Here is a 115,343-nt window from a genome sequence, read left to right on the forward strand (position 1 = left end):
GTGGAGCGCGCCCGGCAGGCCCGGGAGCAGCGGCATCCGGCCGCGGACGCGCTCTGGGACGAGGTCGGCGTACGAGTGGACGCGCTCCCGGAGGGCGAGGTGGACCCGCTGGTCGCCGCCGATGTGGCGGACCACCGGGCCCTGGCGGCCGCGCGCCGCGGATCCGGGAACGCGGCGGAGCTCCTGGAGGCGGTCCGCAACGGCTATCGGGCGCTCGGGCAGGCGGAGCGCGCCGCGCTGGCGGAGCTGCGGCTGGCGAGCGCGGCCGCGCAGTCCGGGGCCGCGCCGGAGCGGATCCGGGAGCTGCTGGCGGTGGCCGTGCGCGCCGCCGAGGCGCTGGACCGGGACGAGCCGCTGCGCGCCCGCCGGATCGCGCTGGCGCAGCTCTCCTCGATCCGTGTGGAGTCGTACCTGCGCTCGCTGGAGGCCGGCCCGGAGCACGATCACCTCCACGGCCCCGGCCAGGACCACGGGCACGGTGAGCTGGCGGCCGGGCTCCGCGCGTTCGCCGCCGCCCACGAGGCGGAGCTGCCCGACCTGGTGGCAGAGGCCGAGGAGATGCTGGGCCGTGTCGCCCTGACGCAGGGCGACCCCGAGCGGGCCCTGCCGCTGCTGGCCGCGTCCGCGGGGCGCGCCGTGTCGGCCGGTCTGCCCTGGCAGGCCGTGGACGCGCTGGTGCTGCGGGCCGGCGTGCTGATGTCGCTGGGCCGGCCCGAGGAGGCGGAGAAGGCGGCGCGCTCCGCGCTGGAGCACTCCGCGGAGGTGATCGAGGCCGAGACGCAGGGCGTCGTGCGGCTCACCCTCGCGGACATCCTGCTGCAACGCGCCGACGCTGCGGCGGAGGCGGCCGAGCACGGTCTCACCGCGGCGCACTGGTTCGACCAGGCAGGCCTGACCTCCGACGGAGGAGCGCAGGCCCGGCTGGTACTGGCCAGGGCGTACGCACGGGAGAGCCGGAACGCCGACGCGGCGGAAGTGCTGCAGTCGACGCTGCCCGATCTGCTGGAGCACGGCGAGGGACAGGCCGTGTCCGTACGGGAGTTCCTCGGCGATCAGCTGCGGCAGCTGAACGACCCTCGGGCTGCGGCGGAGCAGTACCTGCTGGCGGCGGAGGTGGCCAAGGGCTGGGAGGACCCCCGCCCGCAGGCCGCCCTCGCGCAGGCAGCCGCGGAACAGCTCTCGGCCGCGCGCCTGGAGCAGGAGGCGGTCGCCGCGTACGAGCGGTCCCTGGAGCTGTACCGGGTGACGGGGGATGCCCCGGTCGCCGAGGTGCGGATCCTGCGCTCCCTGGCCTGGCTGGCGCCGCGGAGGAAGGCCACCGCTGCGGCGTGGGCGCAGGCGCGGGAGCTGATGGACCAGGCCGTCCGGGTCCTGGAGGGCGCGCTGGCCGAGAACGCGGAGTCCCCCGGGGTCCCGGCCGCGCAGCTGCGGGCCGAGCTCGCCCAGACCTGGCTCCAGCGGGCGCAGGTGGTCGACTGGAGTGTCAGCGCGCACGAGCAGGCTGACGACGAGGAAGACGAGGGTTCCCGCCCTGGCGTGGTGCGCAGCGAGGAGGAGATCGAGGCGCTGCGGCTGGAGGAGATCGAGCTCAGTGCGCGCGCGGCCGGCGTCTATGCCGAACTGGGTCCGGACCATCTGGGGGACCGGCTCCAGTGCGTGCAGTACGCCGCATGGACCGAGTACGAGATGGGGCGCGGTGAGGCGGGGGCCACTCGGATGTCGGCGCTGATCGACGAACTCCGTGCCCTGCCCTGCGGAGTCCCGGACGATCTGCTGGAGCGTGCCCAGTCCTCCCTGGACAGCATGAGGTCCTGACGTCCTGAGCCTGGTGCCCCCGTCGCCCGGTGGCGACGGGGGCACCAGGGCATCAGCCGTCCAGCTGGGCGAGCCCCTCGGTGGCGATCTTCTCGAAGACGTTCTCGTCGGCCGCGAACTCGGAGTCCGGGATCGGCGCGTGGATCACGATCTCGGTGAAGCCGAGCTCCTGGTGGCGGCCGGCGAAGTCGACGAACGCATCGACGGAGTCCAGCATCGTGTTGCGGTCCGGGGTGAAGCCGGTCAAAAGGATCTTCTCCACCGTCTCGGACGCACGCCCGATCTCGGCGAATGCCTTGTCCAGCCGGGCCAGCTGGCCGCGGATGGCCTCCAGCGACTGTTCGGGGGTGCCCTCCTGGAAGAGCTTCGGATCGCCGGTCGTCACCCAGGCCTGACCGTGGGCGGCGGCCAGCTTGAGACCCCGCGGGCCGTTGGCGGCGACGGCGAAGGGCAGTCGCGGCCGCTGAACGCAGCCGGGAAGGTTGCGGGTCTCGTCAGCGGAGTAGAACGTGCCGCGCGCGCTGACCGCGGTCTCCGTGAGGATGCGGTCCAGCAGCGGCACGAACTCTGCAAAACGGTCCGCGCGCTCACGCGGGCTCCAGGGGTCCTGGCCCAGCGCGCTCGCATCGAACCCGTCGCCGCCGGCGCCGATACCGAGGGTGAAACGGCCGCCGGAGATGTCGTCCAGGGACATGAGCTCCTTGGCCAGCGTCACCGGGTGCCGGAAGTTCGGCGAGGTGACGAGCGTGCCCAGCCGCATCTTCCCGGTGGCGGCGGCCGCCGCGGTCAGGGTCGGGATCGCGCCAAACCACGGCTTGTCGCGGAAGGACCGCCAGGTCAGGTGATCGTAGGTGTACGCGGTGTGGAACCCGAGCCGCTCGGCTCGCACCCACTGGTCACGGCCGCCCTCATGCCACGGGCGTACCGGGAGAATCACAGTGCTCAGACGCAGACTCATGCGTTCGAGACTACGGCCCCGCTCGTGTTTCACGTGAAACATGAGCCGTCACCGTTTCCCTGCGGGCATCTCCCGATGGCGGCCCGGGGGAGAAAGATCGCCATCCGGCGCGGGGCCCGGCCCACTCTGGTCCGCAGCCGCAGGGCCATGGGCGAAGATGGGTCCGTGACCTCGGCTCCCCAGCGCCCGGACGGGCCAACCCCCACGCCCCGGCTCATTGCCACCGACCTCGACGGCACCCTGCTGCGCGACGACAAATCCGTCTCGCTCCGCACGGTCGCCGCACTCGCCGCCGCCGAGGAGGCCGGAATCGAGGTCTTCTTCGTCACGGGCCGCCCGGCCCGCTGGATGGACGTGGTCAGCAACCACGTCCACGGCCACGGCCTGGCGATCTGCGCGAACGGAGCCGCGGTGGTCGATCTCCACGCGGGCCGGGAGTTCGTCCAGGTCCGCGCGCTGCCGCGGGCCACGGCGCTGACGGTCGTGGAGACCCTGCGCGCCGCCGCCCCCGGCACGTCCTTCGCGGTCGAGATGACCACCGGCATCAACTACGAGCCGCTGTACCCGCCGTTCTTCAAGGACCCGGGCGCCCATGTGGCCACCGCCGAAAAGCTGCTGGAGGAGGACGCGGACGACACCTCCGCCCCCGTCCTCAAGTTGCTCGCCCACCACGCCGAGCTCGCCCCGGACGAGTTCCTGGCGCTCGCCCGCTCGGCCGCCGGCGCCTACGCATCGATCACCCGCTCCAGCCCGACGGCCCTGCTGGAGATCAGCGGGCTGGGGGTCTCCAAAGCCAGCACCCTGGAGCTGTGCTGCGCCGAGCGCGGTATCGCCCCCGCGGAGGTCGTCGCCTTCGGGGACATGCCGAACGACGTGGAGATGCTCCGCTGGGCGGGCACCTCGTACGCGATGGGCAACGCCCACCCGGACGTGATCGCGGCTGCCTCCGGTCGTACCGTCGCCAACAACGAGGACGGCGTCGCCGTCGTCATCGAGCGCATCATCGCGAAACACGCCGCGCGCCTGCGGTAGGGCCCGGCACCAGCGGCGAAGGCGGTCAGAGCGGAGCCTCCCACAGCAGGGTGGTCCCGCTGCCGTCCTCTCCGATACCGGGCCCGTACGAGCTCGACCCGCCCAGCGACTCGGCCCGCCGGCGCAGATTCCGCAGCCCGCTGCGCCGGCCGCCCTCGGCGATGCCCACCCCGTCGTCGGCGACCTCCAGCCGCACCCCGGGCCTCCCGTCGGGCAGGGTGGCGGTGCAGTCCACGACCACCTCGATCCGGGACGCCTCCGCATGCCGGAAGGCATTCGACAGGGCTTCGCGCAGCGCCGCGATCAGGTTCTTGCCCACCAGCTCGCCGACCACCGCGTCGATCGGGCCGAGGAACCGGTGCGCCGGCTTGAAGCCCAACGGCACCGCAGCCATGTTGATCTCCCGCAGGACCCGGGTGCGCAGCCCCGACGGGGCCTCGGCCGGTCCCTGCTGGAGCGCGAAGATCGCGGTGCGGATCTCCTGGATGGTCACGTCCAGCTCGTCCACGGCCTTGCCGACCCCGTCGACGACCTCGGGGACGACCGACCGCCGCTTGGCGCCCTCCAGCATCATCCCGGTGGCGAACAGCCGCTGGATGACCAGATCGTGCAGGTCCCGGGCGATCCGGTCGCGGTCCTCGAACACGGCGAGCCGCTCCCGGTCGCGCTGTGCCTCGGCCATCATCAGCGCGAGCGCCGCCTGGGAGGCGAACTGGGTGGCCAGGGTCCGCTCGGCCTCGCTGAAGGGCCTCCTGCCGTGGCCCCGCGGGGTCACCAGCGCGCCCAGCACCCGCCCGCCGCTGTGCAGCGGCAGCATCATGCAGGGTCCGTACTGGCTGGTCAGGCGGCTGACCATGCGGGGGTCGGAGGCGGCGTCGTCCACGAAGACCGGCTCGCCCCGGAGCAGCTTCGCCACCACCGGACTCTCGGCCGGGACCACCAGGCCGAGCGAGGTGGCGGGGTTCTCTGCCGACACGGCGACGATCTCCATGCCGCCCTCCTCGGCCGGGAGCATCACGATCCCTGCGGCGGAGTCCGCAAGGTGGCGGGCCTGCTCGGCCACCACCGCGAGAGCGTCGTCGGCGTCCCCGCCCGAGAGCAGGGCGGTCGTGACGGCCACCGAGCCGTCGATCCACCGCTCGCGCTGGGTGGCGGCCTCGTACAGCCGGGCGTTGCCGATGGCGATGCCCGCCTCGGTGGCCAGGACCCGGACCATGTGGACGTCGTAGTCGGTGAACCGGCCGCCGCCGTTCTTCTCGGCGAGGTACAGATTGCCGAAGATCTCCCCCTGCACCCGGATCGGGACGCCGAGGAAGGTCTTCATGGGCGGGTGGTGCGGCGGGAACCCGGCCGAGCGCGGATCCTCCGTCAGATCGGCGAGCTGCACCGTCTCGGGATGGGAGATCAGCGCGCCGAGCAGGCCCCGCTTCCCGTCCGGCCGGTGCCCTATCTTCCGGGCCACCTCGGCGTCGATGCCGAAGGTGACGAAGTCCGACAGGCCGCGGCCCTCCGTGTCGACCACGCCGATCGCCGCGTAGCGGGCGTCGGCGAGTTCGGCGGCGGTCTCGCAGATGCGGTCGAGGGTGGAGTGCAGTTCGAGGCCGGTCCCGACCGACCGCATGGCCTCAAGGAGTCGCGGTACCCGGGCCGTGAGCTCGGTCGAGAGGCCCTGCAGACTCCGGGTGGCCAAGGTGGCCGCCTCCAGCGGGTCCGGCGTTCCGGGTGATGGCTCAGGCGGTTCCTGCGACTCCTGCACTGACATGCCCTTGAGCCTAGTTAGTCCCATTTACCGGGGAAAGTCGGCCAGAGCGCCGTCGGCCAGCCGCTCCCGCTCCATCATGTTCCGCAGCGGGCCCTCGGCTGCGGCCAGCTCTGCGTACGTTCCGCGCTGCACGACCGCTCCGCGATCCAGCACGAGCACCTCGTCGACCGCCTCCAGGCCTGCCATCCGGTGCGTGATCAGCACGGTGGTGCGGCCCTCGGTCGCGGCGAGCAGATCCGCCGTCAGGGCGTCGGCTGTGGCCAGGTCCAGGTGCTCGGCCGGCTCGTCGAGCACGAGGACGGGGAAGTCGGCGAGCAGGGCCCTGGCCAGGGCCAGGCGCTGCCGCTGGCCGCCGGAGATCCGCTCGCCGTGCTCGCCGACCAGGGTGTCCAGCCCGTCGGGGAGACCGTCGGCCCACTCCAGCAGCCGGGCCGCCGCCAGGGCCTCCCGCAGCTGCTCCTCGCTCGCCCCGGTCCGGGCCAGCCGCAGGTTCTCCCGCACCGAACTGTCGAACAGGTGCGCGTCCTGGGCGCACAGGCCCACGATCCGGCGGACCCCGTCACCGTCGAGCGTGCGCGCGTCGGTACCGCCCAGGGTGTACGCGCCTTCGTGCAGGTCCAGGAACCGCAGCAGGACCTGGGCCAGTGAGGTCTTGCCCGCACCCGAGGATCCGACGACGGCGATCCGCCGGCCGGCCTCCAGGGTCAGGTCCAGCCCATGCAGCGCGTCGTGCTCCTGTCCGGGGTGCCGGGCGGCGAGCCCCGTCAGCCGCAGCGGGAACGGGGAGGCGGGCACCTCGGCCGGCCGCTCCGGCTCGGCGACCGGGACGGGAGCGTCGATGACCTCGTAGATCCGCTCGGCGCTGCGGCGCACGCGCTGGCGGTACTGAACGGCCTGCGGAAGCCCGTTGACCGCCTCGAAGGCCGCGAGCGGGGTCAGCACGGCAACAGCCATGGCCACGCCGGACAGCCGTCCGTCGTGCACGGCGCCGGCGGCCACGGCCGCCGCGACCACCACGGTCAGCCCGCACACGAGGGCGGAGAGCCCGCTCCCGAGCCCCGTGGCGGCGGCTCCCCGCGCGGCGATGGCGGTCAGCGTCCGGTCGCTCTGCCGCGCGGCGTCCTTGCGCCCGGCAAGCGCGCCGGCGACGGTCAGCTCGGCGGTCCCGGTGAGCAGGTCGGCCACCCGGGTGGCGAGCTCTCCCCGGGCCGGCGCCAGCCGCCGCTCCGCACGCCGTGCGCAGGCACCGGCGACCAGCGGCACCCCGACCCCGGCGGCGAGCAGCCCGACGGCGAGCGCGGCCCCTGCCCCGGGGAGCAGCCAGGCGGTGAAGGCGACCGAGCCGGTCCCGACGAGCACCGCGGTGCCGACCGGCAGCAGCCAGCGCAGCCAGTAGTCCTGGAGGGCGTCGGCATCGGCCACCAGACGGGCCAGCAGGTCTCCGCGTCGGTGCTCCCGCAGCCCGGCGGGCGCGATGCGCTCCAGCCGCCGGAACACCGACACCCGCAGTTCGGCGAGCATCCGCAGCACGGCATCGTGGGAGACGAGCCGCTCCGCGTACCGGAAGACCGCGCGACCGAGCCCGAAGGTCCGGGTGGCCGTGACGGCCACCATCAGGTAGAGCACCGGCGGTTGTTCCGAGGCACGCGAGATGAGCCATCCGGAGACGGCCATCAGCCCGACACTGCACCCGACGGCCAGCGCCCCGAGCAGCAGACCGAGCCGGAACCTGCCCTGCCACGCCTTGGCCACGGCGCGCACCCGCCGAAACGGATCGCCGCCGCCCGTCCCGGCTCCGGCAGCCGTGCCCGCCCTTTCCGGGGTGCTGCCGGGGATCCACTCCCCGGGAGCGGACGGCCCGTCGTGCGCCCGGCCGGAGCCGCCGGAGGTCCTGGGGACCGCCCCGCGCCGGGCGGGGGAGGGAGAGGCGAGGAGCCCCGTCGCGCCCACCGGAACCACGCGGTCGGCGACGGCCAGCAGCGCCGGCCGGTGGACGACCAAGAGGACGGTGCGCCCCACCGCGAGGCGTCGCACCGCGTCGACCACGGCCGCCTCGGTCTCCCCGTCGAGAGCCGCGGTCGGCTCGTCCAGCAGCAGCACCGGCCGGTCCGCGAGGAACGCCCGCGCCAGCGCCAGCCGCTGGCGCTGTCCGGCGGACAGGCCGGCCCCGCCGTCCCCCAGTTCCGTGTCGACGCCCCGCGGCAGCGCGGATACGAACTCCCACGCCCCGGCGTCCTTCAGCGCGTCGGCCACCGCGCCTGCGGAGGCATCCGGCCGCGCCAGGCGTACGTTCTGCGCGATCGTCCCGGCGAACAGGTGCGGCTGCTGCGGCACCCATGCGATCCGCTCCCGCCACTCCTTGAGCAACAGCGACGCGAGGTCCACGCCCCCGATCCGCACCCGCCCCGCGGTCGGCACCACAAAGCCCATCACCACTTGGAGCAGGGTGGACTTGCCCACCCCGCTCGGCCCGGTGAGGGCGACGCACTCCCCGGGTTCGACCGCCAGCGAGACCGGTCCCGGCGAGTCCTCGCCCCGGCCCTCGTACCGGACCGCGACCCCGTCGATCTCGATCCGCAGCCCCGAGGCCGGCACCGGGTCCGTGCCGCCGGAGGCGGCGACGGGGGTCTGGAGCACCTCGAAGATCTCCTCCGCGGCCGCGAGCCCCTCCGCGGCCGCGTGGTACTGCGCCCCGACCTGGCGCAGCGGCAGATAGGCCTCGGGCGCCAGGATGAGGATGACCAGCCCGGTGTACAGGTCGAGGTCCCCGTGGACCAGCCGCATGCCGATGGTCACGGCGACCAGTGCCACCGAGAGCGTCGCCAGCAGTTCCAGCGCGAACGACGAGAGGAAGGCGGTGCGCAGGGTCCGCACCGTCGCCTGCCGGTACTCGTCTGTGATCTTGCGGATCGACTCGGCCTGGGCCTTCGCCCGGCCGAAGACCTTCAGCGTGGGCAGCCCGGCCACCACGTCCAGGAAATGCCCCGACAGTCGGGACAGCAGCCGCCACTGGCGGTCCATCCGGGACTGGGTGGCCATACCGATCAGCACCATGAACAGGGGAATGAGCGGCAGGGTGACGACGATGACGGCGGCCGACACCCAGTCCTCGGTGACGATCCGGGCGAGGACCGCGACAGGGACGACCACCGCGAGCCCCAGCTGGGGAAGATAGCGGGAGAAGTAGTCGTCGAGGGCGTCCACGCCCCGGGTGGCCAGCGCCACCAGCGCCCCGGTTCCTCCCCAAGCTCTTCGGCCAGGGGATACCCCATGACCGCTCAGCCAGCCGGGCCCCAGATCCGCTGCCCGGTCCAGCAGCCGGCCCCGCAGCTGCGACTTGACCGCCGCGCCGGCCCGGTGGGCGGCGAGCTCCGTGAGCCAGGCGAGCAGGCCGCGCCCCAGGGCCACTGCCGCGAGCAGCAGCAGCGGCATCCGCAACGCCTCGCCGTCCAGTCCCTGCTCGAAGGCGCCGACCACGATCTCGGCGATCAGCATCGCCTGACCGACGACCAGCCCTGCCCCGGCAAGCCCCAGGGCCACCACGGCCGCCAGGAAGAGGCGGGTGGACCGGGCGTACCGAAGCAGGCGCGGGTCGATCGGTTTCACGTGAAACATCCCCCAGAGCAGGGTCAGGCGGAAGGGTCAGGGATCAGTGCGCATCAGCGATGTGCTGCGTACCGATCCGCTTGCGGAACACCCAGTACGTCCAGCCCTGGTAGAGCAGGACGAGCGGCGTGGCCACTCCCGCACACCAGGTCATGATCTTCAGGGTGTACGGGCTGGACGAGGCGTTGGTGACCGTGAGGTTCCAGGCGTCGTTCAGCGAGGACGGCATCACGTTCGGGAAGAGCGTCAGGAAGAGCATCGTGACCGCGGCGGCGATGGTGATGCCGGACAGGGCGAACGACCAGCCCTCGCGGCCCGCCAGGTTGAAGGCGAGGGCTCCGACCAGCGCCAGGACCGCGACGGCCATGGCGATCAGGCTCTTGCCGTCACCGTGCGAGACCTGGGTCCAGATCAGGAAGACGAGTGCCAGCACGGCAGTGAGGACGCCGAGCCGGGTCGCCATCGTGCGCGAGCGCTCCCGGATGTCCCCGACCGTCTTGAGCGAGGTGAACACCGCTCCGTGGAAGGTGAAGAGGGTGAGAGTGACCAGGCCGCCGAGGAGGGAGTAGACGTTGAGCAGGTCGAAGAGGCTTCCGACGTAATTCATGTGCTCGTCGATCTTCACACCGCGCACGATGTTGGCGAAGGCCACGCCCCACAGGAAGGCGGGGATCAGCGAGGTCCAGAAGATCGCGTGTTCCCAGTTGGTCTGCCACCTGTCCTCGGCCCGCTTGTGGCGGTACTCGAAGGCGACGCCGCGGACGATCAGACAGACCAGGATGGCCAGGAGCGGCAGGTAGAACCCGGAGAAGAGGGTGGCGTACCACTCGGGGAAGGCGGCGAAGGTCGCACCGCCGGCGGTGAGCAGCCAGACCTCGTTGCCGTCCCACACGGGCCCGATCGTGTTGATCAGGACCCGCTTCTCCTTGCGGTCGCGGGCCAGCAGCTTGGTCAGTACGCCGACTCCGAAGTCGAAGCCTTCCAGGAAGAAGTAGCCGGTCCACAGGACGGCGATGAGCACGAACCAGACGTCATGGAGTTGCATGGTGCGGTCCCCTCAGCCTCAGTACGAGAAGGCCATCGGCCGGTCGGGGTTCTTGTCGTCCCCGCCGATCTTGGTGGGCGGGTTCAGGTCGGCCTCGCTGAGCTCGGGAGGCCCGAGCTTGACGTACTTCACCAGCAGCCTGACCTCGATCACCGCGAGCACGGCGTACAGAAGCGTGAAGCCGATCATCGAGGTGAGCACCTCACCCTGGGAGACGTGGGGCGAGACCGCGTCGCGGGTGCGCAGGACTCCGTAGACCACCCAGGGCTGGCGGCCCATCTCGGTGAAGATCCAGCCCCAGGAGTTGGCGATGAGCGGGAAGCCCATGGTCCAGAGGGCGACGATCCAGTACCACGTGGCGAACCGGGGGCTCAGCGCCTTCTTGAAGAGGACCAGGTGCGGAACCTCGTCCTCGCCGGTGCGCAGGCTCGGCGGCAGCATGAACTTCTTCCGGGTGAGCCAGAGCCCCAGCACGCCGACGCCGAGGGAAGCCATGCCGAAGCCGATCATCCAGCGGAAGCCCCAGTAGGCGACCGGGATGTTGGGCCGGTAGTCGCCGGGCCCGAACTTCTCCTGTTCGGCCTTGTTGACGTCGTTGATGCCGGGAACGAAGGAGGTGAAGTCGTCATTGGCCAGGAAGGACAGCAGGCCCGGGATCTCTATGGCGACCTTGTTGTGGCCCTTTTCCACGTCTCCGTAAGCGAAGACGGAGAAGGGTGCGGGCGCCTCGCCGTCCCAGAGCGCCTCCGCGGCGGCCATCTTCATCGGCTGCTGCTTGAACATCACCTTTCCGAGCAGGTCACCGCTGATGGCGGTGCCCATGCCGGCGATGATCAGGGTGACCAGGCCGAGCCTCAGCGAGGTCCGCATCACGGGGATGTGCTTCTTGCGGGCCAGGTGGAAGGCGGAGATGCCGGCCATGAAGGCGCCGCCGACCAGGAAGGCCGCCGTGATGGTGTGGAAGAACTGGGTCAGCGCGGTGTTCTGGGTGAGGACCAGCCAGAAGTCGGTGAGCTCGGCCCGGCCCCGCTCCTTGTTGATCCGGTAGCCGACCGGGTGCTGCATCCAGGAATTGGCCGCGAGGATGAAGTACGCGGAGAGGATGGTGCCGATCGAGACCATCCAGATGCAGGCCAAGTGGATCTTCTTCGGCAGTTTGTCCCAGCCGAAGATCCACAGGCCGATGAAGGTCGATTCGAAGAAGAAGGCGATGAGCGCCTCGAAGGCCAGCGGGGCTCCGAAGACGTCACCGACGAAGCGCGAGTAGTCGGACCAGTTCATGCCGAACTGGAACTCCTGCACGATGCCCGTGACGACGCCCATCGCGATATTGATCAAGAAGAGCTTGCCCCAGAACTTGGTGGCCCTGAGGTACTTCTCTTTCCCCGAACGCACCCATGCGGTCTGAAGGCCTGCCGTGAGCGCGGCGAGCGAGATCGTCAGCGGGACGAAGAGGAAGTGGTAGACGGTGGTGATGCCGAACTGCCAGCGCGCCAACGTCTCTGGCGCCAAAGCTACGTCCACGTCGTCGTCTCCTTCGGTTCGCCGTGGTCACTGCCGCAGACTGCCCGGCGCGCCCTACTCAATACGAGACAAAGCAGGGCACGCTTGTGAACGCGTTCACATTCACAAGCATTATGTCGCACTGCTTCCGGCGCCTTTCAGCCGGGGTCCCCCTAGTCAACGCATTCAACAGATTGTTGAATGCCGCTCATGAGGATTCGCATCTCCTGGCCCGCGGGCCAGCTCACGGCAACGCTCGACGAGACCCCGACCAGCAAGGCGCTGGCCGAGGCCCTTCCGATCTCCGCCTCCGCCCATACGTGGGGGGAGGAGGTCTACTTCGACACCGGCGTCTCCGTGGCGCTCGAACACGACGCCCGGCAGGTCGTCGAACCGGGCACGGTCGCGTTCTGGACCGAGGGCGACGCACTCGCACTGCCCTACGGCCCCACACCCATCTCGCGCGGAGGCGAGAGCCGCCTGGCGAGCCCGTGCAACGTGCTCGGCTCGTTCGACGGCGACCCCCGCCTGCTGTCCACCGTCCGCGACGGCGACCCGATCCGCGTGGAACTCGCGTAGCTCCCGTGCTCTCGCAGCCCTCCGGGGCTACATCTCCTTGAAGAAGGCCTCCGCCGTGTGCAGGAAGAGGTCGTTCGCCTCGGTCTCACCGATCGTGACCCGCAGGCCCTCGCCCGCGAAGGGCCGGACCACCACACCGGCCTTCTCGCAGGCCGCCGCGAACTCGGCGGTCCGCTCCCCCAGCCGCATCCACACGAAGTTCGCCTGCGTCTCCGGCACCACGGTCCAGCCCTGGCCCAGCAGCGTCTTGTAAACCCGCGCGCGCTCGCCCACCAGCGCCCCGACACGGCCCATCAGCTCGTCCTCGGCCCGCAACGAGGCGACCGCCGCGTCCTGGGCGAGCTGGCTGACGCCGAAGGGCACCGCCGTCTTGCGCAGCGCCGCCGCCACCGGCTCGTGTGCCACCGCGAAGCCCACGCGCAGGCCGGCCAGCCCGTACGCCTTGGAGAACGTGCGCAGCACGCAGACGTTCGGGCGGTTGCGGTAGAGCTCGATGCCGTCCGGCACCTCGACGTCGCGGACGAACTCGCGGTACGCCTCGTCCAGCACCACCAGGATGTCCGAGGGCACCCGGTCCAGGAACCGCTCCAGCTCGGCGCGGCGCACCGCGGTGCCGGTGGGGTTGTTGGGGTTGCAAACGAAGATCAGCCGGGTCCGCTCGGTGATCGCGTCGAACATCGCGTCGAGGTCGTGCACGTCCCCGTCGGTCAGCGGAACCTGCACGGACTTCGCACCCGAGATCTGCGTGATGATCGGGTAGGCCTCGAAGGACCTCCAGGCGTAGATGACCTCGTCACCCGGGCCCGCCGTGGACTGGATCAGCGACTGGGCCACACCCACGGAGCCCGTGCCGGTGGCGATGTGCTCGACCGGCACACCGAACCGCTCGGCGAGCTCGTTCACCAGGCCCGTGCAGGCCATGTCGGGGTAGCGGTTGAACTGTCCGGCCGCCGCGACCGCGCTCTCCAGCACCCCGGCCAGCGGCGGGTAGGGGTTCTCGTTCGAGGACAGCTTGTACGCGACGGGCCCGCCCGCGGCAGCGGGCTTCCCCGGCTTGTAGGTGGGAATGCCGTCCAGCTCGGCGCGCAGCTTCGGGCTCTTCTCGCTCACCGCAGGTCCTCCTCGACCGTCCCGTACGACGTCGCCGTCGACTCAATACTGCTCACCTTATGAGGATTCCGCTCTCCCGAAAATGGCAGCGCCAGGATTGCGGGGGAGCGCACGCATATATGCGCACGCCGGTGGCCCACGCCGTGGCGCGCATCCCTCGTACAGGTGAGTTGAGACCGCCCCGAGACCACACCGTTTTGGCATGCCCGTACCCGACGACAAACAGCCCGCTCGCCCCCTGCTCCCAAATTCCTTCATTTCCAAGGTCATTGGGGGTGGCGAACCATGCAGAATCGTGCCTGTCAACGCGTGCATATGCACCCGGACCACCCACCCCTCCGAGCCCTACTATCGGCTCGCCATGACAGCAGCAGGGAAGCATCAGGTGAGCCGGACCGAGACCACCCGGCGGGCCGCCGGCCGACAGGGCCGGGCCGGCATCAGGGACGTGGCCGCCGCGGCGGGCGTCTCGATCACGACCGTCTCCGACGCGCTCAATGGCAAGGGACGGCTGCCGGACGCCACCCGCCGCCACGTTCGCGAGGTCGCCGACCGGCTGGGCTACCGCCCCTCCGCCGCGGCCCGCACCCTCCGTACCGGCAAGTCGGGCCTCATCGGCCTGACCGTGACGACGTACGGGGATGAACCTTTCACCTTCACCGAATTCGCCTACTTCGCCGAGATGGCCAGGGCCGCCACCTCCGCCGCGCTCGCCCGCGGCTACGCCCTCGTCATCCTCCCCGCCACCTCCCGACACGACGTGTGGTCCAACGTGGCCCTCGACGGCACCGTCGTCATCGACCCCTCCGACCACGATCCCGTCGTCAGCGAACTGGTCCGCCAAGGGCTCCCCGTCGTCTCCGACGGCCGTCCGGCGGGCTCCCTGCCCGTCACCGCCTGGGTCGACAACGACCACGAGGCCGCCGTACTCAACCTGCTCGACCACCTCGCCGCCGCCGGCGCGCGCCGGATCGGACTGCTGACCGGCACCACCACCGACACCTACACCCGGCTCTCCACCACCGCCTACCTCAGCTGGTGCGAGCGCGTCGGACAGGACCCCGTCTACGAGTCCTACCCCGCCCACGACCCGTGCGCGGGAGCCGTCGCCGCAGACCGGCTGCTCGCCCGGCCCGACCGGCCCGACGCCGTCTACGGGCTCTTCGACCCCAACGGGACCGATCTGCTCGCCGCCGCCCGGCGCTACGGCCTGCGCGTCCCCGAGGACCTGCTGCTCGTGTGCTGCAGCGAGTCCACCGTGTACGCCAACACCGAACCGCCCATCACCACCCTCTCCCTCAAACCGCGCCGCATCGGCACCGCCGTCGTCCAGCTGCTCATCGACGCCATCGAGGGGGTCGACACCGGCCGCCCGGTCGAACAGGTGGTCCCGACCGAGCTGATCGTCCGTACTTCCTCGCAGCGCAGGCAGCCCCGTACGACCATCAGTCCGCCCCGGTCACCGGCCAAGGACTGACCGCAACATCGCGATACCGGCGGGGTCGACGGTCCCGCCAAGGAATTCCGGAACGCCTTTTTCGGGCGAAAGCGGCAGGAACTATTGGTTCCGCCCAGGATTCACCACCCCTGGTGCGTCACAGAGCGCGAGCTGCATTCCTATGATGGGCGCACGACATCACGGACCCTCCGCCCCGGAGGTGAGGAGGGTCCGCAGGTGTACGGCAGCGCGACGGTGGTGGAGGGGTCGATGACTCAGGGGGCCGGTCAGGGACCCGCGATGCGGACGGAGACGCTGCGGGACTTCCGAGTTCCGGTCACCGAGCCCGCCCCGTACGGCGTGCCCGGCGGGCGTCCCGACGATGCCCCCGTGTACGGCGAGTACCCCGCGTACTACGGGGAGGGCGCGCCCGTGCCCCCGCCGCCGCCCGTGGGCCAGGCACCCGCCGCGGGCGGACCGGCCGAAGAGGACGACTTCGACGCGGGCTACACGCCCACCCACCGCGATCTGCCGATCATCGGCCGCGGCGGGCCGGGCGACACCGTCCAGGTCCAGTACGTGCCCCAGGAGCCCCAGGCCTCGGGCCCCGGACCGCTGTACGTCGTCGGCGACGTCCACGGCTACCTCGACGAGCTCGTCACCGAGCTCCAGGCCCAGGGCCTCATCGACGCCGACCGCCGCTGGTCGGCCGGCAACGCGCGCATGTGGTTCCTCGGCGACTTCACCGACCGCGGCCCCGACGGCATCGGCGTCATCGACCTCGTCATGCGCCTGTCCGCCGAGGCCGCCGCCGCCGGCGGCTACTGCAAGGCCCTCATGGGCAACCACGAGCTGCTGCTCATCGGCGCCAAGCGGTTCGGCGACACCCCCATCGCCTCGGGCGCCGGCACCGCGACCTTCCAGGCCGCCTGGCTCCTCAACGGCGGCCAGCGCACGGACATGGAGCGCCTGGAGGACGTACACCTCCAGTGGATGTCGCGGCTGGACGCGGCCGTGCTGGTGGACGGGCACCTGCTGCTGCACTCCGACACCACCGCGTACCTCGACTACGGCGACTCCATCGAGGACGTCAACGACACCATCCACGAGCTGCTCAACCGCAACGACGCCGACATCACCTGGGACCTGTTCCGCAAGTTCACCAAGCGGTTCGCCTTCCGCGACGAGGAGACCGGCCCGCAGGCCGTGCGCGAGCTCCTCGGCATCTACGGCGGTGGCCATGTCGTGCACGGACACAGCCCGATCCCGTACCTGCTGGGCGAGGTGGGCACCGAGGACGGCGACGAGTCCCGCGGCCCGGAGGCGGTGAACGGCCCGCACGTATACGCGGAAGGACTCGCCATCGCCATGGACGGCGGGGTCACGATGGCGGGCAAACTGCTGGTCGTTCAACTCCCGCTGAACGACTGAGGGTTATCAGAAGGGGGGTAATTTCAGGAAAGCCCCTGTCACGGCGTGGCATGGGCGCTCTACCATCGCCCTATCCGTAGCAGGCTCTCCTCCGTTTGTGCCGGCGCCCGGGTCTACGCGGGCAAACCGGTCCCCACGGAGCATCGGGGGATGCACATGAACAGCGCTCCGCACCTGCTGGCCGAAGACCGACCCGAGTTCGATCGGCTCCTCGACGAGGCGCTGCGCACCGCGCACGAACGGCCCGAGCTCGCCTCCCTCGGTGAGCGACTGAACGCCGAACAACTGCGCACGATGGCCATCGGGGCCATCGCGCTGCTGACGGCCGCGGCTGCGGCCGAGTACGACCACTACGTGAAACTCCGCGTGGAACGACGCGACGAGGCCCTGTCCGGCCCCGGATCGGCAGAAGACCAGAGGGCCGGGCAGGGCGAGGGCGACGACGGCGCGGGCGTCAGTGCCGTGGTCGCGGTGCTCGCGCCGGTCCTGGCGGGCACCGCCATGCTGATCTTCCTGGTGGTGGGCTACACCCTGAAGGCGGTGGAGCCCGAACCCGCCTTCGCCGACACGATGCTGACGGCAGGCTGGCTGTTCGGCGCGCTGACGGTGGTCTCCCTGCTGTTCGCGGTGATCGGGCTGCTGGTGACGGCCGTCCGCAACCGCGCCACCGAGGTGGTGGCCGCGGACGAGCCCGGGGCGATACCCGACGAGGTCGCGCAGGCCCGCGAGGCCTGGCGGCACGCCCTGCTGGAACGGGGAATCCTGCCGTTCCTGCGGGACGCGCTGGCCGATCCGAGCGTGGGGCCGGTGCATCCGTCCCCGCGCACGCCGAAGGCCGGGCGCATCCCCAACCTCGGATACACCCGACCCGACTTCACGAGTCCTGGCTCCTCCTCGCAGGGACCCCGGCCCGGGTACACGCCTCCGGACTTCAGCAGCCCGGACTTCGGCGGCCCGGAGACGGAGTCGCCATGACGGCCGCTCGGATTCGCCGCCGTCCGCAAGGGGCCGTCCGTCCCTGTTTCACGTGAAACATCGCGCCCTGCCAAGCTCCGGGCTGACACGGAGGGCGGGGCCTAGCCCGCAGCCCGGTCCCCCGGTGCCCGCCGACGCTGCGCGGTGTCGGTCAGAGCCGGCGAACGCCACACCCCGTCCGGGTGGTAGAGGTTCGTCCCTGGGGGCACGATCTCGTCGATCCGGTCGAGCATCTCGTCGTCGAGGACCAGTCCGGCGCCCTTGACCAGCGAGTTCAGCTGGTCCATGGTCCGCGGTCCGATGATCACCGAGGTGACCGCGGGATGTGCGACCGGGAAGGCGACGGCCAGCTCTGGCAGGGTGCAGCCGATGCCGTCGGCGAGCTCGACGAGCTGTTCCACGGCCTCCAGCTTGGCGATGTTGCCGGGTATCGCCGGGTCGAAGCGCGCGGGCGTCAACGCCGCCCTCCCCGAGTTCAGGTCGACGGGCCTGCCGAGCCGGTACCTGCCGCTCAGGAAGCCGGACGCGAGCGGGCTCCAGGTCACCACCCCCATCCCGTACCGCCGAGTGACGGGCAGCACGGAGGCCTCGATCCCTCGCGCGAGGATCGAGTACGGGGGCTGCTCCGTCCGGAACCGCGGGAGGGCCCGCCGCTCGGCGACGTGATGCGCCTCGACGATCTCCTCGGCGGGGAAGGTGGAACAGCCGAAGGCGCGGATCTTGCCGGCCCGCACCAGGTCGCCGAGGACCGAAAGGGTCTCCTCGATGTCCGTCGAGTGGTCGGGCCGGTGCACCTGGTAGAGGTCGATCCAGTCGGTGTCCAGCCGCCGCAGGCTGTCCTCCACGGCCCGTACGATCCACCGCCGCGAGTTCCCGCTGCGGTTGCGTCCCTCTCCCATCTGGAAGTGGACCTTGGTGGCGAGCACGACATCGTCGCGCCGCCCCTTGAGCGCCTTGCCGACGATCTCCTCGGACTCCCCGGCGGAGTACATGTCCGCGGTGTCGACGAAGTTGATCCCCTGATCGAGCGCGGCATGGATGATCCGCGCGCACTCCTCGTGGTCCGGGTTCCCCACCGCTCCGAACATCATCGTGCCGAGGCAGTGCGCACTGACCTCTATGCCGGTCCCGCCCAGACTGCGGTATCTCATGGTCATGGGCCTGCACTGTAGGAGCTGAAGTGCACTCCAGGGCAAGCACTTTCCGCATCGAGGACAGTCTCAGTCCGACCGTGGCACCTTCACCTCACCGCAGCGTGCATCGGCGGCCGTCAGCAGAACCTCCGCCGCCTCGGTCCGGGCGTAGAACACGTACCGGCCGCTTCGGTGGGCCTCGACCAGGCCGGCGGCCCGTAGTGCGGCCAAGTGCTGGGAGACGCCACCAGCGGTGATCGCGGTGCGGCGGGCCAGGTCGGACGTCGACGCGGGCATGTCGAGTTCGGCCAGCAGACGAGCCCTGGACCGGCCGATGACCGATGCCAGGGCCTGTGGGAGCGAGGACCGCCGTTCCCACAGCGTGGCCACGCCGCGCGGTGGATACCGCAGCGTGGGCTGCCAGTTCGCGGTGATGACGGAGAAGACCCGGGGCCAGACGAACACCGACGGAACGAGGAGGAGACCGCGCCCGCCGAGTTGCCGGCTGCCACGAGCGTAGTGGTGCCCCACGTACAGCGTGTCGGCGTCCCACGTCACGCCGGGGCCGAGGTCGTTGAGCAGCTGCTGCGCTCCGTACTCGGCGAACAGCCTGGCCCGGTGGAGCACGTCGCCCTCCAGAAGGGAACGCATCCGCGGCCAGTACGGCGCGAGTGCGATGTCCCAGTACGCCTCCACGACGTCGGCGAGTTCGGCAAGACCGCGGCGCGGATCGCTCCGCAGCCGTTCGATCCGCTCGGAGCGGGGTGCCCGCTGACCGCTGAGTCCGGACCGGACCCGGTCCGGTGGGGTGGATCGCAGTACGGCCAGTTCGAGTCCCAGATCGGCGACCGGGGTGGTCGGTGGCGGCGCGATGAAGACCGGTATGGCCAGGGGCGGTTGCGGGATCAGATCGGCGAGCAGGCCCCAGTCCAGCCCCGAGGCGGCCAACCGCCGGCCGGCTTCGTCGCTCCAGGGCCGGTAGAGGGAGTGCTCGGCCGGGTGCTTCAGCACCCTGACGCTGGCCACCACCTCCCACAGCGGCGACAGGGCGAACCTGGTGCGGGCCAGATCGCGGACGGAGAAGGCCAGGTCCAGCACGGTGCAGCCCTTCTGTGGAGAAAGATCCCACGGCCGGCAGGTCAGGATTCAGTACAGCCTAAATTCATGGCCTGCCGGGCTCCTCGGCAAGAGGCTCGTTCCATGACCACCACGACCGGCCCGGCCACCACTGATCCCGCTCTTCAGCCGGACGCGGCCCATCCCACTGCCGGACCGCGCCGTTCGGTCCTCCACGACCCCGGCTTCCGCCTGCTCATCAGCGCAGCAGCCGCAAGCAAGCTCGGCACCTCGGTCAGCTCCCTGGCGATGCCGCTGGCAGCCGTGCTGGCCCTGCACTGCTCGGCCGGACAGGTCGGCCTGCTGGCGATGTTGAGCACGCTCTCCTTCCTGCTGATCGGCCTGCCGGCCGGAGCCTGGGTGGACCGGATGCGGAAGCGACCCGTGATGATCGCCGCCGACCTGGTCAGGGCGGCGCTCTTCGGCTCGGTTCCGGTGGCCTGGATCCTGGGGATCCTGACCATCCACCAGCTGTATCTGGTGGTCCTGTTGGCGGGCGCGGCCACGGTGTTCTTCGATGTGGCCGCCCTGAGCCAACTGCCCCATCTGGTCGGACGGGAGCAGCTCACCGAGGCCAACGCCCACCTCGTGACGGTGGATGCGCTCACCCTGGTCGGCGGAAGAAGCGCGGGCGGCTTCCTGGTGGCATTGCTGTCGGCCCCGACGGCCATCGCAGTCGACGCGGCCGGCTACCTGTGCTCGGCGGTCCTCCTGCTGCGCATCCGCCGACCGGAGCCACCGTCACGGCCCCCGCGCGGCGAACGCCTCTCCGGCGAGATCGGCGAAGGCCTGCGCTTCGTGTTCGGTCATCCGGTCCTGCGCCCCATCGCACTCGCCGGAGCGGTGACCAACCTGTCCGTCCAGCTGTGCCAGACCATGCTCCCGGTGCTGTTCGCCCGTGAGCTCGGGCTCTCCAACGGCGTCATCGGCCTGTTCTTCGCCGCCGGGGGGCTCGGCGTGTTCATCGGTTCGCTGTCGGCCCGACGGCTCGCCCGCCGCTTCGGCGCGGGCCGGGTGCTGTGGCTGATGGGGCTCGCCATCGCGCCGTTCGGCTTCCTCATGGCGCTGGCCGACCGGGGTCCGGCACTCTGGCTCGCCGTGGGCGCCTGGCTGATCACGACGTTCAAGGTCGGCATAGACAATGTGATCAAGGTCAGCTTCCGCCAGAGCGTGACTCCGGACCGGTTGCTCGGCCGGATGAACGCCACCATGCGGGTCGTGCTGACCGGCTCACTCGCTGTCGGTGCGGCGCTGGCCGGTCTGTTGGGCGAGTTCGGCTCCGTCCGGGCAGCCCTGTGGGCCGGGGCGGCAGGGCTGGCCACGGTCTGGGTACCGGTCTTCTTCTCACCGCTGCGCAGCGAGCGCCGGCTGCCCGGCCCCGGCGGACCGCGGTGAACCTCCGACGCCAGGCAGAGCGCCGCCCCACAGGCCCGCGCCCCGCGGGACGCCGCTCTGGGGAACCCCCTCCTCCTCCCCAGAGCAGCGCAACCGCGACGTCAGCGCTGCAGGGTGAGGACACCGGGCCGGTACGGCAGTTGGTCGTAGGGGCCGCCCGCGGTGGGGGACTTGCCCTGGTAGAGGAACTGCAGGTTGCACGGGTCGATGGTCATGGTCTGGTCGGGGTTGCTGCGGACCAGGTCGCCGTGGCTGATGTCGTTGGTCCAGGTGGCACCGCTGTTGGCCTTGCCTGCGAAGGGGTTGCTCTCGCTGGCGGCCTGCGGGGTCCAGGAACCGTTCAGGCTGGAGGCCGTGAACGAGCGGAAGTAGCGCCCGTTCACACCCTGCGCCTCGACGATCATGAGGTACTGGTTCTGGTCCTTGACCTTGTATACCTGCGGCGCCTCGAACAGGTTGTTCGTGGTGTCGCTCATGACCGTCGTGTACGACGAGCCGAAGCTGCCCGGGAAGTTCCCGATCGGCATGCTCGCCCGGTAAATGCTGCCGTTGTCACCGGCGAAGAACAGGTACATGTTCTGGCCGTCGGCGATCAGGGTCTGGTCGATCGGGCCGGTGCTGGACTTGGGGATGCTGCCGGTGAACAGCGGCTGCGGCGCGGACCAGCCGTTGGGGTTGGTCGGGTCGCTGGAGGTGCGGTAGATGAACGGCCACTGACCCCACTGGTAGGCGAGCACCCAGATGTTCTTGGGCGCGAAGTAGAACAGTGTGGGCGCCACTGCGGCCTGGCCCATCCCGCTCTGTCCGGCCGACGCCATGTCCGACCAGTTGGTGAACGGGCTGAACATCATGGAGCCGTACGACGACCCCGACACGTTCGAGCCGTAGACCAGGTGCTTGCCGTTGTACATGACGTTCGTGAAGTCCTTCACCGACGCCCACCCGTTCGCCGGCTGCGCCAGCGCACCCGTGGAGGACCACCGGTAGCTCGACGGAAGGGCGCACGTGCCGCCCGGCGCGGGCGTTGTCGGGGTCGGAGCCGGGGTGGGCGACCCGGACGACCTGAAGGTCCAGTGCTGGTTGGCGGCGCCCCAGGAGTCCCAGATCTGGACGGCGGTGCCGTTGGCGGTCTGGTTGCCGGGGGTCTCCAGGGCCCGGCCGCTGGCGACGTTGATGAGGGTGTAGGAGCCGTCGCCGTTCTGGGCGGCCTTCCAGTGCTGGTTGGCGCCGCCGTTGTTGTCCCAGACCAGCAGCTTGGTCCCGTTGGCGGTCTGGCCGCCCGGCTCGTCCAGGACCCGGCCGCTGGCGACGTTGGTCAGGGTGTAGGAGCCGTCGCCGTTCTTGGTGGCCTTCCACTGCTGGTTGGTGGCGCCGCTGGCGTCCCACACCTGGAGCGGGGTGCCGTTGCCGTTCTGTCCGGCGGGCTGGTCGAGAACACGTCCGGCGGCGCCCACCGCGGAGAGCGTGTAGACGGCGGCGGAGTTGATGCCGCCGCCCGGCTTACCGCCGCCGGCGCTGCCCAGAGTGGTGAGTACGGTGCTGTAGGCGGGCTTCTTGTTGCCGTTGTTGTCGAACAGCAGCGCGTTCTCGCCGGTGCGCCAGGAGTCGCTGTCGCGGATGCCCCACACCGTGATGCCGGTGCAGCGCGCGACGGCGAGGCAGTCCTTGACGGCGTTGTCGTACGCGCCGGCGGACGCCTGGGCGATGTCGAGCTCGGTGATCTGGACGTCCACGCCGAGCGCGGCGAAGCTGGACAGGGTGGTCTGGAAGCTGGCCGGGGGGCCGCCGGCGCCGAAGTGGCTCTGGAAGCCCACGCAGTCGATCGGCACGCCGCGGGACTTGAAGTCCTTGACCATGTTGTAGACGCCCTGGGTCTTGGCGTCGGACCAGTTCTCGATGTTGTAGTCGTTGTAGCAGAGCTTCGCCGAGGAGTCGACGTTCCGGGCGGTGCGGAAGGCCTCCTCGATGAAGCCGTTGCCCAGCACGTCCTGGAACACCGAGCTGCGGTGCTGGCCGCTGCCGCCGTCGGCGAACGCCTCGTTGACCACGTCCCAGGCGTAGATCTTGCCCTTGTAGTGGGTCATCTCCTGGGTGATGTGATTGTTCATCACGCTGCGGAGAGTGTTGGCGTCGTTGATGGAGCGGACCCAGCCGGGAAGCTGGGAGTGCCAGACCAGGGTGTGGCCGCGCATCTTCTGGCCGTGCGCGGAGGCGTGGTTGACGATCGAGTCGGCGGGGCCGAAGTTGAACGACCCGCGGGAGGGCTCGATGGCGTCCCACTTCATCTCGTTCTCCGGGGTGATCATCTTGAATTCCCGGTCGAGAATGGTGGAGTACGCCGAGTCGCCGAGCCGGCCCGTGGGCACTGCGGCGCCGAAGTAGCGGCCGCTGACGGCCGCTGCGTCGGCGAGCACGGTCGGCGTGCCGGCGTCCGACGTGAACGCGGCCTGGGCGACCAGCGGTACGGCTGCACCCACGGCGGCGAGCGCCACGGCGGCGGCGATCAGGCGGCGGGTTGGCGGCCGGCGGCGATGAGAGCGGTTCTTATCTGGCAACAGCTTGTCCCTCTGGCGCAGTGGGCCTCGGTCTTGGCCACGGTTACCTGCCAGTTGCCGCCACGCACACAAAGGTTGCCGTGATCGGGAGAACTTTTTTTATCGAGCCGGAGACCGGCGCGCGGCCCTCATCCCGTCGGGGCGAAGCCGCCCCGGACCGCAAGGGCGCCCGCGGCGGTCCCGGCGCCGGCGCGGCAGATGTCGTCCTTGGCGTTCCGTCAGACACGGCGGGGCCGCAGGCCGGTTGGCCCGCGGCCCCGCTCAGGGTGTCGGGGTCAGGAAGGATCGCCGTACTGGAGACCGCGACCGTTGGTGCCGATGTACACCCGGCCGTAGGTGTCGGGGTCACCGGTGACGATGCGCGAGCCGGCGAAGTTGCCCCACTGGTGCGCGTCGTCGTTGATCCGGACCCAGCTCGCGCCCTGGTCGGTGGAGCGGAAGACGCCGGCGACGCCCTTGACGGTGCCGATCAGGTACAGCGCCTGGTACGAGGTGCCCGGGGCGGCCTTGCCGAAGCCGAGGGCGGAGGCGGACTCCACCGAGGACAGCTTGGCGAAGCTGCGGCCGCCGTCGGTGGAGTGCAGCAGACCCGAGCCGCCGCCGGAGAGCCACAGGTCACCCGCGACGCCGGGGACGGCGCTGAGCTTGCCGCTCGGCAGGTTGCCGGCGCGGGCGGTGAAGTTCGCGCCGCCGTCGGTGCTGGCGTAGAGCGTGCCGTTGTTCAGCGAGTAGAAGGTGTTGGCCGAGGACCGGTCGGCGACGACCACGGCATCGTTGCCGAGGCCGTTGACCCTCGACCAGCTCGCGCCCCGGTCGGTGGACCTGTACGGGGCCTGGCCGGCCTCGGTCCAGACGAAGCTGGAGCCGTCCGCCGCGATCGCGATGTGGCCGCTGTCCGCGCTGGGCACCGGCTCGCCCTTGAAGCCGTTCCAGGTGTGGCCGCCGTCGGTGGAGAGGGCGCCGTCCTGCGCACCGCCCCGGCCGACCCGGACCACCAGCGAGGGGTTGGACTGGGCGAAGTCGAGCGAGGTGCTGTTGTAGATCGTCGGGTTGACCAGCCGCCCGGTGGGCTCCTTCGTCAGGTCGTCGTACACGAAGCCGCCCTGGTCGCCCATCGAGGTGATGAGGGCGGCGGCGCCGGGCGGGGAGACCGCGTCGTACAGCGCCGTCTCCTCCAGCCCGCGGGCTCCGATGAACCAGTGGCTGGTGCCGCCGTTGTCGGTCGCGTTGGCGTCCTTGCTGGCCCAGATGCCGTTGCCGGTGCCGTACATCACGTGCCCGGAGTCGAACGGGTCGATGCTCAGGGCGGTCATCCAGTGCCCGATGCCGGTGCCGAGGTACGGGGCGAGGGAGGCGTCCCGCACCGACCTGTCGGACTGGGTCTTCCAGGTCGCACCGCCGTCGGTGGTGCGGTAGACCTCGTCCTGCGGCCACCAGCGGTCCAGCGTGGTGACCATCACCGTGGACGGCTTCTGCGGGTCGACGGCCAGACCGGCGAACCCGTAGCCGCCCTGGGACGGCGAGATGTTCTTCCACGCCCCGCCGGAGGTGCTGTACTTCCACACCGAACCCGCCGTCACGCCGTTGGGCCCCGGGTTGTTGGAGTACGTCAGGTACAGCGAGCCGTCACCGGAGAGCACACCGTGCTGCGGCACCTGGCCGGTGGGCTGCCCGGAGACCGCATGCCAGGAGTTGCCGCCGTCGGTGGAGCGGTACAGGTTGGTGGACCTGTCGGCGACGCCGACGTAGATCGTGTTGCTGCCGGCCGGGCCGTAGGTCACGAAGGAGATGCCGGTGCCGAAGCTCCCGCCGTCCTTGACCGGGAACGAGGAGACCTGGTTCCAGGTCTGGCCGTGGTCGGTGCTGCGCCACAGGCCGTTCTTGCGGGTGCCCAGCAGCAGGGTGTCGTGGTTCGCGGGGTCGATCACCAGGCGCTCGCCCGCCCCGCGGCCGTCCTCGTTGCCGCCCAGCTTGAACGGCAGGTCGGTGCGCTGGAAGGTGCGGCCCCGGTCGGTGGAGCGCAGGATCGAGCCGTTGCCGGCCCAGTCGTTGGTGTAGGTGCCGGCCGCGAGGTAGAGCCGGTCCGGGTCGACCGGATCGGTGGCCAGCGACTCGATGCCCAGCAGGTTCCAGTCCTTCTGACCGACCCAGTCGGTGAGCGGTGTCCACTGCTCGGCGCCGGTGTCCCAGCGGTACGCGCCACCCATGTCGGTGCGCGCGTACAGCAGGCCCTTCTCCTTCTGGTTGAAGACCAGGCCGGTGACGTAACCGCCGCCCGCCACCGGGGCGTTCTGCCACACGTACGCTCCGGACCCGGTCTGCGCGCCGCCGCTCTCAGCCACCTTCACCAGCTTCCACTGCTGGTTGGAGCTGCCCTTGCCCGGCCACTGGATGACCTGCGCGCCCTGGTCCGGGGAGCTTCCGGAAACGTCCAGGACCTGCCCACTCTTGCGGGAGGTGAAGGTGACGGCGTCGGAACCGCTCACATCGTCGATCCGCCACTGCTGGGACGCTGAGGACCTGTCCGTCTGCTGCTCGGCGGCGGCCGCCTGGCTGGTCGAGTCGCCCGCCATGCCCAGCACCTTGCCACTGTTGCGGTTCACCAGCTCGACGTAGCCGTCCCCGGTGGACTTCAGTTTCCACTGCTGGTTGGCGGTGTTCTGGTCGGTCCACTGCTGGATACGGGTGCCGTCGGCGGTGGAGAAGCCGTTGACGTCCAGCACCTTGCCGCTGCGTACCGAGACCAGCCGGTAGTAGGCACCGCCGTCGACCGTCGCGGCCTGGGAGTCCTCCTGCACGAACAGGAGATACGGCACGAGGACGGCGGGCGCACCGAGCAGCAGACCGGTCGCGGTCCAGCGACGGCGGTGACGCCCGCGGCGCCCGCCGTTCGTGGGGTTGCTCATGGGTAGACGTTCTCCTTGCGAACTGTTCACGAGGGAAAGGCGGATCCGGACAGCGGAACTGGCCGGATCTGCTTCCTTGTGGTCACAGGCTCCGCAAAGGGTTGCCTCGAGCCGGAAACTTTTTCTGGTCACCTCGTGGTGGGGTGGACGTTGATCAGCGTCCAGGGTGACGTCGGCGCCCTCGGCGTCGACGTTCCACACGCGCGTACCCCAGAAAGGTCGGCGTCCTCACAAGCGGCTCAAGAACACGGCTGAAGCGAAGCGCCGTCCCGGAAAGCGAAAGCCTCTCGGGACGGCGCTCGTCTGTAGGTCAGTCAGCCAGCGGCAGGTACACCCGGTTGCCGCTCGCCGCGAACTCGGCGGACTTCTCCGCCATGCCCGCCTCGATCTCATCGGCCTTCAGGTCGCCGCCGTGCTCACGGCGGATGTCCTGGGAGATCTTCATCGAGCAGAACTTCGGACCGCACATGGAGCAGAAGTGCGCGGTCTTGGCCGGCTCGGCCGGGAGCGTCTCGTCGTGGAACTCGCGGGCCGTGTCCGGGTCGAGGGCCAGGTTGAACTGGTCCTCCCAGCGGAACTCGAACCGCGCGTCCGACAGGGCGTCGTCCCACTCCTGGGCGCCCGGGTGCCCCTTGGCGAGGTCCGCCGCGTGTGCAGCGATCTTGTACGTGATGACGCCGGTCTTCACGTCGTCACGGTTGGGCAGGCCCAGGTGCTCCTTCGGCGTGACGTAGCAGAGCATCGCGGTGCCCCACCAGGCGATCATCGCGGCGCCGATGCCCGAGGTGATGTGGTCGTACGCCGGGGCGACGTCCGTGGTCAGCGGGCCGAGCGTGTAGAACGGCGCCTCCTCGCAGATTTCCTGCTGGAGGTCGATGTTCTCCTTGATCTTGTGCATCGGGACGTGGCCCGGACCCTCGATCATGGTCTGCACGTTGTGGCGCTTGGCGATCGTGTTCAGCTCGCCCAGCGTCTTCAGCTCCGCGAACTGCGCCGCGTCGTTGGCGTCCGCGATGGAACCGGGCCGCAGGCCGTCGCCCAGCGAGTACGTGACGTCGTACGTCGCGAGGATCTCGCAGAGCTCCTCGAAGTTCGTGTAGAGGAAGTTCTCCTTGTGGTGCGCCAGGCACCACGCGGCCATGATCGAGCCGCCGCGGGAGACGATGCCGGTCTTGCGGCGGGCGGTCAGCGGCACGTACGGCAGCAGCACGCCGGCGTGGACCGTCATGTAGTCGACGCCCTGCTCGGCCTGCTCGATGACCGTGTCCTTGTAGATCTCCCAGGTCAGGTCCTCGGCGCGGCCGTCGACCTTCTCCAGCGCCTGGTACAGCGGCACGGTGCCGATCGGCACGGGAGAGTTGCGCAGCACCCACTCGCGGGTGGTGTGGATGTTGCGGCCGGTCGAGAGGTCCATGACCGTGTCGGCGCCCCACTTGGTCGCCCAGGTCATCTTGTCGACCTCCTCCTCGATGGAAGAGGTGACGGCGGAGTTGCCGATGTTGGCGTTGACCTTCACCAGGAACCGCTTGCCGATGATCATCGGCTCGATCTCCGGGTGGTTCACGTTTGCGGGAAGCACCGCACGGCCCGCGGCGATCTCCTCGCGGACGACCTCGGGGGAGACGTTCTCGCGGATCGCGACGTACTCCATCTCCGGAGTGATCTCACCGCGGCGGGCGTACGCGAGCTGCGTGACGGCGGCGCCGTCACGGCCGCGGCGGGGCTGGCGGGGGCGGCCCGGGAAGACCGCGTCGAGGTTCTTGAGGCCACCGCGCGGCGAGGTGTGCTTGATGCCGTCGTCCTCGGGGCGCACGGGGCGGCCCGCGTACTCCTCGGTGTCGCCGCGGCCGATGATCCAGTTTTCACGCAGCGGCTGCAGGCCGCGCCGGACGTCGGTCTCGATCTGCGGGTCGGTGTACGGCCCGGACGTGTCGTAGAGCGTCACGTCCTTGCCGTTGGTGAGGTGGACCTGGCGGACCGGCACCCGGATGTCGGGGCGGGAACCCGCTACGTAGCCCTTGTGCCAGCCGGGCTGGCGCTCGGTCTGGCCGTCGGCGTCCTGGCTGACGGCAGGCGTGCGTGCGTCCTGAATGGTCATGAGACCTGATCTCCCTACGCCGGCATTACCCGGTAACAGGTTCGGCGGTCGACGCAGCCTCTTCCCGTACGCATGTGTGCTGCGCGTACGGTGATCAGCGCCCTCTCAGCCCGGTGCTCCGAGCTCCCGCGTTGTGCAAAGGTGCTCCCACGCTAGCGTCATTTGTGGCGTGCTGAACAGTGGGCCCCCCTCAACTCTTGCGATGATCTGCCGGTGACGTCCTCGCCGCAGCCTCCCTCCGTGCCCACTGTGCCCCCCACGCCCACGGGTACCACCGACCACGAGCACGCGGGCCACGAGCACGCGGGCCACGAGCACGCGGGCCACGAGCACGGCCCGCCCCAGGGCCACTCGCACGGTCATGCCCATGGTCATTCCCACGGCCATGGGCCGGCGGCTCCCGTCTCGAAGCACCTGCGCAAGGTCATCGCTGCGGTACTGATCCCCTTCGCCGCCGCCGTCTTCGTCGGCATGGTGGTGCTCTGGCCGGGCGGTGCCCCCGCGCACGAGCGCTCCGGAGTGGGCTTCGACCGGCAGACCCAGCAGGGCCAGGTCGTCGCGCTGGAGCAGGTCGACTGCAAATCGGTGAACGCCTCGCAGGTGCCGCCCACCGGCAGCGTCTCCACCCCGGAGGGCCGCGAGGCCAAGGCCGCGCAGACCGGCGAGTGCAAGAAGGCCACCGTCGAGGTCACCACCGGCCCCGACAAGGGCCGCACCTTCTTCGAGATCGTCCAGCCGGGCGCACCACGGCAGTTGGAGGACGGCCAGGAGGTGGTCGTCGCGTACGCGCCGGACGCGCCCCGGGATCTCCAGTACTCCGTGGTCGACGTGAACCGCAAGCTGCCCCTGGCGGTACTGGCTGCCATCTTCGCGGTGGCGGTGGTCGTCGTCGGCCGGATGCGCGGCCTGTTCGCGCTGATCGCGCTGGCCGTCAGCTTCGGGGTGCTGACCCTCTTCATCCTCCCGGCGATCCTGCAGGGGTCGAACCCGCTCCTCGTCGCCGTCGTCGGCGCCAGCGCCATCATGCTCATCGCGCTCTACATGTGCCACGGCCTGAGCGCCCGTACGTCCGTGGCCGTCCTGGGCACGCTCGTATCGCTGCTGCTGATCGGGCTGCTCGGCTCGGTGTTCGTCGACTGGGCGTTCCTCAGCGGCAACACCGACGACAACACCGGGCTGATCCACGGGCTCTTCCCGGACATCGACATGAGCGGTCTGCTGCTTGCGGGCGTGATCATCGGATCGCTGGGTGTGCTCGACGATGTGACGGTCACCCAGACCTCAGCGGTCTGGGAACTCCACCAGGCCGACCCGTCGATGGGGTCCCGCGCCCTGTACCGCGCGGCCATCCGGATCGGCCGCGACCACATCGCATCCGTGGTCAACACCCTGGTGCTGGCCTACGCGGGTGCGGCGCTGCCCCTGCTGCTGCTGTTCTCGATCGCGAACAGCAGCGTGGGTTCGGTCGCCAACAGCGAGCTGGTCGCAGAGGAAATCGTACGGACTCTCGTCGGGTCGATCGGCCTGGTGGCCTCGGTCCCGGTGACGACGGCACTCGCCGCTCTCGTGGTTTCCGCCGACCGGCCGGGATCCCCGGCCGGAGCGGCTGCCTCGGGGCCGGTCCGCGGAGGCCGGGGACGGCGGCGCAAGCGCTGAGCGACCCGGGCTGCTCGGGGGCCCGGGGGCTCGGGGCGGCGCGGCCCGTCCGCTCCGCTCAACCCGCGTTCTGCTCGTTCTGCCGCGACTCGGCCAGGATCCTGTCCAGCGCTTCGTCGAGGTTCTCCTCGAAGTCGCCGAGACTGCGCTCCTGACCGAGCGGAACGAGCCGGTCGGTGCGGTCGAGGAACGCGACGAGCGGCGCCGCGCCGACCCGGAACAGGGCCCGGTCGCAGCCGACCTGGAGCCGGATGTGGACGTCGGACAGCTCCTCGGGATCGGTGGGGGCGATGTGTACGTCGCCGTCACCGCACGGCTTGTTGATGCCGTCGAGGAGGAGCTCCCGGCCGAAAGCCCAGGTCACGGGCGCGTCTCCGGGAAGGTGGAAGGTCAGGCGCACTGCGTAGGGGTCACGGGTGTCGTACCGGAGTTCCACCGGGATCCGGAACGAGAGCTCCTCGGAAACGAGGAAGCTCATCATGACTTCTGCCTGTACCGACTCGCGCATTGCCTACCCCGCTGTGTAGAGGAAGTGGCCAGGAATGAACCCTCAGGGCCCTCTTGACAAGGGTGGTGGAAGCGCTTGCGGATCACAAGGAGTGAGTTTTCAGATACTGATAGAGAACGAGAGGGTGCTCAACAGCGCGCCTACTTCACTCCGTAGCCGATCAACCACACACAGCAATCGTTCCTCCTGATGCAAAGGGAGGGAAATCGCCATGGCTGCGACGGTATCGCCGGCCGTGATGGGGATGGCCGCACACACCGTGCCCAGGGCGTATTCCTGACGCTCCGTGACCGGCTGCATGCGGTCGAGGGACGCGATGCGGTCTTCAAGAGCGCTCTGGTCCCGGACGGTGTACCGGGTGACGGCCTCGACCGGGTGCCGGTCGTAGTAGTCCCTGCGCGTCCTCTCGTCGAGCTGGGCCAGCAGGCACTGCCCGATGGCGTGCGCATGGCCGGTCGCACGGAAATCGGCCCACTCCTCGACGGCGGGGCTGGCCGGGGTGTCCGAGACACCCACGAGCTCGATCTCACCCTCGCGGAACACCGCGAAGTAGACGGGGGCCCCGACCGCGTCGCGGAAGTGCGCGAGGGAGTCGGCGATCATGCTGCGACGTTTCTGCTGTAGCCCGCCGCCCACAAGCCGCCCGGCGGCCGCGCCGAGGACGAACACGCCGCCCTCGCGCCGCAGGTAGCCCTCGTGGGTGAGGGTGCGCAGCAGGTGGTACGCGGTAGGGAGCGGCACCCCCGCCTCGCGCGCCAGTTGTTTCGCCGGGGCCCCGTCACCATGGGAGCCCGCTGCTTCGAGCAGCCTCAACGCGCGCTGCACCGAACCGATCAGCGTCGGCACACCGGCATTGCGAACCGGAGACAAAGCTCACCCCCAGGCGTGGCGGCGGGCCTTGGAAGGGCCTGCCCTGCGGGGGCCGCCCCCGCACATGCCGTGGCTCCTGGGGGTCGCGCTCGGCCGACACTTGAAACAACCACAGGTCAGGGCGGCGCTACCAGCTCTCGGCGCCCAGGGACCGGCACAGATTGCCACTCTATCCGCCGATTCCTGCGGTGTGAGCGGTCTGCCCCCTCACGTTCCCCCGCCTGGGTTAATCCCCGAAGCGACCGGAAGGAGCCGATCCCCTGGCCGGGGACCGGGCCGGGGCCGTGTACCCCGGCGGCCGTGCCGGTCCTACCAGTCGGAGGAGGACTTCGAGCGGCTCCCGGTGAACTTCTTCACGATGAAGACCAGTCCGCCGACGAGGGCGACGAAGAGCAGCAGCTTGAAGACGAACCCGATCAGGGTGGCGAGGATGCTCGTGATGACGCCGCCGAAGACGAAGAGCACCAGAAGCGGAATCGCGACCCACTTAACCCACCAGGGCATGCCTGCGAATGTCTCTCGGATGCCGTCCATGTCCTCAACCTCTTCCTGAGCCGTGACTTCCTGCTCTCGATGCTAGGAGGCCGCACACCCGCCCGGGCGGCCGAGAGCCCCCGGACTCCCCTGATCCGCCCCCTAGGGGAATCCGGGGGCAGACCCTGGGCCGGGGTCTGCCGGCTATGCCTCCGGCGGGGAGAACACGACCAATACCCGCAGGTCCTCCGTGATGTGGTGGAACTTGTGCACCACCCCGGCGGGGACGTAGACGACGCTGCCGCGCGCCACCGTCGTCGTCTCCTCCCCGACCGTGATCGAGGCTCGGCCGCTCACCACGAAGTACACCTCGTCCTGGCGGTGCGGCTGCTGCGGGTCGCTCTGGCCGGCATCGAGCGCGTACAGCCCGACCGACATGTTCCGCTCGCGCAGGAACTGCAGATAGGCGCCGTCGTTCGCGAGCCGCTCCGCTTCGAGCTCGTCCAGCCGGAAGGCCTTCATCGTCGTTGTGCCCCTTGCTCTCTCGCGTTTCCCGGCATCCGCTGATCTGCTGATGTCCCACCGGGATCTTCTCTGCCACGATCAGACACATGACGAATTTCGTAGTCAAGACGCTCGCGAACGCGGCAGCCCTGGCCGTCGCCATCTGGCTGCTCGCCGGCATCACGCTCGACGATCAGAGCTCTCTGGGCCGCAGGACCCTCACGCTGATACTCGTGGCGCTGGTCTTCGGCCTGGTCAACATCATCGTCAAGCCCCTGGTGAAGTTCTTCTCGCTGCCGCTGTTCATCCTCACCCTCGGACTGTTCACCCTCGTCGTGAACGCCCTGATGCTGATGCTGACCTCCTGGCTGGCCGAGCAGCTCGACCTCAGCTTCCACGTCGACGGCTTCTGGACCGCGCTGGTCGGCGGCCTGATCATCTCCGTCGTCTCCTGGGCCGTGAACATGGCCCTGCCCGACAAGAGCTGAGCGGACCGCCCATGTACCGCGTGTGCTTCGTCTGCACGGGCAACATCTGCCGATCGCCCATGGCCGAATCCGTCTTCCGCGCCCGCGTCGCCGAGGCCGGTCTCGACGGCCTGGTCGAGGTGGACAGCGCCGGCACCGGCGGCTGGCACGAGGGGGACGGCGCCGATCCGCGCACCGTCACCGTCCTGAAGGCCGCCGGGTACGAGCAGAACCACCTGGCCCGGCAGTTCCGGGCCTCCTGGTTCGCCCGCCTCGACCTCGTCATCGCGCTCGACGCCGGGCACCTGCGGGACCTGCGGGCGCTCGCACCCACCCCCGAGGACGCCGCCAAGGTGCGGCTGTTGCGGTCCTACGACCCGGCGGCCACGGCCGCGGAGGCCGACGTACCGGATCCCTACTACGGCTCCCTCGACGGGTTCGAGCAGTGCCTGGAGCTCGTCGAGGCGGCGAGCACGGGCCTGCTGGACGCCGTACGCGAGGCAGTGAAGGAGCACAGCGCATGAACGACCATGCCGACGAGGCAACCGCGGCGGCAGGGGCACAAGCGACGGCCGCGGCGGATGGGATCGGCGAGGGCACCCGGGCCGTACGCGCCGGACTGCCCGAGCCCGTCAAGAACGAACCGCCCCTGCCCGGACCCGTCTTCGCAGCCCACTTCCACCTCCCCGGCGACGTAACGGGCCCGTACACCTACGGCCGCGACACCAACCCCACCTGGACCCTGCTGGAGCGGGCCATCGGGGAGCTCGAAGCACCCGGCCAGGACGGCGTGGAGACCGTCGTCTTCGCCTCCGGCATGGCCGCGGTCTCGGCCGTTCTCCTCTCCCAGGCCCGCACCGGGGACACCGTCGTCCTGCCCGATGACGGCTACCAGGCGCTGCCGCTGGTGCGCGAGCAGCTGGAGGCGTACGGGATCCACGTCCGCACCGCCCCGACCGGTGACGACGCACAGCTCGCCGTCCTGGACGGAGCCAGGCTGCTGTGGATCGAGACCCCCTCCAATCCGGGGCTCGACGTGTGCGACGTACGGCGCCTGGTCGAGGCCGCCCACGCGGGCGGCACCCTGGTCGCCGTCGACAACACCCTCGCCACCCCGCTCGGGCAGCGGCCCCTGGAACTCGGCGCGGACTTCTCCGTCGCCAGCGGCACCAAGGGCCTCACCGGCCACGGCGACCTCCTGCTCGGCTACGTCGCCTGCCGCGACCCGGAGCTCGCCGCCGCCGTCCGGCGATGGCGCAAGATCGTCGGAGCGATCCCGGGCCCGATGGAAGCCTGGCTCGCCCACCGCTCCCTGGCCACCATCCAGCTGCGCGCCCAGCGCCAGTGGGCCAACGCGCTGGCCGTCGCCGAGGCGCTGGCCGACCGTACGGACGTGACGGGGCTGCGCTACCCGGGGCTGCCCGCGGACCCCTCGCACAAGACGGCCGCCCGGCAGATGCGCGGCTTCGGATCCGTCGTCTCCTTCACCCTGCCGGACCGCGCGCACGCCGAACGCTTCATGGCCGCCCTGCACCTGGTCGAGGACGCCACCAGCTTCGGCGGCGTACGGTCCACCGCGGAGCGGCGCGGACGGTGGGGCGGGGACCCCGTCCCGGAGGGCTTCATCCGCCTGTCCGCCGGCGCCGAGGACACCGACGACCTGGTCGCGGACGTGCTGCGCGCCCTCGACGCGGCGGGCGCCGGCGCCTGAGCAGCCGAACGCACGAGCGGTCCGAGCCTCCCCCCTAGTGGCTCGGACCGCCCCGGGTTCTGCGCGCGAAGAACCACGCGCACAAGGCTAGTTGACCCAGCGTCAGAGTCCAATCACGGTAACGACAGGGGCCTATCGACATATTTATAGTTGAAGGCCCCCACCGAGAGGGGCCTTCATGGACCTGGCCCTGTTGCGCACCTTCGTCGCCGTGCACCGGGCGGGCTCGTTCACCCGGGCCGCCGCGCTCCTCGGGCTGTCCCAGCCCGCCGTCACCTCACAGATCCGCACCCTCGAACGCCAGATCGGCCGGCCTCTGTTCCACCGCAGGGCCCGCGGGGTCACCCCCACCGCCGTCGGCGACGAACTCGCCCACAAGGCAGCCCCGCACCTCGACGCCCTGCTGCGGATCACCGAGGCGGAGCGGGAGGCCGCCGGTGCATTGCGCACCCTGCACCTCGCCGGTCCCCCCGAATTCCTGTGCCTGCGCGTCCTGCCCGCCCTCGCACCGCTCGTCGGCCAGGGCCACACCCTGCGCACCGTGCTCCGGAACGGCGCCCAAGAGGCCCTCGACGGGCTCGCCGCCGGCCACCACGACCTCGTCGTCACCACCGCCCGCCCACGCGGCGGACTCTTCGGCACGACCGCCCTCTGCGACGAGGAGCACGTCCTGGTCGCCGCACCCTACTGGGCCGCCCTCATCGACACCGACCGGCTGCGCGAGACCGGACCCGCCGCTCTCGACGGCATCCCGCTCGTCGAGGTCCACGAGACGCTGCCGCTCGTCGCCCGCTACTGGGCCGCCGTCTTCGAGACCCGGCCCGGTACCCGGCCCGATGCCGCCACCGTCGTCGCACCCGACCTCAGAGCCGTACTGGAGTGCGTCCGGGCCGGCGCGGGGCTCGCCGTCCTGCCCCGGTATCTGTGCCAGGACGCCCTCGACCGCGGGCAGATCGTCGCGCTGCTCGAACCGCCCGTACCGCCGCTGCGCACCTGGTTCCTCGTCGTACGGACCGGCAGCCTCGCCCTCGCCCACCTCGCCCGTGCACACGACCGGCTGGTGCGCGCCGCCGCGCACTGGTGAACTTCCGCTTGCGGTGTGCGGGGCGTTTTCCCGACACGCGTTTCAGACACCCGACTCTGGGCCACTCTTCTCCCATGACCGAACGTCCCGTGGTCAAACGCACCGCCCGCGCGATCCTGCTCGACGGTGACGACCTGATCCTCATCAAGCGCACCAAGCCCGGCGTCGATCCGTACTGGCTCACCCCCGGGGGAGGAGTGGAGTCCTCGGACGCCACCGTCGTCGACGCCCTCCACCGGGAGATCCACGAAGAACTCGGCGCGAAGATCACCGATGTGGTGCCCTGCTTCGTCGACACCGTCGAGCACATCGCCGACGGAGGGGTGACCGGGGTGAAGGTGCAGCACTTCTTCGTCTGCCACCTCGAATCCATGGACCCCAGCCAGCGCCACGGCCCCGAAATCGACGAACCCGCGGGCGAGTACGAGATCGTCCGCGTGCCCTTCAGCCGCGTCGGCATCGCCGCCGTCCATCTCGTCCCGCTGTCGCTGCGCCACTACCTCGACGGCAACATCGAGGGCGTGCGCGCCATGCACGCCCCCGACCTGGGCTGATCCCGGCGCCGGGCCGGCTCCGGCCCGGCCGGCTCCGGCCGGGTCTCAGCCAGCCGCGCCCGCCACCTCCTCCACCGCGTCGAAGCGGATCCGGTCCACGGGGATCCCGATCCGCTTGAGCTCGTGAACTCCGCTGCGGATCATCGCGGGCGGCCCGGAGATGAACGCGTCGTACGAGCTCCACGGCCCGTGCTCGCCGACCGCCTGGGGCAGCTGCCCCGCCAGGCCCTCGCAGACCACCGGGCGCACCGACAGCCACGGATGCGAGCGCTGGAGCCCCAGCAGGGTGTCCTTGTCGTACAGGTCGCCGTCGCTGCGCGCCCCGAAGAACACCTCCACCGGGCGGCGCTCACCGTGCTCCGCAACGTCCTCGATCAGCGCCTTGATCGGGGCGATTCCGGTACCGCCGCCCAGGCACAGCATCCCGTTGTCGGTGGTGTGGTCCACCACCATCGACCCCGCCGGCGGCCCGAGCCTCAGCACGTCGCCGGGACGCGCGTGCCGCACCAGCGCGTTCGAGACCCAGCCCGCCGGAACGGCTTTGACGTGGAAGGACAGCAGCCCGTCAGCGCGCGGCGCCGAGGCGAACGAGTAGTGCCGCCACACCCGGGGCCACCAGGGGGTCTCCAGACTCGTGTACTGGCCCGCCAGAAAGGTGTAGGGCTGGTCGGGGCGGACCGTCAGCACCGCGATGTCCGGGGTGCGCAGATCGTGCGAGACCACCTCCGCGTGCCACCACGCGGGGGTCTTCACCCCGTCCTCCGCCGCCGCGTCGATCATGATCTGGGACATCGCCGTATAGGCCCTCACCCACGCGGCCTGCGCCTCCGGCCCCCAGGTCTGCTGCGCGTACCGGGCGAGCGCCCCGATCAGGGCCTCGCCCACCACCGGATAGTGCCCGGACACCGTGCCGTACTTGCGGTGCCCGGTGCCCAGGCGGCGCAGATAGGGGACGAGCACGTCCGGGTTGTCGATGTGCTCGGCGGCGGTCAGCAGCGCCTTCAGCAGCCGGTCGCGCTGTACGTCCATGGCGGCCGGGAACATGCCCCGCACCTCTGGGTGTCCGGTGAACACCAAGGCGTAGAAGTACGAGGTCACCCTGTCGGCGACAGGGGCGATTTCCTCAAGGGTCCGGCGGATGAGCACCGCGTCCGGGGAGGGCTCGACCGAACCGCCCCCGGACGGTATCCGGGCCGTCCGTCTAGCCGATCTGGTGGGCGGAGCGTCCATGCGGTGCCTCGCTTCGAACATCTCGGTCGGTAAGCACGCCACGGCCTTCGAATCCGTGGTTCCGGGCCTCAAAGCCTGCCAGCCGCCCCAACCACCCGCGGGGAAAAGCGGAAAATCCGCGTTTCGAACCCACTTTCCCCTTAAGATGCTTCAACTTCCGGGCGGGCCACCCCCACCAGCTGATATGCCTCTCGCAGGTCACGGCCCTCGTAGACATACGTCGCCCGCTCCGCCAGAAATGGCCGCGCATTGACCGCCACCGACACCGACACGGCATCGAACAGCACCGCGTCGGTCGACGAATCCCCGTACGCGACACAGTCGGCCCGGCCCACCCCGAACCGCGCGCACAACCGGTCCGCCACCGTGACCTTGCCCTCCGGGGTCAGGATCCCTGCTGCGTCCACCGGCCGGGTGAAGGGCACCTCCGGAAAGACCGAGCCGTACGCGGCATGCGCACCCCACTCCAACAGCAGCTCAACGAAGAACGACGGTGACAGCGAGATCACCGCGCAATAGTCCCCGCGCTCCCGGATCTCCTGCCACACCTCGCGAATCCCCGCGAGCCAGGGGGCTCCCTCGAATGCCGCTCGGACGTGTGCGGGCGTCAGCCCGGCCCACAGGGCATGCGCCGCCACCGAGAATTCGTGCGGGCCGATCTTCCGCGCGCCGAAAGCCCGTTCCAGTTCGGCGATCTCCGCGCTCAGGCCGAGCTGCCGGGAGATCTCGACCGGCGCCGCCGAGCCGTACATCAGCGTCCCGTCGAGATCGAAGAGGTGCAGGAGGGTCATGGCCGTCGAGGCTAGTCCGTCCGCTTCACCGGAGTCACCTCCCGGCGGCAGTCGAGGCGGGGAACAACATGTTTCACGTGAAACATCGCCCAGTCCCACGAGGGCACCATCCAGCGCCGCAGGGGAGAAGCATCGAGATGTTTCACATGAAACATGCGACCCAAATCCCCTGGACGCTCCCCGGCTGATGATCCAGTCTGGGCCCGTGACACCACCACACCTCACCGACCTACCGATCCGTGCGCTGACCGTGGATGATCTCCGCCACTGCGCCGACCTGTCCGAAGACCGCGGGTGGCCGCGCGAGGACCACAAGTGGGGACTGCTTCTCGCCGCGGGCAACGGCTACGGCATCGATGCCCCCGACGGGCAGGGGCTGGCCGCCGCCTGCGTCGTCACCTCGTACGGACACACCCACGCCGGCCCGGAGCTGGCCGCCATCGGCATGGTCCTAGTCGCCGAGCGCCACGCCCGCCAGGGCCTAGGCCGACGGCTGATGACGTACGTCTGCGACGACGTCCTCAAGGGCGTCCCCCTCACCCTCCACGCCACCCCGTACGGCCGTCCCCTCTACGAGGAGCTCGGCTTCGACACCACGGGCCGCGCGGAAATGCTCCGGGGTACCTTCCGCAGGAAGGCCGCAGAACGGGAGACGCAGCCGGAGCCGAATCCGGAGCCGGGCTCCGTGGCGGTCCGGCCCGCGACCGGAGAGGACATCCCCCGGATCGTCCGCCTGGACACCGAGGTCTTCGGCACCGACCGGACCCACATGATCACGCGGCTGCCCGCTTTCGCGGACCGGCTGCTGGTCGCCGAGGACGGCCGGGGCGAGCTCGTCGGCTATGCCGCGATCTGGCCCAACATGGAGACCCATGTGATCGGGCCTCTGATCGCGCGTGACACGGCCGCCGCCCAGGCACTCGTCACCGCGCTCGCCGCCGCCACCGACCGGCCGCTGCGGACCGACATCGACGTGCGCCACGAGGAACTCCTCACCTGGCTCAAGGACCGCGGCCTCGATTCCGTGGCGTTCAACTCCGTCATGACCCGCGACATCCCCGGCCTCCCGGGCGACTGGACCCGCCGCTGGGCCCCGCTCACAGTGGCAGCGGGCTGAGAAAGGGACGTTTCCATGACCGACCTCGACGAGATGGCCATCCGCCCCGCCACCGAGGAGGACCTGCCCGCCATCGTCGCCATGCTCGCGGACGACCCCCTGGGCGCCACCCGCGAATCGCCGGACGGCCTCACCCCGTACATCGCCGCTTTCAAGCACCTGGCCGACGCCCCCCACCAGCACGTGGTCGTCGCGGTCCGCGGGGACCACGTCGTGGGCACCCTCCAGCTCACCGTCGTTCCCGGGCTGTCCCGCAAGGGAGCCACCCGCTCGATCATCGAGGGCGTCCGTGTCCACGCCGACGAGCGCGGCCGCGGCCTGGGCACCCGGCTCATCCAATGGGCCGTCGACCGATCCCTCCGCGAGAACTGCCAACTGGTCCAGCTCACGTCGGACGCGACCCGCACCGACGCCCACCGCTTCTACGAGCGGCTCGGGTTCACCGCGTCCCACGTCGGGTTCAAGCTCTCCCTCTGACCGCCCGGGCGGCAGGCCGGGTCGGTGTCGTCGGCCCGGCCTACGATCAGGAGGATGAGCCCCGGCCTCCCCCGCGTCACCACCGTCGAGCGCCGCCACCGGCTCGGCCGCAGACACCGTCTGGCTCCCTCGGCCCGTGCCACCACGGTCGCCCGGGCTGCGGACGCCGTCGTCGCCCTGCACGCCACCGATGCGGCAACCGTGTTCCTCTCGGCTCGCGCCCGGCTCGCGGCGGGCGGCCCCGACACCGTCGAGCGGGCGCTCTACGAGGACGTCTCGCTCGTCCGGTTGCTCAGCATGCGCCGTACGCTCTTCGCCGTCTCCACCGAGCTCGCCCCGTACGTGGACGCCTCCTCCGCGCGGGGGATCGCCGCCAAGGAGCGCCGCACCCTCCTCAAACACCTTGGTGAGGACGGCCAGGGCCTCGATGCCGACTGGCTGGCACGGGCCGAGGCCGCCGCGCTCGATGCCCTCGACTCCCGCGGCCCCTGCACCGGCAGCCAGCTGTCCGCGGCCGTGCCCGCCCTCCGCAAGAAGATCACCATCGGCCGGGGCAAGAAGTACGAGACCGAGACCGGCGTCGCGACCCGTGTCATCCGGCTCCTGGCCGCCGACGGCCGGATCCGCCGCGACCGGCCGCGCGGATCATGGACCTCCAGCCAGTACCGCTGGGTCCACACCGAGCCCTGGCCGGCCGTGCCCGCAGCCGAGGCCCGCGCCGAGATCGCCCGGCGCTGGCTGCAGGCCTACGGTCCGGCCACGGAGACAGACCTCAAATGGTGGACGGGCTGGACCCTCACCGATGTCCACAAGGCCCTCGTCGCCGTCGGCCCCGACCAGGTCCGCCTCGACGACGGCGGCACCGCCCTCGTCAGCCCCGGCGACACCGGGCCCGAACCCGCCCCGGAGCCCTGGGCGGCGCTGCTGCCCGGCCTGGACCCCAGCGGCATGGGCTGGGCCGACCGGGGCTTCCACCTCGACCCCGCCCACCGGCCCGCCCTCTTCGACCACGCCGGCAACATCGGACCCACGGTCTGGTGGAACGGCGAGATCGTCGGCGGCTGGGCCCAGCGTACGGACGGCGAGATCGTCTGGCGGCTGCTGGGCGCCCCCGGCCGCGCGGCCGAGGAGGCGATCGCCGCCGAGGCGGCCCGCCTCGCCCTGTGGGTGGGCGAGGCCCGGATCACCCCGCGCTTCCGCACCCCGCTGGAGCGCGAACTCGTCGCCTGAGTCCGCTAGCCGACGCCCCGCCAGCCCTGCGGGTCCACTCCGCCGGGGACCGGCGCCTGGGCGTCGTACGGCTCCCTCGTGAATACGAACGAGCCCAGGTCGAGGTGGCTCACCGAACCGTCCTCGCGCCGGACCGCCCGCAACGTCTCCCCTGCGTAGTAGCCGGAGAGTCCGGTCCAACTGCCGTCGGGCCCGGACCGGAAGCGTGCCGGCCGACCCGTCGCGCCCAGGGGAGCCAGTTCCAGCAGCCCGTCCGCCGTCAGCCGCAGCACCTGCGCCGACGTACCCCAGTACCAGGGGCCGCACAGTTCCAAGGCGACCGGATCAGCCTCCCGGAACGGCCGCCACGGCTGCGGGAACCTCGGCTCCGCGTCCGCGGCGATCGTCACCAGGTCCACGGCCACCGTCGCGGCCGGCAGCCCCGACGTGCAGTTCGCCATCACCACGGCCGCCACGTCGTCCGCCTCGCTCAGCCACAGCCCCGCCACGAACCCCGGCAGGGAACCGCTGTGGCCCGCGAGGCTGCGCCCGCCGACGTCCGTCAGCTGCATGCCGAGTCCGTAGCCGATTGCGGTGGCACCGGGCTCCGGTGGGGAGGCCGGCGTCCGCATCTCCCGTACCGTCTCTGCGCTCAGCACCCGCTCGTCACCGCGGGCGAGGAACACCGCGAACCGAGCCAAGTCGCGTGCAGTGGACCAGAGTTGTCCGGCCGCGGCCATCAGCCCCAGGTCCTCCGGCGGCTCGGGCATCATCACATCGGCCCACGGATGGACCGCCCAGCCACCCGCGTGCGGCGCCTGCGGCTGTGCCGTCGTACGGTCCAGAGCCAGCGGCTCCAGCACCTCGGCCCGGAGCACCTCTTCCCATGGCTTCCCGCGCACGGCCTCCACGAGCGAACCCAGCAGCGTGTACCCGGGGTTGGAGTAGTGGTGGCGCCGGCCGGGCCGGAACCGGAACGGCTCCTCTCCCAGTACGTCCGCAAGCTCGGGCCGCAGCGCCGCGGGCGTGCGCTCCCACCACTCGCCCGGCGTCTCCGCCGCCAGCCCGCCGGTGTGGGCCAGCAGCTGGGCGATGGTCACCTCGCCGGCACTCGTCCCCGGCAGGTGCTTCTCCAGCGGGTCGTCGAGCCGCAGCAGGCCCTCGTCCCGCAACCGCATCACCAGAACGGCGGTGAAGGTCTTGGTGATCGACCCGATCCGGTACTGCACGTTCCCGTCGGGCCCGTGCCCCTCGACGGAGGTCCGGGAGCCCTCCCAGACCACCTCGCCGCCGCGGGCCACGGCCGCCACCACCGACGGCGCCCGTCCCTCGCTCTGTGCGACGGCGATCCGGTGCCTCAGCGCACGCCGGGTCGCAGGGAGCAGATCCAGATCTTCAGATACGGCATCCATGATCGGATGCTACGTGTTGGCCATGTCCACGAACCGCGAATAATGCCCCTGGAAGGCGACCGTGATCGTCGCCGTGGGGCCGTTTCGGTGCTTCGCGACGATCAGGTCCGCCTCGCCCGCGCGGGGCGACTCCTTCTCGTACGCGTCCTCGCGGTGCAGCAGGATCACCATGTCGGCGTCCTGCTCGATCGAGCCCGACTCACGGAGGTCGGAGACCATCGGCTTCTTGTCGGTGCGCTGCTCGGGACCACGGTTCAGCTGGGACAGCGCGATCACCGGCACCTCAAGCTCCTTGGCCAGCAGCTTGAGGTTTCGGGACATGTCCGAGACTTCCTGCTGGCGGCTCTCGGGGCGGCGCGAGCCGCCCGACTGCATCAGCTGCAGGTAGTCGATGACCACGAGCGAGAGGTCGTTGCGCTGCTTGAGGCGCCGGCACTTCGCCCGGATCTCCATCATCGACAGGTTCGGGGAGTCGTCGATGTAGAGCGGGGCGGCGGAGACGTCCGGCATCCGGCGGGCCAGCCGGGTCCAGTCGTCGTCCGTCATGGTGCCGGAGCGCATGTGGTGCAAGGCCACCCGGGCCTCCGCCGACAGGAGGCGCATGGCGATCTCGTTGCGCCCCATTTCGAGGGAGAAGATGACGCTCGGCAGGTTGCTCTTGATGGAGCAGGCGCGGGCGAAGTCGAGCGCGAGGGTGGACTTGCCCATGGCGGGGCGGGCCGCGATGACGATCATCTGGCCCGGGTGCAGGCCGTTGGTCAGCGAGTCGAGGTCCGTGAATCCGGTCGGGACGCCCGACATCTGGCCGCTGCGCGAGCCGATGGCCTCGATCTCGTCGAGCGCGCCCTCCATGATGTCGCCCAGCGGCAGGTAGTCCTCGGACGTGCGCTGCTCGGTGACGGCGTAGATCTCGGCCTGGGCGCTGTTGACGATCTCGTCGACGTCGCCGTCCGCCGCGTATCCCATCTGCGTGATCTTGGTGCCGGCGGCGACCAGGCGGCGCAGGACGGCCCGCTCGTGGACGATCTCCGCGTAGTACTCGGCGTTCGCCGCGGTCGGGACCGACTGGACGAGCGTGTGCAGGTACGAGGCCCCGCCGACCTTGCTGATCTCGCCGCGGCGGGTCAGCTCGGCGCCGACGGTGATCGGGTCGGCCGGCTCGCCCTTGGCGTACAGGTCGAGGATCGCCTGGTAGATCGTCTCGTGCGAGGGCCGGTAGAAGTCGTGGCCCTTGATGACCTCGACCACGTCCGCGATCGCGTCCTTGGACAGCAGCATGCCGCCGAGCACCGACTGCTCGGCGTCGAGGTCCTGCGGCGGGACGCGCTCGAAGCCGCCGCCACCGCCGTCCCAGGAGCCGCCCTCGCGGCCCCGCTCGTGCTGTTCGTCCCCGCGGCCCCGGCTGTCGCTGTTACGGCGCGAACGGGCGGGCAGACGGTCACCCGGACCGCTGTCGGCCCAGGGGTCGTCCATGGGCTCGGGCATACTCACCGGGCCGCCTCCTCCCGTCCGCAACGCGGACCTCGCCGTGCCAATCTTTCTACGACACGGCTCTGACATTTGGGACACCCGAATCCGCAGTCTGCGAGTCGGGCAACGCACAACGGTAGGGCCGGGAGCGACGTCAGCCAATCTTGTTATCCACAGGCTGTGTGGATGAGATGTGGATGACCGCGCCAATGCTGTGGGTAACTCGCCGGAAGCTGTGCACGGACCAGGGGACGGGGCTGTGGACAAAATCACCTGCCCTACCCACACACACCATCTGACCTGCAAATTCTTCCCCCACTGGCTGTGGGGGAGAAATTTCTTGGCCCTGGTTCCGAGATCGCCTCCAACGGGGCGCCGAGAACGTGCAAGCCAACTCACAAGTAAGGACTCAATGTCAGTTGCGTCCATTACCTGTGGAAGATTAGATTGAGCGCATGACACAGGCCCTCGCCCCGCTGGCGGCTGCCCCGAGACGACACGATCGCGAGATACTCGCCCTCGCCGTCCCGGCATTCGGCGCGCTCGTCGCCGAACCCCTGTTCGTGATGGCCGACAGCGCCATCGTGGGCCACCTCGGCACCCCCCAGCTGGCCGGCCTCGGCATCGCCGCTGCCCTGCTCACCACCGCGGTCAGCGTCTTCGTCTTCCTCGCCTACGCCACCACCGCGGCCGTCGCCCGCCGGGTCGGCGCGGGAGACCTCCCGGCAGCCATCCGGCAGGGCATGGACGGCATCTGGCTCGCCCTCCTGATCGGTGCCGTCGTCGTCGCCGTCGTACTGCCCGCGGCGCCCTGGCTGATCTCCCTCCTCGGCGCCTCCGACACCGTCGCCCCGTACGCGGTCACGTATCTGCGGATCTCCGCCCTGGGCATCCCCGCCATGCTCATGGTTCTCGCCGCCACCGGTGTCATCCGCGGCCTCCAGGACACCCGTACGCCGCTCTATGTCGCCGTCGCGGGCTTCGCCCTCAACGCGGGCCTGAACGGAGCCCTCGTGTACGGCGCCGGCTTCGGCATCGCCGGTTCCGCCTGGGGCACGGTGATCGCCCAGTGCGCCATGGCCGGCGCCTACCTCGTCGTGGTCGTCCGCGGAGCCCGTACGCACGGGTCCTCCCTGCGCCCCGACCTTGCAGGCATCCGGGCCTGCGCCCAGGCCGGCGCACCGCTGCTGGTACGCACCCTGTCCCTGCGCGCCGTCCTGATGATCGCGACCGGCGTGGCCGCGCGGCTCGGTGACGCGGACATCGCAGCCCACCAGATCCTGCTCTCCCTGTGGAGTCTGCTCGCCTTCGCCCTCGACGCGATCGCCATCGCCGGGCAGGCCATCATCGGCCGCTGCCTGGGCGCCGGCGACACCGAGGGCGCCCGGGCCCTCTGCAGGCGCATGGTCCAGTGGGGCGTCGTCTCCGGGATCGTCCTGGGCGCACTGGTGATCTCGGCCCGGCCGCTGTTCATCCCGCTCTTCACCGGCGATCCCGCGGTCAAGGACGCCCTGCTGCCGGCGCTGCTCGTCGTGGCCCTGTCCCAGCCGGTGTCCGGCGTCGTCTTCGTGCTCGACGGGGTTCTGATGGGCGCGGGAGACGGGCCCTTCCTGGCCCGGGCGATGCTCCTGACCCTCGCCGTGTTCACCCCGGCCGCACTGCTCGTGCCGGCCGTCGGCGGCGGCCTGACCGCGCTCTGGTGGGCCATGACCCTGATGATGCTGGTCCGGATGGCGACGCTCCAGCTGCGCGCCCGCTCCGGCCGATGGCTGGTCGCCGGGGCCACCCGCTGATCCCGGGCGATGTTCCACGTGAAACATCGCCCCGCAGCCCCCGACAACGACGAAGGGCCGCACCCCCACAGGGGTGCGGCCCTTCGCGTGCAGCACTTAGGCGGCGACGACCTCGACGCCCACGTTCGCGGCGACCTCTGCGTGCAGACGCACGGAGACCTGGTACGAACCGAGGGTCTTGATCGGGGCAGCCAGCTCGACGCGGCGCTTGTCGACCTTCGGACCACCGGAAGCCTCGATCGCCGTGGCGATGTCGGCCGGGGTCACGGAGCCGAAGAGGCGGCCGGCGTCACCCGAGCGGGTGGCCAGACGGACCTTCGTGCCCTCAAGCTTGGCCTTGACCTCGTTGGCCTGCTCGATGGTCGCGATCTCGTGGATCTTGCGGGCGCGGCGGATCTGCGCCACGTCCTTCTCGCCACCCTTGGTCCAGCGGATCGCGAAACCACGCGGGACCAGGTAGTTGCGAGCGTAACCGTCCTTGACGTCGACGACATCGCCGGCGGTACCGAGGCCAGAGACCTCGTGGGTCAGGATGATCTTCATTAGTCGGTCACCCTTTCCTTATCGCGCGGTGGACGTGTAGGGCAGCAGCGCCATCTCACGGCTGTTCTTCACGGCCGTGGCGACGTCACGCTGGTGCTGCGTGCAGTTGCCGGTCACGCGGCGGGCACGGATCTTGCCGCGGTCGGAAATGAACTTCCGCAGCATGTTCGTGTCCTTGTAGTCCACGTACGCGGTCTTGTCCTTGCAGAACGCGCAGACCTTCTTCTTAGGCTTGCGCACAGGCGGCTTCGCCATTGTGTCTCTCCTGTGTGATCAAGAAGTGGGGATGCGAGCTTCCCTAGAAGGGAGGCTCGTCCGAGTAGCCGCCGTTGGAGCCGCCGGAGCTTCCGCCCCAGCCGCCCCCGCCGCCCTGCTGCTGGCCGCCGGCCGGCGCGCTGGACGCCCACGGGTCGTCGGAGGGAGCTCCGCCGCCCTGCGGGGCGCCGCCGCTGGGGGCTCCGCCCCAGCCACCGCCGCCGCCCTGCTGCTGGCCGCCGCCGTATCCACCCTGGCCACCGCGACCGGTGGTCTTGGCGACCTTGGCCGTGGCGTTCTTCAGGCTGGGGCCGACTTCCTCGACGTCCAGCTCGTAGACCGTGCGCTTGACACCCTCACGGTCCTCGTACGACCGCTGCCTCAGCCGGCCCTGCACGATGACGCGCATGCCCCGCTGGAGGGACTCGGCGACGTTCTCGGCCGCCTGCCGCCACACCGAGCAGGTCAGGAACAGGCTCTCGCCGTCCTTCCACTCGTTGGTCTGGCGGTCGAAGGTGCGGGGGGTGGACGCAACACGGAACTTCGCGACCGCCGCACCCGAGGGGGTGAAGCGCAGCTCGGGGTCGTCGACGAGATTGCCGACGACCGTGATGACGGTCTCGCCTGCCATGGATGAACCTCTCGGCGGGGATTGCTGCTGGGCTGCTGTGCTACTCGGTCCCGATTACCGCTGAACCGAAGTTCAGTGGGTCTCGGGGCGAAGGACCTTGGTCCGGAGAACCGACTCGTTCAGGTTCATCTGTCGGTCAAGCTCCTTGACGACCGCAGGCTCGGCCTGAAGGTCGATGACCGAGTAGATGCCCTCGGGCTTCTTCTTGATCTCGTAAGCGAGACGACGACGGCCCCAGGTGTCGACCTTCTCGACCTTTCCGTTGCCCTCACGGACGACGGAGAGGAAGTTCTCGATCAGCGGGGAGACAGCGCGCTCCTCGAGATCGGGGTCGAGGATGACCATCACTTCGTAGTGACGCATGTGGAACCCACCTCCTTTGGACTCAGCGGCCACGGTCGTTCCGTGGCAGGAGGGTCGTGATGCGTGCGCACGGCGTCCGAGAGCAGACACCGCGCAGACCGTACAGACTACCTGCTCGACTCCTTCCGGTTGAAATCCGGCAGGAGGAGGCCACACTCTGTATCCATCGGGTGTGCTCGGTGCTATGTCCCCGGCTCCTGCCGGAGGCCGCCCCGCCGCACCGCTCTGCTTCAGCCAGGAGGTGCCTTCCGATGGCCCAGGCAATGCGACCCCAGCCCTCCATCTCGCTCCTCGCGACCGACGGCAAGCCCCACCCTCTGCAGGACACGCTCATGGTGGCCACGCTGGTCCTCGGCACCGTGGCGTTCATCACGGGATTCTTCGACAATCTGCACCTGCTGAGCTCGTGGACCGGGCTCGTCGGCATCCTGACCGGCGCGTACGGACAGTTCATCTCGGAGACGACACGCGAGCGCTTCGCACTGATCATCGGCCTTGGCGCCTCGGGCGTGGGCTTCTACCTCGGCATGGCACACGGCGGTCTCTTCGGCGGCTGGGCGGGCTGACCGGGGCACCTCGGCGACAGGGCGCCGGCCGCTCACCGGCCCGGGCACGGCCCGTCCCCCAGATGGGTGGCGCCCTTGTCGCAGTAGGCTTCGCGCCATAGCCAGCGAAGCCGCCGTAGGAGACGCCCCGCATGAGCCTGTCCCTGAGGACCATCAGCCGAGAGCAGCATCTGGGATATCTCCAGAGCCTGCCCTCGGCTAGCCACTGCCAGGTCCCGGCGTGGGCCGACGTGAAGAACGAGTGGCGCTCCGAGAACCTCGGATGGTTCGACCAGAACGACGAACTGGTCGGTGCCGCCCTCGTGTTGTACCGGCAGCTGCCCAAGGTGAAGCGGTACCTCGCGTACCTTCCCGAGGGCCCTGTCATCAACTGGTACGCCCCGAATCTGGAGGAGTGGCTCCAGCCGATGCTGGCGCACCTCAAGAGCCAGGGCGCCTTCACGGTGAAGATGGGTCCGCCCGTCGTCATCCGTCGCTGGAACTCCGCCGCCATCAAGGCCGGAATCCAGGACCCGGAGGTCAAGCGCCTGCGTGACGTGGAGGCCTCGCACATCGAGCCCCGCGCTTTCGAGGTCTCCGACAAGCTGCGCCGCATGGGCTGGCAGCAGGGCGAGGACGGCGGCGCCGGCTTCGGCGACGTGCAGCCCCGCTACGTCTTCCAGGTGCCGCTCGCCAACCGCTCGCTGGACGACGTCCTCAAGGGCTTCAACCAGCTGTGGCGCCGCAACATCAAGAAGGCCGAGAAGGCCGGTGTCGAGGTCGTCCAGGGCGGCTACGAGGACCTGCCGGTCTGGCAGGAGCTGTACGAGATCACCGCCGAGCGCGACAAGTTCCGCCCGCGCCCGCTCAGCTACTTCCAGCGCCAGTGGACGGCCCTCAACTCCGAGGACCCGAACCGGATGCGGCTCTACATCGCCAAGCACGAGGGGGAGCCGCTGGCCGCCGCCACGATGCTCACCGTCGGCCAGCACGTCTGGTACTCGTACGGCGCCTCCGCGAACCACAAGCGCGAGGTACGGCCCTCGAACGCGATGCAGTGGCGCATGCTGCGCGATTCGTACGCGCTCGGTGCGAGCGTCTACGACCTGCGCGGCATCAGTGACACGCTGGACGAGAACGACCACCTGTTCGGCCTCATCCAGTTCAAGGTCGGTACGGGCGGCGAGGCCGTCGAGTACGTCGGCGAATGGGACTTCCCGCTCAACAAGATGCTGCACAAGGCGCTCGACATCTACATGTCGCGCCGCTGACCCCCTGCCGCATCCCCCACACACCGCACCGCTGCACCAGGCAGCTTTTCAAGAGAGGCTCCGGACGGGCATGGCGCTCACGCTCTACGTCGACACCGCGCGCTGGCGTGCGCACCAGAAGCAGATCCAGGACCAGTTCCCCGGAATGATCCCGGTCTGCAAGGGCAACGGCTACGGCTTCGGCCACGAGAGGCTGTGCGAGGAGGCGACCCGCCTGGGCGCCGACGTGCTGGCCGTCGGGACCACGTACGAGGCAGCCAGCATCAAGGACTTCTTCGGCGGTGACCTGCTCGTCCTCACCCCGTTCCGGCGTGGTGAGGAGCCGGTGCCGCTGCCGGACCGGGTGATCCGCTCGGTGTCCTCGCTGGACGGGGTCCGCGGCCTGGTCGGCGCCCGCGTGGTCATCGAGTGCATGAGCTCGATGCGCCGCCACGGCATTTCCGAACAGGACCTGGGCCAGCTGCACTCGGCGATCGAGGACGTGCGGCTGGAGGGCTTCGCCCTGCACCTGCCGCTGGACCGCCCGGACGGCTCGGACGCCGTCGAGGAGGTCATCGGCTGGATGGACCGGTTGCGTGCGGCCCGGCTGCCGCTGCACACCATGTTCGTCAGCCACCTGCGGGCGCAGGAGCTGGCCCGGCTCCAGCAGCAGTTCCCGCAGACCCGCTTCCGGGCCCGGATCGGCACCCGGCTGTGGCTGGGCGACCACGAGGCGACCGAGTACCGCGGCGCCGTCCTGGACGTCACGCGCGTCGCCAAGGGCGACCGGTTCGGCTACCGCCAGCAGAAGGCCGCCTCCGACGGCTGGCTGGTCGTGGTCGCGGGCGGCACCTCGCACGGGGTGGGCCTGGAGGCGCCCAAGGCCCTGCACGGCGTGATGCCGCGTGCCAAGGGCGTGGCCCGGGCCGGCCTGGCCACCGTGAACCGGAACCTTTCTCCGTTCGTGTGGGCCGGCAAGCAGCGCTGGTTCGCGGAGCCCCCGCACATGCAGGTGTCGATCCTGTTCGTGCCCTCGGACGCCCCCGAGCCGAAGGTCGGCGACGAGCTGGTGGCGCACCTGCGCCACACCACCACGCAGTTCGACCGGGTGCTCGACGCCTGAGGCGCACCCGGTCGGTGAAGGGGGCCGGTCAGTCCCTGGGAGCCGTGCCCCACTCGACCCGCTGTCCCTGCGAGGGCGCCGCTTCCTGCGGCGCCCTCGCGGCGTCCGACAGCACGAACACGTCCTCGGCCCCGTCCAGGACGCCGCCGGACGGGTCGTCCGAACCGTCGCGGCGTACGACGTCCCGCTCGGGCAGCAGGATGTCGCGGACGACGACCGCGCACAGGTAGAGGGTTGCCAGCAAGTGGGCGGTGATCGCCAGCTGGTAGCCCTCCACGGGCAGGCCCTGGTGCTTGTCCCCGCTGGTCGTGTAGGCGAGGTACAGCCAGATGCCGAGGAAGTACACGACCTCGCCGGCCTGCCAGACCAGGAAATCCCGCCAGCGCGGCCGGGCCAGCGCCGCGAGCGGGATGAGCCACAGCACGTACTGCGGCGAGTAGACCTTGTTGGCCAGGATGAAGGCGGCCACGACCAGGAAGGCCAGCTGGGCGAACCGGGGACGGCGGGGGGCGGTCAGCGTGAGCACACCGATGCCCGCGCACAGCAGCAGCGTCAGACCCGTCGCGTACGTGTTGGCGTCGTTCAGGGGGTTCCCGGAGCGCTGGGAGATGAGCAGCCACACGGAACCGAAGTCGATCGGGCGCTCCTGGCTGAACGTGTAGAACTTCTTCCAGCCGTCCCAGGCGAGGAGCATGACGGGCAGGTTCACCACGAGCCACGAGACGGCCGCGCCGAGGGCCGCCGAGCCGAACGCCCGCCACTTCCCGGCCCGCCAGCACAGCACGAACAGCACGCCGAGCAGCAGGACGGGATAGAGCTTGGCGGCGGTGGCCAGGCCGATGAAGACGCCGAAGAGCAGGGTCCGGCCGCGGGACCACATGAGCATGCCCGCGGCGGTCAGGGCGATGGCCAGAAGGTCCCAGTTGATCGTCGCGGTGAGCGCGAAGGCGGGTGCGAGGGCGAAGAGCAGCGCGTCCCAGGGCCGGCGGCGGTGGGTGCGCGCGACGCACACGGCGATGACCGCGGCGCAGGCCATCAGCATCCCGGCGTTGACCATCCAGTACATCTGCTCGCGGTGCTCAATGGAGCCGCTGCCCGGGGTCAGCCAGGACGCGACCTCCATGAAGAGCCCGGTGAGCACCGGGTACTCCAGGTACTCCATGTCGCCCGGGAGCCGGTCGAAGTAGGGCGTGAGCCCGTCGGCGAAGCCGCGTACGGCGAACAGGTGCGGGATGTCGGAGTAGCAGGCGTGGGTGTACTGGGAGCCGGCCCCCCGGAACCAGGCCCAGTCGTAGCAGGGCAGCTTCTGCACCATGCCGAGCGCGAACATCCCCAGGGCGACGAGGACCACGACGCGGACCGGGGTCAGCCAGTGGCCGCCCAGCCGGGCGTGGCGGCCCAGCGGGCCGCCGAAGAACTCGCTGCCGGCCGCGGCGACCTCGTCCTGCTGGGTGGGCAGTACGGGCCTGTCCTCGTGCACCTTCGTCATGCGCTCATCCTGCCGTACGGGGCCGGACATGCGGGAGGGCCGCCGCACCGTGTGCGACGGCCCTCGTCCGGTCAGGGGGAGGCGGGTCAGCCCGAGGTCCCCACCGTGGTCCCCCAGCTGGTGCCGCCGGGGCGGCCCGGTTTGCCCGATGGGGTCGGGGACGGTGATCCGCTGGATCCGCCGGCACCCCCGTTGGTGGTGCCGCTGTTGGTGCCGCCGCCGCTGTCGGGGATGCAGTACAGCTCCCACGGCTTGCAGGACGGCTTGCCGCCCTTCGACGGGCTCGGGGAGACCGTCGGCGAGGAGCTCGCCGACGGCGAGGGCATCGAAGCGGACGGCGACGGGGAGAAGGAGGGGCTCGGTGAGGGGGCGCCGGAGGCGTCCGCGGTGACGCCGATCTTGTCGGCCTCCGGGAAATCCTTGACCGGGGCGCCCTTGAGGGCTTCCTTCATGTACTCGGTCCAGATCGCGGCCGGGATGTCGCCACCGTGGATGGAGTCGACGCCGCCCACGCCGTTCATGGAGATCAGCTTCTTGTCCGCCGAGTTCGGGTCGGTACGGAACAGGGCGACCGAGGTGGAGAGCTCCGGGGTGTAGCCGACGAACCAGGCGGACTTGTTCTGGTCCGTGGTTCCGGTCTTGCCGGCTGCGGGCCGGGTGAAGCCGAGCTTCCTGACCTTGGTGCCGGTGCCGTTGTCGACGACGTTCTCCAGCACCTTGGTGACGTTGTCGGCGATGGAGTTGTCCATCGCCCGCTGCTCCTTGGGGGTACCGAAGCCGGGCAGCTCCTTGCCGTCCTTCTCGACGCGGGTCACGGAGAACGGCTCGCGGTGGGTGCCGGAGGCGGCGAAGGTGGCGTACGAGTCGGCCATGCGGATCGCGCTCGGGGTCGAGGTGCCGAGGGCGAACGAGGCGTCGTTGTTCGGGTTCATCGAGTCCTTGAGGATGCCCGTGGACTGGGCGACCTCCCGGACCTTGCTGTGGCCGACGTCGAAGACGAGCTGCGCGAACGGCACGTTGATGGACTTCTCCATCGCCTCGTTGAGGGTCACGTAGCCGTAGGGGTAGGTGCTCTCGTTCTTCTGCTTGAACGGCCGGCCGGAGGCGTCCCGCAGCGGCTTGCCGTCACGGTTGTTGATCACGGTCAGGTCGTTCGCGTTGTACTTGCTGTCGGCCGAGATGCCCTGGCCGTTGGAGTTCTGGGTGCCGTACTGCATGGCGGCGGCCAGGACGTACGGCTTCCAGGTCGAGCCGACCGGGACGCCGACGGTGTTGGCGTTGTTGCTGAAGTACTTCTTGTCCATGCCCGGGCCGCCGTACAGGGCCACGATCGCCCCGGTCTTCACGTCCACGGAGGCCGCGCCGAACTGGACGAACGTGTCGTACTCGGGCCGGGCCTTCTCGTCCAGGAAGTTGTTGCGGGTCTCCTCGACGGCCTTGACCAGGGCGTCCACCTTCGGCTTCTGGAAGGTGGTCGTGATCTGGTAGCCGCCGCGGGCCATCTCGTCGGCCGTGCTGTTCGTGACCTTCATCACGTACTGCTTGGCCGTCTCGACCAGGTAGCCGGTCTGGCCGGACAGGCTGCGGGCCTGCTCGGAGTCGATGATCTTGGGGAACTCCTTGAACTGGTCCCGGTCGGCCTTCTGCATCCGGCCCACCGCGACCTCGCGGTCGAGGACCCAGGCCCAGCGCTCCTTGGCCCGCTCGGTGTTCTTCTCGGGGGTGGCCGCGGCACCGATGCCGCCGTCCGGGTTGTAGAGGTTGGGGCCCTTGAGCATGGAGGCCAGGAAGGCGCTCTCGGACGGCGTGAGGTCCTTGCAGTCCTTGCCGAAGTAGGCCCGCGCGGCCGCCTGGATGCCGTAGGCGTCGCGGCCGTAGTAGGCGGTGTTGAGGTAGCCCGCGAGGATCGTGTCCTTCTCCTCGGACACGCCCAGCTTTATCGAGATGAAGAGCTCGGTGACCTTCCGCTTCAGCGTCTGGCCGGAGTCCAGGTACGTGTTCTTCACGTACTGCTGGGTGATGGTCGAGCCGCCCTGGGTGGAGCCGCCCTTGGCCATGTTCCATACGGCGCGGGCAATGCCCATCGGGTCGACGCCCTTGTCCGTCTCGAAGGACTCGTTCTCCGCTGAGATCACGGCGTTCTGCATCGACTTGGGGATCTTGTCGATGGGCACGATCTGCCGGTTCATCGAACCGCCGGTGGCCACCATCTGGGTGCCGTCCGCCCAGTAGAAGACGTTGTTCTGCGCCTGGGCGGCCTTGTTCGGGTCGGGCTTGTTCACCGAGGCGATGCCGATGCCGGCCCCTGCCGTGATGATGGCGAAGAAGCCGAGGGCCGTACCGCAGACCAGCTTCCAGGACGGCAGGAAGCGCTGCCAGCCTGCCTTGTCGGAGCGCGGGTAGTTGATCAGGCGCTTGTCCGGGCGGCCCGGGCCGCGCCCGGCGGGGCCGGCGCCGCGTCCGCGGCCTCCGGATCCACGGGGAGCGGCCCGGCGTGCCCCGGCACGGCTGCCGTGGCCGGACGGGTCTGCGTACGGTCCGCTGTGCGACGCGGTGGGCACGTCGCGTGCGGGCCCGGCACCCCGGCCAGGGCTGTGTTGGGCGGCCCGGCGGGCCGCGGCACGTCCGCCGTCCTCGGGCTGCGGCGGTTTGCGGCGGTGCTCGCTCATCGAACGACTACTCCTCGGGCAGGCGAGTGGCCTGGAAGCGGCAGGCGAATTCCGGTTCCCCCCGTTGTCATGGCCCACAGACTACGCACGCTCAAAACCCGAACAGTGCCGAAGTTCATCTCAAATCAGGCAACTCGCCTGGTACGAATTAGTGATGTGACGCCGGTCACTACGTCACCGCTTGTCGCCGAAGGCGGCCCGTTCTATCGTCTGGATGTATCGAGTCGATACATCAGCTCGGTATAAAAACTCAGGAGCGAAGGAGGCAGGCGGATGAGCAGGCGCTCAGGCATCCTCGAGTTCGCCGTCCTCGGCCTGCTTCGCGAATCCCCCATGCACGGGTACGAGCTCCGCAAGCGGCTCAACACCTCGCTGGGGGTGTTCCGGGCGTTCAGCTACGGAACGCTCTATCCCTGCCTCAAGACGTTGGTCGCCAACGGCTGGTTGATCGAAGAACCGGGGAACGCCCCGGAAGACGCTCTGGCCACTTCACTCGCAGGGCGCCGCGCCAAGATCGTCTACCGGTTGACGGCATCGGGTAAGGAGCATTTCGAGGAGCTCCTGTCCCACACGGGCCCCGACGCCTGGGAGGACGAGTCCTTCGCCGCCCGCTTCGCCTTCTTCGGCCAGACCGAGCGGGACGTGCGCATGCGGGTCCTGGAGGGCCGCCGCAGCCGGCTGGAGGAGCGTCTGGAGAAGATGCGCGCCTCGATCGCCCGTACGCGGGAGCGCCTCGACGACTACACGCTTGAGCTGCAGCGGCACGGAATGGAGTCCGTGGAGCGCGAAGTGCGCTGGCTGAACGAGCTCATCGAGAGTGAGCGGGCGGGACGGGACCAGAGACGGCCCGGTCCGCCCGACGAAACCGCAAAGTGAGGCCTGCATCTCGCAGGCTTCGTCCGAGAACAAACAGGGAGCAACCGGAATGGGTTCGGTTCGCGTAGCCATCGTCGGCGTGGGCAACTGCGCCGCCTCGCTGGTGCAGGGCGTCGAGTACTACAAGGACGCCGACCCGGCGGCCAAGGTCCCCGGTCTGATGCACGTCCAGTTCGGCGACTACCACGTGGGGGACGTCGAGTTCGTCGCCGCGTTCGACGTCGACGCGAAGAAGGTCGGCCTCGACCTTTCGGACGCCATCGGCGCCAGCGAGAACAACACCATCAAGATCTGCGACGTCCCCAACAAGGGCGTGACCGTGCAGCGCGGCCACACCCTGGACGGCCTGGGCAAGTACTACCGCATGACGATCGAGGAGTCCGCCGAGGCCCCGGTCGACGTGGTCCAGGTCCTCAAGGACCGCGAGGTCGACGTTCTGGTCTGCTACCTGCCCGTCGGCTCCGAGGACGCGGCGAAGTTCTACGCCCAGTGCGCCATCGACGCCAAGGTCGCCTTCGTCAACGCCCTCCCGGTCTTCATCGCCGGCACCAAGGAGTGGGCGGACAAGTTCACCGAGGCCGGTGTCCCGATCGTCGGCGACGACATCAAGTCGCAGGTCGGCGCCACCATCACGCACCGCGTGATGGCGAAGCTGTTCGAGGACCGCGGTGTCCGCCTGGAGCGCACCATGCAGCTCAACGTGGGCGGCAACATGGACTTCAAGAACATGCTGGAGCGCGACCGCCTGGAGTCGAAGAAGATCTCCAAGACCCAGGCCGTCACCTCGCAGATCCCCGACCGTGAGCTCGGCGACAAGAACGTCCACATCGGCCCGTCCGACTACGTCGCGTGGCTCGACGACCGCAAGTGGGCCTACGTCCGCCTCGAAGGCCGCGCCTTCGGCGACGTCCCGCTGAACCTTGAGTACAAGCTTGAGGTGTGGGACTCCCCGAACTCCGCCGGTGTCATCATCGACGCCGTGCGCGCCGCGAAGATTGCCAAGGACCGCGGCATCGGCGGCCCGATCCTGTCGGCTTCGAGCTACTTCATGAAGTCCCCGCCGGTGCAGTACTTCGACGACGAGGCCCTGGCCAACGTCGAGAAGTTCATCAAGGGCGAGGTCGAGCGCTAAGTCGAGCCCCACGGGTCTTCGGACACCTGGTCTTCGGCTGTTCTTCCGCGGAGGGTCCCCGGGCAATGTGCCCGGGGACCCTCCGCGTGTGTGACCCTTGCCCTCATGCCTGTCGTACGTGATCTGCGCGTACTCCTGCGCCTGAGGGACTTCCGCAACCTGCTCGCCGTGCGGCTGCTCTCCCAGGCCGCCGACGGCGTGTACCAGGTGGCCCTCGCCACCTACGTGGTGTTCTCCCCGGAGAAGCAGACCTCGCCCGCGGCCATCGCCTCGGCCATGGCGGTGCTGCTGTTGCCCTACTCCGTGATCGGCCCCTTCGCCGGGGTGCTGCTCGACCGCTGGCGCCGCCGCCAGGTCTTCCTCTACGGCAACCTGCTGCGGGCGCTCCTCGCCTGTGTCACCGGCGTGCTGATCGTCGCGCACGTCCCCGACTGGCTCTTCTACGCCTCGGCCCTGTCGGTCACCGCCGTCAACCGCTTCGTCCTGGCCGGGCTCGCCGCGTCCCTGCCCCACGTCGTCGCCCCCGCCCAGCTGGTCACGGCCAATTCGCTCTCGCCCACGGCCGGCACGCTCGCGGCGGTCGCCGGAGGAGGTCTCGCCTTCCTCGTCCGGCTTCTGGCCTCCGACTCCAACGCCCTCGTGGTGCTGCTCGGCGCAGGGCTCTACCTGTGCGCGGCCCTGGTCTCACTGCGCCTGGCCGTGGGCCTGCTCGGCCCGGACCACCCTGCCGGACGGGTCCACCCGTCGGTCGCCGAGGGGGTCGTCCTGACCGTCCGGGGCATGGTCGAAGGGCTCCGGCACCTGGCCTCCCGGCGCGAGGCGGCCCAGACGCTCATGGCCATGACCCTGATGCGCTTCTGCTACGGGGCCCTGTTCGTGATGCTGCTCATGCTCTGCCGCTACTCCTGGTCGGACGACGAGTCGGCCGGCCTCGCCCTGCTCGGCATCGCGGTCGGCGTCTCCGGGGCCGGATTCTTCACGGCTGCCGTCATCACCCCCTGGATGGTGGGCCGACTGGGCACCCACGGCTGGATCACGGCCTGCTCCGCCGGGGCCGCAGTCCTGGTGCCCCCGCTCGGCTTGTTCTTCGCGCCCGGGCCGATGCTGGTCGCGGCCTTCGTGCTCGGCCTCGCCACCCAGGGCGCCAAGATCTCGACCGACACGGCCATCCAGTCCCATGTGGACGACGACTTCCGCGGCCGCGTGTTCTCCGTCTACGACGTGCTGTTCAACATCGCGTTCGTGGGCGCGGCCGCCGTGGCCGCCCTCATGCTCCCGCCGGACGGACGGTCCGTCCCACTGATCGTGAGCGTGTCCGCCCTCTACGCGGTCACCGCGGTCTACCTGACGCGGCAGGGCACGCGCACGTGAGGGCATCGGCCGGATCGATGTTTCACGTGAAACATCGATCCGGTCGGCCGCGTATCAGGCCTGTGCGGCCCACCACTCCTTGAGTGCGGCGACGGCTGCATCGCGCTCCATGGGGCCGTTCTCCAGCCGCAGGTCCAGCAGGAACGCGTACGCCTTGCCGATCACGGGCCCGGGGCCGACCTCCAGCACCTGCATGATCTCGTTGCCGTCCAGGTCGGGCCGGATGGCGTCGAGCTCCTCCTGCTCCTGAAGCTGCGTGATGCGCTCCTCCAGCCCGTCATAGGTGCGGGAGAGGGCATTGGCCTTGCGCTTGTTGCGCGTGGTGCAGTCGGACCGGGTCAGCTTGTGCAGGCGGTCCAGGAGCGGACCGGCGTCGCGGACGTAGCGCCGCACCGCGGAGTCGGTCCACTCGCCGTCTCCGTATCCGTGGAAGCGCAGGTGCAGCTCCACCAGCCGGGACACGTCCTTGACCATGTCGTTGGAGTACTTCAGCGCCGTCATGCGCTTCTTGGTCATCTTCGCGCCCACCACCTCGTGGTGGTGGAAGGAGACCCGGCCGTCGCTCTCGAACCTGCGGGTGCGCGGCTTGCCGATGTCGTGGAGCAGAGCCGCCAGCCGCAGCACCAGGTCCGGGCCGTCCTGCTCAAGCGCGATCGCCTGCTCCAGCACGATCAGCGAGTGGTCGTAGACGTCCTTGTGCCGGTGGTGCTCGTCACTTTCCAGCCGCAGGGCGGGCAGCTCGGGCAGCACGTGGCCGGCCAGCCCGGTGTCCACGAGAAGGCCCAGGCCCTCGCGGGGGTGCGCGGACAGCAGCAGCTTGTTCAGCTCGCCCTGCACCCGCTCCGCCGAGACGATCTCGATCCGGTCCGACATCGCCTTCATCGCCGCCACGACCTCGGGGTCGACCTCGAAGTCGAGCTGGGCGGCGAAGCGCGCTGCGCGCAGCATCCGCAGCGGGTCGTCGGAGAAGGAGTCCTCCGGGGTGCCGGGAGTGCGCAGAACGCCCGCCTGCAGGTCCTCCAGGCCGCCGTGCGGGTCCACGAACTCCTTCTCCGGAAGCGCGACCGCCATCGCGTTCACGGTGAAGTCGCGGCGGACCAGGTCCGCCTCGATCGAGTCGCCGTAGGAGACCTCCGGCTTGCGCGAGGTGCGGTCGTACGACTCCGAGCGGTACGTGGTCACCTCGATCTGGAAGTTCCGCTCGGTGTCTCCGACGCGGGCCGCCTTCTGCGCGCCGACTGTGCCGAAGGCGATGCCGACGTCCCACACCGAGTCGGCCCACGGCCGGACGATCTTGAGAACGTCCTCGGGGCGGGCGTCGGTGGTGAAGTCGAGGTCGTTGCCGAGACGCCCGAGCAGCGCATCGCGTACGGACCCGCCGACCAGGGCAAGGCGGAAGCCGGCCTCCTGGAACCGGCGGCCGAGCTCGTCGGCGACAGGGGCGACCTGCAGCAGTTCACTGACCGCGCGGCGCTGCACCTGACTCAGGGCACTGGGGTTGTCTTCGTTGGCGTTCGGCACAACAGAAAAGGGTACGTGCCCCGCCCGGCGAGGGCTTCCCTGTTTGGGGCCACCCCGGCATGCAAGGCCTGCGGGGCGGACCCGATCATGTGGAGCAAGGCGCGGCACTCGCACCCAGCGGGTCTCGTTACCATTCCTGGACGCACAGACGACGACCACTGACACTTCGAGGGACGGGCTAGCGCGTGGCCGAGGCGGCAGACATCCAGGGGGCTTCCCCCGCCCCTGCCCGGCGCCGCTGGCTGCGGCGGGCAGTCGTTCTGCTGGCCGGGACTCCCGTTCTCGCCGCCCTGGTCTACTCGCCGGCTCCCCAGGCCGCCCAGGCCGCCGAGGCGGGTGCCGTCGACGTACAGCTGACCGGGGTGGCCCCCTCGGCTCCGGTCAAGGGCGACACGCTCACCATCTCCGGCAGCGTGGTGAACAACGGCCGCGAGACGGTCAACGGCGCGCACGTGGGTCTGCGGGTCGGTCCCGCTCTGGGCGACCGGGCCTCCATCGACGAGGCGGCGGAACGCGCCGGCTTCCGGGCCGGCACGGATCCCGGCGAGATCGACCAGGCCTACGCAGTGAAGATCGCCTCGCTGCCGTCGAAGGTCAGGCAGGACTTCACCCTCACGATCCCGGTGGACAAGCTGGAGCTGGGCAAGGACGGCGTCTACCAGCTCGGCGTCTCGCTGTCCGGGGAGACCGAGAGCCGCCCCTACGAGCAGGTCCTCGGCATCAAGCGGACCTTCCTGCCGTGGCAGCCGGAAGCTGCCGCCAAGCGCTCCCAGCTCACCTACCTGTGGCCGCTGATCTCCACCACCCGCCTGACCGCGGAGACCGGCTCGGACGAGCTGCAGACCCCCGTGTTCCTCGACGACTCCCTCGCCGAGGAGCTCAAGCCCGGCGGGCGCCTCCAGCAGATGGTCGCCCTCGGCAAGGACCTGCCGGTCACCTGGGTCATCGACCCCGACCTGCTCTACACGGTCGACGCCATGACCAAGGGCTACCGGTTCCGCACGCCGGACGGCCGGATCGTCCAGGGCAAGAACAAGGCCGTCGCCGAGCAGTGGCTGAGCGCCCTGGAAACCGCGGTCCAGGGCAAGAAGATCGTCGCGCTGCCGTTCGCCGACCCCGACATCGCCTCGCTCGCCCACCAGGGCAAGGACGTCTCGGGCACCCTGGGCCAGCTGAGGCCGGCCACCGACAAGGCGAAGCAGGCCGTGGAGACCGTCCTGCACGTCACCCCGTCCACCGACTTCTCCTGGCCCGTGGACGGAGCCATCGATCCGTCGATCGTGAACGTGGCGACCTCGGCGGGCGCCCACAGCGTCCTCACCCGCAGCGACAGCCTCCAGGAGACCGGTGCCCTCGGCTACACGCCGTCGGCGGCCCGTCCCATCGGCGCGGGCACCACTGCCGTCGTCGCCGACGCGGACCTCTCCACCGCCTTCGACGGCGACATGCTGAGTGCGGGGAACTCCACCCTCGCCGTGCAGCGCTTCCTCGCCCAGAGTCTGGCCCTGAACCTGCAGAAGACCGACAACCAGCGCAGTTTCGTCGTCACCCCGCAGCGGAGGCCGTCCACCAGCCAGGCGCAGACGATGGCCACCGCCGTACGGGGTCTTCAGGCGGGCCGCTGGACCCAGCCGGCCGATCTCGACGCCGCGGCCGCGGCCAAGCCCGACCCGGGCGTCAACACCCAGGTCCCGGGCGCCGGCCAGTACCCCGAGGCGCTGCGCAAGACGGAGCTTCCCGTCTCCGCCTTCGAGAAGATCCGCACCACGCAGAACACCCTCGACCACTTCAAGGTGATCCTCAGCGCGCCCGACCGCGTGGAGATCCCCTTCGGCAACACCACCAACCGCGAGATGTCCGCCTCCTGGCGCGGCCGCCCGGAGGAGGCCCGGCTCTACCGGGACCAGGTGCAGGAGTACCTGATCGGCCTCACCGAGAAGGTCAAGGTCGTCCCCAAGTCCGACGCGACCCTGTCGGGGCACAGCGCGACCATTCCGGTCAGCGTCCAGAACAGCCTCGTCCAGGACGTCCACAACCTCGTCCTGCGGGTGAAGTCCGCCAACCCGACCCGTCTGGTGTTCGGCGACAGCGGCCAGGCCGAGCAGGAAGTGACCGTCGCGGGCGGGCACAGCCAGACGGTCAAGTTCACCGCCAACGCCACCGCGAGCGGCCCCGTCGAGGTCACCGCGCAGCTCTACACCACGGACGGCGTGCCCTACGGCAAGGAACGCAAGTTCACCGTCGAGGCCACCGAGATCACTCCCACCGTCATGCTCGTCATCGCCGGCGGCGTTCTCCTCCTCGTCCTGGCAGGCATCAAGATGTACGCCAGCCGCAAGCGCGTCGCGGCCCGTGCGGCCGCCGAGGAGAGCACGCAGCCGAGTGACGAGACCCCGGACACCGGAGCGCAAAGCACCGGGCCGTCCGGCACGGGTGAGACAGTGGACCGTTGAGCGATGCCGTGGCCGGCCGGCCTGGGGACGATGAGGTGGGGTTTCGATGAACGCGCCGTACGACGGTGACCGCGCGCAGGGCACTGGTGGGCCCGCGCCCTCCCAGGGCACTGCCCCGGGCACCCCGGTGCCCGGGCAGGTTCCCGTGCCTGCGCCCGCGCCGGACCGCGACCCATATGTCCAGGACGCCTACGACCACGACCCGTACCGGTCCCAGGACCTGTCGGCCCAGGACCCCGTCGCCGAGGTCCTCTACGACCGGGCCTCGCACCCTCCGCCGCCGCCCGGCACCTACCAGGAGCCGGGGCCGCTGTACGGGGCGCCCCAGGCCGCTGCGCACGCCCCTGACCCGCACGTCTGGGCCCAGACCCCGCCGCCCGAGCCGGACGGGCCCTCCAGGCACCTGCCCTACGGCGACCGCGCCGCGACCACCCAGTTCGTCGGTGTGGACTCCCTGGTCACCGAGGCGGCGGACGAGCAGCCCGAGCCCGACGCCTTCGCGCACCTCTACCGCGACCAGCAGGGGACTCCCGGCACCCCCGCCGAGGACGCCCCCGTTGCCGCCCCGGCGCCGAGCAAGCCCGCCGGCCGCGCCTCCAGCCTCCTCAAGTCCAGCGCCCTCATGGCTGCCGGCACGATCGTCTCCCGCATCACCGGGTTCATGCGGACCCTCGTCATCGCCGGTGCCATCGGCGTCGGCACGTTCAACGACACGTACCAGATCGCCAACACGCTGCCGACGATGATCTACGTGCTGGTCGGCGGCGGCGCCCTCAACGCCGTCTTCATCCCGCAGCTGGTGCGGGCCATGAAGCAGGACGACGACGGGGGCGAGGCCTACGCCAACCGCCTCCTGACGCTCGTCGTCGTGCTGCTGGCCGCCATCACCACGATCTGCGTCCTCGGCGCACCGGTGTTCATCACGATGATGTCGCCGAAGCTCGCCTCCGACCCGCAGCAGATGGACGTCGCGGTCGCCTTCGCCCGCTACTGCCTGCCGACCATGTTCTTCATGGGCGTCCACGTGGTCCTCGGCCAGATCCTCAACGCACGCGGCCGGTTCGGCGCGATGATGTGGACCCCCGTCCTCAACAACATCGTCGTCATCGCCACCTTCGGGGCCTTCATCTGGGCCTTCGGCGGCTTCACCACCTCCGGTGTCAGCGCCACGACCGTCACCGCCGAAGGCGTCCGCCTGCTCGGGCTGGGCACCCTCCTGGGTCTCACCGTCCAGGCCCTCGCGATGCTGCCCTACCTGCGCGACGCCGGCTTCAAGCCGCGCCTGCGCTTCGACTGGAGGGGCCACGGCCTCGGCAAGGCGGCCCGCCTGGCCAAGTGGACGTTCTTCTTCGTCCTCGCCAACCAGATCGGCCTCGTCGTCGTGACGCAGCTGGCCACCTGGGCCGGATCCGTCGCCGAGAAGCAGGGCCACCCCGGCACTGGGATCACGGGCTACCAGTACGCGCTGCTGCTGTGGCAGATGCCGCAGGCCATCATCACCGTCTCGGTCATGACGGCGGTCCTGCCCCGCATCTCCCGCTCCGCCCACGACGGGGACGCCGCCGCCGTCCGCGACGACATCTCCTACGGGCTGCGCACCTCGGCCGTCGCGATCGTGCCGTGCGCCTTCGCGTTCCTCGCGCTCGGCGTCCCCATCGCCACCCTGCTCTACGCCAGCTCCGGTTCCGGCGCCCAGAACATCGGCTACATCCTGATGGCCTTCGGCCTCGGACTCATCCCGTACTCCGTCCAGTACGTCGTCCTGCGCGGGTTCTACGCCTACGAGGACACCCGGACACCCTTCTACAACACCGTCATCGTCGCCGCGGTCAACGCGATCGGCTCCGCCGCCGCGTTCTTCGTGCTCCCCGCGCGCTGGGCGGTCGTCGGCATGGCCGCCGCCTACGGTCTCGGCTACGCGGTCGGTGTGGGCGTCGCCTGGCGGCGCCTGCGCAACCGGCTCGGCGGCGACCTCGACGGCGCCCACGTCATGCGCACTTACGCCCGCCTCACCGGCGCCTGTGTCCCCGCAGCCGCTGTGGCAGGCGCCGCGGCCTACGCGGTCACCCAGTGGCTCGGCAGCGGAGTCACCGGCTCCCTCGCCGCCTTGGTCGTCGGCGGTATCGCGCTGGCCGCCGTATTCCTCGTGGCAGCGAAGCGGATGCGCATCGAAGAGCTCAACGCCATGGTCGGAATGGTTCGCGGGCGCTTGGGGCGCTGATGCGCACAACCGTCGGGGCCCTTCGCGTGTCGTGCATAGCGCCGGACTGTGGGCACAATTGGCTTGGCTTCGCAGACTGGCCGACAGCGCGTAACGGATGGGGAGGCAGGAACGACGGTGGCGGAACGTAGCACGGCTGCCGTCGACGTGGCCGACAACGGCGGCAACAAGCCGCCGGCCGCAGATGCGGCAAAGGCCACGGCCGACGGGGTGGACACCCAGAACGGACGAGCCGCGGACGGATCCATGCCCGAAAAGGACGGCGAACGCAGGAAAGCGGCACCTGCTGCCGCGCCCGAACTCCACAGCGGCCACAAGCTCGCCAGGCGCTACCGCCTCGAAGAGTGCGTCACCCGTCTGGACGGATTCAGCAGCTGGCGCGCGATGGACGAGAAGCTGCGCCGTGCCGTGGGCGTCCACCTGCTGCCTGCCGACCACCCACGGGCCCGTGCCGTCCTGGCCGCCGCACGCTCCTCCGCGCTGCTCGGCGACCCCCGGTTCGTCCACGTCCTCGACGCCGTGGAGGAGAACGACCTCGTCTACGTCGTCCACGAGTGGCTGCCCGACGCCACCGAGCTGACCGCACTCCTCGCAGTGGCTCCCCTGGAGCCGCACGAGGCCTACCAGCTCGTCACCCAGGTCTCCCAGGCCATGGCCGCCGCGCACCGCGAGGGCCTGGCCCACCTGCGCCTGACGCCCAGCGCCATACTGCGCACCTCCACGGGCCAGTACCGCATCCGCGGGCTCGCCGTGAACGCCGCCCTGCGCGGCATCACCAGCGACACCCCGCAGCGCGCGGACACCGAGGCCATCGGCGCACTCCTGTACGCCGCCCTGACCCAGCGGTGGCCGTACGAAGTCGACGCCTACGGACTCACCGGCCTGCCCAAGGGCGTCGGACTGATCGCACCCGACCAGGTCCGTGCCGGGGTGCACCGGGGCCTGGGAGAGCTCGCCATGCGCGCCCTCGCCAACGACGGGGCCACCGCCTCCCGTCAGGAGCCCGCCTGCACCACCCCGGAGGAGCTGGCCAAGGCGGTTGCCGCGATGCCGCGCATCCGGCCGCCGGAGCCGGCCTTCACGGCGCCGCCCGAGTACCAGCAGACCACCTATCAGCAGGGCAGCTACGGCCGTCCGCCGACGCGCCCCGGCGCGCCGGCCACCCGCCCCATCGTCGTCCCGCCGCCACCGCTGCAGAGCCGCACCGGGCGCGTCCTGAAGTGGGGTGTGGCCGCCCTGCTCATCGCCGCGCTCGGCCTGGGCAGCTGGCAGCTCGCCGACACGCTCCTGGACCGCGTCAAGGGCGACAGTGGCGGAACCGGCAACTCGCAGTCCACCAAGACGAACGAGGACAAGAAGAATCCCAAGGAGAGCAAGCCGCTGGCCATCAAGGGGGCGGCGGAGTACTACCCGGACGGCAAGGCACAGGACCTCGACGGGGTCTCCAAGAGCTACGACAACGACCCGAGCTCGTTCTGGCGGACCTACCGGTACGACGACGGTCCTGACCTGGGGGCCTACAAAGAGGGGCTCGGCCTCGTCTTCGACCTCGGCGAGGAGCAGGAGGTGAGTGCGGCCTCGATAGCGTTCAGGTACGACGGAGACCACACCACCGCGACGATCTACGCCGCGCCGAGCCTGTCATCGTCGACCCCGATCAAGAGCATGAAGCAGATCGCCACGGGGACCACGAAGGACAAGCAGCTGGAGCTCGCCACCGACACTCCGGTCAAGACGCGCTACGTGGTGCTGTGGCTCACGGCCATGCCGAGGGCCGGCGCTTCGGAGTACAGCGGGGCCGGCTACAAGCAGGGCATCTCGAACGTCGTCTTCTCCCGGATCTCCTAGCCCTTCCCGCGCTGTACGCGGTCCGGTGCGGGCAAGAGGTCTGCGGGAAGGAGTTTCCCGCAGACCCGCGGGGCCCGGCCGCGCGGACCGGCCCCGGGACGCACCCGGTTCGACACGTGCTCGGCTTCCAACAGGAGGGGAATCATGAGGCCTGCGCCTGACGGCCCCACCCCCGCCTCGGACCAGGAGCTCCTGGCCCGGCACGTCGCCGGGGATCCCGAGGCCTTCGGGGAGATCGTGCGGCGGCACCGCGACCGGTTGTGGGCCGTGGCGTTGCGGACCCTCGGGGACCGCGAGGAGGCCGCCGACGCGGTACAGGACGCCCTCGTCTCCGCCTACCGGGCCGCACACACCTTCCGCGGCGAATCCGCCGTCACCACCTGGCTGCACCGCATCACCGTCAACGCCTGCCTCGACCGGGCCCGCAAGGCCGCCTCCCGCAAGACCTCGCCCCTCGACGACACGGAGCGCCTGGAGCGCCTCCTGGAGCCCCACGAGTCCGCCGAGGCACCCGCGGAGCGCCAGGACCTCCACCGCCAGCTCCTGGCCGCCCTCGGCACGCTCCCGGCCGAACAGCGGGCCGCTCTCGTCCTCGTCGACATGCAGGGATACCCGGTCGCCGAGGCCGCCCGTGTCCTCGATGTCCCCACCGGCACCGTGAAGAGCCGGTGCGCGCGCGGCCGGGCGAAACTCCTCCCGATGCTCACTCATCTGCGCTCGAATGCCGGGGATAACACGGCCGCCGAGCGGGGAAGGAACCGGACGCCGGGGACACCCGTCCCACCAGCGGCAGACCCCAGTCAGCCAGCCCCAGACGCAGACACGGTGAAGGGCGGAGGTGGACGAACGTGACTCCCACAACCGGCACGATCCGGCACCCTGACGTCTCGGAGATCTCCGACCTGACCGAGGGGCTCCTCTCCCCGGCCCGGACCACGGAGGTACGCCGCCATCTGGGCGACTGCCCCCTGTGCGCCGACGTCCACGCCTCCCTGGAGGAGATCCGCGCGCTCCTCGGCACCCTGCCGGGGCCGCCCCGGATGCCCGCCGACATCGCCGGGCGTATCGACGCGGCCCTTGCCGCAGAGGCGCTCCTCGACTCCACCACGCCCAGAGCCGAGACCGCCCCGGCCTCCGGGCCCTGCACCCAGCGCGATGTTTCACGTGAAACATCGCCTGCAGCAGCCACGCGTCCGGGCACCCCGCGGCCTGCCGGTCGCCCGGCGGGCGCCACCGGCCCCGGACGGCGTCGCGCCCGCCGTCGGATCACCGTCATCGCCGGCCTCGCCGGAGCGGCTGCCTGCGCCCTCGGGATCTTCCTCGCGGGCAACCTGCTCGGAACCGGCTCCCCGGACACCGCCGCCCGTAAAACCGGGACGAGCGCGGCTGCCGAGGCCCCCGTCAACGGCACATACACGGCACAGGGCCTCCAGGACAGCGTCCGCCGGCTTCTCGTCCCGGGACAGGGTGCCAAGACCGCCCCGCAGAGGGACCAGCAGAACAACACGTACGGGTTGGAGAACACCGGCCCCTCCCCGGGAGAAGTCCCCGGCGATGGCAACCGCACGAAAGCCGCGTCGGTCCCGACCTGTGTCCAGGGGGCCACCGGCCGCACCGACATCCCGCTCGCGGCCGAACGCGGTACCTACCAGGGCACCGAGGTCTACCTCCTCGTCCTGCCGCACCCGGGTGACTCCACCCAGGTGGACGCGTACCTCGTCGGGGCCGGCTGCGCGGACAACCCCTCGGCCGACGCCGGCAAACCGCTGCTGGCCAAGACCTACCCGCGAAGCTGACACCTTCAGGGCCGCGCAGGAGCGGGCCGGGAATGCATGCGCCGTAGGATCCGTTGGGTGGGGTGAGACACCACACCGGCCTCCCGACAAGCAGCGCGCAGTCCACAGAGACGAGGAACAAACCCGTGAGCGACGTACGAAACGTGATCATCATCGGTTCCGGGCCGGCCGGCTACACCGCCGCCCTGTACACCGCACGCGCTTCGCTCAAGCCGCTGGTCTTCGAAGGTGCCGTCACCGCCGGTGGCGCGCTGATGAACACCACCGAGGTCGAGAACTTCCCCGGCTTCCAGGACGGCATCATGGGTCCCGACCTCATGGACAACATGCGCGGCCAGGCCGAGCGCTTCGGCGCCGAGCTCGTTCCCGACGACGTCGTGTCCGTGGACCTCACCGGTGACATCAAGACCGTCACCGACACCGCCGGCACCGTGCACCGCGCCAAGGCCGTGATCATCACCACCGGCTCGCAGCACCGCAAGCTCGGACTGCCCAACGAGGACGCGCTCTCGGGCCGCGGTGTCTCCTGGTGCGCCACGTGCGACGGATTCTTCTTCAAGGACCAGGACATCGCCGTCGTCGGCGGCGGCGACACCGCGATCGAGGAGGCGACCTTCCTCTCCCGGTTCGCCAAGTCCGTCACCATCGTGCACCGCCGCGACGCCCTGCGCGCCTCCAAGGCCATGCAGGACCGCGCCTTCGCCGACCCGAAGATCAAGTTCTCCTGGGACAGCGAAGTCGCCGAGATCCACGGCGAGCAGAAGCTCTCCGGCCTCACCCTGCGCAACACCAAGACCGGTGAGGCCTCCGAGCTCCCCGTGACGGGCCTGTTCATCGCTGTCGGCCACGACCCGCGCACCGAGCTGTTCAAGGACCAGCTGGAGCTCGACGAGGAGGGCTACCTCAAGGTCGACGCCCCCTCGACGCGCACCAACCTCACCGGCGTGTTCGGCGCCGGCGACGTCGTGGACCACACGTACCGTCAGGCCATCACCGCCGCAGGCACCGGCTGCTCCGCGGCCCTCGACGCCGAGCGCTTCCTCTCCGCCCTCGCGGACGCCGAGAAGGCGCACGCTACGGTCTGACCCCCGCTCACCCCCCACCCCACACCCCGCAGGAAGAATTAGGAGGCCGCTGTGGCCGGCACCCTCAAGAACGTGACCGACGCTGACTTCGACACCGAGGTCCTTGGCAGCGACAAGCCCGTACTGGTGGACTTCTGGGCCGCCTGGTGCGGACCGTGCCGCCAGATCGCGCCGTCGCTGGAGGCCATCGCCGCCGAGTACGGCGACCAGATCGAGATCGTCAAGCTCAACATCGACGAGAACCCGGCCACGGCTGCCAAGTACGGCGTCATGTCCATCCCGACGCTGAACGTCTACCAGGGCGGCGAGGTGGCCAAGACCATCGTCGGCGCGAAGCCGAAGGCCGCCATCCTGCGCGACCTCGACGGCTTCATCCAGGCCAAGACCGTCTGACGCCTGAGCCATCCCCAGCGGTAGCCGGGATCGTTTCACGTGAAACGGGGCCGCCCCTTCAAGGGGCGGCCCCGTTCGCGCATCACAGCGGGCGCAGCGCGGGTTCCTTGCGCGCCGCACCCAGCAGCCGGTCCAGCGCGAGCTCCACGTCTTCCTTCCACGAGAGCGTCGAGCGCAACTCCAGCCTCAGCCGGGGGTGCACCGGATGCGGCCGCACCGTCTTGAAGCCCACGGCCAGCAGGTGGTCCGCCGGCAGCAGACAGGCCGGGCCCTCCCACCGGGCGTCCCCGAACGCCTCGATCGCCCGGAACCCTCGCCGGAGCAGGTCCTTGGCCACTGTCTGGACCATCACCCGTCCCAGGCCCTGCCCCTGATAGCCCGGCATGATCCACGCCGTGATCAGCTGCACGGCATCCGGAGACACCGGACTCGTCGGAAAGGCCGTGGCCCGCGGCACGTACGCCGGCGGCGCGTAGAGCACGAATCCCACCGGGACATCGTCCACGTAGACCACGCGGCCGCACGAGCCCCACTCCAGCAGGACAGCGGAGATCCACGCCTCCTTCTCCAGCGCCGGGGTCCCCGCCTTCACGGCAGCCTCACCGCTGACCGGATCCAACTCCCAGAACACACAGGACCGGCAACGCCGAGGCAGGTCCTGGAGGTTGTCCAGCGTGAGTGGTACCAACCGACGCCCCATGAGCGCATCGTATCCACAGCCCGAATCAGGAGAAACCGCAACAAGGCAAAGGGGCGGACCGTGCCGGTTCACACCGGCACGACCCGCCCCTCGGCGGCCGGGGGTTCACTCCCCGGACAGACCCTGCTCCAGCACCCGGCCCTCGCCCGGCGCCAGCGTCCCGAGAATCCGCTCCAGATCCTCCATCGACGCGAACTCGACGGTGATCTTGCCCTTCTTCTGACCCAGATCGACCTTCACGCGCGTCTCGAACCGGTCCGACAGCCGCGTTGCCAGCTCGCTGAGCGCCGGAGCCACCCGGGCACCCGCCCGCGGACCCTTCGGCTTCACGGTCCCCGAAGGCTCCGAGCCCATCAGCGACACGATCTCCTCGACCGCACGCACCGACAGCCCCTCGGCCACGATCCGGTGGGCGAGCTTGTCCTGGACCTCGGACTCCTCCACCGACAGCAGCGCCCGCGCATGCCCGGCAGACAGCACACCTGCGGCCACCCGGCGCTGCACCGGCGGCGACAGCTTCAGCAGGCGCAGCGTGTTCGACACCTGCGGACGCGAACGGCCGATCCGGTCCGCCAGCTGGTCGTGCGTGCAGTTGAAGTCCTGGAGCAGCTGGTCGTACGCAGCCGCCTCCTCCAGCGGGTTCAGCTGAGCCCGGTGCAGGTTCTCCAGCAGCGCGTCCAACAGCAGCTTCTCGTCATCGGTCGCCCGGATGATCGCCGGAATGCGCTCCAGCCCGGCCTCCCGGCACGCCCGCCAGCGACGCTCGCCCATGATGAGCTCGTAGCGGCCCGGAGCATGCGGCCGCACCACCACCGGCTGAAGCAGGCCCACCTCCTGGATGGAGGTCACCAGCTCCGCCAGGGCGTCCTCGTCGAATACCTCACGGGGCTGCCGCGGGTTCGGGGTGATCGTGTCCATCGGAAGCTCGGCGAACGTCGCCCCGGCCACCGTGCCGGCCTCCGGCTCCACCGCCTTCGGCTCGTCCGCCACCGCGACCGCGCCTGCCGCCGATGTTTCACGTGAAACATCGGCCTGCGCCAGCGAAGCCAGCTTCGCCGCCGCGACCCCGCGCTCCGAAGGCAGCACCGGCAGCGCCGACGGAGACGTCGACCCGCCACCGATCACCGGCGGCGTCTTCTCCTGCGGAGCGGCGGGGATCAGTGCGCCGAGCCCCCGCCCCAGACCCCTACGTCGCTCACTCACTGGATCCCCTCCGCCACACTCTGCGTGCTGTTCATGCCCGAGCCCAGGTGGGCGTGCTGGGCGTCGTACGAAATTCCGGCCCCTCGCAGCGCGATCTCGCGCGCCGCTTCCAGGTAGGAGAGAGAACCGCTGGAACCAGGATCGTAGGTGAGCACCGTCTGGCCGTAGCTCGGCGCCTCGGAAATACGCACCGACCGCGGGATGCTCGTACGCAGCACCTCCTTGCCGAAGTGGGTGCGCACCTCCTCCGCCACCTGCGAAGCCAGCCGGGTCCTGCCGTCGTACATCGTCAGCAGGATCGTCGACACGTGCAGCGTCGGGTTCAGGTGGGCCCGCACCAGGTCGACATTGCGCAGCAGCTGGCCCAGCCCCTCCAGCGCGTAGTACTCGCACTGGATCGGGATCAGCACCTCCGCGCCGGCCACCAGCGCGTTCACCGTCAGCAGCCCCAGCGAGGGCGGGCAGTCGATCAGGATGTAGTCCAGCGGCTGCTCGTACGCCTGGATGGCCCGCTGGAGCCGGCTCTCGCGGGCCACCAGCGACACCAGCTCGATCTCCGCACCCGCAAGGTCGATCGTGGCCGGAGCACAGAAGAGCCCCTCCACGTCCACCACCGGCTGGACGACCTCCAGCAGCGGCCGGCTGTCCACGAGCACGTCGTAGATCGAGGGCACATCCGCGTGGTGGTCGATACCGAGCGCTGTGGACGCGTTGCCCTGCGGGTCGAGGTCGATCACCAGGACCCGCGCACCGTGCAGGGCCAATGAGGCGGCCAGGTTCACGGTCGTCGTGGTCTTGCCGACGCCGCCCTTCTGGTTGGCGACCACGATGACCCGCGTCTGCTCCGGGCGAGGCAGCCCCTCGCCGGCGCGCCCCAGTGCCTCGACCGCCATCTGGGCGGCACGGCCGATGGGCGTGTCGTTGTCTACAAGGGGTGGGGGCGATGTTTCACGTGAAACATCCTCGCCCGCCGATTCAGAGCGGGGACCGGGGACCGGATCGGCCATCGGCCCCGCGAGGTTGGCGTCGGACCGCACGGTGTCACTCTCCTCGACATCAGGCTCGCGATGAACAGAGCCTGCCATGGCACCCGGGTCGCGAACCAGCGGGGACCGTACTCCTGTGGATGAATCCACAGATGTGGACAACTCCGTCCCCCCCTCACCCTTGCGGGGACGAGGGGACGCAGCCGCACGGCCGCGGCTGATGATTCCGTGCAGCAGAGAGCGACGTTTCACGTGAAACACGATGCCCGGACGCAGTCTTCAGGCTGCTACGACACTCCGAAATCCGTACCTATAGGGTCCAACACGCCCGAACTCCATACCCACCGGGCTCAGAAGATCAACGGCGCCGGCGCGTACGGGAGACCCGGGCGGCCTTGGCCCGCTTGGCCGCGAACCTCACCCCACCGGGGCTCTCTCCGACCTCGACCCGGACGACCGTGGACATGGGATCCACCACACCTTCGCCCACGTGCAGCACCGAGGTCTTCACCACACCCAGCTTCGCCAGCGCGACCTTCGCCGCCACCAGCTCCTCCTCGGCGGTGTCACCCTTCAGAGCGAGCATCTCCCCGTACGGACGCAGCAGGGGCACGCCCCAGCCCGCCAGTCGGTCCAGCGGAGCCACGGCTCGCGCCGTCACCACATGCACCGGCTGTACCTTGCCGAGGACCTCCTCGGCCCGGCCGCGCACCACCGTGACGTGGTCCAGGCCCAGCAGCTCCACGGCCTCCTGCAAAAAGTTCGTCCGTCGGAGCAGCGGTTCAAGCAGCGTGATCTTCAGATCCCGCCGCACCAGGGCCAGCGGAATACCGGGCAGGCCGGCACCCGAACCGACATCGCACACGGTGACGCCCTCGGGCACCACCTCCGACAGCACCGCGCAGTTCAGCAGGTGCCGCTCCCACAGCCGCGGCACCTCGCGCGGGCCGATCAGGCCGCGCTTGACCCCCGCGTCCGCCAGCAGCTCCGCATACCGCACAGCTTCCGGGAAAAACTCGCCGAACACCGCACGCGCCTCTTCGGGCGCCGGGGGAAGCTCTGCTGCCTCCGTCACGGGGACCGTCCTTCCGTACCGCATGGATCGTTGAAAACGCACTGCTCGGACAGGCACCGCCCAGACCGGCACTGCCAGGCTGACAAACATCGGCCCCGTCTGCGACACAGACGGGGCCGAAACACTCGGGCTTGCGGTCAGGCCGGAAGCACGACGACGAAGCGCTGCGGCTCCTCGCCCTCCGACTCGCTCTTCAGGCCGGCAGCCGCCACGGCGTCGTGGACGACCTTCCGCTCGAAGGGAGTCATCGGCGCCAGCTTCAGCGGCTCGCCGGACGCCTTCACGTCCGCCGCCGCCTGGGCACCCAGCGCCGCCAGCTCCTCGCGCTTCTTCGCACGGAAACCGGCGATGTCCAGCATCAGCCGGCTGCGGTCCCCGGTCTCGCGGTGCACGGCAAGGCGGGTCAGCTCCTGAAGAGCCTCCAAGACCTCACCGTCGCGGCCCACGAGCTTCTGGAGATCGCGGCTGGCCGAGTCGCTGACGATCGACACCGCGGCCCGGTCGGCCTCGACGTCCATGTCGATGTCCCCGTCGAGGTCGGCGATGTCCAGCAGACCCTCAAGGTAGTCGGCTGCGATCTCACCCTCCTGCTCAAGGCGGGTGAGGGTGTCGCCACTCTCAGCGGCGGCGGTGGTGGTGCCTTCCGTCACGGGAGGGACTCCTTCTTACTTCTTGGAAGAGGGCTTGGGGGGCGTCTGACGCTGCGACTTCGTCTGCCGCTTCGGCTGCTGCCGCTTGGCGGCACCGCCGCTCGCCGCGTCCGAGTCGGCCGTGGCCTCGGCACTCTTGATGACAGACCCGTCCGCCTGCGCAGCCAGACCCTGCTTCGTAAGAGCCGCGATGAACTTGCGCTCGTTGTCGTTGCGGTCCGGGCCCTTGGCCACGATCGCCGCGACGATCTTCTTCTTGCCCCGGCCCTTGACGTCGCCGTGCGTGCCGATGTGCTTCAGCAGACGGGTCAGGTACTGGTCCTGAGCCTTGCTGCCCGGCGTCGGGTTCTGGTTGATCACGTACATCTGCTGGCCCATGGTCCACACGTTCGTGGTCAGCCAGTAGACGAGAACACCCACGGGGAAGTTGATGCCCATCACCGCGAAGATCAGCGGGAAGATGTACATCAGCATCTTCTGCTGCTGCATGAACGGCGTCTTGACCGAGAGGTCGACGTTCTTCTGCATCAGCTGGCGCTGCGTGTAGAACTGCGACAGCGACATCAGGACGATCATGACCGCGGTCACGATCCGGACGTCGGTGATCGAGGCGCCCAGAGAGGCGGCCTTCTCCGCGCTGTCCGTGAACTTCGCCGCCAGCGGGGCGCCGAAGATGTGCGCCTGACGGGCGCTTTCCAGCAGCTCCTGGTTGATGACGCCGATCGTCTGCCCGTTGGCGATGGCCGAGAGCACGTGGTACAGCGCGAAGAAGAACGGCGACTGCGCAATGATCGGAAGGCACGAGGAGAGCGGGTTGGTACCCGTCTCCTTGTACAGCTTCATCATCTCTTCGGACTGGCGCTGCTTGTCGTTCTTGTAGCGCTCCTGGATCGCCTTCATCTTCGGCTGGAGCGCCTGCATGCCACGCGTCGCCTTGATCTGCTTCACGAAGAGCGGGATCAGACAGATGCGGATCAAGACCACCAGGGACACGATCGACAGGCCCCAGGCCCAGCCGCTGTCCGGGCCGAAAATCGCGCCGTACAGGCTGTGGAACTGGACGATGACCCACGAGACGGGCGTGGTGATAAAGCTGAACAGACTGGCAATCGTGTCCACTAATCAGGCTCCTTGAGCATTGCGAGATCTACGCAACGCACTGCGCAGCTGCTCGTGCCAACGCGGGCGTTTACGGGGTGGGACATGATCGACACCGCCGGCGGACCACGGATTGCACCGCAGGATCCGCCAGCCGGTCAGAACCGTCCCCTTCACCGCACCATGCCGGTCGATGGCCGTGTACCCGTAGTGCGAGCACGAGGGGTAATAACGGCACACCGGCCCGAGCAGCGGACTGATCGTCCACTGGTACAGCTTGATCAATGCGAGCAGCGGGTACTTCATCGAGCCACGCCTCCCAGGAGCCGCGACAGGGCGGCGTCCAGGTCCCGGGCCAGTTCATCGACACCGGCATCACCCGCTCCGGGCAATGCCCGCACCACCACCAGGCTACCGGCGGGCAGCTGGGACAGCCGCTCGCGGACAAGATGGCGCAAACGGCGCTTCACCCGGTTACGGACGACGGCACCACCCACGGCCTTGCTGACGACGAAACCCGCACGCGTCGAGGGATCTATATCCCCCGGCCCGTGCGGGTCCGTTGCACCGCTTGTACGTAGGTGGACGACGAGGAGCGGGCGACCAGCCCGGCGACCTCGGCGTACCGCGCTCGCGAAGTCCTCGCGCCGCCTCAGCCGATTCTCGGGAGACAGCACGACGTCACTACCTGCGCGTTGTTACGCGGAGAGGGCGGCGCGGCCCTTGCTGCGGCGGTTCGCCAGGATCGCGCGACCGGCACGGGTACGCATCCGCAGGCGGAAGCCGTGGGTCTTGGCGCGACGGCGGTTGTTCGGCTGGAAGGTGCGCTTGCTCACTCGGGGGCTCCAGAGAATGAATCGTTGTGGCGGGACATCGCCTGGCTGTCACCGTGCGCCCACGAGGAAACTCGCGTGTTCGCCCGAGTGGCACCGCTAAACGATCACAAAAGGTGATCTTCGCCCATCGGTAGGCAGGCGGCAGCAGCCATCGACAACTCGACCTCGTTACGGTACGCGCGGCTACGCCATCCGGTCAAACCGAGGCGACGCGACCCCGCGCTGTGCACAGGCTGTGGACAACGACTTGAACCGTACCCGTCGGGCTGACTACCGTTGTCTGATCCCGGATTTTTTGTCCCGACCGTCCCAAAGAACCACACATTCGTGGGACCCCTGTGAGAGAGCGTGCTCTGTGGCTGACGTACCTGCCGATCTTGCCGCAGTGTGGCCAAGGGTGCTCGAAAAGCTCCTCGGGGAGGGACAGCAGGCGATCGAGCCCAAGGACAAGCAGTGGGTCGAGCGCTGCCAGCCCCTGGCTCTCGTCGCCGACACCGCGCTGCTTGCCGTCCCCAACGAGTACGGCAAGCGCGTCCTGGAGGGCCGGCTCGCCCCGCTGATCAGCGATGCGCTCAGCCGTGAGTGCGGCCGGCCCATCCGCATCGCCATCACCGTGGACGACTCCGCCGGCGAGCCCGCGCCCCTGGCCGCGCCCGCCCAGCAGCGCCCCGAGTCGTACGAGCCGTACGGCGGCCAGCGCCCCGGCGGCCACGGCGGCCCGTCCGACGACCAGCTCCCGACCGCCCGCCCCGCCTACCCGGACTACCAGCAGTCGCGCCCCGAGCCCGGCTCCTGGCCCCGCGGCGGGCAGGACGACTACGGCTGGCAGCAGCCGCGCCTCGGCGGTTTCCCCGAGCGCGACCCGTACGCCTCCCCGCAGCCGGGCTATCTGCAGCAGTCCGAGCCGGGCGGCTACGAGCAGGGCTCCTATGAACAGCAGTCGTACGAACAGCAGCAGTACGAGCCCCGCCCGCCACAGCAGTCCCATCAGTACGAGCAGCAGCAGTACGAGCAGCCGGCCCCGCGCCCGGCGCCCGGCCGGCCCGCACCGCTGCCGGCCCCGTCCGGGGGCTCCACGTCGGGCCCGCTGGAGCCCACCGCCCGGCTGAACCCCAAGTACCTGTTCGACACCTTCGTCATCGGCGCCTCCAACCGCTTCGCGCACGCCGCCGCGGTGGCCGTCGCCGAGGCGCCCGCCAAGGCGTACAACCCCCTCTTCATCTACGGGGAGTCGGGCCTCGGCAAGACGCACCTGCTGCACGCCATCGGGCACTACGCGCGGAGCCTCTACCCCGGCACCCGGGTGCGGTACGTGAGCTCCGAGGAGTTCACCAACGAGTTCATCAACTCGATCCGCGACGGCAAGGGCGACGCGTTCCGCAAGCGCTACCGCGAGATGGACATCCTGCTCGTCGACGACATCCAGTTCCTCGCGAGCAAGGAGTCGACGCAGGAGGAGTTCTTCCACACCTTCAACACGCTCCACAACGCCAACAAGCAGATCGTGCTGTCCTCCGACCGGCCGCCCAAGCAGCTCGTCACCCTTGAGGACCGGCTCCGCAACCGCTTCGAGTGGGGCCTGATCACCGACGTCCAGCCGCCCGAGCTGGAGACCCGTATCGCGATCCTGCGCAAGAAGGCCGTACAGGAGCAGCTCAACGCCCCTCCGGAGGTACTGGAGTTCATCGCCTCCCGCATCTCGCGCAACATCCGCGAGCTGGAGGGCGCGCTGATCCGGGTCACTGCCTTCGCGAGCCTGAACCGGCAGCCGGTCGACCTGGGCCTGACCGAGGACGTCCTGAAGAACCTGATCCCCGGCGGCGAGGATTCCGCGCCCGAGATCACCGCCTCGGACATCATGGCGGCCACCGCCGACTACTTCGGCCTCACGGTGGACGACCTGTGCGGCTCCTCGCGCAGCCGTGTCCTGGTGACCGCCCGGCAGATCGCCATGTACCTGTGCCGGGAGCTCACGGACCTGTCCCTGCCCAAGATCGGGGCGCAGTTCGGCGGCCGCGACCACACCACCGTCATGCACGCGGACCGCAAGATCCGCGCCCTGATGGCGGAGCGGCGCTCCATCTACAACCAGGTCACCGAGCTCACCAACCGCATCAAGAACGGCTGAGCCGGCTCTCCCCGGACCGCTGCCTCACAGGAGCTCCCGCACGACTCGTGCGGGAGCTCCTGTGCGTTCCTGTCGGGGCCGTCCGCGGGCCGCCAGGGCCTCTTCAAACGCATCCAGAGGGCGCTTCCGGGGTACTTCGGGGGCGCCCTCCTTCGTCCACGCGCCCCTGGTCTGTTCGAATACGCCCCCTGTGGAGCAACTCATCCACAGATTCCCCGACTTTCTTCCGTCCACAGGCTGGGGACTGTTTCCGTCACCCACAATCTGTCCACAGGGGTGGCGTGTGAGGGTCCATCAGGCCTGGTCAGCCACCTGTGGAATTGTGCGCAAGCGTCATCCACACCCTGTGGACAGAAGATTCATCCACAGGCTCGTCCACTCCTCTGTCCACCGTCGACCCACAGGTTCCCGCATCCTGTGCACAGGATGCGACGAGTTACCCACACCGCTGTCCACTGTTCGGCAACCATCCCCCCCTCCTCACCGCCCCGAGTGAAAGCCGTCACACAGAAGTCGACGTTTGGGCTGTGGAGTACCGGGGGAAAGCTGGGGACACACCTGTGGAGTAGTCGGGGTCACCTGGGGATGGCCTGTGCAGAAGTTTTCGTTCTCCACAGAGACACCGTGTTGTCCACCGGTGCCACCCACAGGGCCGGTGGATAAAAAACGCGGGTTGACCTGCGAGAACAGGCTTATCCACCGTTTCCACAGGCCCTACTACTACCCCCATGGAGAGTTAGGCCGGTTTCGGTTTTCAAGCAGGTCCTGTGCACAACTCGGTGGGGACGCCTCCCCGACACCTCGCTCCCGACTTGACCTCCGGCAGCAACGGCTGTCGGCGCCGTACGTCAGACTGGTCCCCGGCAACGAGGCTCCGAGCCACCGAGGGCATCGAGGCATCGAGCCGACGACGAAGGCCGGCAGACGAGCGAGCAACAGCAGGAGGCGGTTCCGGTGAAGATCCGGGTGGAGCGCGACGTACTCGCGGAGGCGGTGGCCTGGGCTGCCCGCAGCCTCCCGGCCCGGCCGCCGGTGCCCGTTCTCGCGGGCCTGCTGCTGAAGGCCGAGGAAGGCACCCTGTCCCTCTCCGGCTTCGACTACGAGGTCTCGGCCCGCGTCTCCGTCGAGGCGGACGTCGAGGAGGACGGCACCGTCCTGGTCTCCGGCCGGCTGCTCGCCGACATCTGCCGCGCCCTGCCCAACCGCCCGGTGGAGATTTCCACAGACGGTGTACGGGCGACCGTGGTCTGCGGCTCCTCGCGGTTCACACTCCACACCCTGCCTGTGGAGGAGTACCCGGCGCTGCCGCAGATGCCGACCGCGACCGGCACCGTGCCCGGTGAGGTCTTCGCCTCCGCCGCAGCCCAGGTCGCCATCGCCGCCGGCCGCGACGACACGCTGCCCGTGCTGACCGGTGTCCGCATCGAGATCGAGGGCGACCGCGTCACGCTGGCCTCCACCGACCGCTACCGCTTCGCGGTCCGCGAGTTCCTGTGGAAGCCGGAGAACCCGGACGCCTCCGCCGTGGCCCTGGTGCCCGCCAAGACGCTCCTGGACACCGCGAAGTCCCTGACCAGCGGTGACACCGTCACCCTGGCACTGTCGGGCTCCGGCGCCGGCGAGGGCCTCATCGGCTTCGAGGGCGCCGGCCGCCGTACCACCACCCGCCTCCTCGAAGGCGACCTGCCGAAGTACCGCACGCTGTTCCCGACGGAGTTCAACTCCATCGCCGTGATCGAGACCGCCCCGTTCGTCGAGGCCGTCAAGCGCGTGGCCCTGGTCGCCGAGCGCAACACCCCGGTCCGCCTCAGCTTCGAGCAGGGCGTGCTGATCCTGGAGGCCGGCTCCTCCGACGATGCACAGGCTGTGGAACGCGTCGACGCCAAGCTGGAGGGCGACGACATCTCGATCGCCTTCAACCCGACCTTCCTGCTGGACGGCCTCAGCGCGATCGACTCGCCGGCCGCGCAGCTGAGCTTCACCACGTCCACCAAGCCGGCGCTGCTCAGCGGCCGCCCGGCGGTCGACGCCGAGGCGGACGAGGCGTACAAGTACCTGATCATGCCGGTGCGCCTGTCCGGCTGACCTGCGCGTACGTCGGGCCCGGTCTCGCAGGCTGCGGGGCCGGGCCCGACGCGTTCGCCCGCCCGCACCCGCAGGGCCCCCGCTGCGGCCGCGCGACAGCCCCGTACGGCCGTGCCTGGAGCGCCCGTGGCGCCGGGCGGCACCGCCCGGCGTAGGCTCGGAGCCGGGTGCCCCGGGGAATCCGGGGAACCCGGCACAGACGGCCACAACGCTTAAGGAACCACCTGATGGAGCTTGGTCTCGTCGGTCTCGGCAAGATGGGCGGCAACATGCGCGAGCGCATCCGCCGCGCAGGCCACACCGTCATCGGATACGACCGCAACCCGGACCTCGCCGATGTCCACAGCCTGCGGGAACTTGTGGACAGCCTGCAGGCCCCCCGCGTCGTGTGGGTGATGGTCCCGGCAGGTGCGGCGACGCAGTCCACCGTCGACGAGCTCGCGGAGCTGCTCTCGATCGGCGACGTCGTGGTCGACGGCGGCAACTCCCGCTGGACCGACGACGAGAAGCACGCCCAGGAGCTGGCGGCCAAGGGCATCGGCTTCGTCGACTGCGGTGTCTCCGGCGGGGTCTGGGGCCTGGAGAACGGCTACGCGCTGATGTACGGCGGCGAGAAGGACCACGTCGCCCGGGTCCAGCCGATCTTCGACGCCCTCAAGCCGGAGGGCGAGTTCGGCGCCGTGCACGCCGGCAAGGTGGGCGCGGGCCACTTCGCGAAGATGGTCCACAACGGCATCGAGTACGCCATGATGCAGGCCTACGCCGAGGGCTGGGAACTGCTGGAGAAGGTGGACTCGGTCACCGACGTCCGCGAGGTGTTCCGGTCCTGGCAGGAGGGCACGGTCATCCGCTCGTGGCTCCTGGACCTCGCCGTGAACGCGCTGGACCAGGACGAGCACCTGGAGCAGCTGCGCGGCTTCGCACAGGACTCGGGCGAGGGCCGGTGGACGGTGGAGGCGGCGATCGACAACGCCGTGCCGCTGCCCGCGATCACCGCTTCGCTCTTCGCGCGGTTCGCGTCCCGCCAGGACGACTCGCCGCAGATGAAGATGATCGCCGCGCTGCGCAACCAGTTCGGCGGCCACGCGGTCGAGAAGGCCTAGTCCCACAGGCCCCGGGGGCAGCACAGCACCACAGCAGCACAGAGCAGAGCAGCACAGAGCAGGAAGCCGGGGGAGGTCGGCGCCGTATGCATGTTTCGCATCTCTCACTGGCCGACTTCCGCTCGTACGCCCGGGCCGAGGTTCCCCTCGACCCGGGCGTCACGGCTTTCGTGGGCCCCAACGGCCAGGGCAAGACGAACCTGGTCGAGGCCATCGGCTATCTCGCGACGCTGGGCAGCCACCGTGTCTCCTCGGACGCGCCGCTGGTCCGGATGGGCGCGGACCGGGCGGTCATCCGGGCGTCCGTCACCCACGGCGAGCGCCGGCAGCTGGTGGAGCTGGAGCTGAACCCGGGGCGGGCCAATCGCGCCCGGATCAACCGGTCCTCGCAGGTCAGGCCGCGGGACGTGCTGGGGATCGTACGGACGGTGCTGTTCGCGCCGGAGGACCTGGCCCTGGTGAAGGGGGACCCCGGGGAGCGCCGGCGGTTCCTCGACGAGCTCGTCACGGCCCGCTCGCCGCGGATGGCGGGAGTCCGGTCGGACTACGAACGGGTGCTCAAGCAGCGGAACACCCTGCTGAAGTCGGCGGCGATGGCCCGCCGGCACGGCGGCCGCTCCATGGACCTCTCCACCCTCGACGTCTGGGACCAGCACCTCGCGCGCGCGGGCGCGGAACTGCTGGCGCAGCGCCTCGACCTGATCGCGACGCTGCTGCCGCTGGCGGACAAGGCGTACGAGCAGCTCGCGCCCGGCGGCGGCCCGCTGGGGCTCGCGTACAAGTCCTCGGCGGGCGAGGCGGTGGACAGCGGCGCGGCGCGGACGCGCGAGGCGCTGTACGAGGTGCTGCTGGCGGCCCTGGCCGGGGTGCGCAAGCAGGAGATCGAGCGGGGCGTGACCCTGGTGGGCCCGCACCGGGACGACGTGCTGCTGCGGCTGGGCGATCTGCCGGCGAAGGGGTACGCGAGCCACGGCGAGTCCTGGTCGTACGCGCTGGCGCTGCGGCTGGCCTCGTACGAGCTGCTCCGCTCGGAGGGCGCCGAGCCGGTGCTGATCCTGGACGACGTGTTCGCGGAGCTGGACGCGCGGCGGCGGGAGCGGCTGGCGGAGCTGGTGGCTCCGGGCGAGCAGGTGCTGGTGACGGCAGCGGTGGACGACGACGTTCCGGATGTGCTGGCGGGGACGCGGTTCGGGGTGTCCGGTGGTGAGGTGACCCGGCTGTGAGCGACGACAAGAAGGAACCGCGCAAGGCCCTGGAGCCTCCCCAGGGTGTGGACCTCGCGCGGCAGGCGCTGGCGGCGGCCCGGGAGCAGGCACGGGCCCGCGGCAACGCGGCCGCCGGAAAGAAGGGGAGCCGGCAGCCGGGACTGCGCTCGGGTGCGCGCGCGGACGGCCGCGACCCGATGCCGTTGATGGCCGCGCTGGACCGGCTGCGCACGGAGCGCGGCTGGGAGATGCCGATGGCGGTCGCGGGCGTGATGGAGCGCTGGCCCGAGATCGTCGGGCCGGAGATCGCGGCGCACTGTGAACCGGATCGGTACGAGGACCGTGAACTGGTCGTGCGGTGTGATTCCTCGGCATGGGCGGCGCAGCTGAAGCTGCTGGCTCCGCAGCTGGTGGCGCGGCTGAACGCGGACCTGGGACAGGGCACGGTCCGGATGATCAAGGTCCAGGGCCCGGGCGGCCGCCCGAAGCGGTACGGGCCCTTGCGCGCGCCGGGCAGTACGGGCCCGGGGGACACGTACGGCTAGACCGGGCCCGGCGTCCTGCCGCGGTCCGCGGACGGCCCGTACGGCCCGTCGTAGGGGACTCCGAACAGGGCTGTGGGCGGGTGCGCGCGCGGGCCGGCATACCGGTCGGTGTGCCCCCTGCGCGGGCCGGCGTGCCCCTGGCTCCGGGTGGCGTCCCTCACGGTAGCCAGAGGTTGACAGGTCGAAGCGCTGGACGCCCGTGTGAGCCTCTTTGGGCCCCTTCCCGGATATGGGGAGTCGGAGAGAGGAGGTTCAGGGCGGCACATGCGGACTCAGGTACCCGCAAACCCCCATTCATGTCCGTGGTACCGGTAGACTGAAGCAAATCCCGCCCTGTTGCGGGATCCCGCTGACAAACGCTGACAACGCAGATCGACGCAGCCGCTCCTGCTTGCATGCCTGCTGGCCCGGAGTACGGCCTGTGCTGTGCCAGAAAGGGCGCTTCGTGGCCGATTCCGGCAACCCCAACGACAACCAGTCCACAGCCGGTGAGAACAGCGAGGTGACCGCCTCGTACGACGCGAGCGCGATCCAGGTCCTGGAAGGCCTGGACGCGGTTCGCAAGCGCCCCGGCATGTACATCGGCTCGACCGGCGAGCGCGGGCTCCACCACCTCGTGTACGAGGTGGTGGACAACTCGGTCGACGAGGCCCTGGCCGGGCACGCGGACACCATCGACGTGACGATCCTCGCCGACGGCGGTGTGCGGGTCATCGACAACGGCCGCGGCATCCCGGTCGGCATCGTGCCGTCCGAGGGGAAGCCGGCCGTCGAGGTCGTGCTGACGGTCCTGCACGCGGGCGGCAAGTTCGGCGGCGGCGGCTACGCCGTCTCCGGCGGTCTGCACGGCGTGGGTGTGTCCGTGGTGAACGCCCTGTCGACGAAGGTGGCGGTCGAGGTCAAGACCGACGGCCACCGCTGGACCCAGGACTACAAGCTCGGTGTCCCGACGGCGGCCCTCGCGAAGAACGAGGAGACCGACGAGCACGGCACGTCGGTGACGTTCTGGGCCGACGGCGACATCTTCGAGACGACCGAGTACTCCTTCGAGACGCTGTCGCGGCGCTTCCAGGAGATGGCCTTCCTCAACAAGGGCCTGACCCTGACGCTGACCGACGAGCGCGAGTCGGCCAAGGCCACCGTCGGCGCGGACGACCCCGACGCGGACACGGCCGAGCCCAGCGCGCGCACGGTCAAGTACTACTACGAGGGCGGCATCGTCGACTTCGTGAAGTACCTGAACTCGCGCAAGGGCGAGCTCATCCACCCGACCGTCATCGACGTCGAGGCCGAGGACAAGGAGCGCATGCTCTCGGTCGAGATCGCGATGCAGTGGAACTCGCAGTACACGGAGGGCGTGTACTCCTTCGCGAACACGATCCACACGCACGAGGGCGGTACGCACGAGGAGGGCTTCCGTGCGGCGCTGACGGGTCTGGTGAACCGTTACGCGCGCGACAAGAAGCTGCTGCGCGAGAAGGACGACAACCTCGCCGGCGAGGACATCCGCGAGGGTCTGACGGCGATCATCTCGGTGAAGCTGGGCGAGCCGCAGTTCGAGGGCCAGACGAAGACCAAGCTGGGCAACACGGAGGCCAAGACCTTCGTGCAGAAGGTCGTCCACGAGCACCTCAACGACTGGTTCGACCGCAACCCGGTCGAGGCCGCGGACATCGTCCGCAAGGCGATCCAGGCGGCCACGGCGCGCGTCGCGGCCCGCAAGGCCCGCGACCTGACCCGTCGCAAGGGCCTGCTGGAGAGCGCCTCGCTGCCGGGCAAGCTGTCCGACTGCCAGTCGAACGACCCGACCAAGTGCGAGATCTTCATCGTCGAGGGCGACTCGGCCGGCGGCTCCGCCAAGTCCGGCCGCAACCCGATGTACCAGGCCATCCTGCCGATCCGCGGCAAGATCCTGAACGTCGAGAAGGCCCGGATCGACAAGATCCTCCAGAACACCGAGGTCCAGGCGCTGATCAGCGCGTTCGGCACGGGTGTGCACGAGGACTTCGACATCGAGAAGCTCCGCTATCACAAGATCATTCTGATGGCGGACGCCGACGTCGACGGCCAGCACATCAACACCCTGCTGCTGACCTTCCTGTTCCGCTTCATGCGCCCGCTGGTCGAGGCCGGTCACGTGTACCTGTCGCGCCCGCCGCTGTACAAGATCAAGTGGGGCCGGGACGACTTCGAGTACGCGTACTCGGACCGCGAGCGCGACGCGCTGGTCGAGCTCGGCAAGCAGAACGGCAAGCGGATCAGGGAAGACTCGATCCAGCGCTTCAAGGGTCTGGGCGAGATGAACGCCGAGGAACTGCGCGTCACCACCATGGACGTGGACCACCGCGTGCTCGGCCAGGTCACCCTGGACGACGCGGCCCAGGCCGACGACCTGTTCTCGGTGCTGATGGGTGAGGACGTCGAGGCGCGGCGCTCCTTCATCCAGCGCAACGCCAAGGACGTCCGCTTCCTCGACATCTGAGTCGGCTGTTCCAGGCCGCCCGAAAGGATTTCTGACCAGCAATGGCCGACGAAACCACCCCCACCGCAGAGAACCCCGCGGAGGAGCAGCCCGTGCTGCGCATCGAGCCCGTCGGGCTCGAGACGGAGATGCAGCGCTCCTACCTCGACTACGCGATGTCCGTCATCGTCTCGCGCGCCCTGCCGGACGTGCGCGACGGCCTCAAGCCGGTGCACCGCCGCGTGCTGTACGCGATGTACGACGGCGGCTACCGGCCCGAGAAGGGCTTCTACAAGTGCGCCCGCGTCGTCGGCGACGTCATGGGCACGTACCACCCGCACGGTGACACCTCCATCTACGACGCCCTGGTCCGCCTGGCCCAGCCGTGGTCGATGCGGATGCCGCTGGTGGACTCGAACGGCAACTTCGGCTCCCCGGGCAACGACCCGGCGGCCGCGATGCGCTACACCGAGTGCAAGCTGATGCCGCTGGCCATGGAGATGCTCCGGGACATCGACGAGGAGACCGTCGACTTCCAGGACAACTACGACGGCCGCAACCAGGAGCCGACGGTCCTGCCGGCGCGCTTCCCGAACCTGCTGATCAACGGCTCCGCCGGCATCGCGGTCGGCATGGCGACCAACATCCCGCCGCACAACCTCCGCGAGGTCGCGGCCGGTGCGCAGTGGGCGCTGGAGCACCCGGACGCCTCGCACGAGGAGCTCCAGGACGCGCTCATCGAGCGGATCAAGGGCCCGGACTTCCCGACCGGCGCGCTGGTCGTGGGCCGCAAGGGCATCGAGGAGGCGTACCGGACGGGCCGCGGCTCGATCACGATGCGCGCGGTGGTCGAGGTCGAGGAGATCCAGAACCGCCAGTGCCTGGTGGTCACGGAGCTTCCGTACCAGACGAACCCGGACAACCTGGCGCAGAAGATCGCCGACCTGGTGAAGGACGGCAAGATCGGCGGCATCGCCGACGTCCGCGACGAGACCTCGTCCCGGACCGGCCAGCGTCTCGTGATCGTGCTCAAGCGCGACGCCGTCGCCAAGGTCGTGCTGAACAACCTGTACAAGCACACCGACCTGCAGACGAACTTCGGCGCGAACATGCTGGCGCTGGTGGACGGCGTGCCGCGCACGCTGTCGATCGACGCATTCATCCGCCACTGGGTGCAGCACCAGATCGAGGTCATCGTCCGGCGGACGAAGTTCCGCCTGCGCAAGGCGGAGGAGCGGGCGCACATCCTGCGCGGCCTGCTCAAGGCGCTGGACGCGATCGACGAGGTCATCGCGCTGATCCGGCGCAGCAACACCGTCGAGATCGCGCGCGAGGGCCTGATGGGCCTGCTGGAGATCGACGACATCCAGGCCAACGCGATCCTCGAAATGCAGCTGCGGCGCCTGGCGGCCCTGGAGCGGCAGAAGATCGTCGCCGAGCACGACGAGCTCCAGGCGAAGATCAACGAGTACAACGCGATCCTGGCCTCGCCGGAGAAGCAGCGTTCGATCGTCAGCGAGGAGCTCGCGGCGATCGTCGAGAAGTACGGCGACGACCGGCGCTCCAAGCTGGTGCCCTTCGACGGTGACATGTCCATCGAGGACCTGATCGCCGAAGAGGACATCGTCGTCACGATCACGCACGGCGGCTACGTCAAGCGCACCAAGACCGAGGACTACCGCTCGCAGAAGCGCGGCGGCAAGGGTGTCCGCGGCACGAAGCTGAAGCAGGACGACCTGGTCGACCACTTCTTCGTGTCCACCACGCACCACTGGCTGCTGTTCTTCACGAACAAGGGCCGGGTCTACCGCTCCAAGGCGTACGAGCTGCCGGACGCCGGCCGCGACGCCCGCGGGCAGCACGTGGCGAACCTGCTGGCCTTCCAGCCGGACGAGAAGATCGCCCAGATCCTCGCGATCCGCGACTACGAGGCCGCCCCGTACCTGATCCTGGCCACCAAGGGCGGCCTGGTGAAGAAGACGGCGCTCAAGGACTACGACTCGCCCCGTTCGGGTGGAGTCATCGCGATCAACCTCCGGGAGACGGGCGCCGACGGCGCCGACGGCACTGCCGACGAGCTGATCGGCGCCGAGCTGGTGTCCGCCGAGGACGACCTGCTGCTCATCAGCAAGAAGGCGCAGTCGATCCGCTTCACGGCGACCGACGAGGCGCTGCGCCCGATGGGCCGTGCGACCTCGGGCGTGAAGGGCATGAGTTTCCGCGAGGGTGACGAACTGCTCTCCATGAGCGTGGTCCGGCCCGGTACGTTCGTCTTCACCGCGACCGACGGCGGTTACGCCAAGCGGACGCCGGTCGACGAGTACCGCGTCCAGGGCCGTGGCGGTCTGGGCATCAAGGCCGCGAAGATCGTGGAGGACCGCGGGTCGCTCGTCGGGGCGCTCGTGGTGGACGAATCGGACGAGATTCTCGCCATCACGCTCGGCGGTGGTGTGATTCGGACGCGAGTCAACGAAGTCAGGGAGACCGGCCGTGACACCATGGGCGTCCAGCTGATCAACCTGGGCAAGCGCGATGCCGTGGTCGGTATCGCGCGAAACGCCGAGGCCGGTCAGGATGCTGACGAGGTCGAGGAGACCGAGGCTGGCGACGGACAGGCCGTCGAGGCCGTCGAGGCCGCCGAGGGCACGCAGCCCTCGGCCGGGGAGCACGAGGAGTAAGTCGTGAGTGGAGCCACGGGCGCCGGACCGGCCAGGACTGGGGAAGACGGTGCCCGTGGCCCCGCCGCGGACTCCCAGGACGGGGACGGCGCCGCCGAGGGCAAGGGGAGGACCGTGACGGACACCCGCAAGCCGAAGCAGCCGAAGCAGGAGAAGTCGGCCGCCGCTGCCCCGAAGGCGGCGGAGCAGCCGTACCACCCGCCGCAGGCCTACGCGGCGCCCAAGGGCCCGGGCGCGCCCAGGGGTGCCGGGGACGCCGCCGCGCAGCGCAAGCCCCGTACGGGGGCCCGTACGACCCCCAGGACGCGCAAGGCGCGGCTGCGGGTGGCCAAGGCCGACCCGTGGTCGGTGATGAAGGTCAGCTTCCTGCTGTCGATCGCGCTGGGTGTGTGCACGATCGTGGCGGCGGCGGTGCTGTGGATGGTCATGGACGCCATGGGTGTCTTCTCGACCGTCGGCGGCACCATCAGCGAGGCGACCGGGTCCAATGAGAGCAACGGCTTCGACCTCCAGTCGTTCCTGTCGCTGCCGCGGGTCCTGATCTTCACGTCGGTGATCTCGGTGATCGACGTGGTGCTGGCGACGGCGCTGGCGACGCTGGGCGCGTTCATCTACAACCTGTCGGCGGGGTTCGTCGGCGGTGTGGAGCTCACGCTCGCCGAGGACGAGTGACCGCTGATTGACCTGCGGGGACTGCCCGGAGGAACGGATTTTGGCGTGACCGTGTCTGTGCGCTAATCTTCAGGAGTCAGCGCGCAGCGCGGATGGGGCTATAGCTCAGTTGGTTAGAGCGCATCCCTGATAAGGATGAGGCCACAGGTTCAAATCCTGTTAGCCCCACAGTTACGAAGAAGACCCCCAGGCCCCGGCCTGGGGGTCTTCTTCGTATGGGCAGTTGGGTCCCCCGGCTGCTGCCGCGAGTGCCCCGCAGGTCACCGAACGGTATCGGTGCGTGTGTATTGTTGGCCGTCAGAAGTCCCCAACGTCAACGAAAGACGAGGTCGCGCGGTGAAGAAGCTGCTCCTGGTCGCACTGGCCGCCATCGGCGGGCTGCTCGTGTACCGCCAGATCCAGGCGGACCGCGCCGAGCAGGACCTGTGGACGGAGGCAACCGACTCCGTGCCCTCTGGTTCCGGTGTGTGAGACCGAAAGCTGATCTCATGAAGCCCCGGCTGCCGCTGCGGCCGGGGCTTTGTGCTGTTCTGTGACAAAAAGTTGCATTATGCAAAGATTTGGCTTGCGCTAGCAAAACCGGAGTGGGCTTGATGGGGCGGGTACGACGGGCGGTGCTGGTGGGGGCGGCGGCCCTGGGCTTGGCGGCAGGGCTGCCGGGAGCGGTACACGCGGCCCCCGCGCCCCCGCAGCCGGCGTACCGCACCGCCGACGGAGCCAAGAAGATCGAGGGCGGCGCGAACAGCGCGGACGCCCCGCTGGTGGCGGCCGGGACGGTCTACACGGACACGCTCGCGCAGGGGGAGCGCTTCTACCGGCTGAGCCTCGACGACAGGTCGAGCGTGTACTTCTCCGCGGTGGTCCAGCCCGCGAGCGGCGTGGCGTACGACTACGGCGACGCCGTCGAGGTCGAGATCATGACCAGCGAGGGGAAGCGGTGTCCGGCCAACCCCGGCCGGTCGTCCTTCGGCCCCGACACCGCTCCCGTGAGCGTGGTGGCAGGACGGCGCCTGGAGGAGGACGCCGAATGCCAGAGCGCGGGCGTGTACTTCGCCAAGGTCACCCGCAGCGTCGGCAAGGACTCCGGCCTGCGGCCGCTGCCGGTGGAACTGCGGCTCCAGCGCGAGCCCGGCCTCGCCTCGGGCAGCGCCCCCGCAGCCGCGCCCAGCGTCTGGCCGTCGGCCTCGCCCACGCTGCCCGTCACCGATGCGGTGACCCGGGTCGGCGGTACCGGATTCAACGACGCACGCGCCCTGGGCAGCGGGGTGTGGCGCGACGACCTGAAGCCTGGTCAGACCCGTTTCTACCGGGTCCCGCTGGACTGGGGACAACAACTCGGGCTGGGCGCCGAGATCGCCAACGCCAGGATGACCAAGAGCTCCGGGTACGCCTCCGCCGGACTCAGGGTCACGCTCTACAGCCCGTTCCGGGCCGAGATGGCGGACAAGGACATCTCCTACGACGGGAAGCAGGCCGGCTTCACGCTGCCGAAGACGGCGCCGGTGACGTACGAGAACCGTTTCGCCGCTGACACCGGAGTGCGGCAGGCCCGGGTGGCCGGCTGGTACTACATCGCCGTGACGCTCGGCGGGAAGGTCGCCGGTTTCACCGAGGACGCCGCCGCGGTGCCGCTGACCCTGCGGCTGGACGTGACGGGCAAGGCGGCCAGGGTGCCGGTGTACAAGGAGAGCCTGACCGCGGCGGGATTCGGCGTCGGCGCCGCCGACCGGGCAGCTGCCGAGGACGGGCTCACCGCGCCCGAGGCCGCCGAGGCCGCCGGCACGCGCGCGGTGATGCGGGTGGTGTCCGCCGCCGGCTTCGGCACCGGGACCGTGCTGCTGCTCGTCCTCGGCGGCTGGATCCTGCTGGCCCGGCGCGGGCGGACGGGCTAGCTCCCGGTCAGCGCCCAGACGCCCACCGCGAAGCAGAGCAGCGCGGCGATCAGGATGCCGGCGGTGACCGCGGGCGGCGGCGGGGCGATCCCGCCGGTCCGGGCGGGCGCCGGGGCGGGGTCCCCCGGGTGCGGGGCGCCCGCCGCCTCCGGCGGTGCCAGGTGGAAGCTGCCGGTCGAGGACGCTGCGGCCGGGTACGCGGCGGGCGTGGGCGCGTACGGCGATGCCGGGTACGGGGACGCCGGGGGCGCCGGAGCCGGAGCCGGGGGCGCCGGAGCCGGAGCCGGGGGCGCCGGAGCCGTGGACGGGGCGGGCGCGGGCGCGTACGGGGACGCCGGAGCCGGGGACGCCGGGTACGGGGCCGGCGGGGCGGCGGTGCGGGGGTCGCTCGGGGTGGGCTCCGCCGGCGCCGTCGCGGCGGCGGCCGCCCGCGGGAGGGCGCCGGAGGGCTGCCCCGGGACCGCGCCCGCGATGGGCGACCCGGGCGCCGGCGCAGCCGTGCTCCCGGGGCCCTGGGCGCCGAACCCTGGGGGCAGCGGGCCGAGTTGGTCGAACACCTCCACCGGGTCCTCGTCCGGCGAGGGCGGCGGGAGCAGCTCCACGGCCTCGGCAAGGGCCTTGCGCGCCCCTGTGGCCGTCCGGAACCGGCTCTCGGGGTCGGGCTGGAGGAGGTTCGCGATGACGTCCCAGAGCGGCGCCGGAACGCCCTCGGGGGCCCCGGGGATGCCGCGGGCGAGGAAGTGCTCCACCAGCGCCCGGGAATCGGGCTTGCGGCCCTGGAGGAGGTACAGGGCGACCAGTCCGGCGGCAAAGAGGTCCGCGGGGAAGTCGGGCTCGGAGCCGAGCAGTTGTTCCGGGGCGAAATAGCCGGGAGTGCCCACCACGTAGTCGGTCTCGGTGAGGCGGGGCTCGCCCTTGCGCATCGAGATGCCGAAGTCGGACAGCCGCAGGTGCGGCCGTCCGCTTCCGGTGGCCTCCATCAGGATGTTGGCCGGTTTGATGTCGCGGTGGACGACGCCCTCCGCATGCACCGCCGCCAGCCCCGACAGGAGTTGGTCGAGCAGCGTGCACACGAAACGGGGCGGCAGCGGCCCGTAGTCCCCGATCACATGGGCGAGGGAACCGCCGGCGACGAGGTCCATCGTGAACAGGACCTTGTCGTCGTCCGCCGCCCAGCTGGCCGGGGCCAGCACGTGCGGGTGGTCGATGCGCAGGGCCTGCTCCCGGACGAACCGGAGCAGGGTGTGGGCGTCGCTCTGCCGGAGGACCTTGGCGGCGACGTACCGGCGGCGCCGGTGGTCCCAGGCCCGCCACACGGCACCCGCGCCTCCGCGACCGATCGGATCGATCAGCTCGTACCGGCCGGCGAAGACCTCACCCATCGCTGCGCCCGTCCCCCGTCACCCTCGTCCCCCGTCACCCTCGTCCCCCGTCACCCTCGTCCGCTGTCAGTTCTGATGGGACTCGTAGTGGGCGACCGCGTCGGCGGTGCGGCCGGCACCGTAGACCCGGAGGAACTCCGCCAGTTCGGGATGGCTGGGGGCGAGGGAGTCGGCCGCGTCGATGATGTCGCCGGCCGCGGAGACCGAGCGCAGCAGCGACTGGATCTCGCGGACGACGCGCTTGACGGTGGGCGCGCCGGAACTGGGCGTCGTCTGGCCGCTGTTGCTGAGGACGGAGCCTCCCTGGGTCCTCTTGATCTCGTCCATCCGGTCGGTGGCCTCGGCCGCGCTGACGCTTCCGTCCGCGACCTGGCCCGCGAGATCCTGGAGGGCCTGGACGCGCTGGACCACGGCCGGGTTCCCGATCTTGGCCCGCTGGCCGCTCATCAGCTGGGACAGCATGGGCGCCGACAGTCCGAGGACGGCAGCGAGGCGGGCCTGGTTCAAGCCGAGGTCATCTATGAGCCGGCGGAAGAGGGCGCCCAGCGGCTCCCCGTACCAGCTGCGCTGAAGTTCTCTGGCTCTGGCCGTGGCCTCTTGCTGTACTGCGTCCACTCTTACTACTCCCCTTCGCTGGTGCGAACCTCGCGAGCATCTTACGGAGAGTGGTCGCATGGCGGGAGTCCCTATCATTTTGCGAGATGCGGGCATTCACCCGGTACTCTGTTCTGCGGAACGGCCACCCCTTCACGGGAGGCGGTCGCGTCCGCCTTTTCGGGGCTTTAGCTCAGTTGGTAGAGCGCTGCCTTTGCAAGGCAGATGTCAGGAGTTCGAATCTCCTAAGCTCCACAGCAACAGAGGCCCCCTGGCCAGCGGAAACGTTGGTCAGGGGGCCTCTTCGCGTGCCGGCGGCGACCGGGAGCGGCCCCGGCTAGAGAGTGATCCAGTAGCGGCGCTTGGGGCCTATGAGGGTGTCGCGGACGTCTTCCAGGACGCCGCCGCTGTGCTCGATCGTGCGCACGGACCCCGTGTTGTCCGGGTCGCACGTCAGGAGGACCCGGTCCATCCCCAGGACCCGGGCCTCGTGCAGGACCGCGCGCAGGGCCCACGTGGCCAGGCCCCGCCGGCGTGCGGAAGGCCGGATGCCGTAGCCGATGTGGCCGCCGGCGTCGAGGAGGAAGCCGTTCAGGTAGTGGCGCAGGTCGATGGCGCCCAGATAGGTGTCGCCCTCGGCGATCCACCAGTACGTGGCGTGGACGCGGCCCTGCTCCACCGGGAGCGTGCGGTCCCCGTACCCGCGCAGCCGCTCGGTCCAGGCGGCGAAGCCCCCGGGACTGTCCACGTCGTCGTGGGAGCCCAGGCCGGCTCCGTCCATGTGGGCGTCGGGGCCCCATTCCTCGCGCGCGGCGAGCCAGGAGGCGTGCAGGCGGGGGTCGGGGGAGATGAGCTCGGGCATCCGGGGACAGTAACAGCCGGGCCGGACCGGGCCGGCCCGGCGGGAGACGGCCCGGGGTCCCCCGGTTGGCCCTGTCACAGGGCCGGGCGGCCGCTGCTGTCCGACAGTGGGGGGAGGCACCGAGCCAGGGGGCGACACCACGCCGGAGGCGTACAGACATGGGACTCTTCGACTTCCTCAGGTCCGACAAGAAGAAACACGAGGCCGCCGAGAAGGCGGCGGCGACCGCGTCCGCCGACTACGCGGTGAAGTACAGCGACGCCGTCTCGGCCACCAGAGCCGCCGCCGACCGGATGGCCGCCGAGCGCATGGCCGCCGAGACCCGGCCGAAGGCCGCACATCCGCCGCACACCCCGACCCCGACGTCCGCCGCGCACAAGGCGGTTCCCGCGGCTCCGGCGCCCATGCCCGTGCCGGACGTCAAGAAGCGGACGTACACCGTGCGGTCAGGGGACTCGCTGTCTTCGATCGCCCGCCTGGAGCTGGGCAACGAGGCCCGCTGGCGCGAGCTCTACGCGATGAACAGGGGCGTCGTCGGCTCCAACCCCGAACTGATCCGTCCGGGCCAGGTGCTCACGCTTCCCCAGTAGACGGCCGGGAGCGGGGAGAGGGCCCGGATCCGGCGGATCCGGGCCCTCTCCCCGCCGTCTGCGCCGCGCGGCGGTCAGATCCGGTCGTCGCCCGACGGGCCGGACGAGTCCTCGCGCTCCTTCTCCGCCAGCTCGTCGTCGAAGCTGGCAGGCTCGCCGTCCCGCGACAGCTCGGTGGCCTCCGGCGGCTCGATGAGCCAGTCCGGGTTCGACTGCTGGTCCCACCACCGCCACGCCAGGTACGCGCCGCAGGCCAGTACGCCGACCACCGCAACGACCTTGAACGCCCGCCCGCAGCGGGCCCGCCGCTCGTTGCGCCTGACCAGCCGCCGCACCTCCTTGGCCGACACCTGGCCGCGCAGCGCCGCCAGGGCCGCCGCCGAGCGGGCCGCGGCTTCCTCGGCCACCGGCTGGGCCACCGCCAGCGCGCTCTCGATCCTCGGCTGCGTGTAGTCGGCCGCCTGCCGCGCCGCGCGTCGCGTCTGCTGCACGGCCATCGTCGCCGCCCGGTCCACGTTCGGGGGCACGTGCGCGCGCGCCGCCTTCATCCGCGGCTGCAGATGGCAGTCGTACGCCGTACGGGCCTGCCGTGCTGCCTCGGCGGTCGCCTGCGACACCATCGGTGCCAGCCGCTCGTTCGCCTCGTTCGCGTAGTGCACAGCGGCTTCCCTGGCGGTTGCTGCGTACGGCGCCACCACTTCCGCTGCGTACTTCACCGTGTCCCTGGCGCTTTCGGCGGCCAGGTGCACGCTGTCCTTGCGGGTCACGGGATCCTCCTCCTCGGTGGCGGACACAGTTCACCTTTCCACCCTTTGTCGGATCATGCCTGCCATATCGCCGGGCGGCATGCGTGACAGGGCATACGAGTGGAGGATTTCTGTGCCGTACGGCCCTCCGTGGGAGGATCTGGAACCGACAGTGATGACTATGGAAGGCAGATCCGTGGCCGAGAAGCTCTACGCCACCCTGAAGACCAACCACGGCGACATCGAGATCGAGCTGCTGGCGAACTTCGCGCCGAAGACGGTCCGCAACTTCACGGAGCTGGCCACGGGCGCCCGCGAGTGGACCCGTCCCACGGACGGCCAGAAGACCACCGACCCGCTGTACGACGGCACCGTCTTCCACCGCGTCATCAGCGGATTCATGATCCAGGGCGGCGACCCGCTCGGCAACGGCACCGGCGGCCCGGGTTACCGGTTCGCCGACGAGTTCCACCCCGACCTGGCCTTCACCAAGCCGTACCTGGTCGCCATGGCCAACGCCGGCCCGGGCACCAACGGGTCGCAGTTCTTCATCACCGTCGCCCCCACCGCCTGGCTGACCCGCAAGCACACCATCTTCGGCGAGGTCACCGACAAGGCCAGCCAGAAGGTCGTGGACGCCATCGCCGGCCTCCCGACGAACCCGCGCACCGAGCGCCCGCTCGACGACGTGATCATCCAGTCCGTCGTGGTCGAGAAGCGCTGACCTTCCGGGAACCTTTCCGCCCCGCCCGTCCGTCCTGCATGCGTATGAACCGATGAGGGCATACCGGACCGGCGGGGTGCACCCCCTGCCTCGCCGCTGATCGAGGGAACCGATGGACACCGACCGTCTGCCGGGCTGCTACCGCCACCCGGACCGCGACACGGGGATCCGCTGCACGCGCTGCGAGCGCCCCATCTGCCCCGAGTGCATGATCAGTGCCGCAGTCGGCTTCCAGTGCCCCGATTGTGTCCGTGACGGCTCCGGCACGGGCCACCACCCGGCCGCGAACGCGCCGCGCACCGTCGCGGGCGGGGTGGTCGCCGCCGATCCCCACCTGGTCACCAAGGTCCTCATCGGGATCAACGTCGCGGTGTTCCTGGTGGGCCTGCTGGTGCCGGCGTTCGTCGTGCAACTGGAACTGCTCGGGCGGTACGTCGAATACTTCGGCGGCCCCGTCGAGGGCGTGTCCACCGGCCAGTACTACCGGCTGATGAGCTCGGTGTTCCTGCACGCGGAGTGGTGGCACATCGCGGGCAACATGCTGGCGCTGTGGGTGATCGGCGGCCCGCTGGAAGCGGCGCTGGGCCGGGCCCGCTACCTCACGGTCTTCCTGCTGTCGGGCCTGGGCGGAAGCGCCCTCGTCTATCTGCTGACCGCGCCGAACACGCCGACCCTGGGCGCCTCCGGCGCCATCTTCGGCCTGCTCGGCGCGACCGTCGTGCTGGTGCGCCGCCTGCGCTACGAGATGCGCCCGGTGATCACCATGGTCGTCCTCATGCTGGTGCTGACCTTCGTGCCCTTCGGGGGCAGCCTGTCCGTGTCCTGGCAGGCCCACATCGGCGGACTGGTGACCGGTCTGCTGGTCGGGCTGGGCATGGTGGGACCGGCCGCCGGCAGGAAGCGCACACTGGTCCAGTGGGGTACCTGCGGGGCGGCATTCCTGCTGGCAGCGGCGCTGGTCCTGATCCGTACGGCCGAACTCACCTGATCACACCGGCGTCAACACTCCACAGAGTTATCCACAGATCTTCTGTCTTTTCCTCAGGTGTGGATGACGCTGTGGATAACTCATGGGGAGAGCTTGTCGGACCGGGTGCGCATGTGCTGTCCGGCGCCTACCGAGGCCGGGCTACTTCCACTGCGTGGACACGCCGAATCCCGCAGCGATGAAGCCGAAACCGACCACGATGTTCCAGTTGCCCAGGGCCTCGATCGGCAGCTGGGTCTCGGTCACGTAGAAAACGACGATCCACGCGAGACCGATCAGGAAGAACGCCAGCATGACCGGGGCGACCCAGCCGCGGCTTCCCAGCCTGATCTGCTGCGCCTGCTTCGCCGGCGGCGGCGTGTAGTCGTCCTTCTTGCGGATACGTGACTTCGGCACGAGGGGCTCTCCTGTCGATGCGCTGGGGACCTTGCCTGCCCCGGGCGTCCGTTAGCGTAGTAGACCTGTGGCGTTGAAGGAGAAGGGTACGTTGAGCAATTCCGACGGCTCCTCCGCGGGTCCCCGTCGCCGGGCCAGAGCGGTCCGGTTGCTGACGGCCGCCGTTTTCGCCCTGGCAGGCCTCATCTTCGTCACCAGTTTCAACACGTCCAAGGGTACGAACATCCGCACGGACGCCTCGCTCCTCAAGCTCTCGGACCTCATCCACGAGCGCAGCCAGAACAACGCGCTGCTCGAACAGAGCACCGCGGCCGCCCGCAGCCGGGTGGACGCCCTCGCCGAACGCGACGACGGCAGCACCAAGGCCCAGGACGCCAAGCTGGCCGCCCTGCGCGCCGCCTCGGGCACCGAGCCGCTGTCAGGCAAGGGTCTGACGGTCACCCTGAACGACGCCCCGCCGAACGCCACCGCCCGCATTCCCAACGTGCCCGAGCCGCAGCCCAACGACCTGGTCATCCACCAGCAGGACCTCCAGGCCGTGGTGAACGCCCTGTGGCAGGGCGGCGCCCAGGGCATCCAGGTCATGGACCAGCGGCTGATCTCCACCAGCGCGGTGCGCTGCGTCGGCAACACGCTGATCCTCCAGGGCCGGGTCTACTCGCCCCCGTACAAGGTGAGCGCGGTCGGCGACCCGGCGGCACTGCGCAAGGCGCTCGCGGTCTCCCCGGCCCTGCAGAACTACCAGATGTACGTGACGGCGTACGGGCTCGGCTGGAAAGTGGACGAGCACAAGGAGCTGACACTCCCCGGCTACTCCGGCACAGTGGACCTCCACTATGCGAAGCCGCTGGATGCCTCCTCCGCGACCGGCACGCCGTGACGCCGTACTGCGCCTGGTGGTGCGGACGTTCAGCGAGGTGTGCCTGACAGCGGGCACGCTGATCGTGCTGTTCGTGGCGTACGTCCTGCTGTGGACCGGGGTCAAGGCCGACCGGGCCATGGACGGGGAGATGGCGCGCATGCGCGACCGCTGGGCCTCGGCCGCGGCGCCGGCCGCGGCGCCGCCTCCCGCACCACCCCCGGCTTCTTCCGCCGCCCCGCGGCCCGCGCCCCCGCAGCCGGCGGCGGACGAGCCCGGATACCCTCCGGGCCGGGCCTTCGCGGAGATGTACATCCCGCGCTTCGGCCCCGACTGGAACAAGCCGGTCCTGGAGGGCACCGGCACGGATGTGCTGAAGAAGGGCCTCGGCCACTACGCGGGCACGGCCCGCCCCGGCGCCACCGGGAACTTCTCGGTGGCGGGGCACCGGCGGACGTACGGCGACCCCTTCAAGGACTTCCCCGAGCTGCGCCCCGGCGACGCCGTGATCCTCAAGGACGCGGCGGCCTGGTACACGTACACCGTCCGCGGCGAGCCGCTGCGGACGCTGCCCACCGAGGTCGGCGTGGTCGAACCGGTGCCGCGCAGGTCGCCCTTCACGGCGCCCGGGCGGTATCTGACGCTGACGACCTGCGATCCGGAATGGGGCCACAGCCACCGGCTCGTCGTGTGGGCGGAGCTGACCCAGACCCGGACGGCCGCCCAGGGCCGGCCGGAGGGTTTGCCGAGCTGACCCACCCCGCCGGGCCGCTGCCTTTAGGCTGTTCGCGTACCGCCCCCGCGGTGCGTGGGTCGATCGTTGGACGGACAAGGAAACGGACGGCATGTACGGCTGGATCTGGCGGCATCTGCCGGGCAACGCGTGGGTACGCGCGCTGATCTCTCTCGTACTGGTCCTGGCAGTGGTCTTCGTGCTGTTCCAGTACGTGTTCCCGTGGGCCGAGCCGCTCCTTCCGTTCAACGACGTAACGGTGGACGAGGGATCGGGAGCCACTCCGTGAGCGCGCGCATTCTGGTTGTCGACAACTACGACAGCTTTGTCTTCAACCTGGTCCAGTACCTGTACCAGCTCGGCGCCGAGTGCGAGGTGCTGCGCAACGACGAGGTCGAACTCGCCCACGCGCAGGACGGCTTCGACGGCGTGCTGCTGTCGCCCGGACCCGGAACGCCGGAGCAGGCGGGCGTCTGCGTCGACATGGTCCGCCACTGCGCGGACACCGGGGTCCCGGTCTTCGGCGTGTGCCTGGGCATGCAGTCCATGGCCGTGGCGTACGGCGGAGTCGTGGACCGGGCTCCCGAGCTGCTGCACGGGAAGACCTCGCCGGTGGTGCACGAGGGACTCGGCGTCTTCGCGGGGCTGCCGTCGCCGTTCACCGCGACCCGCTACCACTCGCTCGCGGCCGAGCCGCAGACCCTGCCGGACGTGCTGGAGGTCACCGCGCGTACCGAAGACGGGATCATCATGGGGCTGCGGCACCGGGAGCACGACGTCGAGGGCGTGCAGTTCCACCCCGAATCGGTGCTGACCGAGTGGGGCCACCGGATGCTCGCGAACTGGCTGGTGCGCTGCGGGGACGCGGGGGCCGTCGAGCGCTCGGTGGGGCTGGCCCCGGTGGTGGGCAAGGCCGTCGCGTGACCGCGGTCGCGCCGTCCGCGCCCACGGAGGGCCGGGCCGCGCGGCGCAGGGCAGCTCAGGAGGCCGCGAAGCGCACGCGGAGGCGGGGCGGCGGGCGGCGGCGCAGGCGGCCCGTGTCGGGCGGCCCGGTGGTCGTCGCGAGCCGGCTCGCCGGGGAGCTGTTCATCACGCTGGGCGTGGTGATGCTGCTGTTCGTCGCCTACCAGCTCTGGTACACGAACGTGCTGGCCGAGCGGACGGCGAACGGAGCGGCGGGCTCGCTGCGGCAGAACTGGGAGCGGGACCCGGGCGGGGCCGCGCCGCCCGTCACGGCGTTCGAGCCGGGACAGGGGTTCGCGATCCTCTACATCCCGAAGCTGGACGTGAAGGTGCCGGTCGCGGAGGGCACCAGCAAGCCGAAGGTGCTCGACAAGGGGATGGTCGGACACTACGGCGACGGCGCGCTGAAGACGGCGATGCCGGCCGACAAGCAGGGCAACTTCGCGCTGGCGGGCCACCGGAACACCCACGGCGAACCGTTCCGCTACATCAACCGTCTGGCGCCCGGGGACCCGGTCGTGGTCGAGACGCGGGACGCGTACTACACGTACGAGATGACCTCGTCGCTGGCGCAGACGCCGCCGACGAACGTGTCCGTGATCAAGCCGGTGCCGGACGGATCGGGTTTCACCGCCCCGGGCCGCTACATCACGCTGACGACCTGCACCCCGGAGTTCACGAGCACCTACCGGATGATCGTATGGGGCAGGATGATCGACGAACGCCCCCGCAGCCAGGGTGCTCCGCCCGCGCTGACCAGCCCGTAAGGACGAACAAGCAGTGTCACGTGCCGCGCCTGCCCCGAGCCGCAGTGTGCTCGCCGGGTTCCTGAGCCTGCTGGGCGAGTTCCTGATCACCGTGGGCCTGGTACTGGGCCTGTTCGTGGCGTACTCGCTGTGGTGGACGAACGTGCTCGCGGACCGGCAGGCGTCGGCGCGCGGCGAGGAGGTCCGCCGGCAGTGGCAGACCTCCCCCGGGGCGAACGCGCCCGCGGCGCCGGGGGCGCTGGACACCGGGGACGGGATCGGCTTCCTGCACGTGCCGACGATGAAGAACGGCGAGGTGCTGGTCAAGCGGGGCACGGCGAGCGACGTCCTCGACGACGGCGTGGCCGGGTACTACACGGACCCGGTGAAGGCGGCCCTGCCGTGGGAGCAGTCGGGCAACTTCGCCCTGGCGGCGCACCGGGACGGGCACGGCGCGAAGTTCCACGACATCGACAAGGTGAAGAACGGCGACGCGGTCGTCTTCGAGACGCGGGACACCTGGTACGTGTACAAGGTCTTCGCGGAGCTGCGCCAGACGTCGAAGTACAACGTGGACGTGATCTCGGCGGTCCCGAAGGAGTCGGGGCGGACGGCACCGGGCCGTTTCATCACGCTGACGACCTGTACGCCGGTGTACACGTCGAAGTTCCGGTACATCGTGTGGGGCGAACTGGTGCGCACGGAGAAGGTGGACGCGAAGCGCACGCCTCCGGCGGAGCTGCGCTGACACGGAAAAGCCCCCGTGAGCGGCCTCAGAGCCGCCCACAGGGGCTTTTGCGTGTCTCCGCGTCCCGGAGGGCCGCCGGCTAGCGCCGGCCGCCCAGGCCCCCGAAGAACCCGCCGTTGTTGCCGCCGTCCTGCTGGCCGGCGATCGTCGTGACGTTGATGACCCTGCCCGCTTCCACGGGGGTGTTCGCCGGAGGGTCGGTCTGCACGATGATCGCCTTGTCGTCCGTCGGCCCGGCGATGATCTGGAGGTTCAGGCCCCGGCTCGCGAGCTCCGCCTTGGCCTGGGCGACGGTCTTGGTGACCAGCTGCGGGACCTGGGTCTGCTGCTGCGAGGCCTTGGCGATCTGGATGTTGACCGTCGTGCCCACGGCGAGCTGCTCGCCCGGCTGGTACTGCTGCTGGACGACCGTCCTCGGCGGGGCGGCCGGGGAGTCGACCTCCGTGGTGCTGCCGAGCTTGAGCTTGGCGTCCGTGAGCGCCTTGACCGCCTGCTCCCTGGTCTTGCCCATGAGGTCCGGCATCTCGGCCTTCGCGGGCTCCTTGGCGACCGTCACCGTGACGGTCGAGCCCTTCTGGGCCTTGCCGCCGCTCTTCGGGTTCTGGTCCAGGACGGTGCCGGCGGGCCGGTCGGACTCCTGGGTCTTCTTCTCGGCCGCGAAGCCCTTCTCCTTGAGCGCCTTCTCCGCGTCGTCGAACGTCAGGTTGAGGACGTTGGGCACGGGCACCTCCGGCGCGCCCGAGGAGACCTTGACCTTGACCGTGGAGCCCTTGTCGACCTTGGTGTCGGGCGCCGGGTTCTGCGAGCAGATGTTGCCCTTGGGCTGGTTGTCGCAGGGCTCGTCGGCTTCCTTCTCGACCTTGAGGCCGACGTTGTCACCCGTCTTCTGCGCCTGCTCGAAGGTCTCGCCGATGAACTTGGGCACGGAGGGCCGGTTGTCGGCGCCGCCGCTGAAGAGGGAGCGGCCGATGAGGATGGCGCCGACCAGGACGAGGATGCCGGCCGTGACGAGCAGGATCGTCGAGGCCTTGCTCTTCTTCTGGCGGCGGCCGTGGCCCGGGTCGTAGCCGCCCTGGCCCTGGTCCCCGTAGCCGTATCCGCCGTCGCCCGGGGGCATCGGCGGGAGCATGGAGGTCTGCCCGGAATCGGCGGCGCGCAGGGCGGTGGTGGGCTGGTCGTAGCCCTGGGGGCCGTAGCCGTGGTTCTGGTCGGGGTAGCCGTAGCCGGGCGCGCCCATGGCCGCCGCGGCCGCGACGGGCTGGCCTTCGAGGCAGGCCTCGATGTCGGCGCGCATCTCGTCGGCGGACTGGTAGCGGTAGTCGGGGTCCTTGACCAGCGCCTTCAACACGATCGCGTCCATCTCGGGCGTGATCTCGGGGTCGAAGTTCGACGGCGGCTGCGGTTCTTCCCGCACGTGCTGGTACGCGACGGCGACCGGGGAGTCCCCGATGAACGGCGGCCGGACGCACAGGAGTTCGTAGAGCAGGCAGCCGGCGGAGTAGAGGTCGGAGCGGGCGTCGACCTGCTCGCCCTTGGCCTGCTCCGGGGAGAGGTACTGCGCGGTGCCGATGACCGCCGCGGTCTGCGTCATGGTCATGCCGGAGTCGCCCATGGCGCGGGCGATGCCGAAGTCCATGACCTTGACCTGGCCGGTGCGGGTGAGCATGACGTTGGCGGGCTTGATGTCACGGTGCACGATGCCGGCGCGGTGCGAGTACTCAAGGGCCTGGAGGATGCCGATGGTCATTTCCAGGGTGCGCTCGGGCAGCAGCTTGCGGCCGGAGTGCAGGAGCTCGCGCAGGGTCGAGCCGTCGACGTACTCCATCACGATGTAGGGGATGGAGATGTTGTCGACGTAGTCCTCGCCGGTGTCGTAGACCGCGACGATCGCCGGGTGGTTGAGCGACGCGGCCGACTGGGCCTCGCGGCGGAACCGGGCCTGGAAGGACGGGTCGCGGGCGAGGTCGGCGCGCAGGGTCTTGACGGCGACGGTACGGCCGAGCCGGGTGTCGTGGGCGAGGTAGACCTCGGCCATGCCACCGCGGCCGAGCACGTGGCTCAGCTCGTACCGGCCGCCGAGGCGACGCGGCTCTTCCATAACGTTGCAGCCCTCTCCGTCAGTCCCGACCGCACCCGTGTGTGGTCCGGCGGTGTGCTGTTCGCGCAAAGGCTACCGGCCGATCGTCGGTGATCGGTTCGTGACCACAGGCTGATACCGGACCGGTACCGTACGCTCGTATCCAGGCGGAATCAGCGATGTGGATCACTCCGGTACGGCTTTCGCGCCGCTGTCGGCCCTTGCGCTCCCCCGTCAGCCCTGGTTCTTCAGGACGGCTTCCATGACGGCCTTCGCGACGGGTGCCGCGAGGCCGCCACCGCTGATGTCCTCGCGGTCGGCGTCGCTGTCCTCGATGACGACGGCAACGGCGACCGGGGAGCCCTTGTCGGTCTTCGCGTAGGAGATGAACCAGGCGTACGGGCGCTTGGCGTTCTTCTCGCCGTGCTGCGCGGTACCGGTCTTGCCGCCGACGGTGACGCCCGGGATCTTCGCCTTGCCGCCGGTGCCGTTCGGGTTGTCGACGACGTTGACCATCATCTGCTGGAGCTTCTGCGCGTTGGCGGCGGAGAGCGGCCGGCTCATCTCCTGCGGCTCGTGCTTCTCGATGACGTCGAGGTTCGGGGCGGTGAGCTGGTCGACCATGTACGGCTTCATCAGCTTGCCGTCGTTGGCGACGGCCGCGGCGACCATCGCCATCTGGAGCGGGGTGGCGGCGGTGTTGTACTGGCCGATCGCGGAGAGCGAGTTGCTCGGCCGGTCCATGGTCTTGTCGTAGACGCTGGCGAACGCCCGGACCGGGGTGTCGATCTTGTCGTTGTTGAAGCCGAACTTCTGCGCGGTCTCCAGCATCTTGTCCTTGGTCACCTTGTCGGCGACGTTGGCGAAGACGGAGTTGCAGGACACCTGGAGCGCGAAGTTGAGGCTCGCCTTCTCGCAGCCCTTGGCGTGGTTGATCATCGGGGTCGTGGTCGTCGGCAGGTTGAACGGCTCGGAGGTGTCCGTCGGCGCGTTGATGTCGGTGACGACGCCGTGCTCCAGCGCGGCCGCGGCGGTGACGACCTTGAAGGTCGAGCCGGGCGGGTAGGTCTCGCGCAGGGCGCGGTTGACGAGCTTCTTCTCCGGGCTGTCCTTGAGCGCGACCCAGTTCTTCTCGTCGGTCTTGGAGTTGCCGGCGAAGCTGGACGGGTCGTACGAGGGGGTGCTGACCAGGGCCAGGATGGCGCCGGTGCGCGGGTCGATCGCCGCGACGGCACCCGTCTTGTCGCCGAGCTTCTCGTAGGCGGCCTTCTGGACGTCCGGCATCAGCGTGGTGACGACGTTGCCGCCGGCCTTCTTCTCGCCGGTGAACATGCCGATGGTGCGGTCGAAGAACAGCCGGTCGTCGTTGCCGGTGAGGATCTTGTCTTCGAGCGATTCGAGCTGCGTGGAGCCGAAGGCCTGGGAGGCGTACCCCGTCACCGGCGCCCAGAGCGCGCCGTCGGTGTAGGTCCGCTTGTACTTGTAGTCGCTGCCGTCGGTGGTTGCGGAGCCGGTGATGGGCTGGCCGCCCGCGACGATGATGTTGCCGCGCTGGGTGGCGTACTGGGCGATCTGGACCCGGCGGTTCTCCTTGCGGGTGCTGAGTTCCTCGGCCTGGACGTACTGGAGCCAGTTGGTCCGGATCAGCAGCGCGAGGACGAGGAGCCCGCAGAAGAGAGAGATGCGGCGCAGGGGTTTGTTCATGACGGGCGGACCACCTGGGTCATCTCGGAGTCGGGGGACGGTGCCGGGGCCGGGGCGGGGCGGCGTGCGGTGTCGCTGATCCGGATGAGGATCCCGATGAGGGCCCAGTTGGCGAGGACGGACGAACCGCCGGACGCGAGGAAGGGCATGGTCATGCCGGTCAGGGGGATGAGGCCCATGACTCCGCCGGCGACCACGAAGATCTGCAGGGCGAAGGCGCCGGAGAGGCCGATCGCGAAGAGCTTGCCGAAGGGGTCGCGGGCGGCGAGGGCGGTGCGGACGCCGCGCTCGATGATCAGGCCATAGAGCAGGAGGAAGGCCATGACGCCCGCGAGGCCGAGCTCCTCGCCGACCGTGGCGAAGATGAAGTCGGAGTTGGCGGCGAAGCCGATGAGGTCGGAGTTGCCCTGTCCCCAGCCGGTGCCGAGCACTCCACCGGAGCCGAAGCTCATGATCGACTGGCCGACCTGCTCGCAGGCGCCCGACTTGGAGTAGCAGGCGAAGGGGTCGAGCCAGGCGGTGACGCGGACCTTGACGTGGCTGGCGGTCGCGCCGACCACGGCGGCGCCGGCCACGCTCATGAGCAGGCCGATGACGATCCAGCTGGTCCGCTCGGTGGCCACGTACAGCATGATCACGAACATGCCGAAGAAGAGCAGCGAGGTGCCGAGGTCGTTCTCGAAGACGAGGACGAGGAGGCTCATCGCCCAGATCATCAGGATCGGGCCGAGGTCGCGGCCGCGCGGCAGGTAGAGCCCCATGAAGCGGCGGCTGGCCAGGGCGAGGGCGTCGCGCTTCACCATGAGGTAGCCGGCGAAGAAGATCGCGATGACGATCTTCGCGAACTCGCCGGGCTGGATGGAGAAGCCGCCGACGCTGATCCAGATCTTCGCGCCGAAGACGTCGGCGCCCAGACCCGGGACGACGGGCAGGATCAGCAGGACCAGCGAGGCGGCCATGGAGATGTACGTGAACCGCTGCAGGGTGCGGTGGTCCTTGAGCAGCAGCAGCACGCCGGCGAACAGGGCGATGGCCACGGCGGTGTACATCATCTGCCGGGGGGCCGACTCGGAGAAGCCGCCGAAGCTGCGCTTGGCCAGGTTCTGCAGCCGCTCCGACTGGTCGAGCCGCCAGATCAGGACGCAGCCGAGCCCGTTGAGCAGCGTGCCGAGCGGCAGCAGCAGGGGGTCGGCGTACTTCGCGTAGCGGCGCACCACGAAGTGGGCGATGCCGGCGAGGACGGCCAGGCCGCCTCCGTACGCGAGCATGCCGGGCGGCAGCTTGCCGTGGATCGCGAGGCCCACGTTGGCGTAGGCGAAGATCGGGATGACCACGGCGAACGCGAGCAGCAGGAGCTCGGTGTTCCGCCGGCTCGGCAGCTCGATGGCGCCGATGGTGGTCGTGTTGGTGACAACGCTCATGGTGTGGCAGGCCCCCTGTGCCCGCGGGTGTCTACTACTGCTTGCCGCAGAGGCCGACCAGCGACTGCTCCGTCGCAGTCAGGCTGGGACCGGGTGCTGGTGGGTTCTGCGCTTCCGCGGCGCGGCGCTGCTCGTCCTTCTTGCAGGCGGTGACCTGGACGCCGAGTTCGTCGATCTTCTGATGGGCGCCGTCGAGGCTGGTTTCGGTGATGGTGGCCTCGACCAGCTTGCGCTTGAAGGGCGGCAGGTACTTCAGTTCGATGTCGGTGCGGTCGGTCTCCACCTTGGAGAGCTCCAGCGGGCCGAGGTTCTGGCTGATGCCCCGGAAGAGCGCGACGTGGTCGCCCTTGACGCCGATGTAGAACTGGGTCTGCGTCCAGCGGTGGGCGGCGTAGAGGCCGCCTCCGACGACACCTGCGACGATCAGCAGGATCAGGGTGCGGGTGGTCCACTTGCGCCCTTTGCCGCGGCGCCGGCGGGGGTGGTCGTACGTGTCGTCGTAGCGGGAGTCGTCGGCGTACGGCTCGGGTTCGCCGAAGGTGCCGTACGCGCCGCCGCCCTGGCTCTGGTCGGGGTAGCCGTAGCCGGGGGCGTCGCCGCTGCCGGGGGGCCCGAAGGCACCGGCCGGCGGGGGGACCTGGCGGCCCAGGCCGGAGGCACGGCCCGCCGGGGTCTGCATGGCATTGCCGCTGTCGAAGAGCTGGTGCTGGTTCTCGGCGACCGCGCCGACGACGACCGGGGTGTCGTTCAGCTGGGCGGCGAGGGTGTCGCCGCTGTCGGTGTCGAGGACGTCCGCGACGATGCAGGTGATGTTGTCCGGTCCGCCGCCGCGCAGGGCGAGCTGGATCAGGGCCTGCACGGTCTCGTGGGGGCCGTGGTAGTCGGCGAGGGTCTCTTCCAGGGTCTGGTGGGAGACGACGCCGGACAGCCCGTCGGAGCAGATGAGGTAGCGGTCGCCGGTGCGGACCTCGCGGATGGAGAGGTCGGGCTCGACGGTGTCACCGCTGCCGAGCGCCCGCATGAGGAGCGAGCGCTGCGGGTGGGTGGTGGCTTCCTCTTCGGTGATGCGGCCCTCGTCGACGAGGCGCTGCACCCAGGTGTGGTCCTGGGTGATCTGCGTGAGGACGCCGTCGCGGAGCAGGTAGGCGCGGGAGTCGCCGACGTGGACGAGTCCGAGGCGCTGGCCGGTCCACAGGAGTGCGGTCAGGGTGGTGCCCATGCCTTCGAGCTGGGCGTCCTCCTCGACCATGACGCGCAGCTGGTCGTTCGCGCGCTGCACGGCAGTGGCGAGCGAAGTGAGGATGTCGGAGCCCGGGACGTCGTCGTCGAGCTGCACGAGGGAGGAGATCACCTCGGAGCTGGCGACCTCGCCGGCGGCTTGGCCGCCCATGCCGTCGGCGACGGCGAGGAGACGGGGACCGGCATAGCCGGAATCCTCGTTGCCCTCGCGGATCATGCCCTTGTGGGATCCGGCGGCGAACCGCAGGGACAGACTCATGCGCACCTGCCCAGTCGATTCCTCTGGGTACAACCGGTCTCGAGCCACACTGCCCACCCTCCGGTCGGGAGCGCGCTCGGGTCCGTGTCCCGGGTGGGCCGGACTGCCGCGGCTCGCTCGCTCCGCTCGCTCATTCTCGTACTACTTCCGCAGCTCGATGACGGTCTTGCCGATGCGGATCGGGGCGCCCGGCGGAATGGGCGTCGGGGTGGTCAGCCGGGTCCGGTCGAGATACGTGCCGTTGGTGGACCCGAGATCCTCGACGATCCACTGGCCGTCACGGTCGGGGTAGATCCTGGCATGGCGGCTGGACGCGTAGTCGTCGTCCAGCACGATCGTGGAGTCGTGGGCGCGGCCCAGCGTGATCGTCTGCCCGGCGAGGGCGACCGTGGTGCCCGTGAGGGTGCCCTCGGAGACGACGAGTTTGGTCGGCGCTCCGCGGCGCTGGCGCTGCTGAGGCGGCGCGGCGGCCTGGCGGCCGCTGCCGGCCTGCGCCGGTGTTCCGGGCGCGGCGCTGCCGCGGCGCGAGCCGCGCTGCGTGACGCGCGTCCCGAAGAGGTCGCTGCGGATGACCTGGACGGCCACGATGACGAACAGCCACAGAACGGCCAGGAAACCCAACCGCATGACCGTCAGGGTCAGCTCTGACATTGCCCCCGCTTCACCCTTCGGCTTGCCGGTAAATGATGGTGGTGCTGCCCACGACGATCCGCGAGCCGTCGCGGAGCGTAGCGCGGGTGGTGTGCTGCCCGTCCACCACGATGCCGTTGGTGGACCCGAGATCCTGGATCGTCGAGGGCGTTCCGGTCCGGATCTCACAGTGCCGGCGCGAGACGCCGGGGTCGTCGATCCGCACGTCGGCTTCGGTGCTTCGGCCGAGTACGAGCGTGGGGCGCGAGATCTGGTGGCGGGTGCCGTTGATCTCGATCCAGTGGCGCCGGGTGGCGCCTCCGGTCGGTACGGGGGCCGGTCCGCCCGCGCCCGGCCTGCGCGCGGCACCGCCCGGGGGCGGTCCGGCCGGCATGGGCGGTGCGGCGACCGGCGGGTAGCCGTAGCCGCCCTGCTGGTTCTGGGGGGCCTCCGGCTGTGCCTGGGAGGTGCTGGAGGCGAGCGTGCGGCTGCGGACCCGGTAGAGGCCGGTGTCGAGGTCGTCGGCCTTCTCCAGGTGGACCTTGATCGGGCCCATGAAGCTGTAGCGCTGCTGCTTGGCGTAGTCGCGGACGAGGCCCGCGAGCTCGTCGCCGAGCTGCCCGGAGTAGGGGCTCAGGCGTTCGTAGTCGCCGGCGCTGAGCTCGACGATGAAGTCGTTGGGGACGACGGTCCGCTCGCGGTTCCAGATCGTGGCGTTGTTGTCGCACTCGCGCTGGAGGGCGCCGGCGATCTCGACGGGCTGGACCTCGGACTTGAACACCTTGGCGAAGGTGCCGTTCACCAGACCTTCGAGTCGCTGCTCGAACCGCTTCAGGACTCCCATGGGGCACCTCCTCCGTCGTTGTCGCCCTGTACTGCTTACTGATCGTATCCACGCGTGGCGGATTCGGCTGGTTCCCCCTGGGTCCCATGCGCAGGAGTGTTGGTACTCACAAGGGATCGTAGGGGCGCTCAGGGGACAGTGTCCCGCACCGGGAGTGCAGTGCGGGAGGGGCATCGGGAGCCGGGCCGGGGGCCGTGGGGAAAGCGATGTGAATCCACCCCGTCCGACGTGCTAATGTTTCGACGTCGCCAGGGGAACGGCCCGAAAGGGAAGAGCCACTGGGACGCTGCTCGGGCGAGTGGCGGAACGGCAGACGCGCTGGCTTCAGGTGCCAGTGTCCTTCGGGACGTGGGGGTTCAAATCCCCCCTCGCCCACATCGACGAAACGGTCGTCATCGCGAAAGCGGTGGCGGCCGTTTCGCTTTTTCCGTGCTCCGGTGCGGAGTTGACCGGGGACGGGGGCGCACGCACGGACGTCGGCCTGCCGATTCCGTGCTGTGTTCGGGGAGTTGGGGGCGCCTGCCGGATCGGCCGCGGCGCCGGCGGACGACTTTCGTCGTGGTGTGCGCGACGAAAGAGGGCGGCCGGGCGGAGGCGGCGGTGTCTAGGGTCGGTCGCGTGGATGCGACGGCGAGGATGCGGGCGGGCTGGGTCTGGCTGACGGGACCCGAGCCGTGGACCCGGCGGATGCTGGCGGGGGACCTCGTGCTCGCCGGGGTGCTCGCGCTGCTCGGGCTGGGGGTGGAGGAGCTCGACAACGGCAGCGTCCAGCGGATGCTGGGGAGCGCCGTGGCTGTGGTGCTGCTCACGCTGCTGCGACGCCGGCTGCCGGCGGCGACCCTGCTCGTGGCGGCGGCGGTCTCCCCCTTCCTGCCCGGCTCGCTCCTGATCATGATCCTGCTGGGCTGGTCGGCGGGGCGCCGGATCGTCGGGGTGGGCCGGGCGCTGACCGCGTTCGTCCTGGCGTTCCTCGCCTCGGTCGGCTTCGGTGTCGTGCAGGCGTGGTCCGACCAGCAGCCCGTGCTGGTGATCGTGTTCTCGACGCTGATGTTCCTGGCGACGACGGTGATGCCGGGTCTGGCCAGCCGCTACTGGTCGCAGCGCCGGACCCTGCTCCAGGCGCTCCAGGAGCGCAACGGGCAGCTGATGCGGGAGCGCGTGATGGTCGCCGGGCAGGCCCGGCTGCGGGAGCGCCAGCGGATCGCCCAGGACATGCACGACAGCCTGGGGCACCAGCTGGCGCTGATCGCGGTGCACACCGGCGCCCTGGAGGTGGACCCGCAGCTCACCGGCCACCAGCGCGAGGCGGTGGGGGTGCTGCGGCAGGCCTCGGTGGCCGCCATGCACGAGCTGCGGGAGGTCGTCGGGATCCTGCGGGACGGCGTCGAGGCCCCGGTGCCGGCTGAGGAGGCCCGGCCCGCCGCGCGCGGGGTGGCCGGGATCGCCGGGATCGTGGAGGCGGCGGGGAGCGCGGGGACCGACGTACGGATGACCGTGTCGGGGCGGTCCAGGCCGCTGGCCGCGGCGTGCGACCACGCTGCGTACCGGATCGTGCAGGAGGCGCTGACCAACGCGTACAAGCACGCTTCGGGGGCGCCGATCTCGGTGGAGCTGCGCTACGAGGACGACTCGCTGGTGGTGGAGATCGCCAACGGGCCGGCGGCCGGGCCGGGCGTCGGCGAGGTGGTGTCGGGCGGGCAGGGGCTGACCGGGCTGCGGGAACGGGCGCGGCTGGTCGGCGGGATGGTGCACGCGGGGGCGACCGAGGACGGCGGGTTCCGGGTGGCCGGGGTGCTCCCGTACGGGGCGGAGCCGGCGGGGGTGGAGGACATCGCCGACGACTTCGGGCAGCAGGCGCAGGCTCCGGGGCGTGCGTCGGCGCCGCCGATGGACTGGGCGGCGGTGGACCGGGAGCTGGCCGTACGGGGCCGCAGCCGGGTCGGGGGCGTCGCGACGGGCTGCGGGATCGCCGTCGCGGCGCTGGTGCTGCTGGTGATCGTGGTCGGGGCCGGTGTGGTGCTGCTGATGGGCTCGGTGAGCAACGCGTTGATCAGCCGGGAGCAGTACGACGAGGTGCGCGTGGGCGACTCGGAGGAGGACGTCCGGGCCCGGCTGCCCGAAGGCGACAGCTTCATGACCGTGGGCCTGGACCACAAGGGGCCGGAGCGGCCGGCGGGCGCGCGGTGCCTGGCACTGCTGTCGTCGGAGGATTCGGGACTGACCACCAATACTGTTTTCCGGTTCTGCTTCAAGGACGGCAAGCTCGTCGACAAGCAGGCGTACGAGTCCGAGCAGTAGGAGCACGGGTGACAGCCAAGCCGGTCCGAGTGGTGATCGCTGACGACGAGCCGCTGATCCGGGCCGGGATCAGGATGATCCTGACCTCGGCCCCGGACATCGAGGTCGTCGCGGAGGCGGCGAACGGCCACGAGGCCGTCGATCTCGCCCGCGCGCACACCCCGGACGTGATGCTGCTGGACATCCAGATGCCGGTGATGGACGGCCTGACCGCGCTCGGCGAGCTGGGCCGGGCGGCACCCGAGGTCCGCGCGCTGATCCTGACCACGTTCGGGGAGAAGGAGAACGTGCTGCGGGCCCTGGGCTCGGGCGGCGCGGGGTTCCTGCTGAAGGACTCGGCGCCGGGCGAGCTGATCGGCGCGGTCCGGGCGGCCGCCGCCGGGGACGCGTACCTCTCGCCGGGGGCCACCCGGCACGTGGTCGACCAGCTGGCCTCGGGACGGGGCGCGGCGCGCGGCGAGGAGGCCCGGCGGCGGGTGGCGGAGCTGAGCGAGCGGGAACGCGGGGTGCTGGCGCTGCTGGGCGAGGGGCTGTCGAACGCGGACGCGGGCCGGCGGCTGCACATGAGCGAGGCGACGGTGAAGACGTACGTGAGCCGGATCCTGGCGAAGCTGGGCTGCGAGAACCGGGTTCAGGCGGCCCTGCTGGCCAGGGACGCCGGGCTGTAGGTACGGTCGGGCCGAATTGATGTTGTTGGCCCGGACATTCGGCGGCCAACGGACACGGGCGGGGGCGGCACGCATGACGGCGGTATCGGAGCAGCGCGCGACGGAAGCGGACACGGCGCGGTCGGCGGGCGCGGCGGGCCTGAGGGGCGGCGGGCGGATACCGGCCGTCGAGGGCTTCGCGCCGCGGGCCGTGGCGGGCTCGCCCAAGGAGGCGGGCAAGGCGCTGCGCATGCGGGTGCCGCGCTCGGCGCACGCGCACTTCGAGGCCCCGGCCGGGCGGCCGGACGCGGTGCGGGCGGTGGAGGAGTCCAACGTCGGGCGGGTCGCCGAGCTGGCGCCGATACGGACGGGCCGGATGGCCGCGAACCCCTTCGCGTTCCTGCGCGGATCGGCCGGGCTGATGGCGCACGACCTGTCCGGCGGCCCGGTGACCGGGGTCGGCGCACAGATATGCGGCGATGCCCATGCGGCGAACTTCGGGCTGTACGGGGATGCGCGCGGCCGGCTCGTCATCGACCTGAACGACTTCGACGAGACCGTGTTCGGCCCGTGGGAGTGGGACGTGAAGCGGCTGGCGACCTCGCTGATCCTGGCCGGCCGGGTGGCCGGCGCGGACGAGGACACCTGCCGGGCCGCGGCGCACGATGCCGTGGGCGCGTACCGCCGGACCATGCGGCTGCTGGCCAAGCTGCCGGCGCTGGACGCCTGGAACGCCATCGCGGACGAGGAGCTCGTCTCGCACACCGATGCCCGGGACCTGCTGGGCACGCTGGAGCGGGTCTCGGAGAAGGCCCGCAACAACACCTCGGCGCGGTTCGCCGCCAAGTCCACCGAGGCCGGCCCCGACGGCTCGCGCCGCTTCGTGGACGCGCTGCCGGTGCTGCGCCGGGTCGGCGACGGGGAGGCGGCGGCCGTGGCGGCCTCGCTGGGCCCGTACCTGAAGACCCTGCAGGGGGACCGGCTGCCGCTGCTGGCCCGGTACGCGATCCACGACGTGGCCTTCCGGGTGGTGGGTACCGGGAGCGTCGGAACCCGCTCGTACGTCGTACTGCTGCTGGACCACCGGGGCGAGCCGCTGGTGCTCCAGGTGAAGGAGGCGCGGCCGTCCGTGCTGCTGCCGTACCTGCCCGCGCTGGGCTTCGAGACCGTGGCCGAGGAGCACGAGGGCCGCCGGGTGGTGACCGGCCAGCAGCGGATGCAGGTGGTCTCCGACCACCTGCTGGGCTGGACCACGGTGGAGGGGCGGCCGTACCAGGTGCGGCAGTTCCGCAACCGCAAGGGCAGCGTGGACCCGGCGGCGCTGGCCGCCGACCAGATCGACGACTACGGGCGCATGACCGGCGCCCTGCTGGCCCGGGCGCACGCACACAGCGCCGATCCGCGGCTGCTGGCCGGGTACTGCGGCAAGAACGACGAGCTGGACGAGGCGATGGCCTCCTTCGCGGTGGCGTACGCCGACCGCAGCGAGGCCGACCACGCGCACCTGGTGGCGGCGGTGCGGTCCGGGCGGATCGCGGCGGAGGCCGGGGTCTGAGCGCGTCGCGGTCCGGGCCACGGGGTCCGGGCGCGGGTCACGGTCACGGGTCGATGTTCCACGTGAAACATCGACCCGGGCGGACCGGCCTTAGGCTGGCCGGGTGAGCGAGCAGCAGACTGAAGAGACGGGCGACGAGCGACCCGAGGCGCGCCTGGAGCGGGCCGTCCGGGCCGCCGAGCAGGCGCTGATCGAGTTCGAGATCGCGGTGGAGACCTTCCGGGTGGAGGTGGAGAACTTCTCCCGGCTGCACCACCAGAAGCTCGGCCCGATGTACTCGCGGCTCGACGAGCTGGACGCGCTGATCGCCGAGGCGAAGGCGGCGCGCAGCGGCGATGCCGAGGATCTGCGGCGGGCCCGCGATGCACGCTCGCTGGTGATGCCGATGCCGGGCGTGGACGAGCTGTTCCACGACTGGATGGGTTCGGAGGGCGTCTCCGACGACGCGTCCGCGATGCTCACCGACCGCCCGGTGCGGCCCCCGGAGCGGGTGCGGCCGACGGAGGAGGTGCGCCGGCTCTACCGCGAGCTGGTCCGCCAGGCCCACCCGGATCTCGCCCGGGACGAAGCCGAGCGGGAGCGCCGCGACGCGTTCATCGCGCGGGTCAACGCCGCGTACGGGCGGGGCGAGGAGCAGCTGCTGCGCGAGCTGGCCGAGGAATGGGCGGCCGGCCCCGTGCCGGAGGCCGTGCGGCGGCTGAACGAGAGCGAGGAGCTGTACGCCCGGCTGGAGTGGCTGGCGCAGCGCAAGGAGCTGCTGGCGGCCCTGGCACGGGAGCTGGAGGACAGTGCGATCGGGTCGATGCTGCGGATGGCGCCGGAGGATCCGGACCGGCTGCTGGAGGAGATCGCGGAGCAGCTGCTCGCCGAGGTTTCCGAGCGGGAGTCGGAGCTGGCGGAGCTCGTCACCCCGTGATCCCGGCCGGGTGCGGCGGGGCTTGATCCGGGTGCCGTCCGATAGGTTGGGAGTCAGATCTGCGATGAGAGAAGGCGACGTATGAACTTCGGACCGCTTCCCTCGGTGGACGCCGTGGCGGTGCCCTCCGAAGGCTTTGTCCTTGACGTCCGCGAGGACGACGAATGGGCTGCCGGGCACGTGGAAGGCGCCGTGCACATCCCGATGAGCGACTTCGTGGCCCGCTTCGGCGAGCTGACGGAAGCCGTCGAGGACGGCCGCCGCGTGCATGTGATGTGCCGGGTCGGCGGGCGCTCCGCGCAGGTCACCCAGTACCTGGTGCGCCAGGGCATCGACGCGGTGAACGTGGACGGCGGCATGCAGGCCTGGGACGGCGCCGGGCGCCCGATGGTGACCGACAGCGGGAACCCGGCCTTCGTGCTCTAGTCCGGCCGTCAGGCGAGGGCGTGGGCGGCCAGCAGGTCTCCCAGCGCCTCCTCGTGCGCCGCGGCCGGGCCCAGCTGGAGCTCCAGCTGTTTGGCCCACGCGTGGTAGCGGTGCAGCGGGTAGTCGGTGTCGGCGCCGAAGCCCCCGTGCAGATGCTGTGCCGTCTGCACGACCCGGCGTACGCCCTCAGAGGCCCAGATCTTGGCGACGGCCACGTCGCCGGCGCTCGGCAGCGGGCCGCCCGCCCCGCCGGTCGCCGCATCGAGCCGCCAGGCGGCCTGCCAGAGGGTGACCTCCATGGCCCGCAGGTCGATGTAGCGGTCGGCGGCCT

At 70.3% G+C, this 115,343-nt stretch carries 100 protein-coding genes, 3 tRNA genes and 1 pseudogene (2 of these 104 running past the window's edge); 57 read left to right on the forward strand and 47 right to left on the reverse strand.

The features are described from left to right. Positions 1–1,815 carry the 3' portion of a tetratricopeptide repeat protein gene (locus tag ABTY04_RS02470; protein WP_352211440.1) on the forward strand. The gene continues 1,200 nt to the left of window position 1, outside the view, so 1,815 of the gene's 3,015 nt are visible here — the last part of the coding sequence; its start codon lies beyond the left edge, outside the window; its stop codon occupies positions 1,813–1,815. A gap of 52 nt (positions 1,816–1,867) precedes the next feature. Here the strand turns inward: ABTY04_RS02470 and ABTY04_RS02475 are convergent, their stop codons facing one another. After that, positions 1,868–2,773, reverse strand: a complete 906-nt coding sequence (locus tag ABTY04_RS02475) for an LLM class flavin-dependent oxidoreductase (RefSeq protein WP_352211441.1) — start codon at positions 2,771–2,773, stop codon at positions 1,868–1,870. Positions 2,774–2,920: 147 nt separating this feature from the next. Between ABTY04_RS02475 and ABTY04_RS02480 the strand changes: the two genes are divergently transcribed. Next, complete coding sequence (locus ABTY04_RS02480) at positions 2,921–3,805, forward strand: Cof-type HAD-IIB family hydrolase (RefSeq protein ID WP_352211442.1); 885 nt, start codon at positions 2,921–2,923, stop codon at positions 3,803–3,805. Between the two features lie 25 nt (positions 3,806–3,830). Here the strand turns inward: ABTY04_RS02480 and ABTY04_RS02485 are convergent, their stop codons facing one another. The 4 genes from ABTY04_RS02485 to ABTY04_RS02500 are packed head-to-tail and all read right to left on the reverse strand — an operon-like array spanning position 3,831 to position 11,742. Continuing rightward, positions 3,831–5,567, reverse strand: a complete 1,737-nt coding sequence (locus ABTY04_RS02485; protein WP_352211443.1) for a sensor histidine kinase — start codon at positions 5,565–5,567, stop codon at positions 3,831–3,833. A 24-nt stretch (positions 5,568–5,591) separates the two neighbouring features. After that, on the reverse strand, positions 5,592–9,173 hold the full coding sequence (cydD, locus tag ABTY04_RS02490; protein ID WP_352211444.1) for a thiol reductant ABC exporter subunit CydD: 3,582 nt from the start codon (positions 9,171–9,173) through the stop codon (positions 5,592–5,594). A 43-nt stretch (positions 9,174–9,216) separates the two neighbouring features. Next, entirely contained in the window at positions 9,217–10,218 is a 1,002-nt protein-coding gene (cydB, locus tag ABTY04_RS02495) for a cytochrome d ubiquinol oxidase subunit II (protein ID WP_352211445.1), read from the reverse strand. Positions 10,219–10,236: 18 nt separating this feature from the next. After that, entirely contained in the window at positions 10,237–11,742 is a 1,506-nt protein-coding gene (locus tag ABTY04_RS02500) for a cytochrome ubiquinol oxidase subunit I (protein ID WP_352211446.1), read from the reverse strand. A 189-nt stretch (positions 11,743–11,931) separates the two neighbouring features. On the opposite strand from ABTY04_RS02500, the gene ABTY04_RS02505 reads away from it, so the two are divergent. Further along, positions 11,932–12,300: a cyclophilin-like fold protein gene (locus ABTY04_RS02505; protein ID WP_352211447.1), complete on the forward strand. Its 369-nt coding sequence runs from the start codon at positions 11,932–11,934 to the stop codon at positions 12,298–12,300. Between the two features lie 27 nt (positions 12,301–12,327). Here the strand turns inward: ABTY04_RS02505 and hisC are convergent, their stop codons facing one another. Further along, positions 12,328–13,410 carry a histidinol-phosphate transaminase gene (gene hisC / locus ABTY04_RS02510; RefSeq protein ID WP_352211448.1) on the reverse strand — a complete coding sequence of 361 codons (1,083 nt, stop codon included), beginning with the start codon at positions 13,408–13,410 and terminating at the stop codon, positions 12,328–12,330. A 361-nt stretch (positions 13,411–13,771) separates the two neighbouring features. On the opposite strand from hisC, the gene ABTY04_RS02515 reads away from it, so the two are divergent. From ABTY04_RS02515 to ABTY04_RS02525, 3 genes are all read left to right on the forward strand, one after another. Then, positions 13,772–14,887, forward strand: coding sequence for a LacI family DNA-binding transcriptional regulator (locus ABTY04_RS02515; protein WP_352211449.1), 1,116 nt, complete (start codon positions 13,772–13,774; stop codon positions 14,885–14,887). Between the two features lie 216 nt (positions 14,888–15,103). Continuing rightward, a complete protein-coding gene (locus ABTY04_RS02520) occupies positions 15,104–16,279 on the forward strand; it encodes a metallophosphoesterase (RefSeq protein WP_352211589.1) in 1,176 nt (391 codons plus the stop codon). 150 nt (positions 16,280–16,429) lie between these two features. Next, positions 16,430–17,254 carry a hypothetical protein gene (locus tag ABTY04_RS02525; RefSeq protein ID WP_352211450.1) on the forward strand — a complete coding sequence of 275 codons (825 nt, stop codon included), beginning with the start codon at positions 16,430–16,432 and terminating at the stop codon, positions 17,252–17,254. Positions 17,255–17,355: 101 nt separating this feature from the next. Here the strand turns inward: ABTY04_RS02525 and ABTY04_RS02530 are convergent, their stop codons facing one another. Together ABTY04_RS02530 and ABTY04_RS02535 are read right to left on the reverse strand one after the other, a co-directional pair. Continuing rightward, positions 17,356–18,405, reverse strand: a complete 1,050-nt coding sequence (locus ABTY04_RS02530) for an aldo/keto reductase (protein WP_352211590.1) — start codon at positions 18,403–18,405, stop codon at positions 17,356–17,358. 69 nt (positions 18,406–18,474) lie between these two features. After that, a complete protein-coding gene (locus tag ABTY04_RS02535; protein ID WP_352211451.1) occupies positions 18,475–19,485 on the reverse strand; it encodes an ArsR/SmtB family transcription factor in 1,011 nt (336 codons plus the stop codon). A 102-nt stretch (positions 19,486–19,587) separates the two neighbouring features. Between ABTY04_RS02535 and ABTY04_RS02540 the strand changes: the two genes are divergently transcribed. Continuing rightward, positions 19,588–20,898, forward strand: a complete 1,311-nt coding sequence (locus ABTY04_RS02540) for an MFS transporter (RefSeq protein ID WP_352211452.1) — start codon at positions 19,588–19,590, stop codon at positions 20,896–20,898. Between the two features lie 101 nt (positions 20,899–20,999). Here ABTY04_RS02540 and ABTY04_RS02545 read toward each other — a convergent pair whose 3' ends face one another. The 3 genes from ABTY04_RS02545 to thiC all read right to left on the reverse strand — a co-directional run bounded on the left by ABTY04_RS02545 (position 21,000) and on the right by thiC (position 28,457). Further along, positions 21,000–23,405, reverse strand: coding sequence for a non-reducing end alpha-L-arabinofuranosidase family hydrolase (locus ABTY04_RS02545; protein ID WP_352211591.1), 2,406 nt, complete (start codon positions 23,403–23,405; stop codon positions 21,000–21,002). A 323-nt stretch (positions 23,406–23,728) separates the two neighbouring features. Then, positions 23,729–26,359, reverse strand: coding sequence for an RICIN domain-containing protein (locus ABTY04_RS02550; RefSeq protein ID WP_352211453.1), 2,631 nt, complete (start codon positions 26,357–26,359; stop codon positions 23,729–23,731). 310 nt (positions 26,360–26,669) lie between these two features. After that, positions 26,670–28,457: a phosphomethylpyrimidine synthase ThiC gene (gene thiC / locus ABTY04_RS02555; protein WP_352211454.1), complete on the reverse strand. Its 1,788-nt coding sequence runs from the start codon at positions 28,455–28,457 to the stop codon at positions 26,670–26,672. Positions 28,458–28,670: 213 nt separating this feature from the next. Here thiC and ABTY04_RS02560 point away from each other — a divergent pair, with 213 nt between their 5' ends. Further along, positions 28,671–30,113, forward strand: a complete 1,443-nt coding sequence (locus ABTY04_RS02560; RefSeq protein ID WP_502996534.1) for a YibE/F family protein — start codon at positions 28,671–28,673, stop codon at positions 30,111–30,113. A 58-nt stretch (positions 30,114–30,171) separates the two neighbouring features. On the opposite strand, the gene ABTY04_RS02565 is transcribed toward ABTY04_RS02560, so the two are convergent. From ABTY04_RS02565 to ABTY04_RS02580, 4 genes are all read right to left on the reverse strand, one after another. Further along, positions 30,172–30,621, reverse strand: a complete 450-nt coding sequence (locus ABTY04_RS02565) for an SsgA family sporulation/cell division regulator (RefSeq protein WP_352211455.1) — start codon at positions 30,619–30,621, stop codon at positions 30,172–30,174. A 99-nt stretch (positions 30,622–30,720) separates the two neighbouring features. Next, entirely contained in the window at positions 30,721–31,458 is a 738-nt protein-coding gene (locus tag ABTY04_RS02570) for an IclR family transcriptional regulator (protein ID WP_502996544.1), read from the reverse strand. 342 nt (positions 31,459–31,800) lie between these two features. Further along, a complete protein-coding gene (locus ABTY04_RS02575) occupies positions 31,801–32,025 on the reverse strand; it encodes a DUF5326 family protein (protein WP_502996535.1) in 225 nt (74 codons plus the stop codon). A gap of 144 nt (positions 32,026–32,169) precedes the next feature. Further along, positions 32,170–32,487 carry a cupin domain-containing protein gene (locus tag ABTY04_RS02580; protein WP_030153240.1) on the reverse strand — a complete coding sequence of 106 codons (318 nt, stop codon included), beginning with the start codon at positions 32,485–32,487 and terminating at the stop codon, positions 32,170–32,172. Positions 32,488–32,576: 89 nt separating this feature from the next. Between ABTY04_RS02580 and ABTY04_RS02585 the strand changes: the two genes are divergently transcribed. The 5 genes from ABTY04_RS02585 (at position 32,577) to ABTY04_RS02605 (ending at position 36,285) form a co-directional block, all read left to right on the forward strand. Continuing rightward, positions 32,577–32,957: a phage holin family protein gene (locus tag ABTY04_RS02585; RefSeq protein WP_352211457.1), complete on the forward strand. Its 381-nt coding sequence runs from the start codon at positions 32,577–32,579 to the stop codon at positions 32,955–32,957. Between the two features lie 11 nt (positions 32,958–32,968). Next, on the forward strand, positions 32,969–33,460 hold the full coding sequence (locus ABTY04_RS02590) for a low molecular weight protein-tyrosine-phosphatase (RefSeq protein WP_352211458.1): 492 nt from the start codon (positions 32,969–32,971) through the stop codon (positions 33,458–33,460). Continuing rightward, positions 33,457–34,647 (forward strand): cystathionine gamma-lyase, encoded by a 1,191-nt coding sequence (locus ABTY04_RS02595; protein ID WP_352211459.1) that lies wholly within the window; start codon positions 33,457–33,459, stop codon positions 34,645–34,647. The genes ABTY04_RS02590 and ABTY04_RS02595 overlap by 4 nt, the downstream gene beginning before the upstream one ends. A 178-nt stretch (positions 34,648–34,825) precedes the next feature. Then, complete coding sequence (locus ABTY04_RS02600; protein WP_352211460.1) at positions 34,826–35,731, forward strand: LysR family transcriptional regulator; 906 nt, start codon at positions 34,826–34,828, stop codon at positions 35,729–35,731. Positions 35,732–35,805: 74 nt separating this feature from the next. After that, positions 35,806–36,285, forward strand: a complete 480-nt coding sequence (locus tag ABTY04_RS02605; protein ID WP_352211461.1) for an NUDIX domain-containing protein — start codon at positions 35,806–35,808, stop codon at positions 36,283–36,285. Between the two features lie 45 nt (positions 36,286–36,330). Here ABTY04_RS02605 and ABTY04_RS02610 read toward each other — a convergent pair whose 3' ends face one another. Together ABTY04_RS02610 and ABTY04_RS02615 are read right to left on the reverse strand one after the other, a co-directional pair. Beyond that, a complete protein-coding gene (locus ABTY04_RS02610; RefSeq protein WP_352211462.1) occupies positions 36,331–37,515 on the reverse strand; it encodes a globin domain-containing protein in 1,185 nt (394 codons plus the stop codon). 140 nt (positions 37,516–37,655) lie between these two features. After that, positions 37,656–38,306 carry an HAD family hydrolase gene (locus ABTY04_RS02615; RefSeq protein ID WP_352211463.1) on the reverse strand — a complete coding sequence of 217 codons (651 nt, stop codon included), beginning with the start codon at positions 38,304–38,306 and terminating at the stop codon, positions 37,656–37,658. A 205-nt stretch (positions 38,307–38,511) separates the two neighbouring features. Between ABTY04_RS02615 and ABTY04_RS02620 the strand changes: the two genes are divergently transcribed. The 3 genes from ABTY04_RS02620 to ABTY04_RS02630 are packed head-to-tail and all read left to right on the forward strand — an operon-like array spanning position 38,512 to position 41,130. Next, a complete protein-coding gene (locus ABTY04_RS02620) occupies positions 38,512–39,423 on the forward strand; it encodes a GNAT family N-acetyltransferase (protein WP_352211464.1) in 912 nt (303 codons plus the stop codon). A 15-nt stretch (positions 39,424–39,438) separates the two neighbouring features. Continuing rightward, positions 39,439–39,900 (forward strand): GNAT family N-acetyltransferase, encoded by a 462-nt coding sequence (locus ABTY04_RS02625; RefSeq protein WP_352211465.1) that lies wholly within the window; start codon positions 39,439–39,441, stop codon positions 39,898–39,900. 54 nt (positions 39,901–39,954) lie between these two features. Beyond that, positions 39,955–41,130, forward strand: coding sequence for a winged helix DNA-binding domain-containing protein (locus tag ABTY04_RS02630; protein ID WP_352211466.1), 1,176 nt, complete (start codon positions 39,955–39,957; stop codon positions 41,128–41,130). A 5-nt stretch (positions 41,131–41,135) separates the two neighbouring features. On the opposite strand, the gene ABTY04_RS02635 is transcribed toward ABTY04_RS02630, so the two are convergent. After that, the gene (locus ABTY04_RS02635) at positions 41,136–42,521 is read right to left on the reverse strand and encodes a serine hydrolase domain-containing protein (RefSeq protein WP_352211467.1); all 1,386 of its coding nucleotides are present in this window, start codon (positions 42,519–42,521) and stop codon (positions 41,136–41,138) included. Between the two features lie 9 nt (positions 42,522–42,530). Next, positions 42,531–43,994: a replicative DNA helicase gene (gene dnaB / locus ABTY04_RS02640; protein ID WP_352211594.1), complete on the reverse strand. Its 1,464-nt coding sequence runs from the start codon at positions 43,992–43,994 to the stop codon at positions 42,531–42,533. Between the two features lie 452 nt (positions 43,995–44,446). On the opposite strand from dnaB, the gene ABTY04_RS02645 reads away from it, so the two are divergent. Next, complete coding sequence (locus ABTY04_RS02645) at positions 44,447–45,784, forward strand: MATE family efflux transporter (RefSeq protein WP_352211468.1); 1,338 nt, start codon at positions 44,447–44,449, stop codon at positions 45,782–45,784. 96 nt (positions 45,785–45,880) lie between these two features. On the opposite strand, the gene rplI is transcribed toward ABTY04_RS02645, so the two are convergent. From rplI to rpsF, 4 genes are all read right to left on the reverse strand, one after another. Continuing rightward, the gene (rplI, locus tag ABTY04_RS02650) at positions 45,881–46,327 is read right to left on the reverse strand and encodes a 50S ribosomal protein L9 (RefSeq protein WP_030153214.1); all 447 of its coding nucleotides are present in this window, start codon (positions 46,325–46,327) and stop codon (positions 45,881–45,883) included. 18 nt (positions 46,328–46,345) lie between these two features. After that, complete coding sequence (gene rpsR, locus ABTY04_RS02655; RefSeq protein ID WP_005315025.1) at positions 46,346–46,582, reverse strand: 30S ribosomal protein S18; 237 nt, start codon at positions 46,580–46,582, stop codon at positions 46,346–46,348. A gap of 43 nt (positions 46,583–46,625) precedes the next feature. Continuing rightward, the gene (locus ABTY04_RS02660; protein WP_352211469.1) at positions 46,626–47,213 is read right to left on the reverse strand and encodes a single-stranded DNA-binding protein; all 588 of its coding nucleotides are present in this window, start codon (positions 47,211–47,213) and stop codon (positions 46,626–46,628) included. A gap of 72 nt (positions 47,214–47,285) precedes the next feature. Further along, positions 47,286–47,576: a 30S ribosomal protein S6 gene (gene rpsF / locus ABTY04_RS02665; protein WP_004950685.1), complete on the reverse strand. Its 291-nt coding sequence runs from the start codon at positions 47,574–47,576 to the stop codon at positions 47,286–47,288. 251 nt (positions 47,577–47,827) lie between these two features. On the opposite strand from rpsF, the gene ABTY04_RS02670 reads away from it, so the two are divergent. From ABTY04_RS02670 to ABTY04_RS02680, 3 genes are all read left to right on the forward strand, one after another. Then, entirely contained in the window at positions 47,828–48,142 is a 315-nt protein-coding gene (locus ABTY04_RS02670) for a hypothetical protein (protein ID WP_352211470.1), read from the forward strand. A gap of 131 nt (positions 48,143–48,273) precedes the next feature. Then, on the forward strand, positions 48,274–49,392 hold the full coding sequence (locus tag ABTY04_RS02675; RefSeq protein WP_352211471.1) for a lipid II:glycine glycyltransferase FemX: 1,119 nt from the start codon (positions 48,274–48,276) through the stop codon (positions 49,390–49,392). Positions 49,393–49,462: 70 nt separating this feature from the next. Next, positions 49,463–50,494: an alanine racemase gene (locus ABTY04_RS02680; protein WP_352211472.1), complete on the forward strand. Its 1,032-nt coding sequence runs from the start codon at positions 49,463–49,465 to the stop codon at positions 50,492–50,494. Positions 50,495–50,522: 28 nt separating this feature from the next. Here the strand turns inward: ABTY04_RS02680 and ABTY04_RS02685 are convergent, their stop codons facing one another. Together ABTY04_RS02685 and ABTY04_RS02690 are read right to left on the reverse strand one after the other, a co-directional pair. Next, positions 50,523–51,983: a glycosyltransferase family 87 protein gene (locus ABTY04_RS02685; protein ID WP_352211473.1), complete on the reverse strand. Its 1,461-nt coding sequence runs from the start codon at positions 51,981–51,983 to the stop codon at positions 50,523–50,525. Positions 51,984–52,069: 86 nt separating this feature from the next. After that, positions 52,070–54,652: a transglycosylase domain-containing protein gene (locus ABTY04_RS02690; RefSeq protein ID WP_352211474.1), complete on the reverse strand. Its 2,583-nt coding sequence runs from the start codon at positions 54,650–54,652 to the stop codon at positions 52,070–52,072. Positions 54,653–54,925: 273 nt separating this feature from the next. On the opposite strand from ABTY04_RS02690, the gene ABTY04_RS02695 reads away from it, so the two are divergent. The 3 genes from ABTY04_RS02695 (at position 54,926) to ABTY04_RS02705 (ending at position 58,031) form a co-directional block, all read left to right on the forward strand. Beyond that, on the forward strand, positions 54,926–55,528 hold the full coding sequence (locus tag ABTY04_RS02695) for a PadR family transcriptional regulator (protein WP_352211475.1): 603 nt from the start codon (positions 54,926–54,928) through the stop codon (positions 55,526–55,528). A gap of 49 nt (positions 55,529–55,577) precedes the next feature. Beyond that, positions 55,578–56,660 (forward strand): inositol-3-phosphate synthase, encoded by a 1,083-nt coding sequence (locus ABTY04_RS02700; protein ID WP_352211476.1) that lies wholly within the window; start codon positions 55,578–55,580, stop codon positions 56,658–56,660. Between the two features lie 105 nt (positions 56,661–56,765). Beyond that, on the forward strand, positions 56,766–58,031 hold the full coding sequence (locus ABTY04_RS02705) for an MFS transporter (protein ID WP_352211477.1): 1,266 nt from the start codon (positions 56,766–56,768) through the stop codon (positions 58,029–58,031). A gap of 54 nt (positions 58,032–58,085) precedes the next feature. Here ABTY04_RS02705 and ABTY04_RS02710 read toward each other — a convergent pair whose 3' ends face one another. After that, complete coding sequence (locus ABTY04_RS02710) at positions 58,086–59,552, reverse strand: CCA tRNA nucleotidyltransferase (RefSeq protein WP_352211478.1); 1,467 nt, start codon at positions 59,550–59,552, stop codon at positions 58,086–58,088. Positions 59,553–59,737: 185 nt separating this feature from the next. On the opposite strand from ABTY04_RS02710, the gene ABTY04_RS02715 reads away from it, so the two are divergent. The 7 genes from ABTY04_RS02715 (at position 59,738) to trxA (ending at position 69,348) form a co-directional block, all read left to right on the forward strand. Next, the gene (locus tag ABTY04_RS02715; protein WP_352211479.1) at positions 59,738–62,005 is read left to right on the forward strand and encodes a DUF6049 family protein; all 2,268 of its coding nucleotides are present in this window, start codon (positions 59,738–59,740) and stop codon (positions 62,003–62,005) included. 46 nt (positions 62,006–62,051) lie between these two features. After that, on the forward strand, positions 62,052–64,226 hold the full coding sequence (gene murJ / locus ABTY04_RS02720; protein WP_352211480.1) for a murein biosynthesis integral membrane protein MurJ: 2,175 nt from the start codon (positions 62,052–62,054) through the stop codon (positions 64,224–64,226). A 117-nt stretch (positions 64,227–64,343) separates the two neighbouring features. Beyond that, positions 64,344–66,074, forward strand: a complete 1,731-nt coding sequence (locus ABTY04_RS02725) for a protein kinase family protein (protein ID WP_352211481.1) — start codon at positions 64,344–64,346, stop codon at positions 66,072–66,074. A gap of 144 nt (positions 66,075–66,218) precedes the next feature. Then, on the forward strand, positions 66,219–66,926 hold the full coding sequence (gene sigM, locus ABTY04_RS02730) for an RNA polymerase sigma factor SigM (RefSeq protein ID WP_352211482.1): 708 nt from the start codon (positions 66,219–66,221) through the stop codon (positions 66,924–66,926). Then, positions 66,923–67,870, forward strand: a complete 948-nt coding sequence (locus ABTY04_RS02735; RefSeq protein ID WP_352211483.1) for an anti-sigma factor family protein — start codon at positions 66,923–66,925, stop codon at positions 67,868–67,870. The genes sigM and ABTY04_RS02735 overlap by 4 nt, the downstream gene beginning before the upstream one ends. A gap of 125 nt (positions 67,871–67,995) precedes the next feature. Further along, the gene (trxB, locus tag ABTY04_RS02740) at positions 67,996–68,955 is read left to right on the forward strand and encodes a thioredoxin-disulfide reductase (protein ID WP_352211484.1); all 960 of its coding nucleotides are present in this window, start codon (positions 67,996–67,998) and stop codon (positions 68,953–68,955) included. 51 nt (positions 68,956–69,006) lie between these two features. Then, positions 69,007–69,348, forward strand: a complete 342-nt coding sequence (gene trxA / locus ABTY04_RS02745) for a thioredoxin (RefSeq protein WP_352211485.1) — start codon at positions 69,007–69,009, stop codon at positions 69,346–69,348. A gap of 82 nt (positions 69,349–69,430) precedes the next feature. Here the strand turns inward: trxA and ABTY04_RS02750 are convergent, their stop codons facing one another. From ABTY04_RS02750 to rpmH, 9 genes are all read right to left on the reverse strand, one after another. Further along, a complete protein-coding gene (locus ABTY04_RS02750) occupies positions 69,431–70,048 on the reverse strand; it encodes a GNAT family N-acetyltransferase (RefSeq protein WP_352211486.1) in 618 nt (205 codons plus the stop codon). A gap of 105 nt (positions 70,049–70,153) precedes the next feature. Beyond that, positions 70,154–71,251, reverse strand: coding sequence for a ParB/RepB/Spo0J family partition protein (locus ABTY04_RS02755; protein WP_352211487.1), 1,098 nt, complete (start codon positions 71,249–71,251; stop codon positions 70,154–70,156). Beyond that, positions 71,248–72,336, reverse strand: a complete 1,089-nt coding sequence (locus tag ABTY04_RS02760; RefSeq protein ID WP_352211488.1) for a ParA family protein — start codon at positions 72,334–72,336, stop codon at positions 71,248–71,250. The genes ABTY04_RS02755 and ABTY04_RS02760 overlap by 4 nt, the downstream gene beginning before the upstream one ends. 259 nt (positions 72,337–72,595) lie before the next feature. After that, on the reverse strand, positions 72,596–73,312 hold the full coding sequence (gene rsmG, locus ABTY04_RS02765; RefSeq protein ID WP_352211489.1) for a 16S rRNA (guanine(527)-N(7))-methyltransferase RsmG: 717 nt from the start codon (positions 73,310–73,312) through the stop codon (positions 72,596–72,598). Between the two features lie 137 nt (positions 73,313–73,449). After that, positions 73,450–73,962, reverse strand: a complete 513-nt coding sequence (locus ABTY04_RS02770) for a Jag family protein (RefSeq protein WP_030153171.1) — start codon at positions 73,960–73,962, stop codon at positions 73,450–73,452. Between the two features lie 15 nt (positions 73,963–73,977). After that, a complete protein-coding gene (gene yidC / locus ABTY04_RS02775; protein WP_352211490.1) occupies positions 73,978–75,081 on the reverse strand; it encodes a membrane protein insertase YidC in 1,104 nt (367 codons plus the stop codon). 3 nt (positions 75,082–75,084) lie between these two features. Beyond that, on the reverse strand, positions 75,085–75,366 hold the full coding sequence (yidD, locus tag ABTY04_RS02780; RefSeq protein WP_372481439.1) for a membrane protein insertion efficiency factor YidD: 282 nt from the start codon (positions 75,364–75,366) through the stop codon (positions 75,085–75,087). Further along, a complete protein-coding gene (gene rnpA, locus ABTY04_RS02785) occupies positions 75,363–75,737 on the reverse strand; it encodes a ribonuclease P protein component (protein WP_352211491.1) in 375 nt (124 codons plus the stop codon). Before rnpA ends, yidD begins: the two co-directional genes overlap by 4 nt. 21 nt (positions 75,738–75,758) lie before the next feature. Continuing rightward, positions 75,759–75,896 carry a 50S ribosomal protein L34 gene (gene rpmH, locus ABTY04_RS02790; RefSeq protein WP_018547628.1) on the reverse strand — a complete coding sequence of 46 codons (138 nt, stop codon included), beginning with the start codon at positions 75,894–75,896 and terminating at the stop codon, positions 75,759–75,761. A 943-nt stretch (positions 75,897–76,839) separates the two neighbouring features. On the opposite strand from rpmH, the pseudogene dnaA reads away from it, so the two are divergent. The 11 genes and pseudogenes from dnaA to ABTY04_RS02845 form a co-directional block, all read left to right on the forward strand. Further along, a pseudogene (gene dnaA, locus ABTY04_RS02795) lies at positions 76,840–78,024 on the forward strand (chromosomal replication initiator protein DnaA); the annotation flags it as partial. A 954-nt stretch (positions 78,025–78,978) separates the two neighbouring features. After that, positions 78,979–80,109, forward strand: a complete 1,131-nt coding sequence (dnaN, locus tag ABTY04_RS02800) for a DNA polymerase III subunit beta (protein ID WP_030153167.1) — start codon at positions 78,979–78,981, stop codon at positions 80,107–80,109. Between the two features lie 227 nt (positions 80,110–80,336). Beyond that, a complete protein-coding gene (gnd, locus tag ABTY04_RS02805; RefSeq protein WP_352211493.1) occupies positions 80,337–81,212 on the forward strand; it encodes a phosphogluconate dehydrogenase (NAD(+)-dependent, decarboxylating) in 876 nt (291 codons plus the stop codon). An 86-nt stretch (positions 81,213–81,298) separates the two neighbouring features. Then, entirely contained in the window at positions 81,299–82,435 is a 1,137-nt protein-coding gene (recF, locus tag ABTY04_RS02810) for a DNA replication/repair protein RecF (RefSeq protein WP_352211494.1), read from the forward strand. Then, positions 82,432–82,962 (forward strand): DciA family protein, encoded by a 531-nt coding sequence (locus ABTY04_RS02815; protein WP_352211495.1) that lies wholly within the window; start codon positions 82,432–82,434, stop codon positions 82,960–82,962. The genes recF and ABTY04_RS02815 overlap by 4 nt, the downstream gene beginning before the upstream one ends. Positions 82,963–83,383: 421 nt before the next feature. Next, entirely contained in the window at positions 83,384–85,444 is a 2,061-nt protein-coding gene (gyrB, locus tag ABTY04_RS02820; RefSeq protein WP_352211496.1) for a DNA topoisomerase (ATP-hydrolyzing) subunit B, read from the forward strand. 41 nt (positions 85,445–85,485) lie between these two features. Continuing rightward, entirely contained in the window at positions 85,486–88,101 is a 2,616-nt protein-coding gene (gyrA, locus tag ABTY04_RS02825; protein ID WP_352211497.1) for a DNA gyrase subunit A, read from the forward strand. Between the two features lie 3 nt (positions 88,102–88,104). Continuing rightward, a complete protein-coding gene (locus ABTY04_RS02830; RefSeq protein ID WP_352211498.1) occupies positions 88,105–88,773 on the forward strand; it encodes a DUF3566 domain-containing protein in 669 nt (222 codons plus the stop codon). A 94-nt stretch (positions 88,774–88,867) separates the two neighbouring features. Further along, a tRNA-Ile gene (locus ABTY04_RS02835) sits at positions 88,868–88,941 on the forward strand. A 168-nt stretch (positions 88,942–89,109) separates the two neighbouring features. Then, a complete protein-coding gene (locus ABTY04_RS02840; RefSeq protein ID WP_208809277.1) occupies positions 89,110–89,244 on the forward strand; it encodes a DLW-39 family protein in 135 nt (44 codons plus the stop codon). Positions 89,245–89,366: 122 nt separating this feature from the next. Continuing rightward, the gene (locus ABTY04_RS02845; RefSeq protein WP_352211499.1) at positions 89,367–90,665 is read left to right on the forward strand and encodes a hypothetical protein; all 1,299 of its coding nucleotides are present in this window, start codon (positions 89,367–89,369) and stop codon (positions 90,663–90,665) included. Here the strand turns inward: ABTY04_RS02845 and ABTY04_RS02850 are convergent. Together ABTY04_RS02850 and ABTY04_RS02855 are read right to left on the reverse strand one after the other, a co-directional pair. After that, positions 90,662–92,047, reverse strand: a complete 1,386-nt coding sequence (locus tag ABTY04_RS02850) for a serine/threonine-protein kinase (protein WP_352211500.1) — start codon at positions 92,045–92,047, stop codon at positions 90,662–90,664. The two genes, ABTY04_RS02845 and ABTY04_RS02850, sit on opposite strands and share 4 nt — an antisense overlap. Before the next feature lie 66 nt (positions 92,048–92,113). Next, a complete protein-coding gene (locus tag ABTY04_RS02855) occupies positions 92,114–92,662 on the reverse strand; it encodes a helix-turn-helix domain-containing protein (RefSeq protein ID WP_352211501.1) in 549 nt (182 codons plus the stop codon). Between the two features lie 161 nt (positions 92,663–92,823). Between ABTY04_RS02855 and ABTY04_RS02860 the strand changes: the two genes are divergently transcribed. After that, a tRNA-Ala gene (locus ABTY04_RS02860) sits at positions 92,824–92,896 on the forward strand. Positions 92,897–92,978: 82 nt separating this feature from the next. Here ABTY04_RS02860 and ABTY04_RS02865 read toward each other — a convergent pair. Beyond that, the gene (locus ABTY04_RS02865; RefSeq protein WP_352211502.1) at positions 92,979–93,503 is read right to left on the reverse strand and encodes a GNAT family N-acetyltransferase; all 525 of its coding nucleotides are present in this window, start codon (positions 93,501–93,503) and stop codon (positions 92,979–92,981) included. A 158-nt stretch (positions 93,504–93,661) separates the two neighbouring features. Between ABTY04_RS02865 and ABTY04_RS02870 the strand changes: the two genes are divergently transcribed. Continuing rightward, complete coding sequence (locus ABTY04_RS02870; protein WP_352211503.1) at positions 93,662–94,093, forward strand: LysM peptidoglycan-binding domain-containing protein; 432 nt, start codon at positions 93,662–93,664, stop codon at positions 94,091–94,093. A 74-nt stretch (positions 94,094–94,167) separates the two neighbouring features. Here the strand turns inward: ABTY04_RS02870 and ABTY04_RS02875 are convergent, their stop codons facing one another. Continuing rightward, a complete protein-coding gene (locus ABTY04_RS02875) occupies positions 94,168–94,860 on the reverse strand; it encodes a DUF5324 family protein (RefSeq protein WP_352211504.1) in 693 nt (230 codons plus the stop codon). A gap of 175 nt (positions 94,861–95,035) precedes the next feature. Here ABTY04_RS02875 and ABTY04_RS02880 point away from each other — a divergent pair, with 175 nt between their 5' ends. Further along, entirely contained in the window at positions 95,036–95,563 is a 528-nt protein-coding gene (locus ABTY04_RS02880) for a peptidylprolyl isomerase (protein WP_352211595.1), read from the forward strand. A 112-nt stretch (positions 95,564–95,675) separates the two neighbouring features. Then, the gene (locus ABTY04_RS02885; RefSeq protein WP_352211505.1) at positions 95,676–96,551 is read left to right on the forward strand and encodes a rhomboid family intramembrane serine protease; all 876 of its coding nucleotides are present in this window, start codon (positions 95,676–95,678) and stop codon (positions 96,549–96,551) included. Positions 96,552–96,692: 141 nt separating this feature from the next. Here ABTY04_RS02885 and crgA read toward each other — a convergent pair whose 3' ends face one another. After that, positions 96,693–96,947: a cell division protein CrgA gene (crgA, locus tag ABTY04_RS02890; protein WP_030857683.1), complete on the reverse strand. Its 255-nt coding sequence runs from the start codon at positions 96,945–96,947 to the stop codon at positions 96,693–96,695. Positions 96,948–97,038: 91 nt separating this feature from the next. Here crgA and ABTY04_RS02895 point away from each other — a divergent pair, with 91 nt between their 5' ends. The 6 genes from ABTY04_RS02895 to ABTY04_RS02920 all read left to right on the forward strand — a co-directional run bounded on the left by ABTY04_RS02895 (position 97,039) and on the right by ABTY04_RS02920 (position 100,996). Further along, positions 97,039–97,827 carry a DUF881 domain-containing protein gene (locus ABTY04_RS02895; RefSeq protein ID WP_352211506.1) on the forward strand — a complete coding sequence of 263 codons (789 nt, stop codon included), beginning with the start codon at positions 97,039–97,041 and terminating at the stop codon, positions 97,825–97,827. Next, complete coding sequence (locus ABTY04_RS02900; RefSeq protein WP_352211507.1) at positions 97,799–98,560, forward strand: class E sortase; 762 nt, start codon at positions 97,799–97,801, stop codon at positions 98,558–98,560. Before ABTY04_RS02895 ends, ABTY04_RS02900 begins: the two co-directional genes overlap by 29 nt. A 91-nt stretch (positions 98,561–98,651) precedes the next feature. Further along, the gene (locus tag ABTY04_RS02905) at positions 98,652–98,828 is read left to right on the forward strand and encodes a hypothetical protein (protein ID WP_030011120.1); all 177 of its coding nucleotides are present in this window, start codon (positions 98,652–98,654) and stop codon (positions 98,826–98,828) included. Then, positions 98,825–99,463, forward strand: a complete 639-nt coding sequence (locus tag ABTY04_RS02910; protein ID WP_352211508.1) for an aminodeoxychorismate/anthranilate synthase component II — start codon at positions 98,825–98,827, stop codon at positions 99,461–99,463. Before ABTY04_RS02905 ends, ABTY04_RS02910 begins: the two co-directional genes overlap by 4 nt. Beyond that, positions 99,460–100,269, forward strand: coding sequence for a class E sortase (locus tag ABTY04_RS02915; RefSeq protein ID WP_502996536.1), 810 nt, complete (start codon positions 99,460–99,462; stop codon positions 100,267–100,269). The genes ABTY04_RS02910 and ABTY04_RS02915 overlap by 4 nt, the downstream gene beginning before the upstream one ends. A 13-nt stretch (positions 100,270–100,282) precedes the next feature. Then, positions 100,283–100,996 (forward strand): class E sortase, encoded by a 714-nt coding sequence (locus ABTY04_RS02920; protein ID WP_352211509.1) that lies wholly within the window; start codon positions 100,283–100,285, stop codon positions 100,994–100,996. Between the two features lie 79 nt (positions 100,997–101,075). Here the strand turns inward: ABTY04_RS02920 and pknB are convergent, their stop codons facing one another. The 6 genes from pknB to ABTY04_RS02950 form a co-directional block, all read right to left on the reverse strand. Further along, entirely contained in the window at positions 101,076–103,094 is a 2,019-nt protein-coding gene (pknB, locus tag ABTY04_RS02925; RefSeq protein WP_352211510.1) for a Stk1 family PASTA domain-containing Ser/Thr kinase, read from the reverse strand. 213 nt (positions 103,095–103,307) lie between these two features. Next, positions 103,308–104,777, reverse strand: a complete 1,470-nt coding sequence (locus ABTY04_RS02930; protein ID WP_352211511.1) for a peptidoglycan D,D-transpeptidase FtsI family protein — start codon at positions 104,775–104,777, stop codon at positions 103,308–103,310. Continuing rightward, positions 104,774–106,198, reverse strand: a complete 1,425-nt coding sequence (locus tag ABTY04_RS02935; protein ID WP_352211512.1) for an FtsW/RodA/SpoVE family cell cycle protein — start codon at positions 106,196–106,198, stop codon at positions 104,774–104,776. The genes ABTY04_RS02930 and ABTY04_RS02935 overlap by 4 nt, the downstream gene beginning before the upstream one ends. Before the next feature lie 34 nt (positions 106,199–106,232). Beyond that, a complete protein-coding gene (locus ABTY04_RS02940; protein ID WP_352211513.1) occupies positions 106,233–107,696 on the reverse strand; it encodes a Stp1/IreP family PP2C-type Ser/Thr phosphatase in 1,464 nt (487 codons plus the stop codon). Between the two features lie 141 nt (positions 107,697–107,837). Beyond that, entirely contained in the window at positions 107,838–108,347 is a 510-nt protein-coding gene (locus tag ABTY04_RS02945; protein ID WP_352211514.1) for an FHA domain-containing protein FhaB/FipA, read from the reverse strand. Between the two features lie 10 nt (positions 108,348–108,357). Further along, on the reverse strand, positions 108,358–109,170 hold the full coding sequence (locus ABTY04_RS02950) for an FHA domain-containing protein (protein WP_352211515.1): 813 nt from the start codon (positions 109,168–109,170) through the stop codon (positions 108,358–108,360). Positions 109,171–109,462: 292 nt separating this feature from the next. Between ABTY04_RS02950 and ABTY04_RS02955 the strand changes: the two genes are divergently transcribed. The 6 genes from ABTY04_RS02955 (at position 109,463) to ABTY04_RS02980 (ending at position 115,012) form a co-directional block, all read left to right on the forward strand. Next, positions 109,463–109,545, forward strand: a tRNA-Leu gene (locus ABTY04_RS02955). 243 nt (positions 109,546–109,788) lie between these two features. Beyond that, positions 109,789–111,468 (forward strand): sensor histidine kinase, encoded by a 1,680-nt coding sequence (locus tag ABTY04_RS02960; RefSeq protein ID WP_352211516.1) that lies wholly within the window; start codon positions 109,789–109,791, stop codon positions 111,466–111,468. Between the two features lie 8 nt (positions 111,469–111,476). Then, entirely contained in the window at positions 111,477–112,136 is a 660-nt protein-coding gene (locus ABTY04_RS02965) for a response regulator (RefSeq protein WP_352211517.1), read from the forward strand. A gap of 73 nt (positions 112,137–112,209) precedes the next feature. Continuing rightward, a complete protein-coding gene (locus ABTY04_RS02970; protein ID WP_352211518.1) occupies positions 112,210–113,670 on the forward strand; it encodes a DUF2252 domain-containing protein in 1,461 nt (486 codons plus the stop codon). A gap of 103 nt (positions 113,671–113,773) precedes the next feature. Then, on the forward strand, positions 113,774–114,586 hold the full coding sequence (locus tag ABTY04_RS02975; RefSeq protein ID WP_352211519.1) for a J domain-containing protein: 813 nt from the start codon (positions 113,774–113,776) through the stop codon (positions 114,584–114,586). Positions 114,587–114,667: 81 nt separating this feature from the next. Beyond that, positions 114,668–115,012: a rhodanese-like domain-containing protein gene (locus tag ABTY04_RS02980; RefSeq protein WP_352211520.1), complete on the forward strand. Its 345-nt coding sequence runs from the start codon at positions 114,668–114,670 to the stop codon at positions 115,010–115,012. Positions 115,013–115,020: 8 nt separating this feature from the next. Here the strand turns inward: ABTY04_RS02980 and ABTY04_RS02985 are convergent, their stop codons facing one another. After that, on the reverse strand, positions 115,021–115,343 hold the end of the coding sequence (locus ABTY04_RS02985) for an acyl-CoA dehydrogenase family protein (RefSeq protein ID WP_352211521.1). The gene runs 820 nt beyond the window's last position; 323 of the gene's 1,143 nt are visible here — the last part of the coding sequence; its start codon lies beyond the right edge, outside the window; its stop codon occupies positions 115,021–115,023.

This window comes from Streptomyces sp. NPDC097981, assembly GCF_040302565.1.
GTDB lineage: Bacteria > Actinomycetota > Actinomycetes > Streptomycetales > Streptomycetaceae > Streptomyces.

What these genes read in the sequence shown, in the direction of transcription:
- ABTY04_RS02850 (WP_352211500.1), bottom strand. Translation starts at nt 92,047, where the DNA reads ATGGGTGAGGTCTTCGCCGGCCGGTACGAGCTGATCGATCCGATCGGT.
- ABTY04_RS02550 (WP_352211453.1), bottom strand. Translation starts at nt 26,359, where the DNA reads ATGAGCAACCCCACGAACGGCGGGCGCCGCGGGCGTCACCGCCGTCGC.
- ABTY04_RS02685 (WP_352211473.1), bottom strand. Translation starts at nt 51,983, where the DNA reads ATGACGAAGGTGCACGAGGACAGGCCCGTACTGCCCACCCAGCAGGAC.
- ABTY04_RS02935 (WP_352211512.1), bottom strand. Translation starts at nt 106,198, where the DNA reads ATGAGCGTTGTCACCAACACGACCACCATCGGCGCCATCGAGCTGCCG.
- ABTY04_RS02605 (WP_352211461.1), top strand. Translation starts at nt 35,806, where the DNA reads ATGACCGAACGTCCCGTGGTCAAACGCACCGCCCGCGCGATCCTGCTC.
- sigM (WP_352211482.1), top strand. Translation starts at nt 66,219, where the DNA reads ATGAGGCCTGCGCCTGACGGCCCCACCCCCGCCTCGGACCAGGAGCTC.
- ABTY04_RS02945 (WP_352211514.1), bottom strand. Translation starts at nt 108,347, where the DNA reads ATGTCAGAGCTGACCCTGACGGTCATGCGGTTGGGTTTCCTGGCCGTT.
- ABTY04_RS02690 (WP_352211474.1), bottom strand. Translation starts at nt 54,652, where the DNA reads ATGAGCGAGCACCGCCGCAAACCGCCGCAGCCCGAGGACGGCGGACGT.
- ABTY04_RS02530 (WP_352211590.1), bottom strand. Translation starts at nt 18,405, where the DNA reads ATGAGATACCGCAGTCTGGGCGGGACCGGCATAGAGGTCAGTGCGCAC.
- ABTY04_RS02660 (WP_352211469.1), bottom strand. Translation starts at nt 47,213, where the DNA reads ATGGCAGGCGAGACCGTCATCACGGTCGTCGGCAATCTCGTCGACGAC.
- ABTY04_RS02750 (WP_352211486.1), bottom strand. Translation starts at nt 70,048, where the DNA reads ATGGGGCGTCGGTTGGTACCACTCACGCTGGACAACCTCCAGGACCTG.
- ABTY04_RS02700 (WP_352211476.1), top strand. Translation starts at nt 55,578, where the DNA reads ATGGGTTCGGTTCGCGTAGCCATCGTCGGCGTGGGCAACTGCGCCGCC.
- recF (WP_352211494.1), top strand. Translation starts at nt 81,299, where the DNA reads ATGCATGTTTCGCATCTCTCACTGGCCGACTTCCGCTCGTACGCCCGG.
- ABTY04_RS02670 (WP_352211470.1), top strand. Translation starts at nt 47,828, where the DNA reads ATGGCCCAGGCAATGCGACCCCAGCCCTCCATCTCGCTCCTCGCGACC.
- ABTY04_RS02575 (WP_502996535.1), bottom strand. Translation starts at nt 32,025, where the DNA reads ATGGACGGCATCCGAGAGACATTCGCAGGCATGCCCTGGTGGGTTAAG.
- cydB (WP_352211445.1), bottom strand. Translation starts at nt 10,218, where the DNA reads ATGCAACTCCATGACGTCTGGTTCGTGCTCATCGCCGTCCTGTGGACC.
- murJ (WP_352211480.1), top strand. Translation starts at nt 62,052, where the DNA reads ATGAACGCGCCGTACGACGGTGACCGCGCGCAGGGCACTGGTGGGCCC.
- ABTY04_RS02900 (WP_352211507.1), top strand. Translation starts at nt 97,799, where the DNA reads ATGCCTCCTCCGCGACCGGCACGCCGTGACGCCGTACTGCGCCTGGTG.
- ABTY04_RS02950 (WP_352211515.1), bottom strand. Translation starts at nt 109,170, where the DNA reads ATGGGAGTCCTGAAGCGGTTCGAGCAGCGACTCGAAGGTCTGGTGAAC.
- dnaB (WP_352211594.1), bottom strand. Translation starts at nt 43,994, where the DNA reads ATGGACGACCCCTGGGCCGACAGCGGTCCGGGTGACCGTCTGCCCGCC.
- ABTY04_RS02845 (WP_352211499.1), top strand. Translation starts at nt 89,367, where the DNA reads ATGGGGCGGGTACGACGGGCGGTGCTGGTGGGGGCGGCGGCCCTGGGC.
- ABTY04_RS02525 (WP_352211450.1), top strand. Translation starts at nt 16,430, where the DNA reads ATGCACATGAACAGCGCTCCGCACCTGCTGGCCGAAGACCGACCCGAG.
- ABTY04_RS02590 (WP_352211458.1), top strand. Translation starts at nt 32,969, where the DNA reads ATGTACCGCGTGTGCTTCGTCTGCACGGGCAACATCTGCCGATCGCCC.
- ABTY04_RS02930 (WP_352211511.1), bottom strand. Translation starts at nt 104,777, where the DNA reads ATGAACAAACCCCTGCGCCGCATCTCTCTCTTCTGCGGGCTCCTCGTC.
- ABTY04_RS02615 (WP_352211463.1), bottom strand. Translation starts at nt 38,306, where the DNA reads ATGACCCTCCTGCACCTCTTCGATCTCGACGGGACGCTGATGTACGGC.
- ABTY04_RS02610 (WP_352211462.1), bottom strand. Translation starts at nt 37,515, where the DNA reads ATGGACGCTCCGCCCACCAGATCGGCTAGACGGACGGCCCGGATACCG.
- ABTY04_RS02580 (WP_030153240.1), bottom strand. Translation starts at nt 32,487, where the DNA reads ATGAAGGCCTTCCGGCTGGACGAGCTCGAAGCGGAGCGGCTCGCGAAC.
- rpsR (WP_005315025.1), bottom strand. Translation starts at nt 46,582, where the DNA reads ATGGCGAAGCCGCCTGTGCGCAAGCCTAAGAAGAAGGTCTGCGCGTTC.
- ABTY04_RS02565 (WP_352211455.1), bottom strand. Translation starts at nt 30,621, where the DNA reads ATGCGCGAGTCGGTACAGGCAGAAGTCATGATGAGCTTCCTCGTTTCC.
- ABTY04_RS02870 (WP_352211503.1), top strand. Translation starts at nt 93,662, where the DNA reads ATGGGACTCTTCGACTTCCTCAGGTCCGACAAGAAGAAACACGAGGCC.
- ABTY04_RS02980 (WP_352211520.1), top strand. Translation starts at nt 114,668, where the DNA reads ATGAACTTCGGACCGCTTCCCTCGGTGGACGCCGTGGCGGTGCCCTCC.
- gyrA (WP_352211497.1), top strand. Translation starts at nt 85,486, where the DNA reads ATGGCCGACGAAACCACCCCCACCGCAGAGAACCCCGCGGAGGAGCAG.
- rplI (WP_030153214.1), bottom strand. Translation starts at nt 46,327, where the DNA reads ATGAAGATCATCCTGACCCACGAGGTCTCTGGCCTCGGTACCGCCGGC.
- ABTY04_RS02675 (WP_352211471.1), top strand. Translation starts at nt 48,274, where the DNA reads ATGAGCCTGTCCCTGAGGACCATCAGCCGAGAGCAGCATCTGGGATAT.
- yidD (WP_372481439.1), bottom strand. Translation starts at nt 75,366, where the DNA reads ATGAAGTACCCGCTGCTCGCATTGATCAAGCTGTACCAGTGGACGATC.
- ABTY04_RS02475 (WP_352211441.1), bottom strand. Translation starts at nt 2,773, where the DNA reads ATGAGTCTGCGTCTGAGCACTGTGATTCTCCCGGTACGCCCGTGGCAT.
- thiC (WP_352211454.1), bottom strand. Translation starts at nt 28,457, where the DNA reads ATGACCATTCAGGACGCACGCACGCCTGCCGTCAGCCAGGACGCCGAC.
- pknB (WP_352211510.1), bottom strand. Translation starts at nt 103,094, where the DNA reads ATGGAAGAGCCGCGTCGCCTCGGCGGCCGGTACGAGCTGAGCCACGTG.
- ABTY04_RS02680 (WP_352211472.1), top strand. Translation starts at nt 49,463, where the DNA reads ATGGCGCTCACGCTCTACGTCGACACCGCGCGCTGGCGTGCGCACCAG.
- ABTY04_RS02635 (WP_352211467.1), bottom strand. Translation starts at nt 42,521, where the DNA reads ATGGATGCCGTATCTGAAGATCTGGATCTGCTCCCTGCGACCCGGCGT.
- ABTY04_RS02645 (WP_352211468.1), top strand. Translation starts at nt 44,447, where the DNA reads ATGACACAGGCCCTCGCCCCGCTGGCGGCTGCCCCGAGACGACACGAT.
- ABTY04_RS02940 (WP_352211513.1), bottom strand. Translation starts at nt 107,696, where the DNA reads ATGAGTCTGTCCCTGCGGTTCGCCGCCGGATCCCACAAGGGCATGATC.
- ABTY04_RS02480 (WP_352211442.1), top strand. Translation starts at nt 2,921, where the DNA reads ATGGGCGAAGATGGGTCCGTGACCTCGGCTCCCCAGCGCCCGGACGGG.
- ABTY04_RS02540 (WP_352211452.1), top strand. Translation starts at nt 19,588, where the DNA reads ATGACCACCACGACCGGCCCGGCCACCACTGATCCCGCTCTTCAGCCG.
- ABTY04_RS02625 (WP_352211465.1), top strand. Translation starts at nt 39,439, where the DNA reads ATGACCGACCTCGACGAGATGGCCATCCGCCCCGCCACCGAGGAGGAC.
- ABTY04_RS02905 (WP_030011120.1), top strand. Translation starts at nt 98,652, where the DNA reads ATGTACGGCTGGATCTGGCGGCATCTGCCGGGCAACGCGTGGGTACGC.
- gnd (WP_352211493.1), top strand. Translation starts at nt 80,337, where the DNA reads ATGGAGCTTGGTCTCGTCGGTCTCGGCAAGATGGGCGGCAACATGCGC.
- ABTY04_RS02585 (WP_352211457.1), top strand. Translation starts at nt 32,577, where the DNA reads ATGACGAATTTCGTAGTCAAGACGCTCGCGAACGCGGCAGCCCTGGCC.
- rpsF (WP_004950685.1), bottom strand. Translation starts at nt 47,576, where the DNA reads ATGCGTCACTACGAAGTGATGGTCATCCTCGACCCCGATCTCGAGGAG.
- ABTY04_RS02505 (WP_352211447.1), top strand. Translation starts at nt 11,932, where the DNA reads ATGAGGATTCGCATCTCCTGGCCCGCGGGCCAGCTCACGGCAACGCTC.
- ABTY04_RS02970 (WP_352211518.1), top strand. Translation starts at nt 112,210, where the DNA reads ATGACGGCGGTATCGGAGCAGCGCGCGACGGAAGCGGACACGGCGCGG.
- ABTY04_RS02695 (WP_352211475.1), top strand. Translation starts at nt 54,926, where the DNA reads ATGAGCAGGCGCTCAGGCATCCTCGAGTTCGCCGTCCTCGGCCTGCTT.
- ABTY04_RS02595 (WP_352211459.1), top strand. Translation starts at nt 33,457, where the DNA reads ATGAACGACCATGCCGACGAGGCAACCGCGGCGGCAGGGGCACAAGCG.
- ABTY04_RS02705 (WP_352211477.1), top strand. Translation starts at nt 56,766, where the DNA reads ATGCCTGTCGTACGTGATCTGCGCGTACTCCTGCGCCTGAGGGACTTC.
- ABTY04_RS02600 (WP_352211460.1), top strand. Translation starts at nt 34,826, where the DNA reads ATGGACCTGGCCCTGTTGCGCACCTTCGTCGCCGTGCACCGGGCGGGC.
- ABTY04_RS02485 (WP_352211443.1), bottom strand. Translation starts at nt 5,567, where the DNA reads ATGTCAGTGCAGGAGTCGCAGGAACCGCCTGAGCCATCACCCGGAACG.
- ABTY04_RS02630 (WP_352211466.1), top strand. Translation starts at nt 39,955, where the DNA reads ATGAGCCCCGGCCTCCCCCGCGTCACCACCGTCGAGCGCCGCCACCGG.
- ABTY04_RS02515 (WP_352211449.1), top strand. Translation starts at nt 13,772, where the DNA reads ATGACAGCAGCAGGGAAGCATCAGGTGAGCCGGACCGAGACCACCCGG.
- ABTY04_RS02865 (WP_352211502.1), bottom strand. Translation starts at nt 93,503, where the DNA reads ATGCCCGAGCTCATCTCCCCCGACCCCCGCCTGCACGCCTCCTGGCTC.
- ABTY04_RS02885 (WP_352211505.1), top strand. Translation starts at nt 95,676, where the DNA reads ATGGACACCGACCGTCTGCCGGGCTGCTACCGCCACCCGGACCGCGAC.
- ABTY04_RS02760 (WP_352211488.1), bottom strand. Translation starts at nt 72,336, where the DNA reads ATGGCAGGCTCTGTTCATCGCGAGCCTGATGTCGAGGAGAGTGACACC.